110 protein-coding genes (2 of these 110 running past the window's edge) are annotated in these 113767 nt (G+C 60.4%); 69 read left to right on the top strand and 41 right to left on the bottom strand.

Going from position 1 to position 113767, the window contains the following annotated elements; translation table 11 throughout:
• On the bottom strand, positions 1 to 1460 hold the 5' portion of the coding sequence (gene parC / locus EX00_RS27005) for a DNA topoisomerase IV subunit A (protein WP_047464829.1). It extends 799 nt beyond the left edge of the window; the window shows 1460 of its 2259 coding nt (coding positions 1-1460); the start codon lies at positions 1458 to 1460; its stop codon lies off the left edge, out of view.
• 228 nt (positions 1461 to 1688) lie between these two features.
• Between parC and EX00_RS27000 the strand changes: the two genes are divergently transcribed.
• Positions 1689 to 2876: a hypothetical protein gene (locus tag EX00_RS27000; RefSeq protein ID WP_047464827.1), complete on the top strand. Its 1188-nt coding sequence runs from the start codon at positions 1689 to 1691 to the stop codon at positions 2874 to 2876.
• A gap of 54 nt (positions 2877 to 2930) precedes the next feature.
• On the opposite strand, the gene EX00_RS26995 is transcribed toward EX00_RS27000, so the two are convergent.
• Positions 2931 to 3590, bottom strand: a complete 660-nt coding sequence (locus EX00_RS26995) for a TetR/AcrR family transcriptional regulator (RefSeq protein WP_202903778.1) — start codon at positions 3588 to 3590, stop codon at positions 2931 to 2933.
• A 66-nt stretch (positions 3591 to 3656) separates the two neighbouring features.
• On the opposite strand from EX00_RS26995, the gene EX00_RS26990 reads away from it, so the two are divergent.
• Positions 3657 to 4826, top strand: coding sequence for a serine hydrolase domain-containing protein (locus EX00_RS26990; RefSeq protein WP_047464824.1), 1170 nt, complete (start codon positions 3657 to 3659; stop codon positions 4824 to 4826).
• A 75-nt stretch (positions 4827 to 4901) separates the two neighbouring features.
• On the opposite strand, the gene aspS is transcribed toward EX00_RS26990, so the two are convergent.
• Positions 4902 to 6692: an aspartate--tRNA ligase gene (gene aspS / locus EX00_RS26985; protein ID WP_047464822.1), complete on the bottom strand. Its 1791-nt coding sequence runs from the start codon at positions 6690 to 6692 to the stop codon at positions 4902 to 4904.
• 397 nt (positions 6693 to 7089) lie between these two features.
• On the bottom strand, positions 7090 to 7524 hold the full coding sequence (locus tag EX00_RS26980; RefSeq protein WP_309546374.1) for an endonuclease domain-containing protein: 435 nt from the start codon (positions 7522 to 7524) through the stop codon (positions 7090 to 7092).
• 118 nt (positions 7525 to 7642) lie between these two features.
• Between EX00_RS26980 and EX00_RS26975 the strand changes: the two genes are divergently transcribed.
• The 4 genes from EX00_RS26975 to EX00_RS26960 all read left to right on the top strand — a co-directional run bounded on the left by EX00_RS26975 (position 7643) and on the right by EX00_RS26960 (position 13015).
• Positions 7643 to 9034 carry a multicopper oxidase family protein gene (locus EX00_RS26975; RefSeq protein ID WP_047464820.1) on the top strand — a complete coding sequence of 464 codons (1392 nt, stop codon included), beginning with the start codon at positions 7643 to 7645 and terminating at the stop codon, positions 9032 to 9034.
• A 131-nt stretch (positions 9035 to 9165) separates the two neighbouring features.
• Positions 9166 to 10311: a ribonuclease D gene (gene rnd, locus EX00_RS26970; protein ID WP_047464819.1), complete on the top strand. Its 1146-nt coding sequence runs from the start codon at positions 9166 to 9168 to the stop codon at positions 10309 to 10311.
• Positions 10312 to 10462: 151 nt separating this feature from the next.
• A complete protein-coding gene (locus tag EX00_RS26965; protein WP_047464816.1) occupies positions 10463 to 11515 on the top strand; it encodes an adenylate/guanylate cyclase domain-containing protein in 1053 nt (350 codons plus the stop codon).
• 141 nt (positions 11516 to 11656) lie between these two features.
• Complete coding sequence (locus tag EX00_RS26960; protein ID WP_047464814.1) at positions 11657 to 13015, top strand: esterase-like activity of phytase family protein; 1359 nt, start codon at positions 11657 to 11659, stop codon at positions 13013 to 13015.
• A gap of 35 nt (positions 13016 to 13050) precedes the next feature.
• On the opposite strand, the gene ppx is transcribed toward EX00_RS26960, so the two are convergent.
• The 4 genes from ppx to EX00_RS26940 all read right to left on the bottom strand — a co-directional run bounded on the left by ppx (position 13051) and on the right by EX00_RS26940 (position 18706).
• Positions 13051 to 14571 (bottom strand): exopolyphosphatase, encoded by a 1521-nt coding sequence (ppx, locus tag EX00_RS26955; protein WP_047464812.1) that lies wholly within the window; start codon positions 14569 to 14571, stop codon positions 13051 to 13053.
• An 11-nt stretch (positions 14572 to 14582) separates the two neighbouring features.
• On the bottom strand, positions 14583 to 16784 hold the full coding sequence (locus EX00_RS26950; protein WP_047464809.1) for an RNA degradosome polyphosphate kinase: 2202 nt from the start codon (positions 16782 to 16784) through the stop codon (positions 14583 to 14585).
• Positions 16785 to 16859: 75 nt separating this feature from the next.
• On the bottom strand, positions 16860 to 17573 hold the full coding sequence (hdaA, locus tag EX00_RS26945; RefSeq protein ID WP_047464806.1) for a DnaA regulatory inactivator HdaA: 714 nt from the start codon (positions 17571 to 17573) through the stop codon (positions 16860 to 16862).
• A gap of 2 nt (positions 17574 to 17575) precedes the next feature.
• Complete coding sequence (locus EX00_RS26940; protein ID WP_047464803.1) at positions 17576 to 18706, bottom strand: AI-2E family transporter; 1131 nt, start codon at positions 18704 to 18706, stop codon at positions 17576 to 17578.
• Positions 18707 to 18929: 223 nt separating this feature from the next.
• Between EX00_RS26940 and purM the strand changes: the two genes are divergently transcribed.
• Positions 18930 to 20003 (top strand): phosphoribosylformylglycinamidine cyclo-ligase, encoded by a 1074-nt coding sequence (purM, locus tag EX00_RS26935; RefSeq protein WP_047464802.1) that lies wholly within the window; start codon positions 18930 to 18932, stop codon positions 20001 to 20003.
• Positions 20000 to 20677 carry a phosphoribosylglycinamide formyltransferase gene (gene purN, locus EX00_RS26930; RefSeq protein WP_047464799.1) on the top strand — a complete coding sequence of 226 codons (678 nt, stop codon included), beginning with the start codon at positions 20000 to 20002 and terminating at the stop codon, positions 20675 to 20677. Before purM ends, purN begins: the two co-directional genes overlap by 4 nt.
• Positions 20678 to 20689: 12 nt before the next feature.
• Here the strand turns inward: purN and EX00_RS26925 are convergent, their stop codons facing one another.
• The 3 genes from EX00_RS26925 to EX00_RS26915 all read right to left on the bottom strand — a co-directional run bounded on the left by EX00_RS26925 (position 20690) and on the right by EX00_RS26915 (position 24722).
• Positions 20690 to 21859: an alpha-D-ribose 1-methylphosphonate 5-triphosphate diphosphatase gene (locus EX00_RS26925; protein WP_047464796.1), complete on the bottom strand. Its 1170-nt coding sequence runs from the start codon at positions 21857 to 21859 to the stop codon at positions 20690 to 20692.
• A 149-nt stretch (positions 21860 to 22008) separates the two neighbouring features.
• The gene (locus EX00_RS26920) at positions 22009 to 22602 is read right to left on the bottom strand and encodes an NUDIX domain-containing protein (RefSeq protein WP_047464795.1); all 594 of its coding nucleotides are present in this window, start codon (positions 22600 to 22602) and stop codon (positions 22009 to 22011) included.
• Entirely contained in the window at positions 22599 to 24722 is a 2124-nt protein-coding gene (locus EX00_RS26915) for a molybdopterin-containing oxidoreductase family protein (RefSeq protein ID WP_234709126.1), read from the bottom strand. The genes EX00_RS26920 and EX00_RS26915 overlap by 4 nt, the downstream gene beginning before the upstream one ends.
• Before the next feature lie 81 nt (positions 24723 to 24803).
• Here EX00_RS26915 and EX00_RS26910 point away from each other — a divergent pair, with 81 nt between their 5' ends.
• A complete protein-coding gene (locus EX00_RS26910; protein ID WP_047464793.1) occupies positions 24804 to 25655 on the top strand; it encodes a 23S rRNA (adenine(2030)-N(6))-methyltransferase RlmJ in 852 nt (283 codons plus the stop codon).
• A 29-nt stretch (positions 25656 to 25684) separates the two neighbouring features.
• Entirely contained in the window at positions 25685 to 26281 is a 597-nt protein-coding gene (locus EX00_RS26905; RefSeq protein ID WP_047464792.1) for a glutathione S-transferase, read from the top strand.
• A 108-nt stretch (positions 26282 to 26389) separates the two neighbouring features.
• Here EX00_RS26905 and EX00_RS26900 read toward each other — a convergent pair whose 3' ends face one another.
• Complete coding sequence (locus tag EX00_RS26900; protein ID WP_047464790.1) at positions 26390 to 27022, bottom strand: outer membrane protein; 633 nt, start codon at positions 27020 to 27022, stop codon at positions 26390 to 26392.
• A gap of 363 nt (positions 27023 to 27385) precedes the next feature.
• On the opposite strand from EX00_RS26900, the gene EX00_RS26895 reads away from it, so the two are divergent.
• From EX00_RS26895 to EX00_RS26875, 5 genes are all read left to right on the top strand, one after another.
• Entirely contained in the window at positions 27386 to 28153 is a 768-nt protein-coding gene (locus EX00_RS26895) for an SDR family oxidoreductase (protein WP_047464787.1), read from the top strand.
• The gene (uvrC, locus tag EX00_RS26890) at positions 28150 to 30192 is read left to right on the top strand and encodes an excinuclease ABC subunit UvrC (protein WP_047464786.1); all 2043 of its coding nucleotides are present in this window, start codon (positions 28150 to 28152) and stop codon (positions 30190 to 30192) included. The genes EX00_RS26895 and uvrC overlap by 4 nt, the downstream gene beginning before the upstream one ends.
• 212 nt (positions 30193 to 30404) lie before the next feature.
• Entirely contained in the window at positions 30405 to 30992 is a 588-nt protein-coding gene (pgsA, locus tag EX00_RS26885; RefSeq protein WP_047464783.1) for a CDP-diacylglycerol--glycerol-3-phosphate 3-phosphatidyltransferase, read from the top strand.
• Positions 30992 to 31246: a molybdopterin converting factor subunit 1 gene (gene moaD, locus EX00_RS26880; protein ID WP_047465180.1), complete on the top strand. Its 255-nt coding sequence runs from the start codon at positions 30992 to 30994 to the stop codon at positions 31244 to 31246. Before pgsA ends, moaD begins: the two co-directional genes overlap by 1 nt.
• A 5-nt stretch (positions 31247 to 31251) precedes the next feature.
• Positions 31252 to 31722 (top strand): molybdenum cofactor biosynthesis protein MoaE, encoded by a 471-nt coding sequence (locus EX00_RS26875; protein WP_047464780.1) that lies wholly within the window; start codon positions 31252 to 31254, stop codon positions 31720 to 31722.
• Between the two features lie 64 nt (positions 31723 to 31786).
• Here EX00_RS26875 and EX00_RS26870 read toward each other — a convergent pair whose 3' ends face one another.
• Positions 31787 to 32683: a branched-chain amino acid ABC transporter permease gene (locus EX00_RS26870; protein WP_047464778.1), complete on the bottom strand. Its 897-nt coding sequence runs from the start codon at positions 32681 to 32683 to the stop codon at positions 31787 to 31789.
• A 64-nt stretch (positions 32684 to 32747) separates the two neighbouring features.
• Between EX00_RS26870 and EX00_RS26865 the strand changes: the two genes are divergently transcribed.
• On the top strand, positions 32748 to 33299 hold the full coding sequence (locus EX00_RS26865) for a CGNR zinc finger domain-containing protein (RefSeq protein ID WP_047464776.1): 552 nt from the start codon (positions 32748 to 32750) through the stop codon (positions 33297 to 33299).
• On the top strand, positions 33296 to 33805 hold the full coding sequence (locus EX00_RS26860; RefSeq protein WP_047464774.1) for a hypothetical protein: 510 nt from the start codon (positions 33296 to 33298) through the stop codon (positions 33803 to 33805). The genes EX00_RS26865 and EX00_RS26860 overlap by 4 nt, the downstream gene beginning before the upstream one ends.
• A 74-nt stretch (positions 33806 to 33879) precedes the next feature.
• Here EX00_RS26860 and ndk read toward each other — a convergent pair whose 3' ends face one another.
• Positions 33880 to 34302, bottom strand: a complete 423-nt coding sequence (gene ndk / locus EX00_RS26855; RefSeq protein WP_047464772.1) for a nucleoside-diphosphate kinase — start codon at positions 34300 to 34302, stop codon at positions 33880 to 33882.
• Positions 34303 to 34531: 229 nt separating this feature from the next.
• Between ndk and EX00_RS26850 the strand changes: the two genes are divergently transcribed.
• From EX00_RS26850 to EX00_RS26825, 6 genes are all read left to right on the top strand, one after another.
• Positions 34532 to 35041 carry a DinB family protein gene (locus EX00_RS26850; protein WP_047464770.1) on the top strand — a complete coding sequence of 170 codons (510 nt, stop codon included), beginning with the start codon at positions 34532 to 34534 and terminating at the stop codon, positions 35039 to 35041.
• Between the two features lie 163 nt (positions 35042 to 35204).
• Positions 35205 to 35711 carry a hypothetical protein gene (locus EX00_RS26845; RefSeq protein WP_047464769.1) on the top strand — a complete coding sequence of 169 codons (507 nt, stop codon included), beginning with the start codon at positions 35205 to 35207 and terminating at the stop codon, positions 35709 to 35711.
• A gap of 49 nt (positions 35712 to 35760) precedes the next feature.
• Complete coding sequence (locus EX00_RS26840) at positions 35761 to 37650, top strand: ABC-F family ATP-binding cassette domain-containing protein (protein ID WP_047464768.1); 1890 nt, start codon at positions 35761 to 35763, stop codon at positions 37648 to 37650.
• A 103-nt stretch (positions 37651 to 37753) separates the two neighbouring features.
• Positions 37754 to 38635, top strand: a complete 882-nt coding sequence (locus tag EX00_RS26835; RefSeq protein ID WP_047464767.1) for a polysaccharide deacetylase family protein — start codon at positions 37754 to 37756, stop codon at positions 38633 to 38635.
• Between the two features lie 121 nt (positions 38636 to 38756).
• Positions 38757 to 40817, top strand: a complete 2061-nt coding sequence (locus EX00_RS26830; RefSeq protein ID WP_047464766.1) for a prolyl oligopeptidase family serine peptidase — start codon at positions 38757 to 38759, stop codon at positions 40815 to 40817.
• A 144-nt stretch (positions 40818 to 40961) separates the two neighbouring features.
• Positions 40962 to 42068 (top strand): TRAP transporter substrate-binding protein, encoded by a 1107-nt coding sequence (locus EX00_RS26825; protein WP_047464765.1) that lies wholly within the window; start codon positions 40962 to 40964, stop codon positions 42066 to 42068.
• A gap of 84 nt (positions 42069 to 42152) precedes the next feature.
• Here the strand turns inward: EX00_RS26825 and EX00_RS26820 are convergent, their stop codons facing one another.
• Complete coding sequence (locus EX00_RS26820) at positions 42153 to 43919, bottom strand: TRAP transporter large permease (RefSeq protein WP_047464763.1); 1767 nt, start codon at positions 43917 to 43919, stop codon at positions 42153 to 42155.
• Positions 43919 to 44494: a TRAP transporter small permease subunit gene (locus EX00_RS26815; RefSeq protein WP_047464762.1), complete on the bottom strand. Its 576-nt coding sequence runs from the start codon at positions 44492 to 44494 to the stop codon at positions 43919 to 43921. The genes EX00_RS26820 and EX00_RS26815 overlap by 1 nt, the downstream gene beginning before the upstream one ends.
• A 231-nt stretch (positions 44495 to 44725) precedes the next feature.
• On the opposite strand from EX00_RS26815, the gene EX00_RS26810 reads away from it, so the two are divergent.
• A complete protein-coding gene (locus EX00_RS26810) occupies positions 44726 to 45649 on the top strand; it encodes a Gfo/Idh/MocA family protein (protein ID WP_047464760.1) in 924 nt (307 codons plus the stop codon).
• A 74-nt stretch (positions 45650 to 45723) separates the two neighbouring features.
• On the top strand, positions 45724 to 46272 hold the full coding sequence (locus EX00_RS26805; protein WP_047464757.1) for a GrpB family protein: 549 nt from the start codon (positions 45724 to 45726) through the stop codon (positions 46270 to 46272).
• Positions 46273 to 46308: 36 nt separating this feature from the next.
• Here the strand turns inward: EX00_RS26805 and EX00_RS26800 are convergent, their stop codons facing one another.
• Both EX00_RS26800 and EX00_RS26795 read right to left on the bottom strand, forming a co-directional pair.
• Positions 46309 to 46758 carry a DNA polymerase III subunit chi gene (locus EX00_RS26800; RefSeq protein WP_047464755.1) on the bottom strand — a complete coding sequence of 150 codons (450 nt, stop codon included), beginning with the start codon at positions 46756 to 46758 and terminating at the stop codon, positions 46309 to 46311.
• Positions 46759 to 46790: 32 nt separating this feature from the next.
• Entirely contained in the window at positions 46791 to 48287 is a 1497-nt protein-coding gene (locus tag EX00_RS26795; protein ID WP_047464753.1) for a leucyl aminopeptidase, read from the bottom strand.
• A gap of 328 nt (positions 48288 to 48615) precedes the next feature.
• Between EX00_RS26795 and EX00_RS26790 the strand changes: the two genes are divergently transcribed.
• The 7 genes from EX00_RS26790 to rsmA all read left to right on the top strand — a co-directional run bounded on the left by EX00_RS26790 (position 48616) and on the right by rsmA (position 57049).
• Positions 48616 to 49281, top strand: a complete 666-nt coding sequence (locus tag EX00_RS26790) for a phosphatase PAP2 family protein (protein WP_234709125.1) — start codon at positions 48616 to 48618, stop codon at positions 49279 to 49281.
• Positions 49282 to 49384: 103 nt separating this feature from the next.
• Positions 49385 to 50560, top strand: a complete 1176-nt coding sequence (locus EX00_RS26785; protein ID WP_047464750.1) for an LptF/LptG family permease — start codon at positions 49385 to 49387, stop codon at positions 50558 to 50560.
• Positions 50557 to 51642, top strand: coding sequence for an LPS export ABC transporter permease LptG (lptG, locus tag EX00_RS26780; RefSeq protein WP_047464748.1), 1086 nt, complete (start codon positions 50557 to 50559; stop codon positions 51640 to 51642). The genes EX00_RS26785 and lptG overlap by 4 nt, the downstream gene beginning before the upstream one ends.
• 74 nt (positions 51643 to 51716) lie before the next feature.
• Complete coding sequence (locus EX00_RS26775) at positions 51717 to 54029, top strand: LPS-assembly protein LptD (protein WP_234709118.1); 2313 nt, start codon at positions 51717 to 51719, stop codon at positions 54027 to 54029.
• A gap of 208 nt (positions 54030 to 54237) precedes the next feature.
• Positions 54238 to 55188, top strand: a complete 951-nt coding sequence (locus EX00_RS26770; protein WP_047464744.1) for a SurA N-terminal domain-containing protein — start codon at positions 54238 to 54240, stop codon at positions 55186 to 55188.
• Positions 55189 to 55196: 8 nt separating this feature from the next.
• Complete coding sequence (gene pdxA, locus EX00_RS26765; protein WP_047464742.1) at positions 55197 to 56222, top strand: 4-hydroxythreonine-4-phosphate dehydrogenase PdxA; 1026 nt, start codon at positions 55197 to 55199, stop codon at positions 56220 to 56222.
• Positions 56222 to 57049 carry a 16S rRNA (adenine(1518)-N(6)/adenine(1519)-N(6))-dimethyltransferase RsmA gene (gene rsmA / locus EX00_RS26760; RefSeq protein WP_047464738.1) on the top strand — a complete coding sequence of 276 codons (828 nt, stop codon included), beginning with the start codon at positions 56222 to 56224 and terminating at the stop codon, positions 57047 to 57049. Before pdxA ends, rsmA begins: the two co-directional genes overlap by 1 nt.
• A gap of 24 nt (positions 57050 to 57073) precedes the next feature.
• On the opposite strand, the gene gmk is transcribed toward rsmA, so the two are convergent.
• The 7 genes from gmk to fabD form a co-directional block, all read right to left on the bottom strand.
• Positions 57074 to 57736 carry a guanylate kinase gene (gmk, locus tag EX00_RS26755; protein ID WP_047464736.1) on the bottom strand — a complete coding sequence of 221 codons (663 nt, stop codon included), beginning with the start codon at positions 57734 to 57736 and terminating at the stop codon, positions 57074 to 57076.
• A gap of 3 nt (positions 57737 to 57739) precedes the next feature.
• Positions 57740 to 58627 (bottom strand): YicC/YloC family endoribonuclease, encoded by an 888-nt coding sequence (locus EX00_RS26750; protein WP_047464734.1) that lies wholly within the window; start codon positions 58625 to 58627, stop codon positions 57740 to 57742.
• A 111-nt stretch (positions 58628 to 58738) separates the two neighbouring features.
• Positions 58739 to 59968 carry an endolytic transglycosylase MltG gene (gene mltG, locus EX00_RS26745; protein WP_047465178.1) on the bottom strand — a complete coding sequence of 410 codons (1230 nt, stop codon included), beginning with the start codon at positions 59966 to 59968 and terminating at the stop codon, positions 58739 to 58741.
• A 219-nt stretch (positions 59969 to 60187) separates the two neighbouring features.
• The gene (gene fabF / locus EX00_RS26740; protein WP_047464732.1) at positions 60188 to 61450 is read right to left on the bottom strand and encodes a beta-ketoacyl-ACP synthase II; all 1263 of its coding nucleotides are present in this window, start codon (positions 61448 to 61450) and stop codon (positions 60188 to 60190) included.
• Positions 61451 to 61561: 111 nt separating this feature from the next.
• On the bottom strand, positions 61562 to 61798 hold the full coding sequence (locus EX00_RS26735; protein ID WP_047464729.1) for an acyl carrier protein: 237 nt from the start codon (positions 61796 to 61798) through the stop codon (positions 61562 to 61564).
• A 290-nt stretch (positions 61799 to 62088) separates the two neighbouring features.
• Positions 62089 to 62826 carry a 3-oxoacyl-[acyl-carrier-protein] reductase gene (gene fabG, locus EX00_RS26730; protein ID WP_007702484.1) on the bottom strand — a complete coding sequence of 246 codons (738 nt, stop codon included), beginning with the start codon at positions 62824 to 62826 and terminating at the stop codon, positions 62089 to 62091.
• Positions 62827 to 62851: 25 nt separating this feature from the next.
• A complete protein-coding gene (gene fabD / locus EX00_RS26725) occupies positions 62852 to 63793 on the bottom strand; it encodes an ACP S-malonyltransferase (RefSeq protein ID WP_047464727.1) in 942 nt (313 codons plus the stop codon).
• Positions 63794 to 63988: 195 nt separating this feature from the next.
• Between fabD and EX00_RS26720 the strand changes: the two genes are divergently transcribed.
• The 7 genes from EX00_RS26720 (at position 63989) to rplI (ending at position 69657) form a co-directional block, all read left to right on the top strand.
• Positions 63989 to 65032 (top strand): aldo/keto reductase, encoded by a 1044-nt coding sequence (locus EX00_RS26720; RefSeq protein WP_047464725.1) that lies wholly within the window; start codon positions 63989 to 63991, stop codon positions 65030 to 65032.
• 192 nt (positions 65033 to 65224) lie between these two features.
• Complete coding sequence (locus tag EX00_RS26715) at positions 65225 to 66058, top strand: FkbM family methyltransferase (protein WP_047464724.1); 834 nt, start codon at positions 65225 to 65227, stop codon at positions 66056 to 66058.
• Positions 66059 to 66410: 352 nt separating this feature from the next.
• Positions 66411 to 66827, top strand: coding sequence for a hypothetical protein (locus EX00_RS26710; protein WP_047464723.1), 417 nt, complete (start codon positions 66411 to 66413; stop codon positions 66825 to 66827).
• Positions 66828 to 67200: 373 nt separating this feature from the next.
• The gene (gene rpsF / locus EX00_RS31310) at positions 67201 to 67647 is read left to right on the top strand and encodes a 30S ribosomal protein S6 (RefSeq protein ID WP_080761335.1); all 447 of its coding nucleotides are present in this window, start codon (positions 67201 to 67203) and stop codon (positions 67645 to 67647) included.
• Between the two features lie 14 nt (positions 67648 to 67661).
• On the top strand, positions 67662 to 67910 hold the full coding sequence (rpsR, locus tag EX00_RS26700; RefSeq protein ID WP_047464718.1) for a 30S ribosomal protein S18: 249 nt from the start codon (positions 67662 to 67664) through the stop codon (positions 67908 to 67910).
• A gap of 164 nt (positions 67911 to 68074) precedes the next feature.
• Positions 68075 to 69055, top strand: a complete 981-nt coding sequence (locus tag EX00_RS26695; RefSeq protein ID WP_047464717.1) for a DUF2232 domain-containing protein — start codon at positions 68075 to 68077, stop codon at positions 69053 to 69055.
• A gap of 20 nt (positions 69056 to 69075) precedes the next feature.
• Positions 69076 to 69657, top strand: a complete 582-nt coding sequence (rplI, locus tag EX00_RS26690; protein ID WP_047464716.1) for a 50S ribosomal protein L9 — start codon at positions 69076 to 69078, stop codon at positions 69655 to 69657.
• Between the two features lie 89 nt (positions 69658 to 69746).
• On the opposite strand, the gene EX00_RS26685 is transcribed toward rplI, so the two are convergent.
• From EX00_RS26685 to EX00_RS26670, 4 genes are all read right to left on the bottom strand, one after another.
• Positions 69747 to 70589, bottom strand: coding sequence for a glycerophosphodiester phosphodiesterase family protein (locus EX00_RS26685; protein ID WP_047464715.1), 843 nt, complete (start codon positions 70587 to 70589; stop codon positions 69747 to 69749).
• A gap of 130 nt (positions 70590 to 70719) precedes the next feature.
• Positions 70720 to 71784, bottom strand: coding sequence for an HlyD family secretion protein (locus tag EX00_RS26680; protein WP_047464714.1), 1065 nt, complete (start codon positions 71782 to 71784; stop codon positions 70720 to 70722).
• A gap of 17 nt (positions 71785 to 71801) precedes the next feature.
• Complete coding sequence (locus EX00_RS26675; protein WP_047464713.1) at positions 71802 to 73442, bottom strand: MFS transporter; 1641 nt, start codon at positions 73440 to 73442, stop codon at positions 71802 to 71804.
• 8 nt (positions 73443 to 73450) lie between these two features.
• The gene (locus tag EX00_RS26670; protein ID WP_047464712.1) at positions 73451 to 73894 is read right to left on the bottom strand and encodes a MarR family winged helix-turn-helix transcriptional regulator; all 444 of its coding nucleotides are present in this window, start codon (positions 73892 to 73894) and stop codon (positions 73451 to 73453) included.
• A gap of 343 nt (positions 73895 to 74237) precedes the next feature.
• Here EX00_RS26670 and EX00_RS26665 point away from each other — a divergent pair, with 343 nt between their 5' ends.
• A complete protein-coding gene (locus EX00_RS26665) occupies positions 74238 to 75734 on the top strand; it encodes a replicative DNA helicase (protein ID WP_047464711.1) in 1497 nt (498 codons plus the stop codon).
• A 113-nt stretch (positions 75735 to 75847) separates the two neighbouring features.
• On the top strand, positions 75848 to 77011 hold the full coding sequence (gene alr / locus EX00_RS26660) for an alanine racemase (protein ID WP_047464710.1): 1164 nt from the start codon (positions 75848 to 75850) through the stop codon (positions 77009 to 77011).
• Positions 77012 to 77017: 6 nt separating this feature from the next.
• Here alr and EX00_RS26655 read toward each other — a convergent pair whose 3' ends face one another.
• Positions 77018 to 77653, bottom strand: a complete 636-nt coding sequence (locus tag EX00_RS26655; protein WP_047464709.1) for a LysE family translocator — start codon at positions 77651 to 77653, stop codon at positions 77018 to 77020.
• Between the two features lie 154 nt (positions 77654 to 77807).
• Between EX00_RS26655 and radA the strand changes: the two genes are divergently transcribed.
• The 12 genes from radA (at position 77808) to rarD (ending at position 89688) form a co-directional block, all read left to right on the top strand.
• Positions 77808 to 79211 (top strand): DNA repair protein RadA, encoded by a 1404-nt coding sequence (radA, locus tag EX00_RS26650; protein WP_047464707.1) that lies wholly within the window; start codon positions 77808 to 77810, stop codon positions 79209 to 79211.
• Positions 79212 to 79304: 93 nt separating this feature from the next.
• Complete coding sequence (locus EX00_RS26645) at positions 79305 to 79916, top strand: CvpA family protein (RefSeq protein ID WP_047464701.1); 612 nt, start codon at positions 79305 to 79307, stop codon at positions 79914 to 79916.
• Positions 79917 to 80081: 165 nt separating this feature from the next.
• On the top strand, positions 80082 to 81566 hold the full coding sequence (gene purF / locus EX00_RS26640) for an amidophosphoribosyltransferase (RefSeq protein ID WP_047464699.1): 1485 nt from the start codon (positions 80082 to 80084) through the stop codon (positions 81564 to 81566).
• A 70-nt stretch (positions 81567 to 81636) separates the two neighbouring features.
• Positions 81637 to 82377, top strand: coding sequence for an SDR family NAD(P)-dependent oxidoreductase (locus EX00_RS26635; RefSeq protein WP_047464696.1), 741 nt, complete (start codon positions 81637 to 81639; stop codon positions 82375 to 82377).
• 212 nt (positions 82378 to 82589) lie between these two features.
• The gene (cysS, locus tag EX00_RS26630) at positions 82590 to 83981 is read left to right on the top strand and encodes a cysteine--tRNA ligase (RefSeq protein ID WP_047464695.1); all 1392 of its coding nucleotides are present in this window, start codon (positions 82590 to 82592) and stop codon (positions 83979 to 83981) included.
• Between the two features lie 212 nt (positions 83982 to 84193).
• Positions 84194 to 84562, top strand: a complete 369-nt coding sequence (locus EX00_RS26625; protein WP_047464692.1) for an endonuclease domain-containing protein — start codon at positions 84194 to 84196, stop codon at positions 84560 to 84562.
• Complete coding sequence (locus EX00_RS26620) at positions 84559 to 85041, top strand: GFA family protein (protein ID WP_047464690.1); 483 nt, start codon at positions 84559 to 84561, stop codon at positions 85039 to 85041. Before EX00_RS26625 ends, EX00_RS26620 begins: the two co-directional genes overlap by 4 nt.
• A complete protein-coding gene (locus EX00_RS26615) occupies positions 85038 to 85529 on the top strand; it encodes a GFA family protein (protein ID WP_047464688.1) in 492 nt (163 codons plus the stop codon). The genes EX00_RS26620 and EX00_RS26615 overlap by 4 nt, the downstream gene beginning before the upstream one ends.
• Positions 85522 to 85998, top strand: coding sequence for a GFA family protein (locus EX00_RS26610; RefSeq protein ID WP_047464686.1), 477 nt, complete (start codon positions 85522 to 85524; stop codon positions 85996 to 85998). The genes EX00_RS26615 and EX00_RS26610 overlap by 8 nt, the downstream gene beginning before the upstream one ends.
• A complete protein-coding gene (gene pip / locus EX00_RS26605; RefSeq protein ID WP_047464684.1) occupies positions 85995 to 86954 on the top strand; it encodes a prolyl aminopeptidase in 960 nt (319 codons plus the stop codon). Before EX00_RS26610 ends, pip begins: the two co-directional genes overlap by 4 nt.
• Positions 86955 to 87049: 95 nt before the next feature.
• Complete coding sequence (gene cimA / locus EX00_RS26600) at positions 87050 to 88666, top strand: citramalate synthase (protein WP_047464681.1); 1617 nt, start codon at positions 87050 to 87052, stop codon at positions 88664 to 88666.
• Positions 88667 to 88776: 110 nt separating this feature from the next.
• Positions 88777 to 89688 (top strand): EamA family transporter RarD, encoded by a 912-nt coding sequence (rarD, locus tag EX00_RS26595; RefSeq protein ID WP_047464677.1) that lies wholly within the window; start codon positions 88777 to 88779, stop codon positions 89686 to 89688.
• Positions 89689 to 89716: 28 nt separating this feature from the next.
• Here the strand turns inward: rarD and EX00_RS26590 are convergent, their stop codons facing one another.
• Complete coding sequence (locus EX00_RS26590) at positions 89717 to 90340, bottom strand: LOG family protein (protein WP_080761339.1); 624 nt, start codon at positions 90338 to 90340, stop codon at positions 89717 to 89719.
• Between the two features lie 155 nt (positions 90341 to 90495).
• Between EX00_RS26590 and EX00_RS26585 the strand changes: the two genes are divergently transcribed.
• The 6 genes from EX00_RS26585 to EX00_RS31815 all read left to right on the top strand — a co-directional run bounded on the left by EX00_RS26585 (position 90496) and on the right by EX00_RS31815 (position 97745).
• A complete protein-coding gene (locus EX00_RS26585; RefSeq protein ID WP_047464674.1) occupies positions 90496 to 92544 on the top strand; it encodes a LysM peptidoglycan-binding domain-containing protein in 2049 nt (682 codons plus the stop codon).
• A 305-nt stretch (positions 92545 to 92849) separates the two neighbouring features.
• Positions 92850 to 94736: an ABCB family ABC transporter ATP-binding protein/permease gene (locus tag EX00_RS26580; protein WP_047464671.1), complete on the top strand. Its 1887-nt coding sequence runs from the start codon at positions 92850 to 92852 to the stop codon at positions 94734 to 94736.
• Positions 94737 to 94810: 74 nt separating this feature from the next.
• Entirely contained in the window at positions 94811 to 95509 is a 699-nt protein-coding gene (locus EX00_RS26575) for an acid phosphatase (RefSeq protein WP_047464668.1), read from the top strand.
• Positions 95510 to 95755: 246 nt separating this feature from the next.
• On the top strand, positions 95756 to 96454 hold the full coding sequence (locus EX00_RS26570) for a phosphatidylserine decarboxylase (protein WP_047464666.1): 699 nt from the start codon (positions 95756 to 95758) through the stop codon (positions 96452 to 96454).
• Between the two features lie 20 nt (positions 96455 to 96474).
• Positions 96475 to 97335 carry a CDP-diacylglycerol--serine O-phosphatidyltransferase gene (pssA, locus tag EX00_RS26565; RefSeq protein WP_047464663.1) on the top strand — a complete coding sequence of 287 codons (861 nt, stop codon included), beginning with the start codon at positions 96475 to 96477 and terminating at the stop codon, positions 97333 to 97335.
• A 269-nt stretch (positions 97336 to 97604) separates the two neighbouring features.
• Positions 97605 to 97745, top strand: coding sequence for a hypothetical protein (locus EX00_RS31815; protein WP_183692278.1), 141 nt, complete (start codon positions 97605 to 97607; stop codon positions 97743 to 97745).
• Positions 97746 to 97825: 80 nt separating this feature from the next.
• On the opposite strand, the gene EX00_RS26560 is transcribed toward EX00_RS31815, so the two are convergent.
• Positions 97826 to 98590, bottom strand: a complete 765-nt coding sequence (locus EX00_RS26560; RefSeq protein WP_047464660.1) for an SOS response-associated peptidase — start codon at positions 98588 to 98590, stop codon at positions 97826 to 97828.
• Positions 98591 to 98633: 43 nt separating this feature from the next.
• Positions 98634 to 98954 (bottom strand): YnfA family protein, encoded by a 321-nt coding sequence (locus EX00_RS26555; protein WP_047465176.1) that lies wholly within the window; start codon positions 98952 to 98954, stop codon positions 98634 to 98636.
• Positions 98955 to 99102: 148 nt separating this feature from the next.
• Between EX00_RS26555 and EX00_RS26550 the strand changes: the two genes are divergently transcribed.
• The 7 genes from EX00_RS26550 to EX00_RS26520 all read left to right on the top strand — a co-directional run bounded on the left by EX00_RS26550 (position 99103) and on the right by EX00_RS26520 (position 103267).
• Positions 99103 to 99522, top strand: coding sequence for an NUDIX hydrolase (locus EX00_RS26550; RefSeq protein ID WP_047464657.1), 420 nt, complete (start codon positions 99103 to 99105; stop codon positions 99520 to 99522).
• A gap of 78 nt (positions 99523 to 99600) precedes the next feature.
• Entirely contained in the window at positions 99601 to 100062 is a 462-nt protein-coding gene (locus EX00_RS26545) for a TIGR02301 family protein (RefSeq protein WP_404944045.1), read from the top strand.
• Positions 100063 to 100165: 103 nt separating this feature from the next.
• Positions 100166 to 100423: a hypothetical protein gene (locus EX00_RS26540; protein WP_047464654.1), complete on the top strand. Its 258-nt coding sequence runs from the start codon at positions 100166 to 100168 to the stop codon at positions 100421 to 100423.
• 16 nt (positions 100424 to 100439) lie between these two features.
• On the top strand, positions 100440 to 101210 hold the full coding sequence (locus tag EX00_RS26535; RefSeq protein WP_047464652.1) for a hypothetical protein: 771 nt from the start codon (positions 100440 to 100442) through the stop codon (positions 101208 to 101210).
• Between the two features lie 73 nt (positions 101211 to 101283).
• Positions 101284 to 102123, top strand: coding sequence for a CAF17-like 4Fe-4S cluster assembly/insertion protein YgfZ (ygfZ, locus tag EX00_RS26530; RefSeq protein ID WP_047464651.1), 840 nt, complete (start codon positions 101284 to 101286; stop codon positions 102121 to 102123).
• Positions 102120 to 102737 (top strand): YfbR-like 5'-deoxynucleotidase, encoded by a 618-nt coding sequence (locus tag EX00_RS26525; RefSeq protein WP_047464649.1) that lies wholly within the window; start codon positions 102120 to 102122, stop codon positions 102735 to 102737. Before ygfZ ends, EX00_RS26525 begins: the two co-directional genes overlap by 4 nt.
• Positions 102734 to 103267 (top strand): tyrosine phosphatase family protein, encoded by a 534-nt coding sequence (locus EX00_RS26520; protein WP_047464647.1) that lies wholly within the window; start codon positions 102734 to 102736, stop codon positions 103265 to 103267. The genes EX00_RS26525 and EX00_RS26520 overlap by 4 nt, the downstream gene beginning before the upstream one ends.
• A gap of 66 nt (positions 103268 to 103333) precedes the next feature.
• Here EX00_RS26520 and EX00_RS26515 read toward each other — a convergent pair whose 3' ends face one another.
• The 3 genes from EX00_RS26515 to EX00_RS26505 all read right to left on the bottom strand — a co-directional run bounded on the left by EX00_RS26515 (position 103334) and on the right by EX00_RS26505 (position 105218).
• On the bottom strand, positions 103334 to 103963 hold the full coding sequence (locus EX00_RS26515) for an EF-hand domain-containing protein (protein ID WP_234709116.1): 630 nt from the start codon (positions 103961 to 103963) through the stop codon (positions 103334 to 103336).
• A gap of 264 nt (positions 103964 to 104227) precedes the next feature.
• Positions 104228 to 104734 (bottom strand): superoxide dismutase family protein, encoded by a 507-nt coding sequence (locus EX00_RS26510; RefSeq protein WP_047464643.1) that lies wholly within the window; start codon positions 104732 to 104734, stop codon positions 104228 to 104230.
• A gap of 145 nt (positions 104735 to 104879) precedes the next feature.
• On the bottom strand, positions 104880 to 105218 hold the full coding sequence (locus EX00_RS26505; protein ID WP_047464642.1) for a hypothetical protein: 339 nt from the start codon (positions 105216 to 105218) through the stop codon (positions 104880 to 104882).
• Between the two features lie 302 nt (positions 105219 to 105520).
• Between EX00_RS26505 and EX00_RS26500 the strand changes: the two genes are divergently transcribed.
• From EX00_RS26500 to EX00_RS26490, 3 genes are read left to right on the top strand one after another with little or no spacing between them, the layout of a single operon-like run.
• Entirely contained in the window at positions 105521 to 108295 is a 2775-nt protein-coding gene (locus EX00_RS26500; protein ID WP_047464641.1) for a DUF2339 domain-containing protein, read from the top strand.
• 60 nt (positions 108296 to 108355) lie between these two features.
• Entirely contained in the window at positions 108356 to 109009 is a 654-nt protein-coding gene (locus EX00_RS26495) for an HD domain-containing protein (protein WP_404944048.1), read from the top strand.
• Between the two features lie 9 nt (positions 109010 to 109018).
• Positions 109019 to 109867 carry an MOSC domain-containing protein gene (locus EX00_RS26490; protein ID WP_047464640.1) on the top strand — a complete coding sequence of 283 codons (849 nt, stop codon included), beginning with the start codon at positions 109019 to 109021 and terminating at the stop codon, positions 109865 to 109867.
• 31 nt (positions 109868 to 109898) lie between these two features.
• Here the strand turns inward: EX00_RS26490 and recO are convergent, their stop codons facing one another.
• The 5 genes from recO to lepB form a co-directional block, all read right to left on the bottom strand.
• Positions 109899 to 110678 (bottom strand): DNA repair protein RecO, encoded by a 780-nt coding sequence (gene recO, locus EX00_RS26485; RefSeq protein ID WP_047464638.1) that lies wholly within the window; start codon positions 110676 to 110678, stop codon positions 109899 to 109901.
• A 58-nt stretch (positions 110679 to 110736) separates the two neighbouring features.
• Entirely contained in the window at positions 110737 to 111111 is a 375-nt protein-coding gene (locus EX00_RS26480) for a response regulator (RefSeq protein ID WP_047464635.1), read from the bottom strand.
• A 668-nt stretch (positions 111112 to 111779) separates the two neighbouring features.
• A complete protein-coding gene (gene era, locus EX00_RS26475) occupies positions 111780 to 112727 on the bottom strand; it encodes a GTPase Era (RefSeq protein WP_047465170.1) in 948 nt (315 codons plus the stop codon).
• Positions 112728 to 112735: 8 nt separating this feature from the next.
• Positions 112736 to 113455, bottom strand: coding sequence for a ribonuclease III (gene rnc, locus EX00_RS26470; protein ID WP_047464633.1), 720 nt, complete (start codon positions 113453 to 113455; stop codon positions 112736 to 112738).
• Positions 113452 to 113767: the end of a signal peptidase I gene (lepB, locus tag EX00_RS26465; protein WP_047464631.1), read on the bottom strand. It continues 431 nt past the right edge of the window; 316 of the gene's 747 nt are visible here — the last part of the coding sequence; its start codon lies off the right edge, out of view — the gene reads right to left on this strand; it ends in the stop codon at positions 113452 to 113454. Before lepB ends, rnc begins: the two co-directional genes overlap by 4 nt.

The following is a 113767-nucleotide window of genomic DNA, read 5'->3' as shown; positions in this document are numbered from 1 at the left end:
GCAAACTTCTTCTTCACCTCGCCGATTTCCCAGGCGACCGTCTGCCACTGCTTTTCGTCGGAGGCAAGCAATGCCTCGATATCGGTCTTTTCCTTGCTGAGGCCGTCGAACTCCTTGCGGATTTCAAACTCCTCGAGCTTGCGCAAGGAGCGCAGCCGCATGTTGAGGATAGCTTCGACCTGATTGTCGGTCAGCCCGAACCGCTCCATCATCACAGGCTTCGGCTCATCCTCCTCGCGGATGATGGCGATCACCTCGTCGATGTTGAGGTAGGCGATCAGGAAGCCGCCGAGGATTTCCAGGCGTTTCTCGATGGCCGCAAGCCGGAAGCGCGAGCGGCGCTGCAAGACTTCGCGGCGATGGTCGAGCCACTCCTTCAGCACCTCGTTCAGTGCCATGACCTTCGGGATACGGCCCATGGAGAGGACGTTCATGTTGAGCGGGAAGCGGCTTTCCAGCTCCGACAGCTTGAACATCGATTCCATCAGGATCGTCGCATCGACGGTGCGGCTCTTCGGGATCAGGACGACGCGGATGTCCTCGGCGGATTCATCGCGAATATCCTCGAGCAGCGGCAACCTGCGCGCCAGAAGCAGTTCGGCGATCTTCTCGATCAACCGCGACTTCTGCACCTGGAACGGGATTTCCGTGACGACGATCTGGTAACCACCACGACCGAGATCCTCGATTTCCCATTTGGCGCGGACGCGAAATCCGCCACGGCCGGTCTTGTAAGCCTCGATGATGCTCTGGCGATCGTCGATGATGATGCCGCCGGTCGGAAAGTCCGGGCCGGGAATGTAAAGTTCCACCAGTTTCTCGACGGTGGCATCGCGATCCTTGATCAGATGCAATGCTGCGTCGCAAAGCTCGTGGGCGTTGTGCGACGGGATCGAGGTCGCCATGCCCACGGCAATACCGGAGGAGCCGTTGGCGAGCAGGTTCGGAAAGGCGCCGGGCAGGACGGTCGGTTCGGAATTCGACTCGTCATAGGTATCGCGGAAGTCCACGGCATCCTGGTCGATGCCTTCGAGCAGCAGCTCGGAAACCGCCGTCATCTTGGATTCGGTGTAGCGCATCGCGGCCGGGCTATCGCCGTCGATATTGCCGAAATTGCCCTGGCCGTTGACCAGCGTGTAGCGCTGCGAGAAATCCTGCGCCAGGCGGGCCAGCGCATCATAGATCGACTGGTCGCCGTGCGGGTGGTAGTTACCCATCACCTCGCCGACGATCTTGGCGCATTTGCGGAAGGCCGAGTTGGGCCGCAGGCCCATCTCGCTCATCGCGTAGACAATGCGGCGATGAACCGGCTTCAGGCCGTCACGAACATCCGGAAGAGCGCGGTGCATGATCGTCGACAAGGCATAGGCCAGATAGCGCTCTTCGAGCGCGGCCTTCAGGTCGACCGGAACGATGCTGTCGTCGTCGCCGCCACCAGGCGGTAGAAGATTTTTTCCCATGGCCCTTGACTAGCGGAGAAGCCGATTCCCGGCAAGAAATCAGTGGAAAGCACTTGTGGATGACGCCTCAGTTCAAGCACAATCTGGCGTAAGGTTGCACACAACTCCCATGCCCGCACTCGTAGCCGCCATTGTCATTGGAATTTCAGGCAAAGGTGAATATATATCGCCGCGGTACACGCAGAATCTGTACGCCCGCCGACAACAGCTCAATGAGGAAACGCCACCATGACTTTCTATCGGACAACACGGCTGATGCTGTCCAGCGCCGTCATCCTGTCTTTCGCCAGCTCCGCCTTCGCGCTTGACGGCAACGACCTCCTCAAAAAGATCAACAATATCTACTCCGCGCAAGGCGCGTCTCTCGCTGCCGACAGCGTGGACGTCAGCGGCACGACGGTGACGTTCAAGGGCGCAAGCTTCAAGGCGACCGGCACTCCCGACGGCATCAAACTCGGCGACATCACGATGACGGGTGTCGCTGAAGCTGGCGGCGGCTACACCATCGACGAGGTCGGTTTCCCCGACGTCGCCGCGACAAAGGATGGTCTCACCATCAATGCCACCGACTTGAAGATGGACGGCGTCGAACTTCCAGCCGATGCGGATAAAGGTGATCTTGGCTCGCTGCTCTTCTACAAGAGCGCCCATGCGGGTGCGGTTTCCGTCACCAAGGACGGCACGAAGGTATTCGCAATTTCCAACGCCGACGCGACGATGACCAAGCGTGCGGATAATTCCGGCGTTGACTTCGATGCCAAGGTGAACGGCGTCGCCGTGGATCTCAGCGCGGTGAACGATCCGCAAAGCAAGCTGGCCATCGAACAGCTGAACCTGAAGCAGCTGGATGGTACCATCGCCATGAAGGGCGGCTGGGAGCTTGCTCCGGGCAAAATCGACATCACCGAATACTCCTTTGATTTCAAGGATGTCGGCAAGCTCAACATCGCGCTCAGCCTTTCCGGCTATACGCCGGCCTTCGCCAAGTCGCTGCAGGAAGCGCTGAAGACCGTCCGCTCCAACCCGAACCAGCAGGACGCGCAGCAATCCGCCGGCCTCGCCATGCTCGGCCTTTTGCAGCAGCTCACCTTCAACAGCGCCCAGATCCGCTTCGACGACGCCTCGATCACGTCGCGCGCGCTGGAATTTGCCGGCAAGCAGCAGGGCGTTACCGGCAAGCAGCTGGCTGACACGCTGAAGGCGATGACGCCGATCATGATGGCGCAGCTCAACATTCCGGAACTGCAAAATGCTGTTTCCGCCGCCGTCACCGCCTATCTCGACAATCCGAAGAGCCTGACCATCAATGCATCCCCGGACAAGCCGGTGCCGCTGCCGATGATCATCGGCGCCGCCATGGGCGCTCCGCAGTCGATCCCAAACGTTATCGGCCTCAAGGTCTCGTCCAACGATTGATCGGCCTTTCAGCAGGAAAATCATCAAACCCGGCGATTTCGGTCGCCGGGTTTTCTATTGGCCGTTACGCGGCAACCGATACTTTTGAAGCTCGCTGATAGCGTGAGCCATCAGGGCAAGCAGCTCATCCCCGGTCGCACCATCCCGTGCCTGAACGGACATGCCCTGCACGATCGCCCCGAGAAAACGGGCAAGCGAGCGCGCGTCGGCATCCGGCCGCATATCGCCCTCTTCAATGCCGCGCTCAATCCGCGTGGCAAACAGATCCAGCGTCTGCAAGCGCATCGACGCGACATGATGGGCTATCGGCTCGTTTTCCTCCGCGCAATTCAGCACTGCCGTCGAAATCATGCAGCCTTTCGGGTGTTCCGGAGCGGTGAAGATCGCGGCGGAATTCCTGAAGAAGCGCTCGAAGGCGCTCACCGTATCCACCGCCGCCTGAAACGGATTGCCCGGCTCGGGCCGGGGCATGCGCCGATATTGCTCGAGCGTCTCGCGATAGAGCTCCGCCTTCGAACTGAAGGCCGCATAGAGGCTTTGCGGCGTGATGCCCATTGCGGCGGTCAGATCCGCGATGGAGGAGCCATCATAGCCATGTTTCCAGAACGTATCGCGCGCGGCGGCAAGAACCGTCTCACGATCGAAGGCCGGCGGGCGTCCGCGTTTCTTCGGAGAGGAATTTTTCGTTTCTTCGCTATTTTTCACAATGGTCACTCTAGAAATATCTCGCGACTTGGTTTATTCAGGAATGGTCATTGTGATTATAGAAGGTTTCTTACCATGAGTCTTCCCCTTGAAAACGCCTCGCGGCCGTCCTTCGGCTCCCTTGCCGACGGTGTCGACGCCGCAATCGATGCTGCCTTGACGGATAAGAGACTGGTCGGAGCGGTGGTTCTGATCTCACGGAATGGCGAGCAGATCTATCGCCGCGCCGCCGGTATGGCGGATCGGGAGAACAATGCGGCGATGCGGGAAGACACTATCTTCCGCCTTGCCTCGATCACGAAGCCGATCGTCGCCATCGCCGCCATGCGGCTTATCGAACAAGGCCGGATAGGCCTGGACGATCCGATAACGAAATGGCTGCCGGATTTCCGGCCTCGCCTGCCGAACGGGACCGAAGCGGTCATTCGCATCCGCCACCTGCTGACGCATACCTCCGGAATGGGCTACGCATTCGCCGAGGAAGAAGGTGGCCCTTATCACCGCGCCGGCGTGTCCGATGGGCTCGGTGAACCGGGTCTCGCGCTTGCCGAAAACCTGAGGCGTCTCGCAAGCGCACCGCTGCGCTTCGCCCCTGGAGACGGCTGGCAATATTCACTGGCGATGGATGTGCTCGGCGGCATCATTGAAAAGGAAACTGGCGGCAGCCTCGACAAGGCGGTTGCAGAGCTGGTGACTGGGCCGCTTGGTCTTGTCGACACCGCCTTTTCCGTGCGCGACCCGAGCCGCCTCGCCGCTCCCTATATGAATGGCTCCCCGGAACCGCAGCGGATGGGAGACGAAGCCGTGGCGCCCATACTCGACGGCTTCATTCGGTTCGCGCCGGACCGAATATTCGACCCAACCTCCTACCACTCCGGCGGCGCCGGCATGGCCGGAACGGCCGATGACGTGCTCGCCATCCTGGAGACCGTACGTAAGGGCGGCGCTCCGCTATTGTCGGCCAACACCGTAAAGACGATGACGACAGACCAAGCGAACGGGCATCTCCAGCCGTTACAACCCGGCTTTGGCTTTGGCTACGGCTGGTCCGTCGTCATCAACCCCGTCGCGGCGGATGTTCCGTTCTCCGTCGGTACGATAAAATGGGGCGGCGTCTACGGTCACAGCTGGTTCGTCGACCCCGCGAAAGGGTTGACCGTCGTGGCGCTGACCAACACGGCGCTTGAGGGCATGTGGGGGCAGTTCACTATCGACCTTCGCGATGCGATCTACGCCTCCCTTTGAAGCTCCCCCAAGACCAATAAAAAACCCGGCGATTTCGGTCGCCGGGTTTTGCATGTTCAAAGCTCGCGAGGAGCCTCAGTCCTTCTTCACCGGTGGAACCGGGCGGATCGCCAGTTCGCGCAGCTGCGTTGGCGTCGCCACAGATGGGGCACCCATCAATAGATCCTGCGCTTGCTGGTTCATCGGGAACAGCGAGATTTCGCGCAGGTTCTTGGCGCCGACCAGCAGCATGATGATGCGGTCGATACCGAAGGCAGCGCCACCATGCGGAGGCGCGCCGTACTGGAAGGCACGGTAGAGGCCGCCGAAGCGCTCCTCGACGTCAGCCTGGCTCAGACCGACCTTCTCGAAGGCAGCGACCATGGTTTCCGGCGACTGGTTACGGATCGAGCCTGAGGCGATTTCGAAGCCGTTGCAGACGGCGTCGTACTGGTAGGCCTTGATCGTCAGCGGATCCTGGTTCTGCAGCGCCTCAAGACCACCCTGCGGCATCGAGAACGGGTTGTGAGCGAAGTCGACCTTCTTTTCTTCCTCGCTCCATTCGAAGAACGGGAAGTCGACGATCCAGCAAAGCTCGAAACGGTCGCGATCGATCAGGTTCAGCTCGTCGCCGGCGCGGGTACGCGCTTCGCCGGCAAACTTGTAGAACTTGGCGGGATCGCCCGCGACGAAGAAGCAGGCGTCGCCATCATCGAGGCCGAGCTGGGTGCGGATCGCATCGGTACGCTCCTCGCCGATGTTCTTGGCGAGCGGGCCGGCGCCCTCGAGCTTTTCACCTTCCTTGCGCCAGAAGATGTAGCCGAGGCCGGGCTGGCCCTGGCTCTGCGCCCAGGCGTTCATGCGATCGCAGAATGCGCGCGAGCCGCCGGTCTTGGCCGGGATCGCCCAGACTTCGACCTTCGGGTTCGACGCGATCATGTTCGCGAAGACCTTGAAGCCGGAGCCGGCAAAATGCTCGGTCACGGCTTCCATGACGATCGGGTTGCGCAGGTCCGGCTTGTCCGAACCATACTTGCGGATCGCGACGTCATAGGGGATGCGCGGCCATTCCTTGGTGACGGGCTTGCCCTCGGCAAACTCCTCGAAGATGCTGGTCATCAGCGGTGCCATCGTGTTCCAGACGTCTTCCTGGGTCACGAAGCTCATTTCGAGGTCGAGCTGGTAAAATTCGCCCGGCAGACGGTCGGCGCGCGGATCTTCATCACGGAAGCACGGCGCGATCTGGAAATAACGGTCGAAACCGGCAACCATCAGCAGCTGCTTGTACTGCTGCGGCGCTTGCGGCAGCGCGTAGAATGTGCCGGGATGGATACGGCTCGGCACGAGGAAGTCGCGAGCACCTTCCGGTGACGAAGCCGTCAGGATCGGCGTGGTGTATTCGGTGAAACCGACTTCGCCCATGTGGCGGCGCATCGAGGAAATGACCTGCGTGCGCTTAACGATGTTCTTGTGCAGCGTGTCGCGGCGCAGATCGAGGAAGCGATACTTCAGGCGAACATCTTCCGGATAGTCCGGCTCGCCGAAGATCGGCAGCGGCAGCTCCTTGGCGGCGGAGAGCACTTCGATCTCCTGCGCGTAAAGCTCGATCTCGCCGGTCGGCATGGTCTTGTTGACGGTGTCTTCCGTGCGAGCCTTCACCAGGCCGTCGATGCGGATGACCCATTCGCCGCGCACGGTCTCGGCCAGCTTGAAAGCGGGCGAGTCCGGGTCGGCAACGACCTGGGTGATGCCGTAATGATCGCGCAGGTCGATGAACAGCACGCCGCCATGATCTCGGACGCGATGAACCCAGCCGGAGATGCGGACAGTCGAACCGACGTCGGACTTGCGCAGGGCGGCGCATGTGTGGCTGCGATAGCGATGCATAATGTATATCCTGGACTTGGCGGTCGGCGGCGAATACGGACAAAAGCCCCTCGCCTGCCGACGAGAAAATCGGGCGGAAAAGCGCATGGTGCGCCTGATTTGTCAAGGCTCGAAGCATTGGTCTATCTCGCCCCCGGCGGGCGAGAAAGCAATTTCTTACATTTAGCCGCGAGGCTAAGTGTTAGAAATTGCAAGAGAGGGGGTAGGCAGGGACGCAGCAAGCTTCCAGTTTACCGAGGCAAGAACGTGACCCCCGCTCTTGCAATTTCAATGGCTTAGAAATTGCGCTCAAGCCTTGAACGTGTTGAGCATACAGTAGCGCAATTCCTAAACCAGTGAAATTGCTTTCTCGCCCGCCAAGGGCGAGATAGGCTCCGAGCCTGCCTTGCTCTCCAGTTCATTCTCCAGTGTTTTTCAGCTCCGCGAGGATTGTCAAACAGATCCCGTCAAGATTTTCGATTACCTCATGGTTCCAGACTCGCAGCACGCGAAAACCCTGATTTGAGAAATACGCGTCTCGCTTCCGATCTATTGTGCTTTCCGCGTGTTGTGCGCCGTCAACCTCGATGATCAGCCGCGCTTCAAAACACACGAAATCCAAAATGTAACCATCGACAGGAACCTGTCGTTTGAACTTGAACCCTTCAAGCTGACTGCGCCGGAGAGCTTGCCAAAGCGTGTTCTCAGCCTTGGTGGCATCACTGCGCATTGCTCTGGCGAATTGTCGATGTCGATCAGGAACGTCGCGATGCAAGAGTTCTCTCGCTTCAGTTATCTCTGGACCAGAAAGCACGAAACCGGATGGATTTCCATCACCGCAAACATCATGCATCAACGGCCCGCGCCACCCCCAGTAGCTGATGCGGCGGTTTGGCTACCTCAGTGCTATTGCTGAACACCACGCTCAACTTTAAACAGATGAGCATAGTCCCGCGTACCTGGAGCCTCGCATGCCCATTCTCACCCGCCGCAATCTTCTGAAAGCCTCTGCCGTGGCCGGTGCCTATGGCGTGGGGCTTGGCATCGCTGGCAAGTTCAGCGACAAGGCGCTGGCGGCGGAGCCGCAGGTGTTGAAGACCGTGAAGACCCAGGTCAGCCTGGCAGATGGCGGCGTGACCAGGGATGTGTTGACCTATGGCGACGCCGGCCAGCCGCCGGTCGTGCGCATGAGGAAGGGAGAGCCCTTTGCCGCGCGGCTGATCAACGGCATCGACGACCCCACGACCATCCACTGGCATGGCATCCGGCTGCCCAACAAGATGGATGGTGTGCCGTTCCTGACGCAGCCCTATGTCTATACCGGCGATCACTTCGACTATGCCTTCACGCCGCCGGATGCCGGCACTTTCTGGTATCATCCGCATTGCAACACGCTGATCCAGATGGGCCACGGCATGACCGGCGTCATCGTCGTGGAAAATCCGAAGGACCCGACGTTCGATTCGGAAGTGGTGCTCAATCTGCGTGACTGGCGGCTCGGCGGCGATGGACAGTTCATCGCCCAGTTCCGCCCGCGCGATGCCGCCAAATCCGGCACCTATGGGACGGTGCGAACCGCCAACTGGCAGCAGCAGCCACAATATGATGCGCCTTCCGGCGGGCTGGTGCGCCTGCGTCTTGCCATTACCGACGTCACGCGCATCTATTCTTTCCGGATGGATGGAGCCCAGGCGACGGTGATCGCCATCGACGGCAATCCGGTGCCCGAGCGTTTTCCGCTAGATCTGTTGCAACTCGGCCCCGGCCAGCGCCTGGAACTGGCCGTGCGGATGCCGGACCAGGAAGGCGCGATCGTCAAGCTGGAGGATATCAGGGGCACCGATCCGAAGGTATTGGCGACGCTACGCTCGGTCGGCAGCTCACTGAAGCGCGACGTTCGCGATCTGGCGCCTCTGGAGGATAATCCCGTCGCGAAGGCCGATATCGGCGCTGCGCAGCACATCCCGCTCATCCTCAGCGCCACGGCGGAGGATACAGCCACCGACAGCATCTGCGGCTCGCTCGGCTATAGTTTCTGGGCGATCAACAAGGTGCCGTGGCCGGGCGATACGCCCGATCCGACAGCACCACTTGCCGAGCTGAAGCTCGGCAAAAGCTATATCCTCGACATGGAAAACGTAACTCCGCATGCCCATCCGATCCATCTGCATGGGATGAGCTTCACCGTGCTCTCCTCCTCGACGCGGCAAGTACCGCCCTTCGTGTCCGATACCTATCTGATTCAGCCGGATGAAAAGGTGCAGCTCGGCTTCGTCGCCGACAATCCGGGCGACTGGCTACTGCATTGCCATATCATCGAGCATCAGAAGACAGGCATGACAAGTTATATGCGCGTGGCCTAGAGCAGTGGCCTTTTCGACGATTTTTCCGAAAAGCGGAATGCTGTGAGATACTTCCTCTCTCCACGTATTGACATATCCGGCCGAAAGGAGAAGGAAGATTAACGAACTATTTTACCGATGAATGTGTTGATATGATCGAAACTACCGCCCAGTTAGAGGCGGCCTGCAAAGAGCTGGCCAAGTCAGAATTCATTACCATCGACACTGAATTCTTGCGCGAGACGACCTTCTGGCCGGAGCTTTGCCTGATTCAGATGGCAAGCCCGACGACCGAGGTGCTGGTCGATCCGCTGGCCAAGGGCCTTGACCTGAAACCCTTCTTCGAACTGATGGCCAATTCCGCCGTCATGAAGGTGTTTCACGCTGCCCGCCAGGACATCGAAATCATCTTCAATCGCGGCAATCTCATTCCGCATCCGATCTTCGACACGCAAGTGGCCGCCATGGTCTGCGGCTTTGGCGATTCGGTTTCCTACGACCAGCTGGTCAGCCGCATCAAGAATATCCAGATCGACAAATCCTCGCGCTTCACCGATTGGAGCCGCCGGCCGCTATCGGAAAAGCAGCTCGACTATGCGCTCGCCGACGTCACCCATCTGCGCGACGTCTATCTTTCGCTGAAGGAGCAGCTCGAGCGCGAAGGCCGCGCCTCCTGGCTGCTTGAGGAAATGGCGATCCTCGAAGCGCGCGAGACCTACGATCTGCATCCCGATGACGCCTGGCAACGGCTGAAGATGCGGCTGCGCAAGCCGCAGGAACTGGCCGTGCTGAAATATGTTGCCGCCTGGCGCGAACGCGAGGCGCGTGCCCGCAACGTGCCGCGTGCGCGCGTGCTGAAGGACGACGCCATCTACGAGATCGCCCAGCAGCAGCCGAAGGATACGGAAGCGCTCGCCCGGCTGCGCACCATCCCCAAGGGCTGGGAACGCTCGGCCTCGGGTGCCGCCGTTCTGGAAGCGATCAATCAGGCCCTGGAGTTGCCCAAAGCCGACATGCCGCATGCGCCGCGTCACCAACAGGCTCCGGAAGGCACGGCCGCCGCCGCCGAACTGCTGAAGGTTCTGCTGAAGCTCACCGCCGAAAAACATGGCGTCGCCCCGAAGGTCATCGCCAACAGTGAAGACCTGGACAAGATCGCCGCCGAAGGCGAGAAGGCCGAGGTGGCCGCTCTCACCGGCTGGCGGCGTGATCTCTTCGGCGAGACGGCGCTGCAGCTCATCCAGGGTCAGGTCGCCTTGCGTTTCGTCGGAAAGCGGGTCGAGACCGTCGCGCTTTAATCGCGGCGCGCTCTTTTCCGGCTGCAACCACGAATACGCCGTAAATCTCTTGGAATGAACGCTTGGCGTCATCATATGTTTGGTGACGCATAGTCTTTGCCGAAACGCTCCGCTTTTGGCAATATGCGTCATCTCTGGGTGGGCCGACCGAATGGGAACGTTGCCTTCAATACGTAACTGGATCCTGACGATACTCTTCGTCGCCGGAAGCGGCGTTGCCTATGGCAAGATGTTTTTCCCGGATTCACCAATGTATATCGGCGCAGCCTTTGCGCTGTTCACCGGGATGCCGCTGCTGGCCTTCGAGCGCCGCATGATCCTGCCGCGCCTGAACTATTGGATGCATCGCCTGCCCACGCCGGCCTTCATCGCCTCCGCATTCATTGTCGATTTCGCGCTGATCGCTATCGGCTTTGCGGTAGGCGGCGCCCTATTGAAATCCTTGGGTTTGATAACCGGCACCTGGGCGGATGTCACGCTGTTAAAGGTCGATGTCTACCTCTACGCCGTCGCGGTGACCGCCATCATCATCTTCATCGCACGCGTCCGAGAGTTGCTCGGTCGCGACGTCTTCCTCAGCCTGTTGACCGGCCGTTATCGCAATCCGGTGCAGGAAGAGCGCGTGTTTCTGTTCATCGACCTTGTCGGCTCGACGGCGTTTGCCGAAGAGCATGGCGACCTCAAGGCCCAAGAGTTCCTCGGCTCGCTGTTCAGCGCCTTCGCAGAGCCGGTACGGCGGCACAAGGGTGCCATCGACGACTATATCGGCGATGCGGCCATTATCACCTGGCCGCTCGAACGCGGCATAAAGGATGCCCGCTGCGTACGCTGCGTTTTCGATATCCTCGCAGACATCGAGGCAAACGCCGAGAAATGGCTAAAATCCTACGGTAGGGTGCCACGTCTCAGGGCAGCCTTGCACGGCGGGGCCATCGTTACCGCCGAAATCGGCGTCGATCATCACAAGATCGCCTATTTCGGCGACACGGTAAACACCACCGCAAGGCTGGAATCCTTCTGCAAGACGCTGGAACGTCAGGTGCTGATCTCGACCGACCTTGCAAGACAGCTGGAGCTTCCCGATGGGATCATCAAGGAAGATCTCGGCGACCATGCCGTTCGCGGCCGCGATCAGACGCTGGGCGTCATTGCCCTGCATATGCAGAGGCGCGCGCTGCCGCAGGCCCTAAGCGGTGCGCAATAGGTGCGTCTTCATCAGGCGCCGCATCCCGCAGCCTATGAGTTGTGCACAGTCACCAAAGCTTCACCCAAGCGTTAATTAGCCGACACAGCTCGCCTGTTAAGCGAGGATTGTCTTGCCAATCCAAGCCAACAAGGTGACACGATGACCCGAATTCTTTTCGCTTCCACGGCACTTTTTGTTCTGATTGCCGCCTCGGCCCAAGCCGATGAACAGCAGTTTCCCGCCAAGCTGACCTCACAGGCCATTCTGCCGGCCAATACCATGGTCGCGGCACCCGCCGACGCACCCGACGTCCTGAAGACCTCCGGCAAGTTTACCACGCCGGACCGCAAGCGCACCGAGGCTCTCGGCACGGTACCGGGTAAGGACGGCGCCCGCGTGACAGACCTGAAGCTGCCTTTCGACGGCCAGCCGATCCAGGGCTTCTCCGGCATCAAGGCCATGCCCGACGGCAGCTTCTGGACGCTGTCCGACAACGGCTTCGGCTCCAAGCAGAATTCCAGCGACGCCATGCTGTTCCTCCATCAGCTCAAGTTCGACTGGGACAATGGCAAGGTCGATGTCGTCAAGAACCTGTTCCTCTCCGACCCGAACAAGAAGGCCCCTTTCCCGATCGTTCTCGAAGGTTCGAATACGCGCTACCTGACCGGCGCCGATTTCGATATCGAATCAATCCAGCCTGTCGCCGACGGCTTCTGGATCGGCGAGGAATTCGGCCCTTATCTGCTGAAGTTCGACACGAATGGCCAACTGATCGACGTCTTCCCAACCACGCTCGACGGCAAGCCAGTGATGTCTCCCGACAACGCCCTGCTACAACTTCCTGGCAATCCGTCGCTGAAGATGCCGGTTTTCAACCTGAAGCGCTCCGGCGGCTTTGAGGGCCTCGCCTTGTCCAAGGACGGCGGCAAGCTCTATGGCCTCCTGGAAGGCGCGCTCTACAAGGATGACGGCCAGATGGAGAGCGTTGATGGCCACACCGCCATCCGCGTCGTCGAATTCGACACCGCCTCGAAAAGCTGGACCGGCCGCAGCTGGCTCTATCCTTTCGCCGACAAGGGCGTGTCGATCGGCGATTTCAACATGCTGGACGACAAGACTGCCCTGGTGATCGAGCGCGACAACGGCGCCGGCACCAAGGACAAGGCCTGCACCGATCCGAAGCAGCCGAAACCCGATTGCTTCGAGGCTCCCGCCGAGCTGAAACGCGTCTACAAGATCGAGTTCAGCGACGCCAATGTCGGCAAGGCCGTCCGCAAGATCGGCTATATCGACCTGTTGCATATCGAAGATCCGGACCACAAGCGCCGCCAGGGCGGTGGTGACGGCTTCTACGACATGCCGTTCGTCACCATCGAGAATGTCGACCGCGTCGATGCCACCCACATCATCATCGGCAACGACAACAACCTGCCATTCTCGGCCGGCCGCGCCGTCGACAAGGCCGACGATAACGAGTTCAGCATTCTCGAAGTCGGCGATTTCCTGAACGCGAAGTAAAAACCTGCCTTCTCCCCTCGGGGAGAAGGCAACACTCACTCGAACCGGAACGCCAACCGCCGGTTCGTCAGCTTGGCAAGCTGTTGCAGACGGCCATCCAGCCGTTCGCCGGCGAAGTCGTGATATTCGGCCGGGACGACGAATTCGAGATCCAGATCCGGGTTTGACGAGCGGCGAATCGACAGGTTGCGGACAATGCCGGGCATCGAGGCCGAAAACAGATAGACGACGCGCAACAGGCCGCCGAGCAGCTTGGCACGCTCGATGAGCTGTGGCGTGGCGATCGTCGACAGCGGCTCGGTGGCGCCGTCGTCGTGCAGGCCTTCGAAACGATAGTAATTGGCGAGCGCGATAAAGGCGCGGCCGGCATGGGTGATGCCGACGAAGGACGTATGGGCGATGATGTTCAGCGCCTGCAGGCCACGGTAGTCGGGATGGGCACGCCAGCTGATATCGGCAAGCAGGCACGCGGCCTGGCGATAGCGGCTCTCTTCCTCCGTCTCGGTGATGCCGAAGAAGGGCATCATGCGGCCGGTCCACTCCGCAAGCTCGCGGGCATGCTCCGGCGAGCGGGCACGCAGGATGGCAAGTTCGCCTGCGGCCGTCAGCAGCGGATCGCTGTTTCGCTCAGCCTCGGTCAGCAGTGAATAGAGATAGCCTTCGCGCACGCCCTGCGCCGAAAATGTCACGACGGACGGCTTCATCGCGGCCAGCACTTCCCGCATTGCCACCGCGCCGAAGGGCAGCAGTAAACGACGATGCTTGGAAATCGACAGGAATGCTGGATCCCGCGTTTCCTTGGCTTCGCCGATCTGATCGAGGAAGCGCATCATCTCGTCGAGAGGCACTTCATAGCCCTGCATCATGTGCAGCGGATATTTGCGGATTTCCATATGCAGCTTGGCGATGTTTCGCCAGGTGCCGCCGACAGCGTAGAAGGCCCGCCCCTCGCCCTGGCCAAGCAGCTTCGCCGTCTTCACATGCTTGCGGGCAAAGCTGCGGGCTTTTTCGATCGAGCCATTGGCGTATTCCGACAATCTGAGACCGCCAAGCGGCAGAGTGATGCCCTTGCCGATCTCCCGGTCCTTGATATCGATCAATTCGAGCGAACCGCCACCGAGATCGCCGGCGATACCGTCCGGATGGAAAAAACCGCTGACGATGCCGAGCGCCGAAAACCGCGCCTCTTCTTCGCCCGAAAGCACGCGTACTTTCCGCTGCAGGATCGTTTCGGCCTTGTGGATGAAATCAGGGCCGTTGCTCGCCTCACGGGCGGCGGCCGTCGCCAGGACATAGATGGTCGATGCGCGCGCCTGGTCGGAGAGTGCCTTGAACCGGTGTAGGGCCGCGAGAGCGCGCGCGACGCTCTCCTCGTCCATTTTTCCGGTCAGGGCTATGCCCTTACCGAGGCCGCAAAGCACCTTCTCGTTGAAAAGAATGGTCGGCGACCGCGAATGGCCTTCATAGACGACAAGACGAACGGAGTTCGACCCGATATCGACAACGGAGACCGGGGCTATACCGGGAAGGCGCCCCTGGGCTTCTGATTCAACCATGCAGGTCCAGTTTATTTCTTGCGGCCCGACAACAGCCCGGCGATCAGTTTCGGCGCACTGGATTTCAGCGATTCACCACGGCCGGACAGGCTGGGATTGGTCATGAAATACTGCTGCGCGTTGAACGGCTCTTTCCCCGCGCGCACCTCCGTACGCCTCGAAGTACCGTCCGGCAATATCTCGTAGCTTTGCTGATTGTCAATGATGTTGCCCAGCATGATCTGTGAAAGAACCTGCTCATGCACGGTCTTGTTGGTCAGCGGCACGAGGGTTTCGACGCGGCGATCGAGGTTTCTCGGCATCATGTCGGCCGAGCCGATATAGACGAGCGCCTTGTCCGACGGTAGGCCATGGCCATTGCCGAAACAGAAGATGCGGCTGTGCTCGAGGAAGCGGCCGATGATCGACTTGACGCGGATATTCTCGGACAGCCCCGGCACCTGCGGACGCAGGCAGCAGATGCCGCGTATGACGAGATCGATCTCGACGCCGGCGTTGCTGGCGCGATAAAGCGCGTCGATGATGTCGGGGTCGACCAGCGAATTCATCTTCATCCAGATCGCCGCCGGCTTGCCGCTCTTGGCGTGCTCGATTTCCTCCTCGATGTGCTGGAGGATGCGCGGGCGCAGCGTATAGGGCGAAACGGCGATCTTCGTGCTCTGCTCCGGCTCGCCATAGCCGGTGATGAAGTTGAAGATGTTCGCCATGTCGTGGGCGATCTTCGGGTCGCAGGTGAAGTAGGACAGATCGGTGTAAATCTTGGCGGTGACCGGGTGGTAGTTGCCCGTGCCGAGGTGGCAATAGGTGCGCAGCTTGCCGTCTTCACGGCGCACGACCATCGACATCTTCGCATGCGTCTTGAGCTCGATAAAGCCAAAGACGACCTGCACACCGGCACGCTCCAGATCTCGTGCCCAACGAATGTTGGCTTCTTCGTCGAAGCGGGCCTTGAGCTCGACCAGCGCAGTCACCGACTTGCCGAGATCGGCGGCGTCGATCAACGCACGCACGATCGGGCTGTCGTTGGAGGTGCGGTACAGCGTCTGCTTTATCGCCAGGACGTCAGGATCGCGCGCAGCCTGAATCAGGAACTGGACCACCACGTCGAAAGATTCGTAAGGATGGTGGACCACCATGTCCTTTTCGCGGATGGCGGCGAAGCAATCGCCGGCATGTTCGCGGACGCGCTCAGGAAATCGCGCATTGTAGGGCTCGAAACGCAGATCGTCGCGCGGCGCCTTGCAGATCTCGGACAGGGTGTTGAGTGCCAGCAGGCCCGGCAGAACGGCGATGCGGTTTTCTGGCACGTTCAGCGATTCCACCACGAACTGGCGCAGTTCGAGCGGCATCTCCGAATCGGTCTCGATACGGATCACCGACCCACGGCGGCGGCGCTTCAGCGCCGTCTCGAAGAAGCGAACCAGATCTTCGGCTTCTTCCTCGACTTCGATATCGCTGTCTCGGATGAGACGGAAAGTACCCGAACCCTGCACTTCATAGCCGGGATAAAGCCGCTGGATGAAGATGTTTACGACATCTTCGAGCGTGATGTAGCGGATGACGTTGCTGGCGTCCGGCAGGCGGACGAAGCGGTCGAGCGCCGGCGGCAAGCGTAGCAGCGCGGTCATCGGCTCGCGGCCGTTCATGCTGTTCAGTTGCAGCGCGATCGAGAAGCCGAGGTTCGGAATGAACGGGAACGGATGCGCCGGATCGATCGAGAGCGGCGTCAGGACCGGGAAGATCGCCTGTTCGAATTCATTGGCGAGCCACACCCGGTCGGTCTCGGACAGAGCCGGTGGGCGGACGATCAGAATGTCTTCCTTGGCGAGGTACTGCTGCAGCACGGCAAGCGATGCCTGCTGCTCCATCTGCAGATTGTCGATCTCGCGCAGGATATCGTCGAGCTGCTCGGCGGGCGTCTTGCCGTCAGGCGTACGCACGAGGATCTTCTGGCGGACCTGGCCCTCAAGGCCGGCGACGCGCACCATGAAGAATTCATCGAGGTTGCCGGCGGAAATGGAGAGGAAGCGGATGCGCTCTAGAAGCGGATGCGCCGTGTTCAGTGTTTCCTCGAGGACGCGGCGGTTGAACTGCAGCCAGGAGAATTCACGGTTGATGAAGCGTTCGGGGCTGCTTAGCAGCTCGTTGATCGGCGGCGCGGCCTCCGGGGCCTGCTGGTTGGCGTCCTGCTGTTCCGTTACTGCCGAGTCCATGTTCCACCTACCCTCATCTGAGACCTTGCCACGTATAGCAGTTTGACGACGGAACTGTGACAGTTCACCTCTCGCTCAATCTGCCGGGCCGGAATTGCCCAATTCATTCAAGACTTCAGCGGCCAGTATGCGTGTAATTCTTGTGCCGCGGCCAAGCGCCAGCCGGTCCAACCGGTCGACGATCAACTGCGCGGCATTCAGGGACCGCTCCATCCGATTGACGATATAAAGGACAAGTTTGTCATCGATATAAAGCTGCCGGTCGGCAAAGAGCTTTACGATCACCTGCGACAATAATTCTTCATCCGGCTCGCCGATCTCGACGACGGTCGCCGCTTTCAGCCGCGAGCGCAGGTCGGGCAGCGTGACCGGCCAGGACATCGGCCAGAGCCTGCTGGTCATCAGCAGGCCCGTACCGTTTTCCCTGACGCTGTTGATGACGTGGAAAAGTTCGGTGTCGTCGAAGCCCAGGCGATCGACGTCCTCGAAGATGACAGGCCCGTTTGCCGCGATGACGGCCGCATCCGAGCCGATTATCGGATGGATCGGGACAGCGCCGCTTTTCTCGCACCAGATGGAGGCAAGATGCGATTTTCCCGAACCAACGGGACCTGCGAGAATGACCACCGGCGACGGCCAGTGCGGCCAGGAATCAACGATCCTCACCGCCGCGTTCAAGGGATCGGCGACCAGCAGGTCGTCGCGGCCGCTCGCGGCGTCATGGGTAAAGGCCAGAGGTAGCTGTTCGGCGGGCTTGCGCCTCAAATCAGCGTTCTTCACATCGGTCATGTCTAGTTTTTCTCAGGACTGCCGGCCTTGGCCCTACGCGCCTTATCGGCTTCCGAGTGTCCGTAATAAAGGTCGCTCTGAAGGTACCGCGAAAGGGCGAAGCGAACAAGCACACCGCACGCCGCCGCGGCCGGAACGGCAACTAGCAGACCGACGAAACCGAAGAGCGCGCCGAAGGCAAAAAGAGCGAACATCAACCAGACCGGATGCAGGCCGACGCTTTCGCCAACCAGCTTCGGCTGAAGCACATTGCCTTCCAGGAACTGGCCGGTGAAGAAGACGGCGAGCGTGAGGCCGACCCAGATGTAATCCGGCCAGAACTGCACCAGCGCGACGCTGACCGCGATGAACAGGCCGACCAGGGAGCCGACATAGGGGATAAAGCTGATCATGCCGGCGAAGAACCCGATCAACAGGCCGAAATTCAGACCGACCAATGACAGCCCGACACCGTAATAGATACCGAGGATGATGCAGAGCGAGCCCTGGCCACGGATGAAGCCGGCGATCGATTGATTGATCTCGGTGGCAATCTGACGGACGGTGGCGACATGATCGCGCGGCACCCAGGCATCGACCTTGGCGATCATGCGATCCCAGTCGAGCAGCATATAGAAAGCGACGACCGGGGTGACGACCATCAGCGAGATGATGTTGACCAACGCCTTGCCGGAACTCCAGATCTGCGCGAACAGACCGCCGACGAAGCTCAGCCCGTCCGACATGATATTGGAGAAATTGTCCTTGATAACGCCGAGCTGGTTGCGGATCCAGTCGGGCAGCACCATCGTCTGCGTCTTGGCGATGAGCTGCTGCAGCTGCTGCACATAGCCCGGTATGTGCTGGACGAAATCATTGAACTGATTGATGATGATTGGAATGACGATCGTCAGCGCCAGCGCGAAGAACAGCACGAAGGCGACGAGGATCAATATCGTTGCCATCAGGCGGCTGAGGCCGACCCTTTGCAGCCGGTCGGCGACCGGATCGAGAAAATACGCAACCGCCATGCCAGCGATGAAGGGCAAAAGGATCGAGCTGAAGAGGTAGAGAAAGACAATGAAGACGCCAAGCACGACCAGCCAGAAGGTGACCTGACGCTTGAGGCTTGTCCCGCTGACTTGTTGCTTCATCGTCGTCCCCACTGCTCGCCGCCCTGCTGTCGCTCGCTTAGGACATAGGATGACGCCGCAATTATGGTCAAGCCTGCGACCGGAAATCGGCCTTCAAGCACTGTGAAGCGGGGAAAATCGAGGGTTTGCCTATGTTAGCGCCTTGCATAAAGGCCCACGTCATGCAATGGCGACCCGATCAAGGCCCTGTCACGATTGAAGGGCGGCCATCGGAGGCGTAAGCATGAGCCAGTCTGGAAAAAACGGCCTGACCTATAGCGACGCGGGCGTCGATATCGATGCCGGCAACCTGCTGGTCGAAAAGATCAAGCCCGCCGTGCGTTCGACGCGCCGGCCTGGCGCCGACGGCGAAATCGGCGGCTTCGGCGGTCTCTTCGACCTGAAGGCCGCGGGCTTCACCGATCCGGTGCTGGTCGCCGCCAATGACGGCGTCGGCACCAAGCTGAAAATCGCCATCGACGCAGATTATCACGACACCGTCGGCATCGACCTCGTTGCCATGTGCGTCAACGACCTCGTCGTCCAGGGCGCCGAACCACTGTTCTTCCTCGACTACTTCGCCACTGGCAAGCTCGATCCCGACCAGGGTGCGGCGATCGTCGGCGGCATTGCGGCAGGCTGCCGCGAGGCAGGCTGCGCACTGATCGGCGGCGAGACGGCGGAAATGCCGGGCATGTATTCCGATGGCGATTACGATCTGGCCGGTTTCGCCGTGGGCGCGGCTGAACGCGGCCAGCTTCTGCCCTCCGGCGATATTGCCGAAGGTGACGTCATTCTCGGCCTCGCCTCCTCCGGCGTTCATTCCAACGGCTTCTCGCTGGTGCGCAAGATCGTCGATCTCTCCGGCCTCGCCTGGGATGCACCTGCTCCCTTCGCAGAAGGCAAGGCGCTGGGTGAAGCTCTGCTGACGCCGACCCGTATCTATGTGAAGCCGCTTTTGAAGGCGATCCGCGAGACCCATGCCATCAAGGCGCTCGCCCACATTACCGGCGGTGGCTTTCCCGAAAACATTCCTCGTGTGCTGCCGAAGCATCTTGCCGCCGAGATCGATCTGGCCGCCGTCAAGGTGCCGCCGGTATTCTCGTGGCTCGCCAAGACCGGCGGCGTCGAGGCAAAGGAGATGCTGCGCACCTTCAATTGCGGCATCGGCATGATCGCCGTCGTCGCCGCCGAGAATGTCGCGACCGTCAAGGCGTCGCTTGAGGCCGAAGGCGAATCCATCGTCACGCTCGGCCGCATGATCGCCCGCGACGAAGGTGCAGCCGGCACCGTCTACAAGGGTACGCTGGATCTATGAGTTCGGCCCGCAAACGCGTCGTCGTCTTCATTTCAGGCAGCGGCTCCAACATGATGGCGCTGGTCAAGGCGGCCGCGGCTTCAGATTACCCGGCCGAAATCGTCGCCGTCATTTCCGACAAGGCGGATGCCGGCGGGCTGGCGAAGGCCGCTGCCGAGGGCATCGCTACATTCGCTTTCGTGCGCAAGGATTTCGCCAGCAAGGACGCGCATGAGGAGGCAATTCTCGCGCAGCTCGAGGCGCTGTCGCCCGACATCATCTGCCTTGCAGGCTATATGCGCCTGCTCACCGGCCGCTTCATCCAGAGCTACGAAGGCCGGATCATCAATATCCATCCTTCGCTGCTACCGCTTTTCCCCGGCCTGCACACGCATCAGCGCGCCATCGACGCAGGCCAGCGGATCGCTGGCTGCACCGTGCATTTCGTGACCGAAGGCATGGATGAAGGCCCGGTGATCGGTCAGGCGGCCGTGCCGGTTCTCACTGACGACACCGCCGACGCTCTGGCCGCCCGTGTGCTCACGATCGAGCATCAGCTCTATCCGCAGTCGCTGCGGCTGCTGGCGGAAGGCAAGGTGCGGATGGAAAACGGCAAGGCGATTGCCTCGGCAAAGATACCGGCTGCCGCCGGCCAGCAGATCTTGTCACTGCTCGGCGATGTCAGCCGGATCTAGTCGGGTTTCCCCTTACGCGGCCATGGCCATCAGCGGGTGCAGCGTACCGTCGCTATAGACGACGCGGCCGTTGCGGAAGGTCGCGCGGATGCGGTGAACCGCACCATGCTCGACAGCCACCAGATCGGCTTTCTGGCCGATGGCGATCGCGCCGCGATCCATCAGCCCGGCAGAGCGCGCGGCATTTGCTGTTGCCATGGCAACCGCCGCAGGCAGGCCGCCACTGGCAACCTCGGCAATCCTAAAGATCGCCGGCACGAAGGCGGCAGGATGATAGTCGGCGGCGATGATGCCGAGCAGACCCGCTTTCGCTGCATCGAGAGCGCTCAGATTGCCCGACATGGACTGGCCGCGCAGCGCGTTCGGGGCACCCATCAGCGTCCAGAGGCCACGGCGATGCGCTTCTTCGGCGGCCGGCAGCGTCACCGGAAATTCGCTGATCGTGACGCCGAGATCATGCATCTCGGCCACCTTCTCCGCGCTGTCGTCATCATGCGATGCCAGCGACAGCTTGTGCTTCAAGGACAGGCTGACAATGTCGTGCAGCTTGCGCTCGATATCCGGATCCTGCCGCATGGCAATACGGCGGGCCACCATCTGCTCCGCCGCCTCGCGCGACATGGAACGACGCTCGGACATGCTGAGGATATAGGCCTCGATATTGTTGTATTGCCCCTGCCCCGGCGTGTGGTCGGTCAGCGACACCATGTCAACGACGCCATCCTCCAGCAATCGCTCCAGCGTCGGCGCGGCGCCGACATTGGTGATCTCGTAGCGGGCGTGGACGCGATGGTCGATGAGCAGGTTGTCGCGCAGGCTGCTGATGCCCTTGATGACAGCCGAAGTGGTCTCCAGCGAGCGCACATGGCCGTAGACGCTTTCCGTGGCGAAGGAGACTGCGGCATAAGCGGTGGTGACGCCGGCCGCGGCAAGCTTCTTGTCGAGTTCGTGGATGCCGAAATCGATCGGCATCGTCGCATTCGGCCGCGGCGCGATTTCGCGCTCGATCATATCGCCGTGCAGATCGACAAAGCCCGGCATCAGCAGCCGTCCACCGCCATCGAAGGTCGGGTTCGCAACCCGCTCGGTGCGGATCTCGGCGATCATGCCGTCCTCGATGCGAATGGAGCCCTGATCGACGACCTCATTGGGAAGAACGAGCGTGAAATTGCTGAGCCACATCGGCTTTCTCCTGAAATAGCGTCAATCGTTTCAAATATATGACAATGGTCCGGACCTATCCGGCGAACGCTTCCCGGTAGTCGCGATTCGTGACACCCTGATGAAAGCGGCGACGCTAACCGTGGGAATGCCTGCGCGTCTCTGGCAGCCTACTTCAAACTTGCCTTGTTCAGTGCCGCCCATTGCAGCGATATGACTGTCTTGCCATCGTAGATTTCGCCGGCTTCGATCATCGCCAGCGCGTCAGACAATTTTACCTCGAGTACCTCGATATCCTCGTGCTCGCCGGCGAGCCCACCGCCATCGCCGATACGATCCGAAGCATCGATCACGGCGGCGAAGTGGTGGATCACTTCGGGGACAGAACCTGGCGAAGGAAAGATCTTGAAGAGGAAACGGACATCGCGGATGCGATAGCCGGTTTCCTCCATTGCCTCACGGCGAATTGCCTCTTCCGGATCATCGCCATCGAGCAGACCGGCCGGAACTTCGATGATCCAGGCGGGAAAGCCGGCGAGATGGGCCGGCAGGCGAAACTGGCGAACAAGCACGACTGTCTCGCGCTTGGGATCGTAGAGCAGGATACAGGCGGCCGGCTTGCGATGATAGATCTCCCGCTGCAGTCGATGTGTCTCGCCCTTGGAATCCGTGTAGTCGATGTCGTAGCTGCTGACCCGCGTCCATCCGTCCGAAAGCGTCTTCTCGCTGACGATCTCGACCTTCGCCTTGTCGAATTTGCTCATGTCCTATCCTTACACAGCCAAACCTTGTTGTCGTGAACGGCAGCGCCGCCATAGGGCGCGACGGGATCGGCGCCGGTGAGGACATTGATCCCCTCACCGTCCACATGCGCCTTGTTCGGCCACAGCCCCTCGGCGATCAGCACGCCGGGCTTCACCTCCGTCGTGATGCGCGCATGAATGCGGATATCGCCCCGGACATTGCCGATCTGGACGAGATCACCATGGGCAATATCAAGTGCCGCGGCGTCCGCCGGATTGATCATCACCTCGGGGCGACCTTCCTTCTGACGCGAGGTCTTGGTTTCGGCAAAGCTCGAATTCAGGAAATTACGCGCCGGCGAGGTGGCGAGACGGAAGGGATGATCCGGATCGGCGACTTCGATGACATCGACCTGATCCGGAAACTCCGGCAACTCCAGATGAGGACCGAGCAGGCCGACAGCTTCGGGCGGGCGGTTCGGAGCGGGCTGGTTGACCCAGTCCGGGCGGAAACGGAACTTGCCGTCCGGATGGGCAAAGCCGTTGAGGAAATGCGCCTCCTCGAAAGCCGGCTGGCGATCGAACCATTTATGCTCGAGGAAATAATCGTAATCGGGCAAGCCGCTATCCGACAGAATACGGTCGACCATTTCGCGCGCGGAAAAGCCGAAACCGGGACGATCGGCGACGCCAAGGCGCTTCGCCAGCTCCTCGATGACAAAGAGATTGCTGCGAACCGTCGACGGCGGCTCGACCAGCTTGGGGCCAAGCAGGATGTGGTTCTGGCCGCCGGCGCGGTAGATATCGTCATGCTCGACGAACATGGTGGCGGGAATGACGATATCGGCCATTTCGGCGGTATCGGTCATGAATTGCTCATGTACGGCAACGAAGAGATCGTTGCGGGCAAAGCCGCGCTTCACCAGCCGCTGTTCCGGCGCGATGTTCACCGGATTGGTGTTCTGGATCAGCATCGCCGTCACCGGCCCGCGATGACGCAGCGCCACGGCATCACCGGTGAGGACCCGGCCAATCTGCGACTGGTCGATCATGCGGACATCTTGGTCCAGCATCGAACGACCGGTCAGCTCGCTCCCGTCGATGCGGAAAATATCGCTGTTGGAATGGAAGGCGCCGCCACCCTCATATTGCCAGGAGCCAAGGACCGTGGCGATCGAGGCGGCCGCATGCATGGCCACCGCCCCATTGCGCTGGCGAGTGAAGCCGTAGCCGAGACGGAAATAAGACTTCTTCGTGGTGCCGACGAGTTTGGCGAAGGCCTCAATCTCATCCACGGATAGACCGGTGATCGCTGCCGCCCATTCCGGCGTCTTCGTCTTCAGATGGGCTTCCAGACCGGCGGGATCGTCCGCATATCTTTCCATATAGGCACGGTCGGCATAACCGTCGCGGAAGGCGACATGCATGACGGCGCAGGCAAGCGCCGCATCCGTGCCGGGCTTGACGATCAGCGCCAGGTCGGCCTGTTTCATCGTCGGATTATCGTAGATATCGATGACGACGATCTTGGCGCCGCGCTCCTTGCGCGACTTCACCGCATGGGTCATCACGTTGACCTGGGTCGCAACCGCATTGGTGCCCCAGATAACGACGCAATCGGTACGGCCCATTTCGTGCGGGTCCGGGCCACGCAGCGTGCCCGTCGCCATGGTGAAGCCGGTCCAGGCGGGGTTGGTGCAGATTGAGGAGAAGAAGCCGGAATAGCGCTTGGCATGGCGCAAGCGATTGATGGAATCGCGCTGCACCAGGCCCATGGTGCCGGCATAATAATAAGGCCAGATAGCTTCGCTGCCATCCTTAGCCTCAGCCTTGACAAAGGCATTGGCGATCTCGTCCAGCGCGTCGTCCCAGGAGAGTTCCTGCCAGCGCCCCTCGCCCTTGGCGCCAGCGCGGCGCAACGGCTTCATCAGCCGATCGGGATGATAGAGCCGCTCGGCATAGCGGGCGACCTTGGCGCAGATAACGCCTGCCGTATAGGAATGGTCCCTCGCGCCGCGCACTCGACCGACCCTGCCATCCTCGGTCAGATCGATCTCCAGCGCGCAGGTGGAGGGACAGTCGTGCGGACAGGCGGTGTGGCCTATCTTGGATTTGGTTTGAATGGGGGTCGCAATGTTCATCGTATTTGTATATTTCAAGCCATGTCCGGCCAAAAGGCATAATCTCGCCCATCGCAACAATTCATACGGACTTCACCGAAAATGAACTATCGGCATATCTACCACGCAGGCAATTTCGCCGATGTGCTCAAGCACGCGGTGCTCGCCCGGCTCGTCCGCTACATGCAGAACAAGGACAAGGCGTTCCGTGTCCTCGACACACATGCCGGCATCGGGCTCTACGACCTCTCTTCGGAGGAAGCGCAGAAGACCGGTGAATGGCAGGACGGTATCGGCAGGCTGCTCGACGCCGAACTCGTTCCGCAGCTCGCCGATCTACTGGAACCCTACCTGACCGCCGTTCGCGAGCTCAACCCCGACGGTGGCCTGCAGTTCTATCCCGGTTCGCCGAAGCTCGCTCGCATGCTGTTCCGCCCGCAGGACCGGCTGTCGGCCATGGAGCTGCACCCCGAGGACTTCCAGCGGCTGCACCGGCTGTTCGAAGGCGATCACCATGCGCGCATCACCGAGCTCGACGGCTGGCTGGCGCTCGGCGCGCATCTGCCGCCGAAGGAGAAGCGCGGCATCGTGCTGGTCGACCCCCCCTTCGAGGAAGATGGCGAATATGAACGCCTGGCGGACGGCCTAGGGAAAGCCTGGCGCCGTTTTCCCGGCGGCACCTATTGCCTCTGGTATCCGATCAAGAAGGATGCGCCGATCAAGGCCTTCCACGAGACGCTTCAGGCATTGGAGATCCCCAAGATGCTCTGCGCCGAGCTGACGGTCAAAAGCGACCGCGGCTTCACCGGGCTCACCGGCTCCGGCCTCATCATCGTCAACCCGCCCTTCACGCTGAAGGACGAGCTGCACGCGCTGCTGCCAGCGCTGAAAGATATGCTGGCGCAGGACCGCTTCGCCTCGCAACGCGCCTTCTGGCTGCGCGGCGAGCACTGAATTTATTCCGCACATGACAAGGTGAATCCATGAAGCTGCTCTGCTCGCCCACCTCCCCTTTTTCCAGCAAGGTGCGGATGGCCGCCCGGCATCTCGGCATCGAAATCAATGAAATCCGCGTCGATACCAATGCCGGGCCGGCGGCGTTGGTCGACAACAATCCGCTCGGCAAGATCCCGACGCTATTGACGGATGACGGCGAAGCGATCTTCGACAGCCGCACCATCATGCAATATTTCCATCGACGGAAAGGCAAGAAGCTTTACCCTGCCAAGGATAGCAAGCGCACTGAAGCCGAGGTGCTGGAAGCGCTTTGCGATGGCGCCAACGAATGCCTGCTGTCGATCGTCTATGAACGCCGCCTGCGCGATCCCGACAAGCAGCATCAGCCCTGGATCGACCGCCAGTGGACGAAGGTCGGCCGCGCCCTCACCCATCTCAATGCCGAGCCGCCGAAGATCGGCAAGAAACTGCATGGCGGGCATTTTGCCCTGGCATCCCTGCTCGGCTATCTGCAACTGCGGTTCGAAGGACAGTGGGAAGACGATCACGCCGACCTGATCGCCTGGGTACGCAAGTTCGAAAAGCATTTCCCCGACTATCAGGCGATGAAGCCACAGGGCTGATTGTCGTCAAGCTCCCCGCATGACAAATGCGCGGAGCCGCCAGCACGTTGAAACGAAAAAAGCCGGGGCAAAACCCCGGCTTCTTCGTCAGACATTACTGTCAGATTATTAGAACTTTACGCCGACACCAACCTTGACGCTCTGCTCGTCGTAACCGCGCGAGAAGTTGCCAGAGTCGAGGCCGAACTTTTCCTTGCCGTAGTCGGTGTAACGATATTCGATACGAGCCGTTACGTTGCTAGTGATGAAGGTTTCAGCACCTGCACCAACCGTGTAGCCAACAGCGGTCTTGCTGTCAGACGAGGTATCGTCGGAGAGCTTGTTCTGGCCGATTGCCAGACCGGCCGTGCCGTACAGCATGAATGGGTTGAAGTCGTAACCGAGACGACCGCGAACCGAGCCGTTGACGCCGTTCTTGGCAGTCAGGCCGTTGCGGGTCGAGTCGATGCCAGCGTAACCAAGGTCGGCTTCAACACCGTATACGATCTGGCCCTGCTGCCAGTTGTAACCGGTGAAGGCCTCGCCGCCGAAGCCGTAGCCATTGCCGTTGCGGCTGAAGTGACCCTTGTTCCAGTCGCCGGCACCACCGATGTAGAAACCAGACCAGTTGTTGACGGCTGGAGCCTCTTCCTGTGCAACAGGCGGCTGCGGAATCTGCTCTACGGCATCAGCTGCATAAGCTGCATTGACGCCGCCGAGAGCGAAAGCGGAGACCATGAGGGTCTTAATAAGAGTACGCATACTTTTCTCCTTTCAGGCTCGTGTTCCTGGTCTACTTTTGTCGACTTCGGAGTGCCACGAGCAATTACAAAATGTCCCTCCCGGATCGACACTGAAATTGGAATGCAAATGAGGAATTCGAAGAGCTAAATTATGATATCATTGTGGCACAGGCGTGGCTGAATTTCGATGTTGCTTCAGCGCAACAGAGGAATTGTTAACCATAACGAATGGTTAAAGCGGGTATACTTATTTTTATCCAAATATATCTAAAGTTCTACATAGATCATCTTCGCCGCTTGTCTTGCAGAAGCACCATTTTATATGGTGTATCGACGCCCTATATGAGCTTCAGTTGGATAACGGCGAGGAAAAGGCAGCATCTTGAACCAGGAAAAACTACGCACTGCGCTGATAACGGGTGCATCCAAAAGAATAGGCCGCGCAATGGCCGAGGATTTGTCGGCGAACGGCTTTGCGGTGGCGCTGCACGCCAACCGATCGTTCGCCGAGGCAGCCGAGATCGTGGCAACATTGCGGCAAAAGGGCAAAAAGGCGATTGCGATCAAGGCCGACCTGCAAAATTCGGCGGAGACATCGACGCTGATCAAAAGGGTCGTTTCGGAGCTCGGACCGCTGGATTTGCTCGTCAACAATGCCTCGGTTTTCCAGGGTGATTCCGCCGACCGATTCGACGCCGAAGCCTTTGACGCCCATTTCGCCGTGCATGTCCGCGCGCCCTCGATCCTCGCAGCCGATTTCGCACGCCAGCTTCCGGACGGCATTCCTGGGCTGATCGTCAATATAGTCGACCAGCGCGTCTGGGCGCTCAACCCGCGCTTCTACTCCTATACACTGTCGAAGGCGGCGCTTTGGACGGCGACCCAGACGATGGCACAGAGCTTCGCGCCGCGCATCCGCGTCAATGCCATTGGCCCCGGCCCGACGGTGCGCAGCGTCCGGCAGACGGAAGAGGACTTCCAGGCGCAGATCGACGGGCTCATATTGAAGGCAGCGCCCGGGCTCGAGGAATTCGGCCGCACCGTCCGCTTTCTTTTTGACACGCCTTCAATCACGGGCCAAATGATAGCGCTCGATGGCGGCCAGCACCTTGCCTGGGAAACGCCTGATGTGGCGGAGAGCATGGAATGAACGGACGAAAGCTGCCCGACGGCGGCATTCTCTATGACGAATCAGAAGACATTGAAGACGACATCGAGGTGGAAGGCGATGCCGGCGCCTCCCCTGTCGCGCCCGTCGACTGGAATGAGGGCGGCAAGAACGAAACCGGCCTCACCGGCGCGGAGCTGATCGCCGAATTCGTCAAGCGGCTGCCGAACAATCCCGGCGTCTACCGCATGTTCAACGAAGACGGCGACGTTCTCTATGTCGGCAAGGCACACAACCTAAAGAAGCGTGTCGCCAATTATGCGATGGGGCGGGTGCATTCCAACCGTATCGCCCGCATGGTGCGCGAAACCGCGAACATGGAGTTCGTCACCACCCGCACCGAAATAGAAGCGCTGCTGCTGGAAGCGAATCTGATCAAGCGCTTGCGGCCGCGCTTCAATGTGTTGCTGCGGGACGATAAATCCTTTCCTTATATACTCATCACCGGCAACCATCGGGCACCGGCGATTTTCAAGCATCGCGGCGCGCGGGCGCGCAAGGGCGAGTATTTCGGCCCCTTCGCCTCGGCCGGCGCCGTTGGCCGCACGATCAATTCCCTGCAGCGCGCCTTCCTGATCCGCACCTGCGCCGACAGCGTCTTCGAAACGCGTACCCGTCCCTGTCTGCTCTACCAGATCAAGCGCTGTTCCGGGCCTTGCACTCACGAAATCAGCGACGAGGGCTATGCCGAGCTGGTGCAAGAGGCGAAGGATTTCCTGTCCGGCAAGAGCCAGAACGTCAAGGCGCATATGGCGGAGGCGATGAATGCCGCCGCCGAAGACCTCGATTTCGAGCGCGCCGCCGTTTTTCGCGACCGGCTGGCGGCGCTGTCGCATGTACAGAGCCATCAGGGCATCAATCCGGCCGGCGTTGAAGAGGCCGATGTCTTCGCCATCCATCACGAGGGCGGCATCTCCTGTATTCAGGTGTTCTTCTTCCGCACCGGTCAGAACTGGGGCAACCGCGCCTATTTCCCGAAGGCCGACCCATCGCTTTCAGGCGCCGAGGTGCTGAATTCCTTCCTGGCGCAGTTCTACGACGACAAGCCGGTGCCGAAACAGATCCTGCTGTCGGAGACGGTCGAGGAGATCGAACTGCTAGCGGCGGCGCTTAGCGAGAAGGCGGGGCACAAGGTCTCTATCCTGGTGCCGCAGCGCGGCGAGAAGCGGGATCTGGTCGATCACGTCGTCGCCAATGCCCGCGAAGCGCATGGCCGCAAGCTTGCCGAGACGGCTTCGCAGTCGCGGTTGCTCGTGGGCTTCAAGGAGACCTTCCAGCTTCCCTACGTGCCGCAACGCATCGAGATCTACGACAACTCGCACATCATGGGCACGAATGCGGTCGGCGGCATGGTGGTGGCCGGGCCGGAAGGCTTCGTCAAAGGCCAGTACCGCAAGTTCAACATCAAATCGACCGATATCACGCCCGGCGACGACTTCGGCATGATGCGCGAAGTCATGACAAGGCGCTTCTCCCGGCTGCTGAAGGAAGAGGGTAAGCCGGACCGCGGCCTCGACGCGGAAGCCCCCTCCACCGAAGCCGCGGATCAGCCCTTCCCCGCCTGGCCGGACGTCATCCTCATCGACGGCGGCCAGGGGCAGATGACGGCGGTACGAGCCATTCTCGAAGAGCTTGGCATCACCGACAGCGTGATCGCCATCGGCGTCGCCAAGGGCGTGGACCGCGACGCCGGGCGCGAGCGCTTCTTCGCCCCGTCCCGCGACAGCTTCACCCTGCCGCCGCGCGATCCCGTGCTCTACTTCATCCAGCGCATGCGCGACGAGGCGCATCGCTTCGCCATCGGCTCGCACCGGGCGCGGCGCAAGAAGGAGATGGTCAAGAACCCGCTGGACGAAATCGGCGGCATCGGCCCTTCGCGCAAGCGGGCGCTGCTCCAGCACTTCGGCACAGCCAAGGCCGTGTCGCGCGCCGCCCTCTCCGACCTGATGGCGGTCGAAGGCATATCCGAAACCGTGGCCCGACAGGTCTATAATCATTTTCACGAGGACGCCGCGAAATAGGAACGGCGCGTCGCAAATTCCACGCAATAGCGACGAAAAAACAGAAACAATATTGACGGTAAGGTCCTCAAACCATCATCTAGGACATGATCTCAAAAAGTGCGGAGCGGTTTTTGGACAAGATCATGCTAAATCAAATGACTGGAACGAGATGGCGTCCTGAGGACAAGTCCATCTTGGTTCAGTGAAACAACCGAAACGAAACGATTTCCATGGCTTCGCGCGCATATAGCATCCCCAACCTGCTCACCTATGGCCGCATCCTCTGCGTACCGTTGATCGTCCTGTGCTTCTTCGTCGAAGGCAGATTGGAGGGATCCGATTTTGCGCGATGGGTAGCGCTCTGGATCTTCGTCATCGCCTCGCTCACCGATTTCCTGGACGGCTATCTTGCACGCATCTGGAATCAGACCTCGAATATCGGCCGCATGCTCGACCCGATCGCCGACAAGCTGCTGGTCGCCTCAATCCTGCTTCTGGTCGCCGCCGACGGTACCATCGCCGGCTGGTCGCTCTGGGCGGCAATCATCATTCTGTGCCGCGAGATCCTGGTCTCGGGCCTGCGCGAATATCTGGCGGCGCTGAAGGTCAGCGTGCCGGTAACGCGCATCGCCAAATGGAAGACGACCGCACAGCTCGTCGCCATCGCTTTTCTGCTGGCTGGGCCGGCGGGCGACAAGGTGCTACCCTATACGACGGAGCTCGGCATCGTCCTGCTCTGGATCGCGGCGCTGCTGACGATCTACACTGGCTACGATTATTTCCGGGCCGGCGTGAAGCATATCGTGGATGAAGAATGATGACGAAGCTCGTCTATTTCGCCTGGGTGCGGGAGCGGATCGGCAAGGGAGAGGAAGAGATTTCCCTCCCCGCCGATGTGATCACTGTTGGCGATCTCCTGAATCATTTGAAGACCTTGGGCGAGGAATACGAGACGGCACTTCAGTTTCCCGATGCAATCCGTGTCGCCATCAATATGGAACATGCCGATCACGACGAACCGATCGCCGGTGCCCGCGAAATCGGTATATTCCCACCAATGACGGGTGGGTGAGTGTCATGGCAACCGAGCCGCTCGTCAAAGTCCAGCGTAAGGATTTCGATCTCCAGACCGAGATCGATCGCCTGACAAACGGCCGGCGTGATATTGGCGCGGTCGTCACCTTTTCCGGGCTCTGCCGGGACGAAGGCGGGATGCTGAGCGCGCTTGAGCTCGAACATTATCCCGGCATGGCGGAAGCGGAGATCACCCGCATCGCGACGCTCGCCATCGAGCGCTTCGACCTGCGTGGCCTGACCGCCATTCATCGCTACGGCAAGATTTCCCCCGGCGAGAACATCGTCCTCGTCATCGCCGCCGCCCCGCATCGCCAAGCCGCCTTCGACGGCGCCAATTTCGTCATGGATTTCCTGAAGACTTCCGCGCCTTTCTGGAAGAAGGAACACGCCAAAAACGGCACGGAAGGCGACTGGGTTTCAGCCAAGGATGCTGACGATACCGCGCGAAACAAATGGGCCGGCGGCAAATAGGCGCTTAGTGCGTTTTTGCGCAATTCCGGACGAAAAACCGCTGTGCACTTTTCCTGGAATTACTCTACGGGACCACGCGCTCGCGCCGGCTTAGCACCAGCAGCAGGACGAGCAGCGAGAAGATCACGAAATCACGCCACAGGAACGGGCCATAGGCACCCCATAGGGTCTCGAACAGGCCGAGCAGCGCCGCGCCGCCCGCCGACTTCAGCGGATCGGAATAGCCACCGACGGCGGCGATCAACAGCACCTTCAGTCCAAACATCAGACCGGCGCCGAAATCCATCGTGCCGTAATAGGAGGTCGCCAGCAGGCCGCAGACAGTGGCGACCAGGGCGGAGGCGACATAGGCCAGAAGAAAGACGCGATTGGCGCTTGTGCCGCAAAGCTCGGCGGCCAGCGCATCATCCGTCACCGCCCGCCAGATGCGGCCCCATCCGGTATATTTGAGCACATAGGCTCCACCGAGGATCATCAGGATCATCAGCGCCGTGTTGATGAGCTGGATCTTGGTGAGCGTGACACGGAAATCGCCGCTGTCCCAGAACACGATCATCTCGTTGAGGAAGGGCGGCAGCCAGATGCCGCGCGTGTTGGAAGCGAGCCGCGCCGTCTCCATCAGGATGATCATCATGCCGAGAGCCGCAACGATGACCGTGTTCGGCGACTTGCGCGATAGCGGCAGCATGATGGCGCGGCCGACGAGAAGGCTGGTTCCCAAGGTATAGGCGGCGGCGATGGCCGCGCCGAAAGCCAACGCTGCCGGCAGGATCAGGATGAGCCTCGTATAGCCGACGTCGGTAAACAGGACGAGCATCTGACCGGCAAAGGCAAAGAGCGCGCCATAGGTGATATCAGCCCGCTTCATCACACCGAAGGCAATGGCATAGCCGAAGGCCAGCGCGGCATAGAGCGCCGCAAGCGGAACGGCATTTGCCAATTGCTGCAGGAGATAGGCCATCGATCCTCCGACCAGTTGATAAATAGTAACTGGTAAAAGCAATTTTACCAGTTATAATTTCGCCATGAGCTTTTCCTGGACCCCGCATCGTTTTTCCGGTGGCGCGCTGGCGCTGGATGTCGCCAACAGCGTCATTCTGCGCCATGACGACGAACGACGCACCGACCGCTTCGAGGCGCCGGGGCAGATGGAGAGTTTTCCAAAGGCAGCCGCGAATTTCTGTGCTGAGCGGGCGCTGTTCGGCGACATCCTGCCGGTGAGGCAGGAAAACAAATCCGACTTCATCGCGCTCCGCGAAGCGATAGACCGTTATTTTCGCGCGCGCGTCCTTGATCGCGGTGCCGATGCGCTGCTGGCCGACTTGCTGGAAGCGCTGTCGAAAGTACTGAGACATGCCGCCTCTCCCGATGGGCTCGATGCCGCGACGGCGCATTCCACCCTGCGGCTGATCGCGATGTCCGACCCCGAGCGCATGAAGATCTGCCGCAATTGCGGCTGGCTGTTCATCGACCGCAGCAAGAACAAGAGCCGGGCCTGGTGCGACATGGCGGTCTGCGGCAACCGCGCCAAGGCGAGCCGGCATTATCGCCGCAAAAAGGAGAAGAGCACGCCATGAGGACCGGGACGATCGTTTTGATGACGGCAATCGCCGGGCTGACCCTTGCCGGCTGCCAGCGAGAGCCGGAAAGCGGGCCGACCGAACTCAGCGGCCGGCTCTTCGTCTTCAACTATCGCGTCGCCAGCGCCACCTACATGATCACGCTGAAGAAGATCGCGCCGATCCCGGAGGGCACGACGGCTGTCGCGGAATTCGAAAACCCGGCGGGCGGCGATCCCCTGGTGGTGCGGCAAAAGATCTTTACGTTCTGGGACAAGATCACACTCGAAAGCCCGGATCTGCGCTGCGTACGCAAGGATCGGCCCTATTCCGTCTCAATCAGGCTGGTCGATGCCAGCGACAAGACGATCCAGACCATCAAGACCGAGGTGAAATCGGATCTCGACCAGACCGTGCTGCCGACGAAGCCGTTGGTGGTCGGCCCGGTCTACACCGAAAATCCGGATGTCTTCAAAGCTGACGGCAGCGCCGATTATGGGCACGATACCGCTTGCCCGGCATGAAAAAGCCGAGACACAAGGTCCCGGCTTTTTCTCAATCAATTCAGTCTGTTCAGCGCTTCGGCTGAAAGGCTGATTCAGCCAACGATTTCGGTTTCGGAGAACCAGTAGGCGATCTCGACGGCAGCGGTTTCCGGAGCGTCGGAGCCGTGAACGGAATTTTCGCCGATCGACAGGGCATGGATCTTGCGGATCGTGCCTTCAGCAGCGTTTGCCGGGTTGGTTGCACCCATGATTTCGCGGTTCTTCAGGATGGCGCCTTCGCCTTCCAGGACCTGAACGATGGTCGGGCCGGAGGTCATGCCTTCAACGAGCTCGCCGAAGAAAGGACGTTCCTTGTGAACGGCGTAGAAGCCTTCGGCTTCGCGCTTGCTCATCCAGACGCGCTTGGAAGCGATGACGCGCAGGCCATTGTCTTCAAAAATCTTGGTGATGGCACCGGTCAGGTTACGCTTGGTTGCGTCCGGCTTGATCATCGAAAAAGTGCGTTCAATCGCCATGGGGTCAATTCCTTGTATTCAGAGAAAAGTGGGCGGTCTTTACCCGCCCCACAGCCTGAAAACAAGGGGCACGCGCCAATTTCACGCCGTTGTCACAGTCCGGACAGGCGATTCGCGGCCTGGCCAGCAGAGGAACGACAATCCCATCAGCAAATTTCGTTGATGCCATCGGTCCCATTTGCTCAATTCTATTCTAGGCTTGCAGCAAAGCTCTTGGAGGAGAACCAATATGCTCAGACACTTCGGAATGTTCGCCCACTACAATCGCTGGGCCAATACCCTGCTATACGATGCCGCCGCTCAGCTCAGTGATGCGGAATTTCACGAGAGCCGCGGCGCTTTCTTCGGCTCCTTGCGCAACACGCTCAACCATCTGCTGGTAGCGGATCGGATGTGGATGCACCGTTTTACCGGCGCCGGCGAGGTCGCAGCGATACTGAACGCCATCCCGCATGACGCTCTCGCCGATCTCCGTGCCGCACGCGAGGCCGAGGACCAGCGTATCATCGATTGGGTCGAGACACTCGACGATGCCCAGCTTGCAGCAGACATCACCTATTCGCCGGTCACCCGGCCAGGCGCCATTACCCATCCGTTGAGGGCTGCTGTCGCACAGTTGTTCAACCACCAGACCCATCATCGTGGCCAATGTCACATGACGCTGACAGCCTTGGGCAAACCGTCGCTGGAACTCGACCTGATCTACTTCCTGCGTGGCGAAGGAAGACACTGGATGTAAAGTCAAAGGCGAGCCATTGGTCCGCGATTGCAGTCGTGCATTGTCGTGCCGTCTAATTTTGATGCAAGATCACACCGATAAGACGTTTCGTTCATGTTGCCTTAACCTGCGAGCCTGCAAATTGGGGAGATATATCAGCCGGGTGGCAAATCAGAGAGCAGGCATGAAAAGTTCGAAGGCAAGTGTTTCGACATATTCCATCGACAGTGACAATGGCGAGGCGGTGACCGAGCTTGAGACGATCGGCCACCACATGGCGAAGCTCAAGGTCAAGAGCCTGCCGCGAAACTACCAGCTCTTCCATGAGGCGCTTTACGGTCATGATCGCGGGATCGCCAGCGAGATTGAGGCACTTGGCCCTACCCCGTCGCAAACCAAACTCGATGATATCGGCTTGAAGCATCACCTCGTCAGCCATTGCGGCCTGGTCGCCCGGAAATCCGAGAGCGATGCGGCCGAGATGCTGCGCGACGTGGCCAATCAGCTGGCCGAAGGGCTGAGGAAAAAGCAGCATTTCACCCGCGAGATCGCAACGGCGTCGCAGGTCGACGACGCCATGGACTGTCTCAACGCCTCGCTCAGCAATCTGCTGCTTTACGAGACCGAGTTGACCGAGCGCCTGCGAGATTGCGCCAACCTGCCGGTGCAAGCACGCAACACGCACGCCTAAGGGCTTACGCGCTCTTGCCTTCGGCGCGGAGTTCGGCCAAAACCGCGCCATGATTTCCATTTCCGACCTTTCCGCCCGCATTGCCGGCCGCCTCCTCATCGACCAAGCCAACGTGACGCTTCCGGCGGGCACGAAAGCCGGGCTTGTCGGCAAGAACGGCGCTGGCAAATCCACGCTGTTCAGGATCATTACCGGCGATTTCGCCGCTGAAAGCGGTTCGGTCGCGATCCCGCGCAACGCCCGCATCGGCCAGGTGGCGCAGGAAGCGCCGGGCACCGAAGAACCGCTGATCGAGATCGTGCTGAAAGCCGACAAGGAGCGCACTGCCCTGCTCGCGGAGGCCGAGACGGCAACCGACCCGCACCGCATCGCCGACATCCAGACGCGGCTTGCCGATATCGGCGCCCATTCCGCCGAAGCGCGCGCCGCCAGCATTCTGGCCGGTCTCGGCTTCGACCATGAAGCGCAGCACCGCCCGGCTTCCTCCTTTTCCGGCGGCTGGCGCATGCGCGTGGCGCTTGCGGCCGTGCTGTTCTCCGAGCCAGACCTGCTGCTGCTCGACGAACCGACCAACTATCTCGATCTCGAAGGCACGCTCTGGCTGGAAGATTACATCCGCCGCTATCCGCACACGGTCATCATCATCTCGCATGACCGCGATCTCTTGAACACGGCCGTCAACGCCATCGTCCATCTCGACCAGAAGAAGCTCACCTTCTATCGCGGCTCCTACGACCAGTTCGAGCGGCAGAAGGCAGAGGCCGACGAGCTGCAGACGAAGGCGAAGGTGAAGAACGATGCGGCGCGCAAGCACCTGCAGAGCTTCATCGACCGCTTCAAGGCCAAGGCAACGAAGGCACGGCAGGCGCAGTCTCGCGTCAAGGCGCTGGAACGCATGGGCACGGTCGCCGCCGTCATCGAAGATCATGTGATGGGCTTCAGCTTTCCCGAGCCGGAAAAGCAGGCGGCCTCGCCGATCATCGCCGTCACCGGAGGTGCTGTCGGCTACGAGCCCGGCAATCCGATCCTGAAGCGCCTCAACCTGCGCATCGACGCCGATGACCGCATTGCGCTCCTCGGCTCGAACGGCAACGGCAAATCCACCTTCGCGAAATTCGTCTCCGGCCGTCTCGATGCCGATAGCGGCGACGTGAAGCTGGCGCCGAACCTGAAGATTGGCTTTTTCGCACAGCATCAGCTCGACGACCTCGTGCCGAACCAGACCGCCGTCGAGCATGTGCGCCGCCGCATGCCGGATGCGACGGAGCCGAAGGTGCGCGCCCGCGTTGCACAGATGGGGCTTGCGACGGAGAAGATGGATACGCCGGTCAAGGATCTCTCGGGCGGCGAGAAGGCGCGGCTGCTGATGGGCCTTGCCGCCTTCGATGCGCCGAACCTGCTGATCCTCGACGAACCGACAAACCATCTCGACATCGACAGCCGCAACGCGCTGATCCAGGCACTGAACGATTACCCCGGCGCCGTCATCCTGATCTCGCACGACCGCCACCTGATCGAGGCGACTGTCGATCAGCTTTGGCTGGTGCGCGACGGCACGGTTTCCACCTTCGACGGCGACCTTGAAGAATATCGCAGCCTCGTCATCGCTAGCCCCAAGGCCAGGGACGATAAGGCCAAGGCGAATGGCACAGACGATTCCGTCTCCAAGGCGGATCAGCGCAAGCTCAATGCCGACCGCCGTGCCTCGCTCGCGCCACTTCGGAAAAAGATCAACGAAATTGAATCCTTGACGGCCAAGCTGGAGAAACTGATTCAGGCGCTTGATGTGGAACTTGCAGATCCTGCGCTCTACGAGAAGGCGCCCGCCAAGGCCGCCGACAAGGCCAAGCAGCGTTCCGACGCGGTGGAGAAGCTTGCCGCCGCCGAGGAGCAATGGCTCGAGCTTTCCTCGGAATATGAAAGCGCGATGGCCGGCTAGAACGGTTGTTTCTAGAGCTGTTCGGGCACTGATCCTAACCGATCATTAACCATAATCGAGGAAAATACGCTCAATATTCAAACACATATATTGAGCGCTCCCGATGACCTACCGTCTTCTATTGGCCGGCCTTGCCGTGTCCCTATCCCTTGGCGGTTGCGCCACGAAGCCAGGGAACGAGGCGTCGTTGAAGACGAGCTTTGCCGCCGAGGAGCAGCAGCACAAGGCGTTGAAGGCCAACGACCCCATTGAGATGGAACCGACCAAATGGGCGAGCGCCGACGTTGAGACGAGCGACAAAGGTCGCTCTCACACGCTTGCGGGGCGGACGCTGGAAGTTTCCTCGCTGCACGACCTGAAGCTCGACGACAAGGAAGTCATCCTGAGCTTCGACGACGGCCCTGCTCCCGGCAAGACGGAGCGCATTCTCGCAACACTCGACAAGTTCGGCGTCAAGGCGACGTTCATGATGGTCGGCGAGATGGCGCAGGCGCATCCGGAGACGGCGCTCAAGGTCGTTGCCGCTGGCGAAACCATCGGAAGCCACACGTTTCGTCATCCGGATCTCGACACTATGAGCTTCGACATGGCGATGGCCGAGATCATGCGTGGCAAGAATGCCGTCGCCAAGGTCGTCGGCACGGACGTCCCCTTCTTCCGCTTCCCCTACCTTGCCGATTCCAGGCGCCTGCGCACGGCCGTCACCATGCGTGATCTCGTCATCATGGATGTGGATGTCGACAGCAAGGACTATTTCACCCTGTCGCCCGCCGCCGTCGCATCGCGTACCATGAACGAGCTGCGCAAGCGCGGCCGTGGCATCGTCCTGATGCACGACATCCACCAGCGCACAGCCACCATGCTGCCGGCCCTTCTGACCCGCATGGAAAAAGAGGGCTACAAGGTCGTGACGCTGAAGTATAAAGCCGCCCCCAAGCCGACTTCGGATCTGGTCGCTCAGGCCGATATCAAGATGGTGCGCTGAGGCGGACGGACACCGGAAATCTGTATGACGGCATGCACTTGGGGAAGCACGGTTGCTTCTCCGGGTGCATTTTGATTTGTTTATATGCGATTCACATCATCAATAGCGTATCAGGTATCTTATGCATCTCCATCTCGAGCACGACGACGATCCCCTCACCCTGCAATTCGTCGCCGAGAGGAATGCACAGTCGGAACGTTCCCTCCTGACGCCCGAATTTGAGGCCGACAGCGCGGCGATCAAGGCGATGATCGAGCGCGAGGACCGGCTGATCCAGCCGGTTCGCCGTGGCAAGTGGCTGTTTGATTTCCACCGCAGCGCGGATCATCCCCTTGGCGTGTGGCGGCGACTTCCGGCCGACCTGGACCCGGTGCCCGGCGCTCCATGGGAGCCGATCTTCGATCTCGACGCCTTCTGCGCGTTGGAGGACAAGCTCTGGATCTGGCGCGGCGCGATCACCTGCCCCTGGGAACCGACGCGGGTGCTGATCTGTCTTTCCGATGGCGGCTCCGATCTCGGGCGGCTGCTGGAGTTCGATTGCGAGACCAAGAGCGTCGTCGAGGGCGGCTTCGATACGCCGCCGGCACGTTGCCATGCGACCTGGCTCAGCCGCGACGAGATCGCCTATTTCGGCTCGATCGACCGCCTATCCGCAACGCGCTCCGGTTGGCCTCGCGTCGGCCGCCGCCTGAAGCGCGGCCAAGCGCCGGCAAACGCGCCGCTGCTCTACGCCACCGCCGATACGGACGTCTACGGGTCCTGCGTGGTCATCGATCCGGTGCTCTCCGGCATTACCAAGAAGGGCGCGGCCAAGCCGATCCGCCTGTTCATTACAGGTCATGAGATCGGCAGCTGCAGCGTCTTCGTCAAGGATCCGGACTTTTCCCTGCGACGGATCGATCTGCCGAAGGAAATCGATGTCCAGTTCAACTATTCCTATTGCCTCTGGCTCGCCAAGACCGATGAGCGCATACCCGCCGGCGCTCTGGCGCTGCAGCCCTTGCCGCGACAGGCCGGCGATATCAGCGCCGAGGCGACGCGCATCCTGTTTTCGCCTGATGAGCGGCAATCCGTATCGCAGTTTCTTTTGATGCGCGAATGGTGCGTCTTTGTCGTCTCCGACAATCTGCAGCCCCGTCTTTTCGTCCTAGACCTGACCAAGCCGGATGCGGAGATCCAGGAGATCTCGCTGCCAGCGGATGTCGAAACGGTTGCGCTGCAGCCGCTCTATGCCGAGCTGCATCTCGGCGACGACACCCTGCAAGTCTACGGCGAAGGCTTCCTGCAGCCGCCATCCTGCTATCGCCTGGAGCTTTCCAATCGCAAGAAGCCGCTTGAACTGGCTCGCGCCGCCGGCTCGCCCACCTATTTCGACAGCGACGGCATGACCTCCGAATTGCTCGAGGGCACATCCGAAGACGGCACGAAGGTGCCATACCGGCTGGTCTTGCCGAAGACGTGGACAGAGGGCGAACTGCCGGTGCTGATGTATGGTTACGGCGGCTTCGACGTCTCGCTCAGTCCGAATTATTCGGGCGTCATCGGCCGCTGGCTGGAACAGGGTGGCGCCTATGTGCAGGCCTATATTCGCGGCGGCGGTGAGCTTGGCCCGAACTGGCATCGCTCCGCCAAGGGCCATGGCCGCCACAGGGCGTTTGCCGACTTTGCAGCAGTCGCCCGCGATCTGGTCGCGCGCGGCTATACCAAGCCATCGCGCATCGCGGCCAATGGCGGCAGCAATGGCGGCCTTTTGACCGGCGCGATGCTGACGCGCTATCCGAGGGACTTCGGCGCGATCTGGTGCCAGGTGCCGGTGCTGGACATGACCCGCTTCCACACCTTCCCCGCCGGGCAAGCCTGGATCGACGAATACGGCAATCCCGACGACCCGGCGGACCGGGATTACCTGCTCTCCTATTCGCCGCTGCACAATCTGAAGCCGGCTACGGACCTCACCTATCCGCCGATCTATATCGAAAGCTCCAGCAATGACGACCGGGTTCATCCCTCGCATGCCCGGCGGTTCGCGGCACGGATGGAGGAGCTTGGCCACCATCCGCTGTTCCACGAATTCGGTTCGGGCGGCCATGGCGGCGATGGCGCTTCGAGCGATCTCGCGGCGCGTATCGCCCTGGGATACAGTTTCCTCCGCGAGACGATCATGAAACCGGACGAAGCCTGATTTCGATCCTTTCGGGGTCCCGCGGAAATCAACGGTTGCAGATCTTCAGGTGCGCTTGAAACGCATCGAGCGACATGATTAGTTGCATCGTGATCACGAAGAGCGGGCCAACCCGCCCGCTCGTATCCTGGGGGGAGAATATAGATGGATCGTCGTTCATTTCTGAGGAAAGCCGGCGTGGCCGGTGCGGGCTCGGTTGCCGCCGCGGCCCTTGCGGCTCCGGCCATTGCTCAGAGCATTCCGAAAATCAACTGGCGCCTGACGTCATCATTCCCAAAGTCGCTCGACACGATCTATGGCGGCGCGGAAGTGCTGTCGAAATACGTCTCTGAAGCGACCGACGGCAATTTCACGATCCAGGTCTTCGCGGCCGGCGAAATCGTGCCCGGCCTACAGGCCGCCGACGCGGCCTCTGCAGGCACGGTCGAAGCCTGCCATACCGTCTCCTATTATTATTGGGGCAAGGATCCGGTTTGGGCGTTGGGAGCGGCCGTTCCCTTCGCGCTTAATGCCCGTGGCATGAACGCCTGGCAGTATCACGGCGGCGGCATCGACCTGTTCAACGAATTCCTGGCAACGCAAGGGCTGATCGGTTTTCCCGGCGGCAATACCGGCGTGCAGATGGGCGGCTGGTTCCGCAAGGAAATCAATACGGTCGCCGATCTCAAGGGCCTGAAGATGCGTATCGGCGGCTTTGCCGGCAAGGTGGTGGAGCGCCTTGGCGTCGTGCCGCAGCAGATCGCCGGCGGCGACATCTATCCGGCGCTGGAAAAGGGTACGATCGACGCAGCCGAATGGGTTGGTCCCTACGACGACGAAAAGCTCGGCTTCTACAAGGTCGCGCCCTACTATTACTATCCCGGCTGGTGGGAAGGCGGCCCGACGGTCCACGTCATGTTCAACAAGACGGCCTATGATGGCCTGCCGAAGGCCTATCAATCCCTGCTGCGCACCGCCGCCCAGGCGACCGATGCCAACATGCTGCAAAAATACGACTACCTGAACCCGGCGGCCATCAAGCGCGTCGTCGCCGAAGGCGCCAAGCTGCGCCCGTTCAGCACGGAAATCCTCAATGCCTGCTTCGAGAAGTCGAACGAGGTCTATGCCGAAATGGAAGCCTCGAACCCGACTTTCAAGAAGATCTGGGAATCGATCAAGGCCTTTCGCGGCCAGCATTACCTCTACGCCCAGGTCGCGGAATACAGCTACGACGTCTACATGATGACGCAGCAGCGCGCCGGGAAGATCTGATCTTCGCCCACCGTCAAACGAAAACCCCGGAGTGTTGCTCCGGGGTTTTTCTTTTTGAAGGCATAAAGAGCGGCGGCGCTCCCCTCATTTAAACGATGGCGGCTGGCTGAGGTCATTGGCGGGCGGATTGGCCTGCCCGCCATTCTGACCGGCAGGCTTATCATCCAGCGAGCTGCTGCCTGGGAGCTGCAAGCCTGGCAGGCCGAGGCCGCCGCCGTTGTCCTGACCGGGGGTGCCGAAACCCGGCACGTCGATCTTGATCGTGTTGGGATCGATGCCCGTGCCTGAGCCTTTGTAATGCATGACCATCTGCGGGAACATGATTGTCAACGCCACCATCACGATCTGGATACCGACGAAGGGCACCGCTCCCCAATAGATCTGCCCCGTTGTCACCGGCGCCGTGTTCTTGCCCGTCACCTTGTCGAGATAGGGCACCTTTGCCGCGACCGAGCGCAGATAGAACAGCGCGAAGCCGAAGGGTGGATGCATGAAGCTCGTCTGCATGTTGACGCCGAGCAGGACGCCGAACCAGATCAGGTCGATGCCGAGCTTGTCGGCGGCGGGCGCCAGCAGCGGCACGATGATGAAGGCCAGCTCGAAGAAATCGAGGAAGAAGGCCAGCACAAAGACGAGCAGGTTGACGGCGATCAGGAAGCCGACTTCGCCACCCGGCAGCGACACCAGCAGATGCTCTACCCAGACATGGCCGTTGACGCCGTAGAAGGTCAGCGAGAACACCCGCGAACCGATCAGGATGAACAGCACGAAGGACGAAAGCCGTGTCGTCGACGCCAGCGCCGAGCGGATGACGTCCATGTTCAACCGGCCCTTGCCCGCCGCCATGATCAGCGCGCCCACCGCCCCCATCGCACCGCCTTCGGTCGGTGTTGCGATGCCGAGGAAGATGGTGCCGAGCACGAGAAAGATCAGCGCCAGGGGCGGGATCAGTACGATGATCACCTGCTGCGCCAAGCGCGACATCAGGTTGAACTTCATCGTCTTGTCGATGACGGCGATGGCATAGATGAACGCGACACCAACGGTTGCACCGAGAATGTCGGCGTTTTCGCCGTAGATCGGTGTCAGGTAGACATGGGCGGCATAGGCAACGCCGGCGCAGACCAGCAACGCGACGAAGAGCGAGGTGACGCCGGAGCCGAGCGAGCGCGCCTCCTTCGGCAGCGCCGGCATGGAATTGGGCCGGACAATCGACATGATCAGCACGTAGCCCATGTAGAGGCCGGTCAGCACCAGGCCCGGGATCAGCGCACCGGCATACATGTCGCCGACCGAGCGGCCGAGCTGATCGGCCAGCACGATCAGCACCAGCGACGGCGGAATGATCTGCGCCAGCGTGCCGGACGCGGCAATGACGCCGGACGCCACCCGCCGGTCATAGCCATAACGCAGCATGATCGGCAGCGAGATCAGACCCATGGCGATGACCGAGGCGGCAACGACGCCGGTGGTGGCGGCCAAAAGCGCGCCGACGAAGATGACCGCATAGGCAAGGCCGCCGCGGATCGGCCCGAAGAGCTGGCCGACCGTGTCGAGCAGGTCCTCGGCCATGCCGGAGCGCTCCAGCACGATGCCCATGAAGGTGAAGAACGGGATCGCCAGCAGCGTGTCGTTCGACATCACGCCCCAGAACCGATCCGGCAGCGCGTTGAGCAACGGCCAGGACAGGTTGATCGAGCCGCCGGAATAAGGCGCCAGCTCGACGCCGATCCAGAAGAACAGCAGGCCGTTGGCGGCAAGCGCGAAGGCGACGGGATAGCCGATCAGCAGGAAGATGACCAGCGAGGCGAACATGATCGGAGCCATGTTCACGGCAATGAATTCGATCATCAACGCACCTCCCCTGCATGCGTCTCGATATCGAGGGGCGCATGGGTCGGCACATAGGGTGTCGGGTCCTCCATATCGCCGCGCATGATGGCGATCTTCTTGATGATCTCGGAGACACCCTGCAGCGCCAGCAGAAAGAAGCCCGCCAGCAGCAATGCCTTGCCCGGCCAGATGACCAGGCCGCCGGCGCTGGAGGAAACCTCGCCGGACATGACGGACATCCGGACATAGGGCACGAGGTCATAGATCATCAAAAGCACGAAGGGCATGAGAAACAGGCAATGGCCGAGAAGGTCGATCCAGTGCTGCACGCGTCGCGACAGGGAACCGTAGACGATATCGATGCGGATATGCTCGTTCTGCCTAAGTGTATAGGCGGCGGCAAGCATGAAGGCGGCGCCGAACAGATACCACTGCGCTTCCAGCCAGGCATTCGACGAGATGTTGAACATCTTGCGGACGACGGCGTTTCCGGCGCTGACCAAAACGGCGACCAGGATGAGCCAGGAGACCGATTTGCCGATGACCTCCGTGACATGATCTATGAGCCGGCTGAAGCCGAGCAATGCTTTCATGATTTTTCCCCCCGCGGCAGTTTCTTCCCAGGATCCTTTCGCCGCGCACAGGCAGAGTGCCGATTTCACGCTGTCAATCAAGAGCCTAAGCTGGTTTTCCAAGTGTGATGATGGCAGGGTGAGCGTGGCCCTGTGTCGAAGCAGCGTCGCATTTGCGCTTTCCCGCCCTTGCCCACCTCCGACGTTCTGATAAAAGACCATACCAATAATCATACTAATCGAGAGACACCCATGTCCCCCATCAACCTCGCTATCGTCGGCGTCGGCAAGATTGTCCGCGACCAGCATCTTCCGTCCATCGCCAACAATGCGGATTTCAAACTGGTTGCCACGGCAAGTCGCCATGGCACGGTCGAAGGCATCCAATCCTTCACCACCATCGAGGCCATGCTGGACGCGGTTCCCGAGATCGATGCTGTTTCGCTCTGCATGCCGCCGCAATATCGCTACGAGGCCGCCTACAAGGCACTCCAGGCCGGCAAGCATGTTTTCCTGGAAAAGCCGCCGGGCGCGACGCTGAGCGAGGTCGCCGATCTTGAGGCGCTCGCAAAGGCAAAGGGCGTTTCGCTGTTTGCAAGCTGGCATTCGCGCTACGCACCCGCCGTCGAAGCGGCCAAGACCTTCCTCGACGCGACGACGATCAAGAGCGCGCATGTGATCTGGAAGGAAGATGTACGCCACTGGCATCCGAACCAGGAATGGATCTGGCAGGCCGGCGGTCTCGGTGTCTTCGATCCGGGCATCAACGCACTGTCGATCGTCACCCACATCCTGCCGCCACTCTTCCTGACCGGCGCCGTGCTGGAATTTCCCGAAAACCGCGATTCGCCGATTGCCGCCGATTTGCAGTTCAAGAGCGGCCGGGGACTTCCGGTTCATGCCGAATTCGACTGGCGCCAGACCGGTAAGCAGAGCTGGGACATCGTCGCCGAAACCGAAGCGGGCCAGATGGTGCTCTCCGAAGGCGGCTCGAAGCTTTCCGTCAACGGCGAACTGACATTCACCGCGCCGGAGGCCGAATATCCCTCGCTCTACCGCCGCTTCGCCGAGATCGTCAAAGCCGGCACATCCGATGTCGACCTCGCACCGCTACGCCACGTCGCCGATGCCTTCATGCTTGGCAAGCGCAAGTTCGTCGAGGCTTTCCACGACTGAGCTTCATTGACCGGTGAGATGCGCCGCGCGCCATGTTATAGAGTGGCGCATCTTCATTTGTCAGGGAGATCGGAATGTCCTCGGAAGGCGACGATAGCTTCGGATTAGGCGTCGGGAACAAGTGTGTCACGCTTGCCGAGTCGAATGCCCGATGGCTGGAAGCCTACCGGCTGGAGGAAGCTGGCATTCGTCGGGCACTCGGCGATCTCGCTCTCGATATCCAGCATATCGGAAGCACGTCGATCCCTTCGATCAAGGCCAAGCCGATCATCGATATCGCCGTCGGCGTCAGACGCTTTGAAGACGGTTTGGCGTGCATCCCGCTGATGGAAGAGATCGGCTACGATTATGCCGGCACCGATATCGTTCCCGACGATCATATTTTCGGCCGCGGCGTCAAGGGCGAGACGCGCACGCATCTCGTTCATATCGTTGAATATAATAGCCCCAACTGGAATCAGTGGCTTCTGTTTCGCGACAGGCTCCGCGCCAATCCCGATGTGGCACTGGCCTATGAAATGCTGAAGATCGACCTGGCCGGCAAATATGCCGACAATCGCGCCGCCTATACGGCATCGAAGAAAGATTTTATCGAAAAGGTTCTCGCCGTGTACGGCGATTAAGCCCCTACCTAATCCCCGAGGGGAGAAGGAGAGGCATCACGCTTTCTTCTCCCAGCGCCCTTCCTGGGTCTGCTGCCAATAGGTGAGACTATGCCCCTCGCCCTTCAGCTTCTTCCACTGCGCGCGGGCGCCTTCCAATTGTTCCTGATCGTAGCCGTCGAAAATAAAGACGGCGCGTTGGTAGGTCTCGATATCGGCGGCTTCGGCGCCGTCGATGAAGAAGCGGACGCTGGCGTTGTTCAGATTGTCCGGCGAGACGGTCAAGAGGACAGGCTGCTGGTCCGCCATCTCGCTTTCGTCCGTGCCATGCGGCAGGAAGCTGTCTTCGCGATAGATCCAAAGATGGGTGTCGAGCGCATCGCGCCTGGCCGGCTCGCGTGTCTGGATGGCGACCTGCCAGCCGCGCTCGACACTCTTGTCGATCAGCGGCGGCAGGGCATCTTCGAGCTTCGATTCCGTCAGGTGGTAGAAGAGAACGTCGGTCATGCCGCCTCTCCTATCTCAAACATGCTCGAAGGTCACGATTCGTAGTTCTCGCGAACCAGTTCGTCGAGCAGGCGCACGCCGAAGCCCGAACCCCAGGACTGGTTGATCTCGTCCAGGGTCGAGCCCATCGCCGTGCCGGCAATGTCGAGATGCGCCCAGGGCGTTTCCTGCACGAAGCGCTTAATGAACTGGGCGGCGGTGATCGAGCCGGCATAGCGGCCGCCGGTATTCTTCATGTCGGCAAACTTGCTGTCGATCATCTTGTCGTAGTCCTTGCCAAGCGGCATGCGCCACAGGCGTTCGTTGGTGACAAGGCCGGCGGCGGTGAGCTGGTTTGCCAGCTGGTCGTCATTGCTGAACAGGCCGGCCTGCAAATTGCCGAGTGCCACCAGGATAGCACCAGTCAAGGTCGCCAGATTGATCATGAACTGCGGCTTGAAGCGGTCATTGGTGTACCAAAGCGCGTCGCAGAGCACGAGCCGGCCTTCGGCGTCCGTATTGATGATCTCGATCGTCTGGCCGGACATGGATGTGACGATATCGCCCGGACGCTGGGCATTGCCATCGGGCATGTTTTCGACCAGGCCGATGACGCCGATGGCGTTGACCTTGGCGCCACGGGCAGCAAGCGTATGCATCAGGCCGGTGACGGCGGCGGCCCCGCCCATGTCGCCCTTCATGTCTTCCATGCCGGCGGCGGGCTTGATGGAAATGCCGCCGGTGTCGAACACGACACCCTTGCCGATGAAGGCGACCGGCTTTTCCTTCGCCTTGCCGCCCTTCCATTGCATGATCACCAGGCGCGGCGGACGCACGGAACCCTGCGCCACGCCAAGCAGCGCGCCCATGCCGAGCCGGCGCATCTCACGCTCCGTCAATATCTCCACTTCGACGCCAAGTTTCTCCAGCGCCTTGGCCTTGGCGGCGAACTCGACCGGGCCGAGAATGTTCGGCGGCTCGTTGACGAGATCGCGAGCGAGGATAACGCCGCCGGCAATCGCTTCCGAGGCACCGAAAAGCTTCTTTGCGGCTGCGGCATCCGGGGTGACGATGGTGACCTTCACGGATTTCTGCGCACCGTTCTTGTCCTCGTCGTCGCTCTTCTTCGTCTTGTATGTGTCGAAGCTGTAAGCCCGTAGCAGCATGCCGAGCGCAAAATCGGCAGCAGCCTTGCCTCCGGCCTCAGCGCCGGGCATATCGATGAAGATCGCGGCCTTGTCGACATTGCGGATCCGCGCCGCGGCGCCGCCGCCGAGCTTCAGCCAGTCATGCGCGTTGAGTTCCTTCGCCTTGCCGGTGCCGATGACAACGATCCGGTCGACCGGCGACCCCTCGGGCGCGACGATATCGAGGCTCGACAGACCCTTGGCGGTGAAACGGGCGATGCGTGCGGCCTTGGCGAAAACATTCGCCGGATCGGCGCTTGCGGCCCCCGCCGGCAATTCGCTGTCCGTGTCTTTCAGGAGAATGGCAAGACCGCCATTGAGTCGAACCGTTTTGGCAAAGGAAATCTCGAATTTCACAGACATTTCTGCTCCGATGGATATGCATATTACAAAATGGAATTATAGCCCTAGATCATTCAAGCTTTTCCCATCGAATACAAGCTTTGGCGAGATATTCAGCAAAAGAAGCGCCTTTTTCCGCCTTCAAATCCTTGTCATCTATTGTCGCTAGCCTATCGGCGTGCGCCTTTTGTGCCGCCGCCTGCCCGGCGTTATCATTGACCGGAACACCACCTTGATCATTGATTTCAATAGCTTCGATCGCCAGGACCGTTTTCCCGAGATCCTGCAGCCTCGCACTGCGGGCGATGCATTCGTCGCTCTCTTCTGCTTGTGGTGGATATTGCTCGGACTGTTTTCGATTTTTCCACAGATCGATCTCGCCATAGCCAATATATTCTTCCTGCCGGAACAATGCATCGTCCCCGCCAGGTTCGGTCAGGTCTGCGGCATTTTCCCGTATGGTGACGATCCGCATATGCGCCTGCTCAGGGAGATATTCTTCCAGCTCCCCTATATCGTCGCCGCCGTCCTCTGTTGGATGCTGATCCAGTGCGGGCAGCAGCACGGCGCAACCTTCAAGACGTTGCGGGACCGCAATCTGAAGGTCGCACTCGGTTCGCTGCTTCTCGGCCCCGTGCTGATCGTCAATCTCTGGCTCAAGGCGTTTTCGGGCCGTCCACGGCCACGGCAGACCGACCTCTTCGGCGGCACGTTCGATTTCGTTCATGCCGGCTCCTTTGCCGGAAAATGCGTCAGCAATTGCTCCTTCATTTCCGGCGAAGCTGCCGCCGCCGGCTGGCTGTTCTGCCTGATCTTCATCATCCCACAGCCGGCCCGCACCGCCCTTGCGCCGCCGATCGCGGTCGTTTCTATCCTCATACCAGCCCTCAGAGTGGCCTTCGGAAGCCACTATCTGTCGGATGCCGTGCTTGGCTGGCTCTCTTCTCTTGTCATATTCACCGCGCTTATGGCCCTCTCCCAAACAACACACAGCAGAAGAATCTCAGAAAATTAACGAATTTTTTGCGAGTGGGTTGTCGCCAAAAAAACGCAAACAGCGTAGAGGAGGATGAATCTCTGCCGGCTCGCCCGATGGAGCGTTGCGTTTAAGGGCCGGCATGAAGTTATTCGAAACATATATCGTACGGCGTGTCGGCATGATGTTCCTGGTAGCCCTGCTGCCGGTGCTCGCGATTATATGGACGACTCAGGTACTGCAGCGCATCAATCTCGTGACCGATAGCGGTCAGTCGATTGGTTCGTTCGCAACGCTTGCGACCCTTATTCTGCCTACCATCATTCCCGTCGTTTTGCCGTTCGCATTGGTCATCGGCATCACGCAGACCCTAACCGCGATGAACAGCGATTCGGAGCTGACCGTCATGGAAGCGGCCGGCGCGAGGCGGAGCATCATCATCCGCCCGATCATGATTCTCGCCATAGCGATCAGCGTCTTCTCCTTCCTCGTTGATAATATGGTGGAACCGAAGGCCCGCGTCGCCGCCCGGCAAATGGTCGCGGAAGCCTATGCCGACCTGCTCTCGACCGTGATCGAGGAGAAGAATTTCCGGCGCATCGAAGACGGGCTCTACGTGCAGATCACCCAGCGCATGTCGGGGCGAATCCTGAAGGGGCTGTTCGTGGTGGATTCGCGCGATCCCGCTTTCGATCTCATCTATTATGCCAAGGAAGGCGCCGTCGACGCGAGCGGTTCATCGCTGCTGATGAAGGACGGCGAAGTCCACCGCAAGACATCCGATGGCAACGTCTCCGTCATCAAATTCGATTCCTATTCCTTCGATCTTTCCGACATGACGCAGAGCCGTGGTCAGGCGACCCTTCGCGCCGGCGATCGTAGCCTCGGATTCCTGCTCGATCCAGATCCTAACGATGCGGATTATAAAGCCAAACCGGCGGGGTACCGCTCCGAATTGCACCGTCGCCTCACCGATTGGGCACTCCCGGCCATTTTTGCTCTTATATCCCTGGTTATCGCCGGCGATGCGCGATCCCATCGCGAGGCGCGGCTGCATCCCATGGTATCGGCGCTCACTATCGCCTTCGCATTGCGCTGGGCGGATTTTTACGCGGCCAACCAGATCGAGACGGCGCCCTATTTCGTCGGCATCCTCTATGCGATCAACATTGGCGCGACGCTGATTGCGATCTTCCTGCTGTTCAGAAGCCGAAGGATGACCATGCCGGTGTCGATCCGCAATCGTTTCGGCAGCTGGCGGCAGAAGATCCAGGAGCGCCTCCCGACACCCGGCAGCTCGAATGGGAGCGGCGCATGATCTTCAGCACGCTCGGCCGCTACTTCTTCACGCGCTACATCATCACGACGCTCTGGTTTTTCCTCGGCGTCACCTCGCTCGTGTATCTGATCGACTTCAGCGAGACCGCTGGCCGGCTCGCTGGCCTTCCGGGGTATACGGTCCGCATCGGCCTGCTGATGACAGCGGTCAGGTTGCCGTTCATCATGCAGCAGACGGTGCCGTTCATCGCCCTGTTCGTCGGCATGACCGTGCTGATCGCGCTCAATCGCCGCCGCGAACTGGTGATCGCACGCGCGGCCGGCATTTCCGTCTGGCAGTTCATGACGCCTTTCGTGGTCGGCGCCTTCTGCGTCGGCTTGCTGACCATGTTTGCCCTCAATCCGGTTGCGGCATGGGGTCAGCGGCAGGCGGAGACAATGGAAGCCGATCTGCGTGGCGACCCGTCCTATCGCAATACACTTTCCATTCCGTGGCTGCGTCAGTCGGATGGCAAAAGCGACATCATCATCGGTGCCAAAGCCGTTCTCAACAACGGCACGACGCTGATGAACGTTGTCTTTATCCACTTCGATTCACAGGGAAATATCATTCTGAGGCAGGATGCCCAGTCGGCTAACTTGGAAAATGGTTACTGGCTTCTTAACGGTGTCGTCGAGCGCGCGCCTGGCGAAATTCCCGTTCACAAAACCACGACACAGGTTCGTACGAATCTGAAACAGGATTTCGTCTCCGAGCGCTTGGCGCAGCCGGAAACCATTGCTTTTTATGATCTTTCTAATCGAATAAAGATTGCTAAGTCCTTTGGCATCTCAACCAAGGCGCTTGAAACGCAATTTCATTCGCTGCTATCACAGCCATTCCTTTTGGTGGCAATGACGCTGATCGCAGCAACCGTGTCCCTAAAATTCAGTAGATTCAACCAATCGCGCTCCGTGATTCTGGGTGGAATCCTCTCAGGCTTCGTGCTTTATGTTGTCACCGTGCTTGTAAAGGCATTTGGGAGCAGCGGAGTGGTTCCTCCCTTCGTGGCGACATGGATACCCGTGGTCGTCGCTTTGGCATTCGGAGCAACGATCCTGCTTCATCAGGAGGACGGCTAGTGGCGGGCGACCGCAAGAGTATCAGAAAGTTTGTAGCTGCCCTTGTTACGGGCACGGCTGCATGCGCGTATATCATGAGCCCGGCCGTATCTTACGCCCAGGCCACCAACAATAATGGCGGCGCCGGTGCTGCGACCGCTCCTGTAAAGGTCAATGTACCCGACGGCTCCAAGCTGATCCTTTCGTCCAACGAATTGGTCTATAACAAGGACAACCAGATCGTCACCGCCACCGGTGCCGTGCAGATCAACTATGGCGGCTACAAAATGGTCGCCCAGAAGGTTGAATATAATCAAAAGTCCGGCCGGATGACGGCAATCGGCAATGTCGAGCTGATCAGCCCAGACGGCAATCGCATGTACGGTGACAAAATGGATGTCACCGATAGCTTCTCCGACGGTTTCGTCAACGCCCTGCGCATCGAAATGCCGGACAATACCCGCATGGCCGCCGAAAAGGGCGAGCGTGTCGGCGGAACGCAGTTGATTCTGACGAAGGGCGTTTATACCGCCTGTCAGTCCTGCTCCGAAAAAGGCCGTGCGCCGCTGTGGCAGGTCAAGGCACAGCGCGTGGTGCAGAACGGCGTGACGCATACCGTCCGCCTCGAGCATGCTCGCTTCGAACTGTTCGGCCAACCGATCGCCTATATTCCGTGGATCGAAGTTCCGGACAACACGGTTAAGCGCAAGTCCGGCTTCCTGTTTCCGTCGGCGAGCATGTCCGAACACCTCGGCTTCGGTCTGAAGGTTCCGTACTATTACGTTATCTCGCCGAGCATGGACGCGACGGTCAGCGCCACCGGCTACACGAACCAGGGCCTCCTGCTCGAGGGCGAATTCCGGCAACGTCTTGAAAACGGCACGCATGTTCTCCGCGTCGCCGGCATCAACCAGATGAACCCCGAATCATTCACCGCCAATACCAGCGATTCCGAGCACAAGGCTCGCGGCATGATCTCCTCCAAGGCGGATTTCACGATCAATCCTCGCTGGACATTCGGCTGGGATGTCATGGCGCAGAGCGACAATAACTTCTCACGCACCTATGGGCTGGATGGCCTCAACCAGAGCACCCATACCAACCAGGCCTATCTGACCGGTCTCGGCAAGCGCAATTATTTCGATATGCGCGCCTTCTATTACGACGTCCAGGACACTGATGATAACAGCACCGCCGAAAAGCAGCAGGCTGTCGTCTATCCGAGCATCGACTATCACTATGTCGACCCGAAGTCTGTCTATGGCGGTGAGCTGTCGGCGACGATGAACTTCACGCACCTGTCGCGTGACAAGACGTCCGTGCTCGATAATGTCGCAAGTCTTGGGGATAATCCGCTTGATCCTAGGCTGAATGACCGTTACCTCGGTCTTTCGGGAGACTATACGCGCCTGAGCACCGAGGTGCAGTGGCAGCGTACCTTCACCACGGATCAGGGCCTGGTTTTGACACCGCTGGCGGCACTTCGCGGCGACGTCTATGGCCTCGACATGGATGCGCCTGGAGCTGGCACTTATTCCGGCAATTACGACACGAGCGACTATGCCACGCGTGGTATGGCGACGTTGGGCCTTGAAGCGAAGTATCCCTTCCTCGTCACCACCAGGAACAGCACGCATGTGTTCGAGCCGATCGCGCAGCTCTATGTGCGTCCGGACGAGCAGCTTGCCGGAGAGCTGCCGAATGAGGACGCTCAGAGCTTTGTCTTCGATGCGACCAATCTGTTCGATCGTGACAAGTTCTCGGGCTTCGACCGTGTTGAAGGCGGCACACGCGCCAATGTCGGTTGGCGCTATACCGGCAGCTTCGACAGTGGTTACAAGTTGCAGCATATCTTCGGCCAATCCTTCCAGCTTGCCGGCCGCAATTCCTTCGCCGAGAGCGATCTTGCCGGTGTCGGCGCGGATTCGGGACTTGAAACCACCCGCTCCGACTATGTGACCATGTTTGGCCTCACCACGCCGCAGGGAATTTCACTTTCGCAGTCCTATCGTTTCGACGAGAAGGATTTCGCGTTCCGCCGCGGCGATACCACGGTCGGCTTCGCCAACGATGTCTTCCAGACCTCCGCGACCTACACCCATATTGCAGCACAACCGCAATATGGCTTCACCTCGGATCAGGATGAAATCCAGACGCGCGCCCAGGTCAAGTTCAAGGAATATTGGTCGGTGTTCGGTACGGTGAATTATGACATCAACGATAGCGAGATCACCCGCCAGGGCGTCGGACTCTCCTATGAGGACGAATGCACGATCTTCAGCATTTCCTTCCTGAACAAGAAGGATTCGACGGATGCATCGGCAAGCAACTGGTCGGTCGGTGCCAGGATAACGTTCCGCACGCTCGGTGACGTCAATCTCGGCAATACCCAGGACGCCACGTTCTGATCCATCAAACTCAAAAAGAGGGCCGGCACCCCAGCCGGCCCTTTTTGTTTGAAACCGCCCGGCACTCTCCTCCCCGTCATTGTTTCGCCGCAAGGATTTTGCAATTCGTCGTGCTTGTTGTAGACATGTGGCGCAAAATTGCCGTATTGCGCGAACGGCGTCCCGATGTGACGCAGTGCGGATAAGGACCTTTGGGAAGGGGTAATTGATGTTCTCTGGAAAGACACCGATACGCGCTGTGCTATTCGGAGCCGCGGCGCTGATCATGGCTACGTTCGCCATGCCGAGCAGCGACGTTGCTTTCGCCGCAAGCGAGGTGAAGGTCGTTGTCAACAACTCGGTGATCACCTCGGGCGATATCGCCAAGCGTGTCAACTTCCTCAAATTGCAACACCAAAAGGGCGACCTCAACAAGCTGGCGCAGGAACAGCTTGTCGACGAGACGCTGAAGCGCGCTGAAATCTCCCGCGTGCGCATGTCGGTATCAACGTCAGACGTCGACAGCGCCTTTGGCCGCTTCGCCGCGAGCAACAAGATGTCGCCGCAGCAGCTTGGCCAGATCCTCGACAAGATGGGTGTTGGCGTCGATCACTTCAAATCCTATGTCGCCGTCTCCATGAGCTGGCCGCGCGTCGTCAACGCCCGCTTCGGCTCCGGTAACGCCAACCGCTTGTCGAACGACGACCTCGTGACGCGCATGACGGAAAACAAGACGAAGCCGGTCACCACGGAATATTTCCTGAAACAGATCGTCTTCGTTGTCCCGGCCGCGAAACGAAATGCCATCCTCAACCAGCGCAAGTCCGAGGCTGAAGCCTCGCGAGCCAAGTTCCCAGGCTGCGATCAGGCGAAGGTCTTTGCCGCGACCATGCGTGACGTTTCCGTCCAGGATCTCGGTCGCGTGCTTGCCCCCGATCTTCCTGAAATCTGGAAGCCAATGCTCGAAAAGGCCCAAGGCAACACGACAAGCCCTGTCGTCACCGATCGCGGCGTTGAATATGTCGCCATCTGCTCGCAGCGTCAGGTGAACGACGACGTTGCCGCCGCCGCCGTCTTCCGCGCCGAAGACATCGGCAAGGCCGGTGCACAGGGCGTTAGCGCCAACGACAAGAAGTATATGGACGAACTGCGCTCCAAGGCGCAGATTCTCTATCGCTGATTGCCGCGATGCCGCAGCACCCTTCCCGCCCCCTCGCGCTGACGCAAGGGGACCCAGCAGGCATCGGACCTGACATTACGCTCGCCGCCTGGCTCCGCCGCGGCGAGCTTTCCCTGCCGCCTTTCCTCTTTCTCGGCGACCCGAAAGTCCTTGCGGCGCGCGCCCTGCAATTGAACCTGGATGTCCCCTTGCGGGAAACCGACGCATCGACGGCTATTGGCGTCTTTGCCGAAGCACTGCCGGTACTGCCGATCGCCGCCGGCATGACCGTGGTCGCCGGCGAACCGCATGTCGCGACGGCCAAGGGGACGATTGCGGCCATCGAAACGGCGGTGTCGCTCAGCATGAATGGCGACACATCCGCCGTCGTTACCAATCCGATCGCGAAATCGGTCCTCTACGATGCCGGCTTCGGCTTTCCCGGCCATACCGAATTCCTAGCCGACCTTGCGGCGCGTGCGACCGGCAAGCCGGTAATACCGGTGATGATGCTGGCCGGGCCGAAATTGCGGGCCATACCGGTCACCATTCATATCCCGCTGAAGGACGTGCCGGCAGCGTTGACGGCCGATCTGATCATCGAAACCTGCCGGATCACTGATCACGACCTCAGAACCCGCTTTGGCATTGCCAAGCCGCGGCTGGCGATCGCCGGTCTCAATCCACATGCCGGCGAGAGCGGCGCGATCGGCAAAGAGGATGAGGAGATCATCCGCCCAGCGATCAAGGTACTCCGTAACGAGGGCATCGATGCCTTCGGACCCCTTCCCGCCGACACGATGTTCCATGACGATGCGCGCCGTCGCTATGACGTTGCCATCTGCATGTATCATGATCAGGCTCTGATCCCCGCCAAGGCGCTTGGCTTCGACGATTCCGTCAATGTCACGCTCGGTCTTCCCTTTGTCCGCACCTCGCCGGACCACGGCACGGCCTTCGGCATTGCCGGCAAGGGCGTCGCCAAGGAGGATAGCCTCGTGGCCGCCCTCAAGCTGGGAAACGAGATTAGCAACGCAACGGGAAGCAATCGCTGATGGCTGCACTCGACGGCCTGCCCCCGCTTCGCGATGTGATCCAGCGCCATGGCCTTGATGCGCGCAAGGCGCTCGGCCAGAATTTTCTGCTCGACCTCAATCTGACCCAGAAGGTTGCCCGCACCGCCGGATCGCTGGAAGGCGTTACTGTCTTCGAAGTCGGACCCGGACCGGGTGGGCTGACGCGCGCCATCCTGGCGCTCGGAGCCGCCAAGGTCATCGCCGTGGAGCGTGACGCGCGCTGCCTGCCGGCGCTGGCCGAAATCGCCGATCACTATCCCGGCCGGCTGGAGGTCATCGAGGGCGATGCCTTGAAGACGGATTTCGCGGCGCTGGTGCCGGAAGGCCCAGTGAAGATCATCGCCAACCTGCCCTATAATGTCGGCACGCAGCTGCTGGTGAACTGGCTACTGCCGGGCAATTGGCCGCCCTTCTGGCAATCGCTGACGCTGATGTTCCAGAAAGAGGTCGGCCAGCGGATCGTCGCCGACGAGGATGACGATCACTACGGCCGTCTCGGCGTTCTCTGCGGCTGGCGCACGCAGGCGCACATGGCCTTCGACGTGTCGCCGCAGGCCTTCACGCCGCCGCCGAAGGTGACCTCAACGGTGGTGCATCTGACGCCTAGGGAAAACCCGATCCCCTGCGCCGTCGACAAGCTGGAAAAGGTAACACTGGCCGCCTTCGGCCAGCGTCGCAAGATGCTGCGGCAGAGCCTGAAATCGCTCGGTGGCGAAACGCTGCTGCAGAAGGCCAATATCGACCCGCAGCGACGCGCCGAAACGCTCTCCGTCGAGGAGTTCTGCAGGTTGGCGAATTGTCTCTGATCTAATCAGAGTCTCCGATCGGGATCAGAGCTTCGGCGTTTCTTCCAGAAGACCGCGCACGAAATCGAACATGCCGTGACGACGGTCGCGGCGCAGGCGCTCGGCTTTGACGATCGACTGAACGGCGTCGAAGGCGGCATTCAGGTCGTCGTTGATGATGACATAGTCATATTCCCGCCAATGAGCGATCTCGGATCGCGAATTGGCAAGCCGCGTGGCGATCACCTCCTCGGAATCCTCGGCGCGACGGTGCAGGCGCGATTGCAGTTCCGTCATGGTCGGCGGCAGCACGAAGATGGAGACGACATCGGCGGGCATCTTCTCCTGAAGCTGCTGTGCGCCCTGCCAGTCGATGTCGAAGAGCATGTCGCGGCCCTCGGCCATCGCCGTTTCCACCGGCTCGCGCGGCGTGCCGTAGAAATTACCGTGCACCTCGGCCCATTCGAGGAGCGAATCGGAATCGCGAAGCCGTTCGAATTCCCGCTGCGAGACGAAGTGATAGTGCACGCCGGCGATCTCGCTCGGCCGGCGTTGCCGCGTTGTGACGCTGACGGAAAGACCGACGTGCTTATCGGTGTCCAACAGCGTGCGCGCGATGGTCGATTTTCCCGCGCCCGACGGCGAGGAAATGGCCAGCATCAGCCCCCGGCGGGCAATGGGAATGGAAGTGGATATCGCCGGCTTCATGGCCTACTCCAAATTCTGGACTTGTTCGCGGAACTGGTCGATGACCACTTTCAATTCGATACCGGCGGCGGTCACAGCCGCGGCATTCGATTTCGAACAGATAGTATTCGATTCCCGGTTAAATTCCTGTGCAAGGAAATCAAGCTTGCGTCCGACCGGTCCGCCCTTGGCTATGAGGTCGCGGGCAGCAGCCACATGCGCCTTCAGCCGGTCGATCTCCTCGCGCAGGTCTGCCCTGGTAGCGATGAGCGCGGCCTCGGCATGCAGTCTGTCGCGATCGAGGCTGGCGGCACCCTCGAGGAGCATGGAGACCTGCGTTGCCAGCTTCGCGGCAATCTCCTGCTGCGAACGCGAAGGATCGCGCTCCACCGTGGCCGTCAGTGCCTCTATCGTGGCGACTTGGCCGAGCAGGATCTGACCGAGTGCCCGGCCCTCCTGGCCGCGCATATCGCTGAGATCGCCAAGTGCCGCATCGAGGCCCGCCATGATGTCGGCATCTCGCGCCGTAAGCACGTCTTCGCTCTCCTCGGCTTCCTTGAACTCCACGATGCCGCGAATGCCGAGCAGCGTGTCCAGCCGCAGCGGCGCGGGATCGATGATGCCCGTCAGCTGGTCGCGAAGTGCCAGCACGGTTGCCAGCGCACCCTGATTGACGACGGCTTCGACCCGGCTTTCATCGACGGACACGGAGAGGCCAACCTGGAGATTGCCGCGTGAAAACCTGTCGGTGATCAGCTTGCGCACATCAATTTCCAGGCGCTCCAGCCCCGGCGGCAGACGCAAGCGGACGTCGAGGCCTTTGCCATTGACGGATCGCAGCTCCCATGCCCAGCGAGAGCGCCCGCTCGTTCCTTCACGCCGGGCAAAACCGGTCATGGACTGCAGCACCATGCAAGCCTCCGAAGATTATGATCCGCCATCCGCCGAAAATCAGCGTATCGCGGACGATTGTAACGTGAGTCCGCCCATGCGTCCCATTGAAAGCACGGCGCGGGCCAAGGATCAGTTCGTCTTCTTTTTCTGCTGTGTGCCGGTAGCAGCGCCGGAACCGGCGGTAGCGGCGGCGCCATCGTCCGGCTGACCATCGACCGCGATCGCGCTCGGGTCTTCACCCTTCTCCGCAACGAGCTTGCGCCAGCGCTTGACATTGGCATTGTGCTCTTCCAGCGTTGCGGCAAAGACATGCCCACCGGTGCCGTCAGCAACGAAATAGAGGTCCTGCGTCTTCCAGGGATTGGCAACAGCTTCCAATGCATCTCGGCCTGGATTGGCAATCGGCGTCGGCGGCAAGCCCTTGATGATATAGGTGTTGTAGGATGTCTCTTTCTTCAGGTCCGACTGGAAGATCGGCCGGTCAGCCGGCTTTCCATCGCCACCGAAGAGACCGTAGATGATCGTCGGATCGGATTGCAGACGCATGCCCTTGCCAATGCGGTTCAGGAAGACCGAGGCGACATGAGCGCGCTCATCCGCCAGACCGGTCTCCTTTTCGACGATCGAGGCCAGCGTCACGAATTCCTGCTTGTTGGCAAGCGTCAGGCTCGGATCGCGCTTCTCCCAGATCTGATCGACGAGCTTCTCCTGCGCCCCCGCCATCTGCTGGACAATCTCCGTCCGCTTGGTGCCGCGCGTGAATTTATAGGTGTCGGGTCGCAGGCTGCCTTCCGCCGGCAGCGCCGACGGCAGATCGCCTTCGAGCACGGTATCGGCCTGCAACTTGTTGAATATCTGGCGCACCGTCAGCCCTTCCGGCAGGGTCACCGAATAAAGGATCGACTTGCCGGATTTCAGCAGTTCCATGATGTCCTTCATGGAAGCGCCGGCCTTGATCTCGTATTCGCCGGACCGCAACGTCTCGCCATCATGCAGATAGGTGGTCGTCAGATAGCGAAAAATGCGAGCGTCGGAGATGATGTTGTTCGCTTCGAGTCGATTGGAGATTTCGGCGAGACCAGCGCCGTTGCGCACGATGAAATTGCTGTTGGTCGTCAGAGGCCCTGGGCTTTGATAGGCAGAGATGGCGTAATAGGCGCCGATGATCGCGAGAGCGATGACAAAGACAACCAGCGTCATCAAAAAGTTCAGGAAGATCACCATCTGGCTGCGGGCCTTGCGCGAGCGCTTTGGCGGATCCGGAACACGCTCCGGACGCAGCGCTTCACTGGCCGATTTCGGGATGATCGGCCCCTTCTGCCCGTTCGGAGTTCCGTTGCTCTGGTTAGTATCGCTCACCGGCAATCCCTTCATTTTGTCGTTGCCTGCTCTTTGGCCAAGCAATGCGGCAAAAAGCAGGTTCAGGAGATAAAGCGGAGCCTGATGGAGCTCCGCTTTCGACCGATCAGACATTACCGCAACAGCATCTGGTGAGATGCGTGAAGGACGCGGCAACATTCAAGGGTGCTCATAGCCTTGCCGAAAAGCCCTCCCGCCTTTCGGATTTAGGCGCAGTTATTATGCCTCGTAGCGCCGCAGGACAAGCGACGCATTCGTACCGCCGAATCCGAAGGAATTCGACAATGCGACATTGATCTCCCGCTTGCGGGCCTTGTGCGGAACGAGATCGATCGCCGTCTCACGCTCCGGATTGTCGAGATTCAGCGTCGGTGGGGCGACATTGTCGCGAATGGCGAGGACAGAGAAGATTGCCTCGATTGCGCCGGCAGCCCCGAGAAGATGGCCGGTCGCGGACTTGGTCGATGACATCGAGATCCTGGACGCGGCGTCGCCGACCAGCCGCTCGACGGAGCCGAGCTCGATCGTGTCGGCCATGGTCGAGGTGCCATGCGCATTGATATAGTCGACATCCGCCGGTGTCAGACCGGCGCGCTTCAGGGCCGATGTCATGCAGCGGAACGCGCCCTCGCCGTCCGCGGACGGAGCGGTGATGTGATAGGCGTCGCCGGAAAGACCGTAGCCGACCACTTCGGCGTAGATCTTGGCGCCGCGCGCCTTGGCGTGTTCCAGCTCTTCCAGAACGACGATGCCGGCGCCCTCGCCCATGACGAAACCGTCGCGGTCGCGGTCGTAGGGGCGCGACGCCTTCTGCGGATCATCATTGTAGTCCGTCGACAACGCCTTGCAGGCGGCAAAGCCGGCAAGCGAGATACGACAGACCGGCGCTTCGGCGCCGCCGGCAACCATGACGTCGGCATCGCCGAGCATGATCAGGCGCGCTGCGTCGCCAATGGCGTGCGCGCCGGTCGAACAGGCGGTTACGACGGCGTGGTTCGGACCGCGCAGCTTGTGGCGGATCGAAACCTGGCCGGAAACGAGATTGATGAGACGTCCAGGAATGAAGAAGGGCGAAATGCGCCGCGGGCCCTTGTCGCGCAGCGTATAGCCGGCCTCGACAATGCCTTCCAGGCCACCGATGCCCGAGCCGATCATGACGCCCGTCGCGATCTGGTCTTCATCCGAGGTCGGATGCCAGCCGGCGTCGGCCAATGCCATGTCGGCGGCCGCCATGCCGTAAATGATGAAAGGGTCGACCTTGCGCTGTTCCTTGGGTTCCATCCAGTCGTCGGCATTGAATGTGCCGTCGCTGCCATCACCGACCGGAACGCGGCAAGCAATCTTTGCGGGGAGGTCTTCGACCTCGAATTCCGTCACGAGACGTGCGCCGTTGTGCCCGGCGATCAAGCGCGACCACGACACCTCCGTGCCACAGCCCAAAGGAGATACCATGCCGGTACCCGTGATAACGACACGTCTCATCGCCTGCAGACCCCCGTCCTCTTATGCCATGCGTATAAATATGGAACGCCCGACCTTGCCGGACGAAATAGGGCGGACTCCAAGAGCCCGCCCATCAAAAAGCGCAAATGATTAGGCCTGGGCCTTTTCAATGAACTTTACCGCGTCGCCGACCGTCAGGATCGAGTCGGCAGCGTCGTCGGGGATTTCAACGCCGAATTCTTCTTCAAAGGCCATGACCAGTTCGACGGTGTCGAGCGAGTCTGCGCCGAGGTCGTCGATGAAGCTAGCGCCTTCAACAACCTTGTCGGCGTCAACGCCAAGATGATCAATAACAATTTTCTTTACGCGTTCTGCGGTATCGCTCATGTCGGTTTCCTCGACTTTATGTCCTGATCAGAATGTCGTCTGACATTCCTACCCTGTTCAAAGCCTGCAACGCCCCTATTGGCGCCGCTGGCAAATCTGTTCAACCCCGCCCTGAGATCCGGCCCGGCCGCCTTATACGCGGCACAGTCCTTCTACATTTTCGGGGCGACTGTTCACAGTCATGGCCCGCTTAACACGGTTTAAGTCTGTCGCAAAGCCAGAAAATCGCCACTTCTGCGTTGCTCAACATGCTATTGGAGGGAAAGTTCCCGCCAATAGACTTTTCCATTTCAGATCATCGCCATGCCGCCGTTAACGTGGATCGTCTGGCCGGTGACATAGCTCGCCTCGGAGGAAGCAAGATAAGCGACGGCGGATGCGACTTCGGCGCCGTTGCCCATGCGCTTCATGGGAATAGCCCCCATGATCGCTTCCTTCTGCTTGTCGTTGAGCTTGCCGGTCATGGCGCTTTCGATAAAGCCTGGGGCGACGCAATTGACTGTCACGTTGCGGGTCGCAATCTCCTGCGCCAGCGATTTGGTAAAGCCGACCATGCCAGCCTTGGCCGCACAGTAGTTGGCCTGGCCAGGATTGCCGACGACGCCGACGACGGAGGTGATGTTGATGATGCGGCCATAGCGGCGACGCATCATCGGATGGGTCAATTCCCGCGTCAGGAGGAAGACGGAAGTGAGGTCGACCTCCAGCACGCTGTCCCAATCCTCGTCGCTCATGCGCACGAAAAGGCCGTCCTTCGTGATGCCGGCATTGTTGACCAGAATGTCGACGCCGCCGAGTTCCTCTTCCGCCTTGACGCCGAGCGCCTTGACCTCTTCGCGATTGGACAGGTTGGCCGGAAAGATCTTGACGCGGTCGCCAAGATCGGCGGCGAGCGCCTCAAGCTTCTCGACACGGGTGCCGTGCAGGCCGACGATAGCGCCCTGCTTGTGCAGCAACCTTGCGATCTCTTCGCCGATACCACCGGAAGCACCGGTTACCAGGGCCTTGCGGCCGGTCAAATCAAGCATGTGGTGTCCCTCGTTCCGTAATATTCTAAAGCAGGCTTGTAAGCGCGGTATCGATATCGGCGGCCGAATTCACCGCGATCCCGTTCACCGATTTGTCGATGCGCCTTGCAAGCCCCGTCAGCACCTTGCCGGCACCGATCTCATACAATGTTGTCACATTATTGGCCGCGAACCATTCCACCGTCTCGCGCCAGCGCACCTGGCCCGTAACCTGCTCCACGAGAAGATTGGCGATTTCGCCGGCATCCGTGACCGGAGCGGCGCGAACATTGGCGATGAGCGGCACGACCGGATTGGATTTCGCAACATCGGCAAGTGCCGCGCGCATCGCTTCGGCGGCGGGCGCCATCAGCGAGGAATGGAAGGGAGCAGAGACCGGTAGCAGGATAGCGCGCTTGGCACCCTTGGCAGTTGCCAGCTCCGCGGCTTTCTCGACCGGGGCCTTCTCGCCGGAAATGACGATCTGGCCGCCGCCATTGTCGTTGGCGATCTGGCAGGCGCCGATGACGGAGGCTTCCGCGCAGACAGCGACGACATCTGCATGTTCCAGACCGATGATCGCCGCCATGGCGCCGACGCCGACCGGAACCGCCGCCTGCATGGCGTTGCCGCGGATGCGCAACAGCCGCGCCGTATCGGCGAGCGAGAACGTGCCGGCGGCACAGAGAGCGGAATATTCACCGAGCGAATGGCCAGCCACGTAGGCGACCTTGCTTTTCAGATCGAAACCGCGCGATTGAAGAACACGGATGACGGCGATCGACACCGCCATCAGCGCTGGCTGAGCATTGGCCGTCAGCGTCAGCTTGTCCTCGGGGCCGTTGAAGATGACGTCGGACAGCTTTTCACCGAGCGCTTCGTCGACTTCCTCGAAGACGGCGCGCGCTTCGGCGAAATTGTCCGAGAGGTCCTTGCCCATGCCGACAGTTTGGCTGCCCTGGCCGGGAAATGTGAAAGCTACAGTCATTATATTAGGCTTCCTATGGGGTCGTTTCGCTTCCCAAATGACATTGTTTGCGGTGGAGTCAATAGCGCAAGCCCCGTAGCCAACGGCTTTTGCGGTTGCGAACTGGGGCAATTTTCTTCTTGCGCTTGCTCAATTCGAGCCTAAATTCGCTCGACCCTCCCCAGAGAGATTTCCTGTTATCCGCAAGGTTTTCCCATGAAGTATAAGAATTTAGGCCGCACCGATATTTCCGTTTCGCAGATTTGCCTGGGTACGATGACCTGGGGCACGCAGAACAGCGAAGCCGAGGCGCACGGGCAGATGGATTATGCCCTGCAAAAGGGCGTCAATTTCTTCGACACCGCTGAGATGTATCCGACCACGCCCGTCAGCGCGGAGACTCAAGGCCGCACCGAAGAGTATATCGGCAGCTGGTTCGAAAAGACCGGCAAGCGCAAGGACGTCGTGCTTGCCACCAAGGTCGCCGGTTCTGGCCGCGACTATCTGCGCAACGGCCAGGGCGCGGATGCCGCCAATATCCGCGCGGCGATCGACGCTAGCCTGAAGCGGCTGAAGACCGACTATATCGATCTCTACCAGGTGCATTGGCCGAACCGCGGCCATTTCCACTTCCGCCAGAACTGGCGCTACAACCCCTTCACCCAGGACCGCGAAAAGGTGGTCGCCAACATCACCGATATCCTGGAGACGATGGGCGAGCTGGTGAAGGCCGGCAAGATCCGCGCCCTCGGTCTCTCCAACGAGACGACCTGGGGCATCCAGAAATATCTGACGATCGCCGAGCAGAAGAACCTGCCGCGCGTCGTCTCGACGCAGAACGAGTACAACCTGCTCTACCGGCACTTCGATCTTGATCTCGCCGAGCTGTCGCACCATGAAGATGTCGGCCTTCTGGCCTATTCGCCGCTCGCCGGCGGCATCCTCAGCGGCAAATATGTCGGCGGCGCGCGCCCGGCCGGCTCGCGCGGTTCGATCAACCACGATATTGGCGGCCGCCTGCAGCCGCTGCAGGAACCTGCCGTCAAGGCCTATCTCGAGATCGCCGCCAAGCACAATCTCGACCCGTCCAAGCTGGCACTCGCCTATTGCCTCACCAAGCCTTTCATGACCTCCGTCATCATCGGCGCAACCTCGATTGCCCAGCTCGAGACCGATATCGCCGCCGCCTATGTGACGCTGTCGGAAGATGTGTTGGCGGAGATCGAAAAGGTGCATCGGGTGTATCCGCTGCCGATGTAATCCCCAGCGAAAGACGCCTCGTCCGTTTTCGGGCGAGGCGCAACGATGGTTTTGTACGGTAGTCACCGGCCTGATTTTGTGTTGCGCACGCTATGAGAGCTACTCACATCACGATCGTCGCGCATAAGTATTGATCGATACGTAAAGTTACTTTAGTCTAATCTGACTTATACTCTCATCTGGATAGTCAGAATGTTCGATGTAAGAAAACTTACCTTTTCCAGCATGGCAGCTATTTTCGATAGATTTCACAGCAATAAGTCTATGCAGAAAACGATATTCAATGCCATTCGTCTGAACCGGCCCCAGATATCAGATATCATCTTAAATGAAGACATTAGATTTATTAGTTATTGCTTATCTAGGCGGAATTGGTCCAAAGCCCAGATCATGCAGGATTTGTGGGTGTGTTTCGAGCTATCGGAGAAGAGAGGCGGCTTTTTCGTAGAGTTCGGCGCAACAAACGGACTGAAGAATAGCAATACTTGGCTGCTCGAAAAAAAGCTGGGATGGAACGGTATTCTGGCGGAGCCCAATCCTATCTGGCACACGGATCTGGCGACCAACAGAACGGCCTCTATCGAGCACAAATGCGTCTCTTCGAAATCCAACGAGATTGTCACGTTTATCGCGACCGATGAATCCGATCCCGAACTGAGCGCGATTGCCGATTTTTCCAAGGGCGATCACTTCTCCGATGTTCGCAGCCAGGGAAAGCATATTCAGGTGGAAACGATCTCCCTGGATGATCTGCTGGAAAAATATCAGGCGCCGCCCATAGTGGACTATCTGTCGATCGACACAGAGGGCAGCGAGCTGGATATATTGTCCGCCTACAGCTTCGACCGCAAATTTGATCTCATATCGGTAGAGAACAATCCGACGACGGAAAAAGCGATACAAAGGCTGCTGGAGAGCAAGGGATACAAGAGAGTATTCGAGCAGTTCTCCCAATGGGACGGCTGGTATGTCTCCGACAGGCTTCGGGATGGTAAGACGATCGAGATAGCGGCTCCGTCATCTTGAAAACGTTGATGAACCTCAACGCATAAAACCACTTCTCGGCCTCTGACGGTTGAGCTTTTGTGCCATAGGCAGCTCGCTCGGTGACATTGATCACCCGATATAGGATAATTTCTGGCGCAAAATATGAATTTCTATAGCTTCTTCATCGGCAGCGGCCGACATATTCCAGATTTTCTATCTGAAAAATTCGTATAATATATTCTGAAAAGATATATTTTCTTGCGAATTACACCACACCAAAGAAAACATATCGATATCTATTATTATCAACCAGAGACATCACAAGTTTAAATCTTCTTTATATTCAAGCTGATATTGGACCAGAACACATCCTAAAAGAGAGGTTCTGGGAATGCGTCGCGTCCAACATGCAATCTGGGCAATCACCTTCAGCACGGCCACGGCTATCTCGTCCATGGCGTGGGCTGACGGCTTCGAAAACATCGTCGTCTCCTCAACCAAGGACGCCGAGACATCCGAAGACACCTTTGCCCCGGATACCGACAAGATATTCGTATCGGCGGACCTGACGGATGAGGTCAAGTCAGGCTCGAAGATCACCGTATCCTGGATTGCGGTCGATACCGCCGGCGCAGCTCCGCCGAATTACAAGATCGACGAAGTAAGCTTCGACGTTGGAGCAATTGAAAATCATGCCGATTCATCGATCACCAAACCGAACAATGGTTGGCCCATCGGCACTTACAACATCATATTCTCGGTCAATGGCGAGCCGATGCAAACCGTTGACTTCTCCATAGAAGAGTAAATCCCTCGTCCTGGCCAGCGCCTTTGCACCTGGCCAGGACGGCGAAATTGCAGTACCGCGGAAAAGGTCGAGCAGTTTTCAATTGGCAACGCTCGAGCACACAGCGCAATTTACCCTCGCCCCTTGCCTTTCCCGCAAAAATCCGTATAAGCCGCCCTGTTCGCAACCCGGTCTTCTGGCTGGTGGCTGAACGGAGGGCCGATTTTCTCTAGGGAAAATCGTCGGAACGGAAGCGTTCCAGCCTCCCGTGTCTCCGCTCTCGACCGTCTCGGAAACGCTTTTCTTGCTTGGGGTTATCCCTACTCAGGAGCAGTCGTTGAGGCTTAGCCGCTAGAGCCCGGGTTCAGATCAACGCAAGAAAGGCGAAGCTATCATGGCTCTTTATGAACATGTATTCCTTGCCCGACAGGATATTTCCGCACAGCAGGTCGATGCCCTCGTAGAACAGTACAAGGGTGTTATCGAAGCTAACGGCGGTAAGGTCGGGCGTATCGAAAACTGGGGCCTCAAGTCCCTTACCTATCGCATCAACAAGAACCGCAAGGCTCATTACGCCCTGATGGACATTGATGCACCGGCCGCTGCCGTCCAGGAAATGGAACGTCAGATGCGCATCAGCGAAGACGTCCTGCGTTACATGACGATCGCTGTTGAAAAGCACGAAGAAGGTCCGTCTGCCATGATGCAGAAGCGCGACCGTGACGACCGTCCGCGCCGCGATGGCGACCGTCCGGAGCGCGGCTTCGGCGATCGTGGTCCGCGCCCGGATCGTGGTGACCGCGAAGACCGTCCGCGCCGTCCGCGCGAAGACCGCGTATAAGGGGATTTTGAACAATGTCTGAAGTTTCCTCCGCACCGGTCCGCCGTCCGTTCCATCGCCGCCGCAAGACCTGCCCGTTCTCGGGCGCCAATGCGCCGCGCATAGACTACAAGGACGTCCGTCTCCTGCAGCGCTACATTTCCGAGCGTGGCAAGATCGTTCCGTCCCGCATCACGGCTGTTTCCCAGAAGAAGCAGCGCGAACTCGCCCAGGCGATCAAGCGCGCCCGTTTCCTCGGCCTGCTGCCTTACGTCCTCTCTTAATCAGAGACGACATTGCATGATTTGAGGGAAGGCATTCGTGCCTTCCCTTCTCCCTTCCGCGGTGGGCGTGGATCGGAACCTTGAAACCCCATGTTGGGGACGGCTTTTTAGAACCGCGGTTCGGAAGCATCCTCTAACTGCTCGATACGAAGCAGGACAGCGACGTGAAAAATTTGAACGCAAAAGTGCTTGGTATCGGCGCCCTCGCCGGTCTGACCGCCGCCCTACTCGTGTATGGCGCGACGGTACAGCCGTTGCTGTTCATCCTGTTCGGCGCGCTCTCCGCCCTCCCCATTCTCATTGTCGGCCTCGGCTGGGGCAACATTGCCGTCATCGTCGCCGTTATTACGGCTGGCATTGCCGGCGCTGTTGGCCAATCGCCATCCTTCGGGCTCTTCGCCGTGCTTTTGGCACTGGTGCCGGCCTGGCTCAGTCATCTAGCCAATCTCGCACGCCCGGCTTCTGAACTCGGCGGGCCCGAGCATCTGACGGCCTGGTATCCGCTCTCGGACATCATGCTACATCTCTGCGGCCTCGCGGCGGTTGTCATCGTCATCGCTGGCGCGGTCATGGGCTATAGCGCCGATCTCGTCGGCCAGGTGGTCGATGTCTATACTGCCGCCATGAACCAGCAGCAGCCGGAGCTTCAGCTCAATCCTGACGTGATCGCGAAGACGAAGTCGCTGATGCTCTACGCCATTCCCCTCGTCTGGGGCATGATCTGGGTCATGATGCTGCTTGCCGCCTATTATATGGCCATCCGCATCGTCGCGACCTCCGGCCGCAACCTGCGCCCGCGCGAGGACATTCCCTCCGCGTTGCGCATGAACCGCAACGCGATCTTCGTCTTTCTCGCGGCGGTCGTCGCCATGTTCTTCGGCGGCATCCCGGCCTTGATCGGCGCCGCCGTGCTCGGTGCCTTCGGCGCCGGTTTCATCGCTTCCGGCTTCGCGTCGCTGCATTACCACACGCGTGGCAAGGACTGGCGCATACCCGTGCTGATCCTCGCCTACCTGACATCGGTGATGCTGACAGTGCCGCTCTTCATCATCCTCGTTCTCGGGCTCTACGATACGCGCAAGGCGATCGCGCTGACCCCGAACAAGAATGCCGAAATACCCAAACAACCAGACACGAAAATCTGACATCTGAAAGGAACACTACAATGGACGTCATTCTCCTGGAGCGTATCTCCAAGCTCGGCCAGATGGGCGAAGTGGTCAAGGTTCGCGACGGCTTTGCCCGTAACTACCTGCTGCCGCTCGGCAAGGCCCTGCGCGCCAATGCCGCCAACAAGACCCGTTTCGAAGCTGAGCGCGCAACGCTCGAAGCCCGTAACCTCGAGCGCAAGAGCGAAGCACAGAAGGTTGCCGACGTTCTCGGCGGCAAGTCCTTCATCGTCGTTCGCTCGGCTGGCGAAACCGGCCAGCTCTACGGTTCGGTCGCTGCCCGTGACGTGGTTGAAATCCTCGCCGCTGAAGGCTTCAGCATCGGCCGTAGCCAGGTTCACATGAACACGCCGATCAAGGCCATTGGCCTGCACGACGTTGCCATCGGGCTTCACGCCGAAGTCGAAATCACCGTCGAGCTCAACGTTGCCCGCTCCGCTGAAGAAGCCGAACGTCAGACCAAGGGCGAAACCCTCACCTCTGCTGACGCCATCTACGGCGTCGACGAAGACGCTCTGCGTCCGGAAGACTTCTTCGATCCGGAAGCCGACGGCAACGCCGAAGACGACGACGCATAATTTCCAGCCCATTGCTGGATATGCGAAAGCCCGGATCTCGCGATCCGGGCTTTTTTTTAATTATGCGATCATCGAGATCACGGCTAAACTCATATTCTTGTGCCGATATACGCCCTCAGCGCCTCCGCCTCATCGGTCTGAATGGCGGAAACGCCGGCATCGATCAAACGTCCCCAGATCGCGTCCGGATGCTTGAGCGCCGCAGTATCGGTGAACCCGGCGCAAGAGACCGAGTCAAGGGTGTTCGCCCAGAGCGCAATACCTGCCTCATTGAACCGGTTCTTGAGCTCGGCAACTTGCTGCAATCGGGCGAACGTAACCTCGCATACAAACGGCTTCAGCTTGAATACGAGCTCGAGCTGGTTTTCAGCATCCGGCTCCTCCAGGCGGGTCTTGGCTATGAAAGGGACCCGGTGCGGCACCACTTCTTTGTAAACCCATTTCAGGTCTTCGGCCGTCTTAACGGTCGACCAGAAATCGACCTGCTGATCCACGCCCGCCGCGCGGGCATAAGCGATCACATCAGGGATGATTTCCTTTTGCTTGATATCGAGATGGATAAAAATGCGGTCCCGCGTGAGGTCGAAGACTTGCCTCAAGCTCGGCAGCTTTTCATCCGTTAGCGGGCTGGTCTCCCCGCCATCGCGATTGCGCAGGTTCAAGCTGGACAATTGTTGCAACGTCAGCGCCTCGGGCTCCCGATCAAGGCCGGCCATCCGTTCGAGCGTATCGTCGTGTAGCAGGAAAAATTCGCCGTCGCTGCTGCGCCGCACATCGATTTCCACAACGTCATAGCCGTCTGTTATGGCGCGCTCGATTGCCAGAAGGCTATTTTCCGGGGCCGCACGCCAATCACCACGATGGACGGTGATCGCACAGGATCGATCGGTGTCAGCGATGTAATCGACGTAGGAATGCCTATTCGAAGCCACGAACCTGTTCTCCTTCAATTCCCGGAGGCATAGGGAGCTGCCCAACCGTCAGGCCCCGCCTGGTAAGCCTCTTCAATCACACCATTGCTGATTTGAAATGACAGGAGATTCGAAGGAGTGTCGAAAGGGTCTAGTCGTCGTTGACGCCCACTTCCGGCTGAGACGTCTTGTCGATCGAGACGACAACCGACATGCCCGGCGCCAAATCGTCCGCGAGCGGCTGATCCTTATCGATCTTGATCCTGACACCGATGCGCTGCGCGACCTTGGTGAAATTGCCGGTCGCGTTGTCAGGCTTGATGACGGCGAATTCCGAGCCCGCCGCCGGCGAGAAGCGCTGGATATGGCCCTTGATCTTGCGGTGGCCGAGTGCGTCGACGGAAATCGTTGCCGGCTGATCGATCTTCATGCCGTCGAGTTGGGTTTCCTTGAAATTGGCAATCACCCAGATATCCCTGGGTACAAGACCCATGAGCTGCGTTCCAGCGGTCACATATTGGCCAAGGCGCACGCCGACTTCCCCTACCCGGCCGTCCTGCGGCGCGACAATGGTCGCGTTCTGAAGATCGATATTGGCGAGCTGCACGGCTGCTTCCGCGCCGCTGACGCCAGCCTCCAGCGAGGCGCGGTTAACGATGATCGTCGTCAGGTTCTGCTGCGATACGTCAAGGGCGGCCTTCGCCTGGTTCACGGCGGCCTGCGCCTGTTGCAGCGTCGCCTGCGCCTGCTCGGAATCGCTGGTGGTGGACACGCCCTTGGCAACCAGCGTCGTTACACGCTCCCAGGAGAGCTGCGCGCGCTTCAGCGCGGCATTGGCGCTGTCGATTTGCGCCTGACTGGAGGCGATGCCGGCCTTGGCGGCCTGCTCCTGCTGCTGCGAATTGGCAAGCGCCGCCTTCTGGCCGTCCAGCGTCGCGCGCGCCTGTGCCACCTTCTGCTGATAGATGCGGTCGTCGATCTTGGTCAGCACTTCGCCCTGCTTGACGAGCTTGTAGTCCTTGATCGGCACCTCGGTGATATAGCCGCTGACCTGCGGACTGATGGTGGTGACATAACCTTTGACATAAGCATCGTCGGTCGTCTCGACGGAGCTTTTGAAGGGCGGCAGGTGCCAGGCATAAAGCACCAGCATGATGCCGCCGACACCGGCGAGAACAGCAATGACTTCGATGGGGGAGCGAACGAGCCTCGACATGGAGCTATTTCATATCCTCAGGAGTTGGATGCCACGGTCTGCGGCCGATCGTCGGCAAGCCGTGCCTTGATGAAGCGATAGAATACATGCAGCGAAAGTCCGGCGAGCGATACGACGGCGATTACGCCGGCAACCAGGAAAGCATCGGCATAGGCGAGCGTGTTGGCCTCGCGGCTGACCTGTGCGCCAAGCAGCGCCAATCCCTCGCCTTTCAACAGCGCGCTGTCGCCGATCACCTTGCCGTAGGACGATGAAAGCTGACTGACACGCTGGGCGACATGCGGGTCGGTCAACAACACGCGCTCGGTCAGCACGGCAGAATGGAATTTTTCGCGGATAACGATCAACGTTCCATAGAAGGCCGAGGCGATCAGGCCGCCGATGCTCTGCGTGAAGGTGAAGACCACGAAGAAGGTCACCAGATAAGGCGGACCTTTCGAAAAGGCGGCCTTGAAGCCCTCGGACATGGAAGGCGGCAGGAAAAGAGCCGCGCCCGCCGCCACCAGCGCCTGGCTGAGATACATCTGCTCGGGCCGTGTCAGTGTCGTGACCTGCGCATCCATGAAGGCGCCCGCCGCCATCATGACAAGCCCTGCAAACTGGATCTGCCAGCTCAACCCATAGCGCATCAGCACCGTGCAGACGAGGCCGCCGACAATCGAAAAAACCAGGATGATCCAGTAGAGCATCGAGAGCTGATCATAGAGCAGGCCGACGGCGTTCTGGTAGAACGTCATGATGATCGCACTTTGCTCGCCGAAGATGATGCGAAACAGCAGAAGAATGGCGGTCAGATGCAGGATTGCTGGACTGAGCAGCCAGCGGACGTCGATCAGCGGCGTCGCCCGGCGCAGTTCGATGACGGCCGCGAGCGTCAGGCTGGCGATGCTGAGCGCCAGCAGCACACCGAGCCAGGGTACTTCCAGCCACCAGTAGAGCCGCCCGACCGAGAGAACGACGGCCAGGCAGCCGAAACCGATGGCGATCAATAGATAGCTGATGATATCCCCGAAGACGATGACCTTCACGCGCGGCGGCGGCGTCAGCGGCAGCAGATAGATAATCGGCATCACCAACAGCGCCAATGCCATCTCCAGCGTATAAAGCCCACGCCATTCGCCGTAGTCGAGAAGCGACGGTGAGACGAGGCGCGTGATGGGCGCGGCCAGCAGCGTATTCATCATCGCCAGGCTGACGCCGATCGTCATCTTCCTGGCCGGCTCGAAGGCCTCGAGCATATAGAGGAAGCCGAGCGTCGAGAGCGGTGCCGCGGCAATGCCGCTCAGGAAGCGGACGACGATGGCCGATTGCAGGTCGGAGACGAAGAGATTGAGAAGCGAGGCGACGACGAAGCCGATAATGCTGACCTCGGCGAAATTACGCACGCCATACTGCATGCGGATCTTCACCAGCGCGATGGCGAGACTGACGTTCGGAGCCATATAGGCGGCCGACAGCCATGCCGATTCGGTGGTGGTGGCGGCGATCGTGCCCTGGATCTGCGTGAGGTTGGCCAGAGCGAGATTGAGACCGAGGCCCTGCGTCAGGAAGAACATCACAGACGCTGCGATGTAGAGCGGGACCTTCCAGCTGGGCATGGGCGATGGAGCGACTATGTTGGCGTTCGCATTCGCGACCTGGCCCGGCTCACCGCTCATACGTTACCTCATGACTTGCCCACATGCTGCAAATTCGCGGTCATGGCGCGGATGACCTTGAGTGCCATGCCGATATCCTCCTCCGGAATTCCCTGCAGGATATCCGCGCGCACGCCGGAGGCAAGAGCCTCGACTTCGGCGGCGACGACTTTTCCGGATTCCGTCATGAAAATCTGCTTGGCGCGCCGATCCGACGGCACCGCGCGGCGCTCGATGAAAGTCTGCGCTTCCATGGCGTCGAGAATGCGCACCAGCGTCGGGGTCTCAAGCTCCAACTCGTCGGCAAGTTCCCGCTGGTTGATGCCGTCGCGCCGGGAAAGCTTATGGAAAACACGCGCTCTCGCCAGCGTCATGCCATGCTCGCGCACCAGACTGTCGAACGCCGCTCTCAGCTTCCGATTGAAGGCGGAAAGCTCGTCGAAGATTTCTCGGCGCTGTGGATGACCCGGCATATAGCTACTTTACATGATTAAAAACCTACCCTATTTCAAGGAAATAGCTGGATTTTTTCATTTTTACAAGGGCGACCGCCAGTTTACCGATGTATGCTGGCGTGGGCTGAGTTAAAATCATCGTCAGACATTCTGCATAAGTGATTCGCGTGTCGGCAACTCCATTGCAAGCCAGCGACAAAGACTTTTTTACTGCGGAGAGTTTGTCCCTGTGGATGAGTGGAACAACGTGAATAGCGCGAACGAATTCGTCTCGCGCGTCACACTGTGGCTCTTCTGCAATTGACCGTGACACCGGAACGTCGCAAACCATTCGGCACACCAAGAGACGAAGAGACGGAAAATGAACGAAGCTGCGCGCAACATTGCCGCCATTGCTCCCGCCGAAGCGCATTACCGCGAAGCGCCGAACAATATCGAGGCGGAGCAGGCCCTGCTCGGCGCCATCCTCGTCAACAATGACGCCTATTACCGCGTCTCCGACTTCCTGAAGCCCATCCATCTCTATGAGCCGCTACATCGGAAGATCTACGAAGTGGCGGGCGATATCATCCGCATGGGCAAGACCGCCAATCCGGTGACGATCAAGACCTTCCTGCCGGCCGACGACAAGGTCGGCGATATGACCGTGGCGCAATATCTCGCCCGTCTCGCCACCGAAGCCGTCTCGATCATCAATGCCGAGGACTACGGCCGCGCCATCTACGACCTTGCGCTGCGCCGGGCGTTGATCACCATCGGCGAAGATGTGGTCAACATCGCCTATGACGCGCCTCTCGACATGCCGCCGCAGAGCCAGATCGAGGATACCGAACGCCGGCTGTTCGAACTTGCCGAGAATGGCCGCTACGATGGCGGCTTCCAGGCCTTCAACGATGCCGTGGCGCTGGCGATCGACATGGCGGCCGTCGCCAAGGAACGCGATGGAGGCCTATCGGGCATTTCCACCGGCATTCACTCGCTCGACAGCAAGATGGGCGGCCTGCAGCGCTCTGACTTGATCGTCCTCGCCGGCCGTCCCGGCATGGGCAAGACCTCGCTGGCCACCAACATCGCCTATAACATCGCCGCCGCCTTCGAAGGCGAAGTGCAGCCGGACGGCTCCACCAAGGCGAAGAACGGCGGCGTCGTCGGCTTCTATTCGCTGGAAATGTCGTCCGAACAGCTCGCCACCCGTATCATCTCCGAGCAGACGGAAGTCTCTTCGTCAAAGATCCGCCGCGGCGACATCAACGATGCGGATTTCGAAAAACTGGTTGCCTGCTCGATGATGATGCAGAAGGTGCCGCTTTTCATCGACCAGACCGGTGGCATCTCCATCGCCCAGCTGTCTGCGCGCGCGCGGCGCCTGAAGCGACAGCGCGGTCTTGACGTTCTCGTGGTCGACTACGTTCAGCTGATGACCGGCTCGGGGAAATCGAACGAAAATCGCGTCCAGGAAATCACCCAGATCACCACCGGCCTGAAAGCGCTCGGCAAGGAACTGAACGTTCCGATCGTGGCACTTTCCCAGCTTTCGCGCGCGGTCGAAAGCCGCGACGACAAGCGGCCACAGCTGTCCGACCTTCGCGAATCCGGCTCGATCGAGCAGGACGCCGACGTGGTGCTGTTCGTGTTCCGCGAGGAATATTACGTCAAGAACTCCGAACCGCGCGATCCGGCCGATCCGAAATACGCCGAATGGGAAGCCCTGTTCGAAAAGGTAAAGGGCACGGCCGACGTCATTATCGCCAAGCAGCGCCACGGTCCCACAGGCACGGTGAAGCTCGCCTTCCAGGCGGAATTCACACGCTTCGCCGACCTCGCCGACCCATCTTTCTCCCCCTATGAAGAGCATTGAGGAAGGGCGCCCACGGCACATATGTGCGGAGCAGCACTTTTTCTTTGCATTGATGATCCCTATTCTGGCCGGAGCAATATTCCCCTCCGGCCATTTTTCGTTCAGGCGGTTTCATGACAGATAGTTTCGACGACAACGACGCTTTTGCCGCTGCCGGCCTGCGACTGACAGTCGATCTCGACGCCCTTGTCGAGAACTGGCGCGATATGGAGCGCCGCTCCGGACGCGCCCGGACCTCTGCCGTCGTCAAGGCGGATGCCTATGGGCTGGGGATCGAGGATGTCGGCGAGGCGCTCTATCTGGCCGGCGCCCGCGATTTCTTCGTAGCGACCGCCGACGAGGGCGCGACCTTGCGGCTCTACGCTCCAGATGCACGCATCTTCGTACTCTCAGGCATCTGGCCTGGCATGGAGCGGCTCTTCTTCGAAAACGACCTCGTTCCGGTCATTGCCTCGGAAGAGCAGCTCACCTTCTGGATGTCGGTGCTGTCGGAATACGGTGACTATCCTTGCGCACTGCAGGTCGACACCGGCTTCAATCGGCTCGGCCTACCGATGGAGGACGCACTGGCGCTGGCCGATGACGTCTCCCGTCCGGCAAGCTTTGCGCCGGTGCTGGTGATGAGCCATCTCGCCTGTGGCGACGATCCGACCAATCCGATGAACCGGCAGCAGCTGGAATCCTTCCGCAAGGTGAGCGCTGCCTTCGAAGGCATCGAGGCCAGCCTCGCCAATTCCGCCGGCATCTTTCTCGGCCCGGACTATCATTTCGACCTCACCCGTCCGGGCATCGCCACCTATGGCGGCGAAGCGGTTCCCGGCATCGCCAATCCGATGCGGCCCGTCGCGACCGCCGAAGCCCGGATCATCCAGACCCGCTTCGTGAAATCAGGTGAAACCGTGAGCTATGGGCGGGCGTTGCAGTTGACACGCGATAGCCGGCTCGCGATCGTTTCCGCTGGTTATGCCGACGGCTATATGCGCAGCCAGTCGAGCGGCGGCGTGCCGCTGCGCCAGACCGGTCTGCCTGGCGGCCATGGCTTCATCGCCGGCCACAAGGTTCCCGTTGCCGGCCGCGTCACCATGGACCTCACCATCTTCGACATCACCGATCTGCCGGACAATCTTGTTCGCGCCGGCGACTATGTCGAGCTCTTCGGCAGTCATATTCTGGTCGATGACGCGGCCCGCTCAGCCGGCACGATCGGCTACGAAATGCTGACGAGCCTGGGGCTCCGGTACGAGCGGCGGTATATCTCGGAAGAGGTTGAGGAATAGCCGACCTCAGCGCGTGCTGGTCGCCAGGCGGACGCCCAATGCCACCAACAGCGCGCCAAGCCCGCGATCCAGCCACAGGCCGACGCTTCGATTGCGCCGCAGCGCCTCGGTAAGACGGCCGCCGAGGAGGATAAGCGGTGGCTCAATGAAGGCGGCAACCACGATGATGAGACTGCCGTGCAGCAGGAGTTGTGCCCAGACCGGGCCGGCGCCTTCGACGACGAACTGCGGCAGGAAGGCGAGAAAGAAGATCGCCACTTTCGGGTTGAGCAATGATACGAGAATACCTTGCCGATAGATTCGGCTCCACGGCAGTGTCTTGCCGGTCTCCTTGATCCAGGCGCCCTCGCCTTTCGAGCGCAGCGCCTGTATGCCGAGCCAGATCAGATAGGCGGCACCGACCCATTTTATCGTTGAAAAGGCGATCGCGGAGGCGGCCAGAATTGCCGACAGGCCCGCGGCCGCCATCAGCACATGCACGCATGCGCCGCTCCATATGCCAAACAGCGCAGCAAAACCGGAGCGTATGCCGCTTCTGACCGTATGGCCAAGAATAAAGGCGATGTCCGGTCCGGGTGACAAATTCAGCAGTGTCGCGGCGGACAGAAATGCGATCCAGTGTGCAAGCGAATAGTCGAACATCGGTCATCATCCATCAAAAAGCTGGCATAAGCCTGACACGATGGCCGTTGATGTGGAAATCATTAGTTTTGATAGGCCGCGAAAGACATTATCTGACAGCCGGTCGCGATTCGCTTCGAAGAGCGAAGTATTCGAACATTGAGAACAGCATCCGATGGCAAAAGCCCGTACACAATTCATCTGCCAGAACTGCGGCACGATCCACAATCGCTGGGCGGGAAAATGCGACGGCTGCGGCGAGTGGAACACCATCGTCGAGGAAGATCCGATGGGCGGCATCGGCGGCGGCCCCGCCAAGGTGCCGAAGAAGGGTCGGCCGGTGACGCTGACGGCGCTGTCCGGCGAAATCGAGGAAGCGCCGCGCATCTACACCGGCATCTCCGAGCTTGACCGCGCGACCGGCGGCGGCTTCGTGCGCGGTTCGGCAGTGCTGGTCGGCGGCGATCCCGGCATCGGCAAATCGACGCTGCTGATGCAGGCGGCGGCGGCGCTAGCCCGACGCGGACACAAGATCGTTTACGTCTCCGGCGAAGAAGCGGTGGCGCAGGTTCGCCTTCGCGCCCAGCGGCTGCATGCCGCCGACACCGATGTGATGCTGGCCGCGGAAACCAATGTCGAGGATATCCTGGCGACGCTCGCTGAAGGCAAGCGGCCGGATCTCGTCATCATCGATTCCATCCAGACGCTGTGGAGCGAGCTTGCCGAATCCGCACCCGGTACGGTGACGCAGGTGCGCACCGGCGTGCAGGCGATGATCCGCTTTGCCAAGCAGACGGGTGCCGCGATGGTGCTGGTCGGCCACGTCACCAAGGACGGCCAGATCGCCGGTCCACGCGTCGTCGAGCACATGGTCGACGCCGTTCTCTATTTCGAAGGCGATCGCGGCCATCACTACCGCATCCTGCGCACGGTGAAGAATCGCTTCGGCCCGACCGACGAGATCGGCGTCTTCGAAATGTCCGACATGGGCCTGCGCGAGGTGGCCAATCCGTCCGAACTTTTCCTCGGCGAGCGCAATTCCAAATCGCCGGGCGCCGCCGTCTTTGCCGGCATGGAAGGCACACGGCCGATACTGGTCGAAGTGCAGGCGCTGGTCGCCCCGACATCGCTCGGAACACCGAGGCGCGCCGTCGTCGGCTGGGATTCGGCACGACTGTCGATGATTCTCGCGGTTCTGGAAGCGCATTGCGGCGTGCGGCTCGGCCAGCACGATGTCTATCTCAATATTGCCGGCGGTTATCGCATTTCTGAGCCGGCTGCCGACCTTGCGGTCGCTTCTGCACTGGTTTCCTCCCTGGCCGGTATTGCCCTTCCCGCCGATTGCGTCTATTTCGGCGAAGTCAGCCTGTCGGGCGCCGTCCGGCCGGTTGCGCACACTGGTCAGCGCCTGAAGGAAGCCGAGAAGCTGGGATTTTCTGCAGCGCTTCTCCCGACTGCCTCCCCCGACCTGCCGAAAGGCAATGGTGGACGCTGGAGCGAGATCGACAGCCTGCCGGATCTGGTGGTGCGCATTGCCGGATCGAAGGGCGCGCTCAAGCGTGCGGAAGACGAGGACTGAGCCTTACTTCAGCCGTTCTTGACGGTAAGAGAGGCGCATAGTGAGGCCGATGGCAGCCATGCTTGGCATGGCAAGTCTTGGAGTGGATTATACATGCCCATTACGATTTTCGACGGTATTGTTATCGGCGTCATCCTGTTCTCTGCCGTTCTGGCCATGGTGCGCGGATTTTCCCGCGAAATTCTCTCGATCGTCAGTTGGGGCGGCTCGGCCGTCGCCGCCTACTATCTCTATTCGCTGCTCGTGCCCTATGCGCTGCGCTACACGGCGGATACGCGTATCGCGACGATCGCTTCCGCCGCCGTCATCTTCCTGATCGCACTGATCATCATTTCCTTCATCACCATCAGGATTGCCGACTTCATCATCGACAGCCGCATCGGCGCGCTGGATCGCACGCTTGGCTTTCTGTTCGGCGCCGCCCGCGGCCTGCTGCTGATGGTCGTCGTCGTCGCCTTCTGGAACTGGCTGGTCGCACCGCCCGCCCGTCCTGATTGGGTCAACAACGCAAAATCGAAGCCTTTCCTCGATTCGATGGTCGAAAAACTGAAATCCGCGCTTCCGGAGAATGTTCAGGCGATGCTTCCGGCTGAGATCATCAACAAGATCTCGCCGAATCAACAGCAGTCGCAGCCGCAGGATGGTGGCGCAACGAACGATACCGCGCCGTCCGACGATACGCCGGCGCCGCAAACGAATAATTGACAAAGCGTTTACAGGCTTGACCCGCCGGGCGATAATCGCCATGTGAACGCCATGAAAACCGATGATCCGGCCCGATAATCTTTCTGGCCGGATTTTCAGCTATTTTTGCAGTCAGTCGCGACGCCGCCCCGACCCACCCATGTTGAGAGCAAAGGTCCTGCAGCCATGACCCATTCCCTTTCCATCGAGGATGACATCGACGGCGATACGCTGCATGAAGAGTGCGGCGTATTCGGCATTCTCGGCCATCCGGACGCGGCGACGCTGACGGCGCTCGGCCTGCATGCTTTGCAACATCGCGGCCAGGAAGCAGCCGGCATCGTCTCCTTCGACGGCCAGCGCTTTCACTCCGAACGGCGCATGGGTCTCGTTGGCGATCACTACACCGATCCCGCGACGCTGGCCCGCCTGCCCGGCGACCGGTCGATGGGCCATGTGCGTTACTCGACGACGGGCGAAACCATCCTGCGCAACGTGCAGCCGCTGTTTGCCGAACTGGAAGTCGGCGGCATCGCCATTGCTCACAACGGTAATTTCACCAACGGCCTGACCATGCGCCGGCAGTTGATCGCCGACGGCGCCATCTGTCAGTCGACATCGGACACCGAAGTTGTCCTCCATCTCATCGCCCGCTCCAAGCAGGCCTCCTCCTCCGACCGCTTCATCGACGCGATCCGCCAGATGGAAGGCGGCTATTCGATGCTCGCGATGACGCGCACCAAATTGATTGCGGCGCGCGACCCGATCGGCATCCGGCCGCTGGTCATGGGTGAGCTCGACGGCAAGCCGATCTTCTGCTCGGAAACCTGCGCGCTCGACATCATCGGCGCGAAATATGTCCGCGACATCGAAAACGGCGAAGTCGTCATCTGCGAGATCCAGCCGGACGGTTCGATCACCATCGATGCCCGCAAGCCCGAGGTCACCAAGCCAGAGCGGCTCTGCCTGTTCGAATATGTCTATTTCGCCCGTCCCGATTCCGTGGTCGGCGGCCGCAACGTCTATGTTGCCCGCCGGAACATGGGCATCAATCTGGCCAAGGAAGCCCCTGTCGAGGCCGACGTCGTCGTCCCGGTACCGGATGGCGGCACGCCGGCGGCCATCGGCTATGCACAGGAAAGCGGCATCCCCTTCGAGCTCGGCATCATCCGCAACCATTATGTCGGCCGCACCTTCATTGAGCCGACACAGCAGATCCGCGCTTTCGGCGTCAAGCTCAAGCATTCCGCCAACCGCGCCATCATCGAAGGCAAGCGCGTCATTCTGGTGGACGATTCCATCGTGCGTGGCACCACCTCGGTAAAGATCGTGCAGATGATCCGCGAAGCCGGTGCTCGCGAGGTGCATATCCGCGTTGCCAGCCCGATGATCTTTCATCCGGATTTCTACGGCATCGATACGCCGGACGCCGAAAAGCTGCTCGCCAATCAGTATAACAGCCTGAAGGCGATGGGCGATTTCATCGGCGTCGACTCACTGGCGTTTCTGTCGATCGATGGCCTCTACCGTGCCGTCGGCGGCGCGCCGCGCGACAATGCGCAGCCGCAGTTCACCGACCACTATTTCACCGGCGACTATCCGACCCGCCTGCTCGACCGGGAAAGCACCAGCAATGTGCGCAAGCTCTCCATGCTTGCAAGCAACGGCTGACCCCGGTAACGGCTGATAAGGGGCGCTTTTTCGCCCCTTTCCTTTCCCAGAGCATTCGGATCCAGGCAGCATGAGCGTCAATCTCAAGGACAAGATCGCCCTCGTTACCGGCGCGTCGCGCGGTATCGGCTATTTCACCGCACTGGAACTCGCCAAGGCCGGCGCGCATGTGATTGCCTGCGCCCGCACGGTGGGCGGCCTAGAGGAGCTCGACGACACCATCAAGGCTGTCGGCGGGTCCGCGACGCTCGTACCCTTCGATCTCGCCGACATGAATGCGATCGATGCGCTCGGCGCGTCAATCTTTGAGCGCTGGGGCAAGCTCGATATTCTCGTCGCCAATGCCGGCGTGCTCGGCGTCATCTCGCCGATCGGCCATATCGAGGCCAAGGTGTTCGAAAAGGTGATGACAGTCAACGTCACCGCCACCTGGCGGCTGATCCGCTCGGTCGAACCGCTGCTGATGCGCTCCGACGCCGGCCGCGCCATCATCCTGTCATCGGCTGCCGCCCATCGCTGCCGGCCGTTCTGGGGCGCCTACTCCGCCTCCAAGGCCGCCGTCGAAGCGCTCGCCCGCACCTGGGCCGGCGAAACCCAGAGCACGCCGCTGCGTATCACCAGCGTCGACCCCGGCGCCACCCGCACAGCCATGCGCGCCCAGGCCATGCCGGGCGAAGATCCGGACACGCTGCCGCATCCCCGCGACGTAGCCCAGGCCATCCTGCCGCTCGCCGGCCCGGATGTCACCGAAACCGGCAAGCTCTTCGTCGTGCGCGAGAACAAGCTCGTCGATTACCGGATGCCAGAATAATCGCTCGCTACGGCCCTATCCTGGCCCTTGACCAATCACCATAGTCGAGCGATAAAGCCTGCCATGAAAACGGTTATCTGCATTATCTGCCGGAAAATTATTCGCTAGCGTTTCGCTGGCCTGGCCGTTTTCGTCTCCCAAAATCCAAGATGACAAACGCCCCGGCCTGCCGGTGACGATATTTTTCGGATTTATGCCTTTGGGAGAATGAAATGGGTACCGAGCCACAACTGAAGCTGTACAATACGCTGACGCGCGAAAAGGTCGACTTCCAGCCGATCGATCGCGAGAATGTCCGCTTGTATGTCTGCGGCCCGACCGTCTATGATTTCGCCCATATCGGCAATGCGCGGCCCGCTATCGTCTTCGACGTGCTCTTCCGGCTGCTCAGGCACGTCTATGGCGAAAGCCACGTCACCTATGCCCGCAACATCACCGACGTCGACGACAAGATCAACGCGCGAGCGCTGCGCGATCATCCCGGCCTGCCGCTGAACGAGGCGATCCGCCTGGTCACAGAGAAGACCGAGACGCAATACTATCAGGATACGACCGCGCTCGGTTGCCTGGAGCCGACGGTGCAGCCGCGGGCGACGGACAATATCGCTGAGATGATCGAGATCATCGAAAAGCTGATCGCCAGAGGCCATGCCTATCAGGCTGCCGGCGAAGTGTTATTCGATACCAAGTCCATGGCCGATTACGGCCAGCTCTCGAAGCGCAATCTCGACGAGCAGCAGGCCGGCATCCGCATCGCCGTCGACGCTCACAAGAAGAGCCCCGGCGACTTCGTGCTCTGGAAGCTATCCGCCGAGAACGAGCCCGGCTGGGAAAGCCCCTGGGGCCGTGGCCGTCCCGGCTGGCACATCGAGTGCTCGGCCATGAGCGGCCGCTATCTCGGCGACGTCTTCGACATCCATGGCGGCGGTCTCGACCTGATCTTCCCGCACCATGAGAACGAGATCGCCCAGTCGCGTTGCGCTCACGGCACGGATGTGATGGCGAATGTCTGGATGCACAACGGTTTCCTGCAGGTCGAAGGCCGCAAGATGTCGAAGTCGGAAGGCAATTTCGTCACCATTTACGAGCTGCTGCAAACGGAGAAACTCGGCGGCCGCACCTGGCCGGGCGCGGTGCTGCGTCTTGCCATGCTGATGACGCACTACCGTGAGCCGATCGACTTTTCCGTGAAGCGGCTTGAAGAGGCCGAGCGGCTTCTTGCCAAGTGGCCGGCGGCGGATATCGGCGATGCCAAGCCGGACGCCGCAGTACTGGCCGCCCTTGCTGACGATCTCAACACCGTCGTCGCCATCCAGGCGCTGCATGCCCTGGCGCAAACCGCCAATGCCGATCCAAGTGTTTTGCCGGTGTTCGCGGCAAGCGCGGCGCTTCTCGGCCTGTTGCCCGAGAAGGTGGAGATGGATGAGGCCGTGGCCTCGGAGATCGATGCACGGGTTCGCACACGATTGGAGCTGTTGAAGGCCAGGAACTTTGCCGAGGCGGACAAGATCCGTGACACGCTTCTGGCTGAAGGCATTCAGCTGAAGGATGGCAAGGATCCGGCAACGGGCGAGCGTATCACGACCTGGGAGGTCAAGCGGTGAGTGTGAATACCCCCCTCTGTCACTTCGTGACATCTCCCCCACAAGGGGGGAGATTGGGGGTGTTTGCCGACCGCTCCAGTATAAAGCCAGCTCCTCTTGCAGCAGAAGGATGCGCCCGTATCCTTCCGAAGGAAGACCGGATGCGGGGCGTTCGCCGCAAACGATCTCCCCCCTTGTGGGGGAGATGTCACGAAGTGACAGAGGGGGATCTCTTGCCGCATACACCGGTCCCGCCGAAGATCCGCAGACATGCTCGCGCTATGCGCAAAGTTATGACCGACGCCGAGCTACGCCTGTGGAATGAACTGCGCGCGCACCGCCTCATGGGCCTCGGTTTCCGCCGCCAACTGCCCATCGCCGGCTATATCGTTGATTTCACCTGCCCGGCTGTAAAACTCATTGTCGAAGTCGACGGTTCTCAACATGCAAATGATCACGATCAAATCTATGACCGGGTTCGCACACGCCGTCTTGAAGCGGATGGCTGGACCGTTCTCAGATTTTGGAATGGCGATATCCTGAAGGATATCAACAATGTCTGCATGCACATCCTTATCGTCACGGGAAAGGACAAAGCATGACTGTCTCGATCTACACCGGCGGATGCCAGTGCGGTGCGGTTCGCTTCCGGGTGCGGGGCGAACTCAAGGACGCGTCGATCTGTCATTGCCGGATGTGTCAGAAGGCCTTCGGCGGCTATTATGCGCCGTTGGTCTCGACGCGTGGGGCCGAGCTTGTCTGGACGCGGGGAGAGCGGAAGAGATTCCGGTCGTCGAATTTCGTCGAGCGCGGCTTCTGCGGCGATTGCGGCACGCCGCTGACCTATGAGGCGCCGGACGGCGTGGCGGTCGCGGCGGGCGCATTCGATGATCCCTCGCTGCTGCCGCCAGTGGTACAATACGGCACGGAAGGCAAGATCGGCTTCGTCGACAGGCTGCATCTGCTGCCGGGCCACCGGACGGACGAGGATGCGGAACAGGCTCCCTTCGTGCTGGAACTTGTGTCGTACCAGCATCCGGATCACGATACGGCGATATGGCTAACGGAGACAGGTCAATGACGATGGCGGTGGGATATAGTGGTGGATGCCAGTGCGGCGCGGTTCGCTACCACGTCGCTACCGAACTCGGCTATCCGCATCTCTGCCATTGCCGCATGTGCCAGAAGGCTTCCGGCAACTATGCCCTGCCGCTGAGCAGCGCCAAGCTTACGGATTTCGAGCTGACGCGCGGCGAGCCCTCGTGGTTTCACTCGTCCGATCTCGTGCGCCGCGGTTTTTGCGGCACCTGCGGCACACCGTTGTTTTATGATATTCCCGGCGCGGACGCCATCAATGTGACACTCGGCTCGCTGGACGAGCCGATGGCGGTTAAGCCCGTCGCGCAATCGAATCTCGCGGCGAAGATGCCGTGGTTCCACGCGCTGGATGTGCTGCCGGTGGAACCGGATGGCGACGAGGCCGACCGCACCGAGGCGATCCGCGCGTCCAACCATCAGCATCCCGATCACGATACCCAAACCTGGCCACAGGAGAAGAGCCATGACTGAAGTCACCAGAAGCGGAGGATGCCAGTGCGGCGCGGTGCGGTTTCGCATTCACGGTCAACTCGGCCGCCCCTCGATCTGCCATTGCCGCATGTGCCAGAAGCAGTTCGGCAGCTTCTTCTCCGCCCTGGTGACAGCGCCGGATGACGGCCTGGAATGGACGCGTGGCGGGCCAACCTATTTCCAGTCCTCGGTCAACATCGAGCGCGGCTTCTGCAAGAATTGCGGCACGCCGCTGACCTATCGCCATCCCGGCGGCGTGGAGATCGCCATCGGCGCCTTCGACGAACGCGACGATCTGGCGCCGCAGATCCAGGTGAACCATGCCTCGCGCCTGCCCTGGGTCGAAACCATATTTCAGCAGCCGGTCCTTCAGGACCCGGATTTCTATGCCCAGCAGGAGCGGATCATCTCCTTCCAGCACCCAGACCACGACACCGACGTCTGGCCTTCGGAAGGGCTGAAAATATGACGGAAGTGTTGCGCACGCTTTACCCGGAAATCGAGCCCTACGCCTCCGGCCATCTCGATGTCGGCGATGGACACGTCATCTATTGGGAACGTGTCGGCACGCCTGGCGCGAAACCCGCCGTCTTCCTGCATGGTGGCCCGGGCGGCGGCATCTCGCCGAGCCATCGCCGTCTGTTCGATCCGGCGCTCTACGACGTGACGCTGTTCGACCAGCGTGGCTGCGGCAAGTCCACGCCGCATGCGGGGCTGGAAGCCAACACGACCTGGCATCTGGTTGCCGATATCGAGCGGCTGCGCGAGATGGCCGGTGTCGACAAGTGGCTGGTGTTCGGCGGCTCCTGGGGATCGACGCTGGCGCTCGCCTATGCCGAAACCCATCCGCAACATGTCTCGGAGCTGGTCGTACGCGGCATCTATACGCTGACCAAGGCGGAGCTCGACTGGTACTATCAGTTCGGGGTCTCGGAAATGTTCCCTGAGAAGTGGGAGCGCTTCGTAGCGCCGATCCCGCCGGAAGAGCGCCACGAGATGATGCTCGCCTATCACCGCCGGCTGACGCATGAGGACAAAGCGGCACGCCTTGAGGCCGCCAAAGCATGGTCGCTCTGGGAGGGCGAGACCATCACGCTTCTGCCGGACCCTTCGACCAGCACGCCGTTCGAAGACGCGGAATTCGCGCATGCCTTCGCGCGCATCGAGAACCATTTCTTCGTCAATGCCGGCTGGCTGGATGAGGGCCAACTGCTGCGCGATGCCCATAAACTCAAGGATATTCCCGGCGTCATCGTCCATGGCCGCTACGACATGCCCTGCCCGGCAAAATATGCCTGGGCGCTGCACAAGGCCTGGCCGAAAGCGGATTTTCATCTGATCGAAGGCGCGGGGCATGCCTATTCCGAGCCCGGTATCCTCGACCAGTTGATCCGCGCCACGGATAAATTTGCAGGAAACATCTGAGCCTGAACGATACCTCTCCCCGTCCCTTCGACAAGCTGAGGATGGGGAGAGGAAGGGACTGAGCAAGAGGAAGCCGGCTCGCCGGAGGAAACAGTATGACACGCGAAAAAATCTATCTCTTCGACACGACCTTGCGCGACGGGCAGCAGACGCCCGGCATCGACTTTTCGGTCGAGGACAAGATTTCAATCGCCACCATGCTGGACGAATTCGGCCTCGATTATGTCGAGGGCGGCTATCCCGGTGCGAACCCAACCGATACCGCCTTCTTCGACGAGAAGCGGACGCAGACGGCATCCTTCGTCGCCTTCGGCATGACCAAGCGCGCCGGCGTTTCCACCTCCAACGATCCGGGTCTTGCGACCCTCCTGCAGGCCAAGGCCGACGCCATCTGTTTCGTCGCCAAGAGCTGGGACTATCATGTCAAGGTCGCGCTCGGCTGCACCAACGAGGAAAACCTCGAAAGCATTGCCGAAAGCGTCAAGGCGGCGGTCGGCGCGGGCAAGGAAGCGCTGGTCGACTGCGAGCATTTCTTCGACGGTTACAAGGCCAATCCTACCTATGCACTCGCCTGCGCCAAGACGGCCTATGAGGCCGGAGCGCGCTGGGTCGTGCTCTGCGACACCAATGGCGGCACGCAGCCGCCGGAGGTGCGCGCCATCGTCGAGGCTATGATCGCTGAGGGCGTTCCGGGGCACTGTCTTGGCATTCATGCTCATAACGATACCGGCCAGGCGGTTGCCAATTCGCTTGCCGCCGTCGAGGCTGGCGTGCGGCAGATCCAGGGCACGCTCAACGGCATCGGCGAGCGCTGCGGCAATGCCAACCTGATCACGCTGATCCCGACGCTGGCATTGAAGAGAACCTATAGCGAGCGTTTCGAAACGACGATCGATGGCGAAAAGCTGCTGGGACTGACCCGCCTCTCGCATGCCTTCGACGAGCTGCTGAACCGCTCGCCGGACCATCAGGCACCCTATGTCGGCGCCTCCGCCTTTGCGACCAAGGCCGGCATCCATGCCTCCGCGCTGCTGAAGGACCCCCGCACCTACGAGCATGTGCCGCCGGAAACCGTCGGCAATTTCCGCAAGGTGATGGTCTCCGACCAGGGCGGCAAGTCGAATTTCATCAATGCGCTGAAGCGGCGCGGCATCGAGGTCGGCAAGGACGACCCGAGGCTCGACCGGCTGATCCAGATCGTCAAGGAACGGGAAGCCACGGGCTACGCTTACGAAGGGGCCGATGCCAGCTTCGAGCTCCTCGCCCGCCGCACGCTCGGCACCATACCGGACTTCTTCGCCGTCGACGGCTTCCGCGTCATGGTGGAGCGCCGCTTCGATTCCCACGGACGGGTCAAGACGGTCTCGGAAGCGGTGGTCAGAATGATCATCGACGGCCAGACCATCATGTCGGTTGCCGAAGGCGACGGCCCGGTCAACGCGCTCGACCTAGCGCTACGCAAGGATTTCGGCAAATACCAGCACGAGATCGACGATCTGGAACTAGCCGACTTCAAGGTGCGTATCCTCAATGGCGGTACGGGAGCCGTAACCCGTGTCCTGATCGAATCCACCGATAGCGACGGCGTGCGCTGGTGGACGGTCGGCGTTTCGGAAAACATCATCGACGCCTCGTTCCAGGCGCTGATGGATTCCGTCATCTACAAGCTGATGAAGAACCGGCATATGGCGGGCAGAATAGCGGCGGAGTGATCCGCCGCTCATCAAAAACCTTGACCATGCAGTCAAGGAAATGAATTGGCCCCGCACGACACTTTGGAGTAATCCCGTCCTAAAGAAAATAACATGGGCTGGAAACACCAATGGCCACCGATACGATCGCACCTGATGTGAAGAACGGGGACAGCCTGCGCGGCTTCGGCTTTGCGTTGACGGCCTACCTCTTTTGGGGCGTCTTGCCGCTCTACATGAAGGCCTTGGGGCATATTCCGGCCATGGAAGTCGTCGCCCACCGTATCTTATGGTCCGTACCCGTTGCCGGCGTCGTGCTTCTGGCGCTCGGTCGTATGGGTGATATCAAGGCGGCGCTCAGCAGCCCACGCACGGTCGCCATGGTGTCGCTGACGGCGACGCTGGTGACCATCAACTGGGGAACCTATGTCTGGGCGATCAGCGCCGGACATTCGCTCGACGCGGCGCTCGGCTATTTCATCAACCCGCTGTTCAGTATCGCGCTCGGCGCTCTGCTGTTGAAGGAGAAGCTGGCGCCGCTACAGATCGTCGCGATCTGCCTTGCAGCGGCGGCAGTGGTCATTCTGACCATCGAGGCCGGCACCGTGCCCTGGGTGGCGCTGACGCTGACTTTATCCTGGGGCTTCTATGCCTTTTTCCGCAAGACGCTGCCGGTCGGGGCAAATCAGGGCTTCTTTCTGGAGGTGCTGCTGCTCTGCATTCCGGCGACGCTTTACATCCTCTATCTGGAAGCGCGCGGCGAAGGTCATCTCTACCGCACGGGCATCTCGGATACGGCGCTTCTGCTCGGTTGCGGCCTGGTAACCGCCCTGCCGCTGATGATCTTCGCCAATGGAGCGAAACTCCTGAAACTCTCCACCATCGGCATCATGCAGTATATCGCGCCGACGATGATCTTCCTCATCGCCGTCTTCGTGTTCAAAGAGCCTTTCGGCACGACACAGATGACCGCCTTCTCGCTCATCTGGGCAGGGCTGGTACTTTATAGCTGGTCGATGCTGCGTCAAAGCCGGGCACGCTAACCGGTAAAAACGGTTAGCAAATCCTTAATCAGAGCTTCGAGATAACAGCCTCTTCGCCGTCGCGCGGTCCCAGCGTTTCGGCGGCGTGCTTGCGGATCGCCGGAATGATGTCGGAGATCCTGTTGATCACCAGCGGCTGGACGCGGTGGGAGGTATGGACAAAGCCCTCTTCCGCCATGTGGCGGATCAGCTCCATCATCGGATCCCAGAAACCGTTGATATTGGCAAAGACCATCGGCTTTTCGTGACGGCCGAGCTGACCCCAGGTCATGATCTCGACGATCTCCTCCAGCGTGCCGATGCCGCCCGGCAGTGCCACGAAGGCGTCGGCGCGCTCGAACATGCCGTGTTTGCGCGTATGCATGTCCGGGGTTATGATGAGCTCATCCAATTGACCGAGCGAATGGCGCGTCGCCTCCATATCGACCAGGAACTCCGGAATGATGCCGGTGACCTTGCCGCCATGCGACAGTACACCGCTCGCCACAGCGCCCATGATGCCCTTCGTTCCGCCGCCATAGACGAGGCGCAGCCCGCTCTCGGCGATGTGCTTGCCAAGCTCGCGGCCCGCGGCCATGTGAGAAGGATCGCGCCCCGGCCTTGAGCCGCAATAGACGCAAATGGATCGAATTGGCGCAGAATCGTCGGTCATGAATGCAAACAACTATGCTGCAGGTGCTCAGTCAAGAATTTTCAAAGGAAAACTTGTGCCCGAACATGCGGAAATGGCTGAGAAAGCTTGTAAAAGCATGCGAAATCGTTAGCAATTTCAGGAGTTGCGACGACGCCGCCGCTTGGAGATGAATGATGATGAAGAACCGTGCCGGCTTGCTGGCTCTGTTGGTGCTGGTAGTTGCAACCCTCTTGATGGTCTTTTTCGTGATGCCGCGCATCAACGGCGACAAGAAGCCGATTGGCGACGCCGTCAATCAAGCCAGCGACGCGGTGAAGAACACGATTACGGAGAGCGCGCAAAAAGCTGACGACGCGGCACAAAAGGCCGGCGAAGCAACGCAGAACGCCGTGACGACCACGACCAATGCCGCCGAAGCCGTCAAGAAGCTCACCGATCTCAGCGGCACGGCGACAGCCTCTCTCACCGATCTCAAGGCGCTCTTCAAGGACGGCAAGGGCCCAAGCCAGGATGTTTTCGCAGCCGCCAAGACGAAGGCGATCACGGCATTGCAGGCGATTGTCGCCTTTGCCGTCCCCCAAGGGACGGACACCGCGACTACCGCCTTGGTCGACAAGGCGCATGACGGCGCCGGCAAGGCGCTCACCCTCGTCCAGTCGCTTCCGGAAAACATCGCCGATGCCAATACCGCGATCGACAAGGCGCTGGCGGTGCTGACGGGCCAGACCCCGCCGCAGACGCAGGCCGCAGCCGGTCCCGCGACACCCTCCTTCGACGTGCTGCGTGTCGAGCCCGACGGCTCCACCGTCATTGCCGGCTCGGCCGAACCCAATTCCAAGCTGGAAATCGTCGACGGCGACAAGGTGGTGACGACGACCCAGGTCGGGCCGAGCGGCGATTTCGTTGCCGTGCTCGACAACCCGCTGCCGCCCGGCGACCATGAGCTGGCGCTACGCGTAACCGGCAAGGACGGTAAGGCCGTGACATCGGAAGAAGTCGCCACCGTTTCGGTTCCAAAGGACGACAAGAGCCAGCTTCTTGCCATGGTTTCCAAGCCCGGCGCGGCAAGCCGCATCATCACCGCGCCGTCGGCCAAGCAGGGGCGCGTCACTTCGGGTGAACAGACGCCAGCCGCCAACACGCCAGCAACCGCAACTGGTGGCGCGACGACGGCTGCCGGCGCAAAACCGCAAGATAATACCGCCGTTGCCTCCGCCAATCCGGCTGCCAGCAACAATGCCGCTACTCCGTCCAGTTCCGAGCCAGATGTGATGGTCAATGCGGTCGAAATCGAGAACGATCATATTTTCGTTGCCGGCACGACGAAGCCGAACGCTAAGGTTCGCGCCTATGCCGACGACAAGCTGATCGGCGAGATCACAGCAGGAGCCGACGGCCACTTCGTCGTCGACGGCACAATGCCGCTGACAGTCGGCGACCACAAGATCCGTGTCGACGTCCTCGGCGACAATGGCGACGTGGTGGTGCGCACCAGCGTCAATTTCTCTCGTCCCGCAGGCAATCAGGTAACGGTCGCCGCGCAGACACCGGCTGCTACCGGCAACAGCAGCAAACCTGCCGCCACCACCATGGTACCGCTTGACGAAAGCGAGCTTGGCAAGCTGACGGAGGATGCCGGCAAGGCATTCACGCTGCTGAAGGGCCTGTTTACCGATGGCAAGCAGCCGAATGCCGAACAGCTCGCCGCCGCCCGTTCGGGGACGGAAATCGCCCTCAAGTCCCTTTCGGAATTCCGTCCGGCAATCGGTGCGGATGCCGCGCTGAAGCAGGCGGCCACCGACGCCTCGAACGCGGCGATCAAGGCACTTTCTTCCCTGCAGGCCCTGTCGAAGGACCCGAAGTCCGTCGGCGATGCATTGCCCAATCTCGAGCAGATGATTGCCGTCGTCACCAAGCCCAAAATAGCAGCGCCGGCGAGCGCCGAAACCGCCGCCAATGGCGGTGGCCCCAAGACCATCGAGCAGGCGCCGCTGTCGCAGGACACCAATGCGGTCATCATCCGCCGCGGCGATACGCTCTGGCAGATCTCCCGCCGTATCTATGGCGCCGGCGTGCGCTACACGACGATCTATATCGCCAACGAAGACAAGATCAACAATCCGGACCGCATCCTGCCGGGTCAGGTCTTCGGCCTGCCGAAGGACGCATTGCCGAATGCGGAAGAGCTGCACCGCAAGCGGCTTTCGGGCGAGCATCTGTAAGAGGCAAGCTTCCACAACAGAACCGACGCGATGCGGCCAGAGCATCCCGCTTTCGGGTGAATCACCCGTAAGCGGATCAGATGCTCTGGATTCAAAAAGCTGGCGCGACCTTTGTGCGTTCAAAATGAACGCACGGCGCTCCAGGCGCCATCAACGCCTGGCCGCTGCTTTTACCGGACATCGAAATGGTATAAGCGTGCGGCCGACCCCTTTTTGCCCAGTCATGACCTGACGGGGCCCTTCCAGCCAGGCTGCGCGATTGCGCGCCATTGCCCGGTTGCCTCGCATATTCGCCGGAGACGGACATGGCAGACCGCAAGAAGACCATATCGGCTGATTCCAGCAATCCATTGAATACGCTCATCAACCTCTGGCCCTATATGTGGCCGACGGGGCGCATGGACCTGAAGATGCGGGTCGTTTGGGCGACCGTCTACCTGCTGATCTCGAAATTCTTCCTGCTGCTGGTTCCCTATTTCTTCAAATGGTCCGTCGATGCTCTCAACGGCAAGCTAGACATGCAGGGTATCCTGCCGGCCTTGATGGTGGGGGCCATCGCGCTGATCATCGCCACCAACGTCACGCGCCTCATCCAGCTTGGCCTCAACCAGCTCCGCGACTCGCTGTTTGCCAGCGTCGGCCAATATGCCGTGCGTCAGCTCGCCTACCGGACCTTCGTGCACATTCACGAACTGTCGCTTCGCTTTCATCTCGAGCGCAAGACCGGCGGCCTGTCGCGCGTCATCGAGCGCGGCACCAAGGGCATCGAGACGATCGTCCGCTTCACCATTCTCAACACCCTCCCGACTTTCGTCGAGTTCCTGCTGACCGCCATCATCTTCTGGCGTGGCTATGGCTTTTCCTATCTCGCCATCACGGCGGTCACGGTCTGGCTCTATATCTGGTTCACCGTCAAGGCGAGCGACTGGCGCATCTCCATTCGCCGGACGATGAACGAGAGCGATACGGACGCCAACACCAAGGCGATCGATTCACTCCTGAACTTCGAGACGGTCAAATATTTCGGCAACGAGGAGATGGAGGCCAAGCGTTTCGACCAGTCGATGGCACGTTACGAGAAGGCCGCGACCGGTGTCTGGACGTCGCTGGGCTGGCTGAACTTCGGCCAGGGCGTCATCTTCGGCCTGGGCACCACGGTCATGATGGTGGTCTCCGGCTGGGCCGTTCTCAACGGCCATCAGACGGTCGGCGACTTCGTCTTCATCAACGCCATGCTGCTGCAACTCTCCGTGCCGCTCAACTTCATCGGCTTCGTCTACCGCGAAATCCGCCAGGGTCTGACCGACATCGAGGAGATGTTCGACCTTTTGGAAGTCAAGCCCGAGGTGACGGACGCACCCGACGCCAAGGAACTGGTCATCGGCCACGGCGCCATTTCCTTCAAGGATGTGCATTTCGCCTATGACGCCGCCCGGCCGATCCTCAAAGGCATCTCCTTCGAGGTGCCGGCCGGCAAGACGGTCGCCGTCGTCGGCCCCTCGGGCGCCGGCAAATCGACCCTGTCGCGTCTGCTCTACCGCTTCTACGACGTCCAGAGCGGCACAATCACCATCGACGATCAGGATCTGCGCACGGTGACGCAGAAGAGCCTGCGCAAGGTGATCGGCATGGTGCCGCAGGACACCGTGCTCTTCAACGACACCATCGCCTACAACATCCGCTATGGCCGGCCCGGCGCGAGCGAAGCGGAGGTGACGGCAGCAGCCGAGATCGCCCAGATCGGAAACTTCATCAGCCAGTTGCCCGAAGGTTTCGAGACCAAGGTCGGCGAGCGCGGCCTGAAGCTTTCCGGTGGAGAGAAGCAGCGCGTCGCCATTGCCCGCACCGTTCTCAAGGCGCCACCGGTGCTCATCCTCGATGAAGCGACCTCCGCGCTCGACACCACGACCGAGCAGGAAATCCAGACGGCCCTCGATGTCGTTTCGAAGAACCGTACGACGCTGGTCATCGCCCACCGGCTCTCCACCGTCATCGGCGCCGACGAGATCATCGTGCTGAAAAGCGGCGAGATCGCCGAGCGCGGCACCCATGCCGCCCTTCTGGAACAGAACGGCCTCTATGCCTCGATGTGGAACCGCCAGCGCGAGGCAACGCAGGCGGAAGAGCATCTGAAGCAGGTGCGCGAGAACGACGACCTCGGCGTCGTCAACCGGCTGGCGCCGGCGCGCTGAAGCAAGCGGCTGTCATGAGACTGAGATGCCCGCTTGATAGCCAGAGCGGTCACTCATTCGAAGAGGCCCCCCGAATGCGCAATCTTGCCAGAACGTTTACGCTCCTTCTCGCCGTTGGTCTTGCCGCGCCGGTTTTCGCCGACGACGCCAAGCCATTTGCAGATGCCAAGGAGATCAATCTCCTGAACCTTTTGCCCCCACCACCGGCCAATGACTCGGCCCAGACCAAAGCTGAGCTGGGAGAAATCCTGACGCTGCAGGTGACCCGCACTCCGGACATGGCGGCCCGCGCGGTTGCCGATGCCGAGGAAAACGTCTGGCGCTTTTCCGATGCCATCGACAATCCGAAATTCACCAAGGAAAACCTTCCGAAGTTCTCGGCCTTTTTCGACCGCATCGTCGAGACCGAAGGCGCCGTCGTCGATCCGGCCAAGGATGTCTGGAAGCGCCCACGTCCCCATCTCTACAGCGATCTCGTCAAGCCGATCGTGCCTCTGTCGAAGTCCGGCTCCTATCCGTCCGGCCACACGACGCTTGGAACGCTGATGGGCATCGTGCTTTCGAACATGGTGCCGGAAAAGAAGGCTGCGATCATGACCCGCGCCTGGGAATACGGCCATAACCGTATCGTCGGCGGCATCCACTACGCCACCGACATCGAAGCCGGCCGCATCGCCGGCACGGTGATCGCACAGACCATCACGACGCATGAGGACTACAAGGCCGAATATGAGGCCGCCAGGGAAGAGCTGCGGGCCGCCCTCGGCCTTTGATCTTCGCTGACCACAGCAACTGGTATCGACAAGCCGCCGGACCATCTTCCGGCGGCTTTTCATTTGCCGTTGCGACGGCCCTTTCAGCGTCGCGACAGCTTGCGCGTGACCATAGGTTTCGGAATGCGGCGACGGTGGCAGGCTTATCCCACCGGTTTCGCCTGGGGGTGACTGCGCGAAACCATTGCCCATGACGGCTTTTGCCTGTAGTCACCGTCAACTGGTAGTCACAGGAGCCCGCCATCGATGAGCTTGTTGAATAGCGTCCGCAACGTAATCGTCCCCGTGCACAAGGAAGGCTATCCCTTCGTCGCAGGCTTCTTTGTTGCATCGCTGGTTCTCGGCTGGGTCTTCAAGCCACTCTTCTGGATCGGCCTGATCCTGACGCTCTGGTGCGCCTATTTCTTCCGCGATCCCGAGCGCATGACGGCGCAGGATGATGATCTGGCCATATCGCCCGCCGACGGCAAGGTTTCCGGCGTGCAGATGGTCACGCCGCCGGCCGAGCTCAATCTCGGCACCGAGCCGATGCTGCGCGTGTCGATCTTCATGAATGTCTTCGATTGCCATGTGAACCGCTCGCCGATGCGCGGCCGCATCACCAATATCGCCTACCGCCAGGGCAGCTTCCTCAATGCGGAGCTGGATAAGGCCAGCGAGCAGAACGAGCGCAACGGCCTCACGATCGAAACGAAGCATGGCGAAATCGGCGTCGTGCAGATCGCCGGCCTTGTTGCCCGCCGCATCCTTTGCTTCGTCAATGTCAACGAGCCGCTCGATGCCGGCGAGCGCATCGGCCTGATCCGCTTCGGTTCGCGTCTCGATGTCTTTCTTCCCGCGGGCGCCGAACCGCGCGTCGCGGTCGGTCAGAGGGCGATTGCAGGCGAAACCGTGATCGCCGAATTCGGTTCGCCGAAAGGCCCGACCGTTAGCCGCCGTAGCTGAGCCCCAAGGAACCGAGCAGGATGAAGACGCCTTTTCCGCCCTTCGAGCCGAATGGTCCCAATGACGAGGCGCGCGGGCCGCGCCTCCGGGAAATTCCATTGCGGCTGATGGTGCCGAACATGATCACCGTTCTGGCGATCTGCGCGGGCCTCACCGGCATCCGTCTCGCTTTCGAAAACCGCTATGAACTCGCCGTGGTTGCCGTGCTGGTCGCCGCCTTCCTCGATGGCGTCGACGGACGCGTGGCGCGGCTGATGAAGGCCACGTCCAAATTCGGCGCGCAGATGGATTCGCTTGCCGACATCGTCAATTTCGGTGTCGCGCCGGCGCTTGTCGTCTATGTCTTCCTCTTGGATCAGGCACGCTCGCTCGGCTGGATCGCAGCCCTGATCTACACCATCGCCGCCGGCTTGCGCCTTGCCCGCTTCAACGTCATGGCGGAGCGCGAGCACAAGGCGTCCTGGCAGTCGGAATATTTCGTCGGCGTGCCGGCGCCGGCCGGCGCCATGCTGGTACTGCTGCCGGTCTACCTCGGCTTTCTGGGCGTGGAGCCCACCAGGACTTTTGCGTATTGGGGTGCCGCATACACCGTACTGATCGGCTTTCTGCTAGTCAGCCGCCTGCCCGTCTGGTCCGGCAAAACGGGAGGTAATGGCATTCGCCGCGATCTCGTGCTGCCGGCCATGCTGGCAATCGTTGTCTATGTGGCGCTGCTGATGAGCTACACTTGGCATGTCATGGTCGTGACCGTCATTGCCTACCTGCTGTCGCTGCCGCTCGGCGCCCGTTCCTGGGCGCGCAAATACGGCACCTTCACCATCAACGGCCCAGCCGATCCCGACGTCGACGATTCCAACGACGATATCGGTCGGCATATCTAACCAAAAAGCCGGCATGGCTCGACGCGCTACTCGTCTCATGGGACGACTGGCTGCGACGATTCACGCAAAGCGAGAATATGGTTAATGAAGAATTAACACCCTAGGTAGACAAGGAAAATACGAAAATTTCGCCCTCATCTCGCGAAATATGGTCGGTGTTTACAAAAGCTGATCGCCAGACGCCTTTGATTTGTCATGATTTACGACACATTAGCAAAGCAGTTTGGTGATTCAGGAAACACCAGCGGGAACAAGGTGAGGAGTAACCCATGACCACGAAGAAAGACGAAGCGGCACAACCGCAGGCAAAGATCGATCCCAGCTTGCTTTATCGTCCGCTCGGCCTGAAGGCCGTTCTGGCAGCACATCTGATGCTGAAGACTAAGCCGATGAAAAAGAAGATCGCCTAAGACCAGACTTTATTCGCCAGCCAGGGGGAGCCGACTGTTAACAGCGGCTTGTGGCAGCGCCGATCTCGACACGAAGCCGTTCAGAAGAGGTTCAACTGGCCATCGCCGGGGTCCGACTTCTTCGACGGCTTGGTCGGAGCTTCTATCGTTATTGGCTCCTGCAAATCAGGCCCCATATTGGCGACTTTATTGACGCGATCCGAAACCGGGATCGCCTCGAAGAAGTCTTCCTGAACCGGTGCCATCAGGTCGAGAACCTCGCGCGGTTCCTGTGTCTTGCAATCGAGCCAGCGGGCAAAATCCTCCGGCTTGATGACGACGGGCATGCGATCGTGAATGGGACGCATCGCTCTGTTCGCCGCCGTCGTCAGGATCGCACCTGTATCGACTTCCGATCCATCGGCCGACGCCCATGTCTCCATCAGGCCGGCAAAGGCGATGACGCCGCCATCGCGCGGGCGTATCCAATAGGGCTGCGACTTCTCGCCGCTCTCCTTGGCGGGGCGACGCCATTCGTAAAAACCCGAGGCCGGGATCAGAATGCGACGATGCCGCATGGCGGCGCGGAATGAGGCCTTGCCGATCGCGGTTTCGGCGCGCGCATTGATCAGCAGCGGAAATTCCTTGGGATCCTTCACCCAGGCGGGCGTAAAGCCCCAGCGCACCAGCAGCGCGCGGCGATCCGGCAGGTTGCTGCCTCGTTCCTGTCGGTCGCCCGAGATGACGACGAGGATCGGCTGTGTCGGCGCGATGTTGTAGCGCGCGGGAAAGCCTTCGCTCAGCAGGACGCCCAGCGCCTCGCCGACGTATTCCGGCGTCGATGTCAATGCAAAGCGTCCGCACATAGGGCTTGTTTTGCACCCTGAAAGCGCCGGGTCAAGGAGAAGGTCAGCCGCGTGGGCCGAAGAGAATGATGGCGCCGCCCGCAAGGCAGACGGCGGCGCCGGAAATATCCCAGCGATCGGGCAACCGCCCCTCGGCCAGCCAAAGCCAGAGAATGGAGGCGACGATATAGACGCCGCCATAGGCCGCGTAGGTGCGCCCCGCCGCGTCGCTCGGCACCAGTGCCAGCAGCCATGCGAACAGCGCCAGCGACACCAGGCCGGGCGCCAGCCACCAGATCGGCTTTGCCAGCCGCAACCATGCCCAGAAAGCAAAACAGCCAGCAATTTCAGCCAGCGCGGCAAAGGCGTAGAGGGCGTAGGTCATGATGATGTCCAGCAGCTTGGGCGGTGGTCTCGAATCGTCGTTCTTATTCGGGAGTAAAAGGGCTTTCATCTCGCGCAACAAGGGTCGTATCCTGCGAGACTGACAGCTTCCATCACCGCCTGATATCTTTCTCGGAATCCGAAGACCCATGACGTCGATCCCCCGCCCCGCCTCCTCCGCCATCCTTGAACGCGACGGCCGCTTCCTGTTGGTGCTGCGCCGCAATCCGCCGTCGGCCGATATGTATGCTTTTCCGGGCGGGCGGGCCGAGGACGGCGAAACGCCGGCGGAAACGGCGTTGCGGGAATTCGAGGAAGAGACGGGGATATCGGCCCGCAATCCCCGCCTGTTCGAGACTTACGACCTTCGGAGCCATGCAGCAGACGGGACGCTCACCAGTCATTTCCTCCTGTCGGTTTTTCAGGTCGAAGCGGACGAGGAGGCGGTTCCCGAAGCTGCCGACGACGCCGCCGCGATCGGCTGGTACTCGCTGGAGGAGATCCGTGCCTTGCCCGTTCCGGCAAGCGTGCTCGAATGCGCCGAGCGGATCGCCGCAACCCGCGACTGACGAGATCAGCCGGGCTCCGGCGTTAACGATGCTTAACAATAACGGGGTGGAAAGCGGCGCTCCCGCCTTGTTCCCGTCATGCTTGCCGTATCAATTGAACACATGATTCATCGTCGCCTCATTCGTCCGCTTGTGATCTGCGCCGCGCTTGCGGCCGCATTTCCGGCCCTTGCGCAGTCGGCGACGACCGTTCCGCAGGGACAGGCGCCCGGCAATAGTGGCGAGGCCGAGCAGCCGACGCCCTATGACGACCAGCTTTTGCGGCTCGCCGAAATTCTCGGTTCGGTCAACTATCTGCGCAACCTCTGCAGCACCGCCACGGAAGACGGCTGGCGGTCCGGCATGCAGCAATTGCTCGACGCAGAGACCAAGAATGAGCCGAAACGCAAGGAAAGACTGACCGCCGCGTTCAACCGTGGGTACAGATCCTTTGCGTCGGTTTATACCAATTGCACGCCGCTGGCCGTTGTCGCCGAGGAGCAATACCGTAACGAAGGTGCAACACTTGCGACAGAAATAACCGCCCGCTTTGGAAATTGACGATTTATTAACCCCTTTTCGTACCGAGCCGTGTCGTTTTAGGAAAAGGCTGATAAAGTCGTTAATCAAGCGGTAAGGACATGAACGTCTTAAGGAAGAAATGATGGAAGCTAGCCTGAACGAAATCGACGACATGATTGTCCACGAAAAAATGCAGGCAGCGCTGGAATACCAGAACGAGGCTTGGGCCGACGGAATGGCTGATGGCATCGAGCCGGAGATCATTGCCGACGCCGCCATTGCCCATGCCATCCGCGAAACTATTCGCATTAATGGGGAACAGGGCGCGGAAGCCTTGCTCGAATCGCTTAGGGAACGCATGCTTGCTGGTGAGTTCTCTCCGAACCGCACCCTGCAATAACAGCCAGAGATCCCTTATGCATATCGTACCGGGCAGTGAGTTTCGACGTTCCATTGCCTCGCTTACCGCCGCGACCATGTTTTTCGGCAGTCTTGCTTCCCCTCTCCCGGCTCTCGCCTTTTCGCTGATAAACCCACCCGCTACTCAACTGGGTGCTGCGAGCAAGCCCGTACAGCAGAACAATGACAAGCCGATCGAGCAGGCGCTGGAAGCGCCCTCCAAGGCTCTTCCCATGCCGGACCCACTGGTCAAGAGCCAGGCCGGGCAGACGAGCAACAGCACCGCTACTGCAGACGCCCCGAATAACGGCAAGCCGGCGGAGATCATCTACGATATCAGCAAGGTGCCGGAACCGGTGCGCAAGCTGCGCGAGACCATCGTCGAGGCCGCTGCCTCCGGTGATCTCGAGCGTTTGCGTCCGCTGATGAATGTCGGTGGCGGCCTGAACCAGACGCAGGTGACAGCAGACGATCCGGGCGAAGACCCGATCAAGACACTGCATGACCTCTCCGGCGATTCCGACGGCATCGAGATCCTCTCCATCCTCCTCGATATCCTGTCGAGCGCCTGCGCCCATGTCGGCCAGGGAACGCCCAACGAGATGTATGTCTGGCCCTATTTCGCCGAGAAGGACATCAAGACCCTGACCGCGCCGGAAAAAGTCGACCTGATGCGGATCGTCACCGCCGGTGACTTCTCGGACATGCTGGAATTCGGCGGTTACAATTTCTATCGCGTCGGCATCACGCCCGACGGCAAGTGGAAATTCTTCACCTCCGGCGAATGATCCGTCCGCGGAACTTGCGGTTCCCGAGCAGAGGCCTTACCTCTGGGCGATAGGCGAAACTAGCGGGTTGACCATGCCAGCCGTATTCCTGAAAGACCGCTCCTTTCTTCGCGTCACCGGCGCGGAGGCGGAGCCTTTCCTGCACAATCTCATCACCACCGATCTTGTCTCGCTTGGCGCGGACGAGACGCGCCCCGGCGCGCTGCTGACGCCGCAGGGCAAGATCCTGTTCGACTTCATGATCTCCAGGGACGGGTCCGGCTTCCTGCTGGAGACTGATACGACGCAAAGGGATGGGCTGCTGAAACGGCTCACCATGTACCGGCTGCGCGCGCCGGTCGACTTCGCCGTTGGGGAAATCGAAGGCGTGACCGTCGCCTGGGGCGACAATGCAGCCGAGGGCCCCAAGGATAGCCGTTTCGCCAAGGCAGGCATTGCGTTGACGCGGACATCAGGCCATCACGGCGACGATGCGGAAGCGCTTTACCAGGCGCTGCGCATCGCCAATGGCATCGCCGTTTCCGGCCAGGATTTCGCCCTCCAGGACGCTTTTCCGCATGACGTGCTGCTGGACCTCAATGGCGGTCTCGGCTTCCGCAAGGGATGCTATGTCGGCCAGGAAGTGGTGTCTCGCATGCAGCATCGCGGCACCGCGCGCAGGCGGGTGGTTATCGTCACCGGCAATGCCGATCTGCCCGCGACCGGCACCGAACTGACCGCCGGCGGCAAGCCGATCGGTACGCTCGGCTCGACCGAGGGCGCCAACGGACTTGCCATCGTCCGCATCGATCGTGCCGGCGAAGCCATTGCAGCCGGCACGCCGATCCTGGCGGATGGTCACGAGGTCGCCGTTGCGCTTCCTGTCTGGTCCGGCCTCTCCTTCCCGGCGCAGACCGATGAGGCTTCGGCATGACATCGGGTGCTACCCCGCGTGCCTGGCAGCGCATGCTGTCCGGGCGCAGGCTCGACCTGCTGGACCCTTCGCCGCTCGATGTCGAGATCGGCGACATCGCCCATGGTCTTGCCCGCGTCGCGCGCTGGAACGGCCAGACCTCGGGGGATCACGCCTTTTCGGTGGCGCAGCACAGTCTCTTGGTCGAGGCGATCTTCCGCCAGCTTAACCCGACGACACCGGACGAACTGCTGGCAGCACTGCTGCACGATGCGCCGGAATACGTCATCGGTGACATGATCTCGCCATTCAAATCCGTGGTCGGCGGCGATTACAAGCTGGTGGAAAAACGGCTGGAGGCGGCGATCTATCGGCGCTTTGCCCTGCCGCCGCATTGCGCGCCGCGCCTGAAGGACAAGATCAAGAAGGCCGACACGGTCTCCGCCTATTTCGAGGCGACGCTGCTGGCGGGCTTTACGCCAGAGGAAGCCCGCAAGTTCTTTGGCCAGCCGCGCGGCGTTACCCAGGACATGCTGCCGATCCAGCCCATGCCGGCTGTGGAAGCCCAGCGACTTTTCCTGAAACGCTTCGAGGCGATCGAGGCCGAGCGCGCTACCGTGAGAGCCGAGGCATGACCGTGATTGTCGTATCGCCACTGGCCCGCATCGCGGAAATGGCTGTCCGCCACGGCGCATCCGAAATGATCAGCCTGATGGCCAAGGAACAGGCCTTTCACCGGCCGGCCGTGATCAAGGCGAACCGGCATCTGTTGCTCGGCATGAACGATATCAGCTTTGCCGGCACCGGCGATCTTGTCGCGCCGCAAGAGGTGCATGTCCGTGACATCATCGATTTCGCCAGAAGCTGGGATCGCACCGCGCCGCTGCTGATCCATTGCTGGATGGGCGTCTCGCGGTCGCCAGCCGCGGCGCTGATCGCAGCGCTTGCCGTTCATCCCGAAGAGGACGATATGGTTCTCGTCCGTCGCCTGCGCTCCGCATCGCGCTATGCCACGCCGAACACGCGGCTGGTTATGATCGCTGATGAGGTGCTTGGCCGCAAGGGGCGGCTGGTCGATGCCGTCAAGGCGATCGGCCGGGGCGCTAATGCCGACGGCAATGCGCCCTTCGTACTGCCGCTTCTGGCCGAGATCGACATCACATAAAAACTAAAAACGGAGACTGCATTTGCGCAATCTCCGTCCATTCCAAATCTAAACCAAGGAAGCCGATCAGGCAGCAACGCTGCCTGTCTGCTCCGTGTCATACTGACCATAGGTATTCTGATAGACATTCATCGAGGCTTGCATCTCGCTGATGAAAACTTCCAGGGCATTCCGATCGGCAGTATCGCCGCTGCTATCGCTGGAGGACTGCTCCAGTGACACGACATCGGCGGCTGACGGATCGGTCGGCTTCAGGACATCGAGACCTTCGGCGAACTGATCCTTGTCCAGCGAGCCCGAGCTCTGGGTATCCAGGCTCTTGAACAGGTTTGCGGCATCGCTCTCGCTCATATCCTTCGGGCGTCCGGCCACAAACTCGTCGGACGAAACCTTGCCGTCCTTGTTGGTATCGAGGCTGGCGAAAAGCTGGTCTATCGGTGATTGGTCAGACGAGTCGTCGCTCGACGTGTCCGTGCCGGTCTGGCTGCTGGCGCTTGCCTGCTGCATTTGCAGCAGCATGGACGCCAGATTGCCGGAGAATGCGTCCGTCGGGCTCTGATCGCTGCTGTCATCGCTGTCTTCGTCGCCGAGAACGCTCGCCGACAGAAGCCCTGATTGCGCCGCTTCCTGCAGCTCCTGGGCGTCCACAACGCCGTCATGGTTTTTATCAAGGGGATTGTACGAGGCAGCGCTCATGCTGCTTCCAACTGAAGAAATACCACTCATCCAAATCTCCTGAAGTAAACGCCGTCAGGCGCTTTCGGTGGGACGCAGCACGCTCGTTGAAATGCCTGATGGGATAGGCCGATTTGGAGATGTGGTCAAAGATAGGTGTTAATTGATCATTAACCCCAATTGACAGGCGCTCGAATCATATCGGCGGTGGGCCTCCGAATGAGGAAGACAACCGGTGCTTGGCAAAGATCAGGACAAATGCCGCGAATCACTAAGGCGGCAAAACTACTGGATGACCGCGCAGGCCAGCCGCTTGCCAGCGCCGCCGACGGGCTGGCTGCGGTAATCATCGGAGTCCGCGTGGATCATCAGCGTCCGGCCACGGATGCCGTTCTTGCCGTCCAGCGACACCATGCCGTTGAAGACCTGCGCCCGCAACTTGCCGTCCTGATCGACATATTGATTGGGCATGTCGCCAGCATGCGGACCATTGGCCGCGAGCAGGCCATGCTCCGCCTTGGAGGGATTGAAATGGCCGCCGGCGGATTCGAAGCCGTGCGTATGGTCGCAACTGCTATTCTCGTGGATATGGAAAGCAACCCAGCGGTTGACCGGCAGGTTGGAGACGTCAAGCTCGATCAGCACGCCAGTCTTCGCCTCGGTCAGGACCGCCCGCCCTGACTGCTTGCCGTCGGCGCCGACAAAATTGGCAATCGCCGTCTGCTTGTTCTGTGCCAGCGCGGGCAAGGCCGCAGCCAGCGCCAGCGTCGCGGCAATAATGATCGTTCTCATGGAAACATCCTCCCTTTTGGCATTATCAATGCAACGCATCACGAGGACGGGTGTTCCGGGGAGGAGGAAAATGAATAGTTTCAATCACAAGCAAGCGGCTCGCCGCTATCCGGCGAACCGCTATAATCACGCTGGCAAAAGCGGATCAGGCTGCCATGTTGTCCACGTCGTACTGACCGTAGGTGCTGTTATAGGCATCCATCGGCGTCAGAAGGTCGAGATCGAAAGCACTGTTCATCTCCAGCGATTTGCTTGTCGCCGTGGCGTCACCGCTCGGCATTTGCATCAGCTTCGCCATCAGATTGCTCAGTGCGCTACTTGTCCCGTCGCCGCCGTCGGCATTCGAATCGGCTTCGAGGATGCCCGGACGCTCATCGGCTTCGCGTTCCTCACGGCTCAGGACGCCATCATCATTCGCATCGAGCCGCGAAAGCGTGGCACGATAAGGATAGGAACTGTTGGATATGGAAGATACATGGGACATACAAACCTCCTAGGGTAGGAGTCGCCTCATGCGACGTCGTTTGTACGCAATACATTTCGGTTGAACTATCTTGCTGATAAGCTGGTTCGCGGCACCGGTAAAGGACAAATTGTTAATGAGTATTAACAATAGTTTCCAAGTTATAAATTATCGTTACCTAATAATAATAGAACCACTGGCGAAGCCGAATATACCATCTTTGCCGCGTAATCCCCTGGAATCATAGGTGAATTGGCCGACCATCCCTTACTCCCCGGCTCATTTCGTATAATGTACGACCAAGAGCCCATGGAGGGGACATCATGGATTTGCTGCTGATCGCAGTCGTGGTCGTGGGTATTTTTATACTGCGGAGCTATAATCTACGGCTTGGAAAGCTCGAAAGCCGCGTCCAGGAGCTGCAAAACGCGCTCGCCGGCCGGGTGCTGGCCGTGGGAAGCGGCGAATCAGCCATTGCGGCCGAAACCATCGATGTGGCCGATTCATACACCGAAGCTGCCGCGCAGCCATTGGCGGAGACGGTGGTCGCGGAGCCTGCGGTGGAAACCGCCCCCATGACCGATGGCGGCGAAACAGCACCAATCCACGAAACCGCCGCTCCCACTTTTGCACGGGATGACGCCGCCTCCAGCAACGAGAGTCTGGAAAGCACGATCGGCGCGCGCTGGGCCGTCTGGGTCGGTGGTATTGCGCTGGCATTCGGCGGCATCTTCATGGTCAAGTACTCGATCGAGAGCGGCCTGCTCAGCCCCGGCGTGCGGCTGACGCTCGCCGCGCTCTTCGGCCTCGTCCTTGTCGCGGCCGGCGAAGTGATCCGCCGCCGCTCCGCGCCGGTTCTCGCCAACACGTTCCAGAATGCGATGATCCCCGGCGTGCTGACAGCCGCGGGCGTCGTCGCGCTATTTGGCTCGACCTATGCCGCGCATGGTATTTACGGCTTTATCGGACCAGCGACCGCCTTCTTCCTTCTGGCCCTGATCTCTCTTGCCACGCTCGGCCTGTCGCTGCTGCACGGCCAGGCACTTGCCGGCCTGGGCCTGCTGGCCTCGATGGTCACTCCGGCCCTGATCGCCTCGACGGCACCAAAGCCGTGGGTGTTGTTCGGCTATCTCGTCCTGACCTGGCTTGCAACGGCAACAGCATCGCGGCTGCGCAACTGGCAGATCGCGCCCGCCTTGGCCAACGTCTTCCTCAGCTTCTGGGCGTTGCTCTACATTCTCAATAGTCCCGAGGTCGAACTCATCCCGGTGACCCTGGCCATGCTGGCGATGATCGCCGGTACGATCTTCATCTGGCCGGGACGTTATGAAGCCGCAGCAGCGCCTGGCGAAGACCCTCCAGTGCTAGCCGAGCCAACCGATTCAGAAGAGTCGCCAGCCTCGCAACCCGTGAGCCATCCGGCCCTGTTCCTGGCCCGCGAGCCACTCGGCATGACGCTGACCGCATCTGTTGGCGCCATCGCCGTCGCCATGTCGCTGCTTGGCTACAGCGTGTTGAACGGATACCCGCTCCCCAACGCCACCCTTCTGTTTGCGGCGATCGTAGCAGCCATTGCAGCCTTCGGAGCCAGCCGCTTGCATGCGGCCTGGGCGGCGATCCTGTCGGCCGTCGGCGCCGGCCTTGGCATGTCCATGGTCCTGACATCACCGATGAATGCCGCCGATTGGGGCCTCCCGGACATCTCGCCGGCACTTTATGACATGGTGGTCTACGAAGGTCTCGGTCTCGGCGCGGTATTCGTCCTGATCGGAGCCTTCTTCCTCAAGCGGTTCGGCGAGAGCGAGAAGCCCTTTGCGGCGCTCTGGAGCGTCATTATGGCGGCCACGCCGCTGGCGATCGCCGTGATCAGCTACATCACCTTCGGCAACTGGACCCGCGACTGGCTGCACGGCCTCTATGGCATTGGGCTCGCCGTCATACTGATGGTGCTCGCCGAATGGCAGTATCGCCGCTCCACCAAGGACAGCCTGGCGCTACCGACGAATATTCTCGCGGCCGGCTCCTTTGCCGCTGCCGTCTTTGCCCTGCATGCGCTTGCCCATGACGCCGTGCCGACGATCCTGCTGCCGGTGCTGGGCGTGGCCTATCTGCTGGCCGGGCGGGTCCGCTCATGGTTGGTGCTGCCATGGACGATGGTCGCGGCGCTGATCATCGCCATGGGGCGCATTGCCTGGCAGCCGACCATCGTCGATCCGGGTGAGCTCGGAACGACGCCAGTCTTCAACATGCTGCTTGCCGGCTACGGCATTCCCGCCGCACTCGCCGTCTGGGCCGCCTTCGAGGTCAGGCGTTCGCCGAGCCTCAGGCTACGCAATGCGCTTCAGGCACTGGCGAGCTTGCTGGTGCTGCTGACCATCGCCATCCTCGTGCGCCATGCGATGAATGGCGGCGTACTGAATTCAAACGTTCCAACGCTTGGCGAACAATCGATCTATACATTGCTGGCGATCGGCGCCTCGGCAACGCTGATGGCGCTCGATCTCAGCGCATCGAGCCCCGTCTTCCGCTATGGCGGCATGGCCGTCGGCGTTCTCTCCGTCATCTCGATCCTGACGCTGCATCTGCTCGGGCTCAATCCGTTCATCACCGGCGAAAGCACGGGCAAGATCCCCTTCTTCAACCTGCTGTTGCTCGGCTATCTGCTGCCAGCGCTCGCCTATGGTGGATTGGCGCTCTATGCGCGGAACAGGCGGCCCCTGCCCTATGTGACGATGCTGGCGGTTGCCGGCGCTGTCATGACCTTTGCCTGGGCGACGCTGTCGGTGCGGCGTTTCTGGCAGGGCGAATATATCCCGTTCTGGAATGGCTTCATTCAAGGCGAGCTTTATTCCTACTCCGTCGTCTGGCTGGCGATCGGCATCGCCCTCCTCTGGCTCGGCGCGCGCTTCGATGCCCGCAGCCTGCGCATCGCCTCGGCCGCGCTGGTCTTCGTCGCCGTCGTCAAGGTTTTCCTGATCGACATGGCAAATCTGGAGGGCTTCCTGCGGGCGCTGTCCTTCATCGGCCTCGGCGCGGTGTTGATCGGCATCGGCCTGTTCTATCAGAAGCTCCTGACGGGCAAGAAGGCGCCGGAGTGATTGCGGCGAATCTCCGCACTCGATAGGAACAGGAGAGATCATTTCGAGGCGGGACTGATGATGGACAACAACGGGATGGCGCGGGCGTTTGCCCCGTTCGAAACGCTGGCTGCGGATCTTATCCCGCATGCAGCCGATGGCGACGACGGCTCGCATGACATCGCCCATATCCTGCGCGTCTTCAGGAACGCCATGGCCATCCAGGCCGAAGAAGGCGGCAATGCCCGTATCCTCGCTGCAGCGGTGCTGCTGCATGATTGCGTCTCGGTGGAAAAGAACTCGCCGCATCGCGCCCAGGCATCGAGGCTCGCCGCCGAGAAGGCATCCGGCATTCTCAAAGAGCTTGGATGGGCCGACGAGGACATCGCCGCCGCCGCGCATGCAATCACCACGCACAGCTTCTCCGCCAATCTGCCGCCGGAAACGCGGGAAGCGAAGATATTGCAGGACGCCGACCGGCTGGATGCGATCGGCATGGTGGGTGCAGCGCGCTGCTTCTATATCGCCGGGCGCATGGGCTCCGGCCTCTACGATCCGTTCGACCCGCTCGCCACCGAACGTCCGCTTGACGACAAGCGCTTCGCCATCGATCATTTCGAGACGAAGCTGTTCAAACTGGCGGATGGGTTCCAGACCGCAACCGGCGGCAGGTTTGCGGGCGCACGGCATGACCGGCTGAAGACCGTGCTAGCAATGTTCATCGACGAAATCTGAGGGCTATTCATGCAGGTCAGCGATCTCTTCATCTATCCGCTCAAGAGCGCGCGCGGCATCGCCCTTTCGTCCGCCGCCATCGACGCCTTCGGCCTCGCCGGTGACCGCCGGGCGATGCTCGTCGACCCCTCCGGCCATTTCATTACCCAGCGCGAATTGCAGGACATTGCCCGCATCGACATCCAGCCGGCGCCCTCTTATTTGCGGCTGAAGATGGAAGGCCAAGCCGATATCATCGTGCCGCCTCCGCACCCGGATAACCGCATGGATATCATCGTCTGGAAATCCGCCGTCAATGCCTCGGTCGCCGACGACGCAACGAACAAGGCGCTGTCGAGCTGGCTCGGCCGTGACGTCAGAATGGTCTTCTTCGACAGGCTCGCCAACCGCGTTGCCAATCCCGAATGGGCGGGCGACGGGACGCCGGTCACATTCAGCGACGGCTACCAGATCCTGATCACCACCACCGGCTCGCTGAAGGCGCTGAATGCCAATCTTGCCGCCCATGGCGAGGGCTCGGTCGGCATGGAGCGGTTCCGCCCGAATATCGTCATCGATTGCGACGAGGAATGGCCGGAGGACCGCTGGGCGGCGATCGAGATCGGCGGCATTCGCCTCGATCTCGTCAAGCCCTGTGCCCGCTGCATCATGACGACGCAGGACCAGCAGACGGGCTCGCGCGACGTTCCGAACCCGATGCCGGCAATGGGCCGCGTCCGCATGTCCGCCGATCGGCGCGTTCCAGGCCCGCTCTTCGGCTGGAATGTCGTCCCGCGCGGCGAAGGCACGGTGAAGATCGGCGATGTGGTGACGGTCATCGAGGAGCGGCCGGAAGGCTGGGCATTCAAGCGGCGATAATTGCTCCGCTACTTAAAACGGGGGCAACGCCTCAGCGTTTGGCGGCGATGACGAGCGGATCGTCGGCCCGGTTCAGCGAAACAGCGTTCACCGCTTTCAGCGCCGCCTGAATGAAACCGTCTCGCGCTGCGGCGATCTCGATGCCGCGCGGCTCGTAGACATGACGATGCAGGAAGAAGCCAGTCAGGCGGAAAGCGGCGGCGAGGCTTTCGCCATCCGCAGCCTCGGCGGCTCCAGCGGCAAGGAAAGGCGGCAGTGCCAGCATCTTGTCGGCCCAGGGTGCGCCGGCTGCACGGCAGACCGCGCGTCCAGTCTTTGGCGACACGAAAGCAAGATCCTCGCGCACGCCGGTCGCGGCGCATTCGCCCAGATCCAGGCCATAGCCGAGTTCGTTGAGCACCGCCAATTCGAAGCGGACGAAAAGCTCGCCGGCGTCCATCGGGTTCTGCATGTTTTCGAGAATGACATCGAGCGCGTCGTAGAGATAGGGATGCGGATCGCGCTCCGGCAGCAGACGCAGCAACGCGCCCATGGCCTGCACGCCATAAACCGCGGTCGCCGTCTCCATCAGCCGCGCCGCCCGCAGCCGAACCGGCTCCATGCGGAACTCGCCGAGATGTTCATGCAGCCGCGCGCGCCAGGTCACCTCGACCAGATTGCCGGGCTGCAGCACCGGCTGCATGGAACGCGATCGGCCGGAGCGCACCAGCCCCATGTGCCGGCCGCGATCACGCGTCATCACCTCGGCGATGACGCTGGTCTCGCCGAGGCGCTTGACGCCCAGAATGATCGCATGATCCTGCCACTGCATCGGCCGGTTTGTCCCGTTGTCTCTCTTGATTCGAGTTTAGGACAAACGGCGGGCGCTGTCACATCTTGAGGGATCTGCTTGCGGACGACAGCTTGTCGACGAACACCCGCATGGCAGCCTCGTCGAAGGGCTTGTTGAGCAGCGGCACATGCCGCAGGTCCGCCGGGAAGTCGAGCGTATCGGAATAGCCGCTGACGAAACCGAAGGCGATGCCGCGCTCGACCAGCAACCGAGCAAAGCCGAAACTCATCGACTCCCCCAGGTTCACATCCAGCATCGCAAAATCATAGTGATCGGTATGAATGGCGTTGACTGCCTGCTCCACGTTGGAGGCGATTTCCACCTCCTCGACCCCGACAAGGCGAAGGATTTCCTCCGCCTCCATGGCAATGATCAGATTGTCTTCCAAAATAAGAGCGCGCTGAACCGTCATATCAGCGACACCCCTTCATGCACGCGTCTGACGACGCTACGCCCCGTAGTACTTTCCACATCTATCCCTCCGGCGCCAATCATCGGCCCGTGTTGAATGGACGGCATGCCCCCATCCGTGTTGGCTCGGTCTCAAGTCACATGACCTTGCCCTAATCCGCTTCGCACTTTTCGCCCCGCGGTACTATGGGCCCGTGATCATGCTCCAATCGCTTTTGCCGCTGCGGTTAGTAAGAGGTGAAACTGGTCGAAAAGTGACGGCGATAGTAGTCTATGTTGATACACTATTAGCTGCCATTAAAAAGACATGTGCCAGATCGTGTCAACGTCCCCGCCTGCCGAACATTCACTTGTGCGGATAGAGCGGCCCCGATTCGCGCGAGCGTGGTGAACCTGTTGCCTGCCAACAAGTCACAGCTGCGCCCGCCAGGTGGAGAAACCCGGGTTTCGATATATGTTTCAATAACTTGTTTAGCTAAACGACGAAGAGGCGGATGAGGTCGCCAGGATCAAATGCGCGACGGTCTGCAAGCACCTTTCGTCAAAAGGCCTGCTGAGAAAGATCCAACCGAAGAGATACGCGAGGGGTAAGGACCCCCAAAATTGCCTTACCGGCCCTGGCATTGTCCGACGATTGTCGCGAGGTGAGACAATCGTCGGGACATTATTCTATCCGCGTGGAAACTCGAGCCCCATTTCGCGGAAGCGTTCCGGATCGTCGCCCCAGTTCTCGCGCACCTTCACGAAGAGGAAGAGATGCACCGGCTGGTCCAGGATCGCGGACAGTTCCTTGCGCGAGGCGGTGGAGATGGCCTTGATCGCCTCGCCCGATTTGCCGAGGGTGATCTTCTTCTGGCTTTCGCGCTCGACATAGATGACCTGTTCGATGCGAACCGAGCCATCCTTGCGCTCTTCCCATTTTTCCGTCTCGACATGAGAGGAATAGGGAAGCTCCTGGTGCAGGCGCAAAAACAGCTTTTCGCGGGTGATTTCGGCGGCAAGCTGGCGCATCGGCAGGTCGGAGATCTGGTCTTCCGGATAATACCATGGCCCCTCCGGCAGGGTCTTTGCCAGATAGTTCATGACATCGTCGCAACCGGAGCCGTTCACCGCCGAGACCATGAAGGTTTCCTGGAAGGCGATCTTCTCGTTAGCGGCAGCGGCAAGCGCCAGCAGGTCTTCATGGCGAACGCGGTCGATCTTGTTGAGCACGAGGATCTTCGGCTGAAAGACTTCCTTCAGCCCTTCGAGAATGGCTTCGGCATCGCCACGTATGCCGCGCTCGCTGTCGATCAGCAGCATGATGAGATCGGCATCCTTGGCCCCGCCCCAGGCCGACGTCACCATAGCGCGGTCGAGACGGCGGCGCGGCTTGAAGATGCCGGGCGTGTCCATGAAGACGATCTGCGCGTTATCGTGGATGGCGATGCCGCGCACGATGGCACGCGTCGTCTGCACCTTATGGCTGACGATCGACACCTTGGCGCCAACGAGCCGGTTGACGAGCGTCGACTTGCCGGCATTGGTGGCGCCGATAAGGGCCACGAAACCCGAATGCGTCGGGCCGCGATTTTCAGCAGCGCCTTCGCCGGCGGTCGTGTCTTCCTGATTGGTCATTTTTTCCGTCATTTCTGAGCCGACTGCGGCTGCCATATGCCTTCACGCTCCAGGATCCGCGTCGCGGCCACCTGCTCGGCGGCGCGCTTGGAGCGTTCTATACCGGTTTCGGGCGCGGCTCCCGCCACTTCCACCGTCACCGTGAAGCGGGGATCATGATCCGGTCCGCTGCGGTCATCAACCCTATAAACGGGTGTGACGCCGAATTTCGCATGCGCCCATTCCTGCAATTCCGTCTTGGCATCGCGTCGGGCGCCATCGGGCCGGATAGCGCGCCCTTCCCAATAGCGCAAAATGAACTTGCGCGCCACTTCGAGGCCGCCGTCGAGATAGATCGCCGCGATCAGGCTCTCGACAACATCGGCGCGCACGTTCAGCATGCGCTTGCCAGTCAGCTTCTTCACATCCGCGCCGGTGCGGATGAAGAGATGCAGCTGCATCTCGTCGGCGACCGCCGCACAGGTCTCGGCGCTGACCAATTGGTTGAGGCGGACCGAAAGCTCACCCTCGGTCGCCGCGCCGAATGTCCGGAACAGGAGCTCGGCGATGCACAGGCCCAGAACCCGGTCGCCGAGAAATTCCAGCCGCTCGTAATTGCCGGCCTTGTGCGTGCGGGCGCTGGCATGCGTCAGAGCCCAGTCCAGGCGCTCTTTTTCCACGAAGGCATGGCCTATCGCGGCTTCAAGCGTAATACGATCCGCCTGAGAGAGCGTCGGCGTCTTCGTCATTCGACAACCTTGAAGAGGCGGTCCCAACGCATATTCGTCGGCCATTTCCAGATTTCGCGGAACGACGTGTCATGGCCGAGCGAGAAGAAGATGACGCTGGCGCGGCCGATCAGGTTCTCGGCCGGCACGTAGCCGACGTCGAAACGGCTATCGTCGGAATTGTCGCGGTTATCGCCCATCATGAAGTAATGGTCAGCCGGAACGACATATTCCTGGGTGTTGTCGCCGCGCGATGTCGGAGAGAGGTCCAGCGTATCGTAAACCTTGCCGGAGTCCGCCAGACGCTCGCTGTAGACGGGAATGCTGTCGCCG

Origin of the sequence: Martinezella rhizogenes (assembly GCF_000799715.1) — a bacterium.
In the GTDB taxonomy this organism is placed as follows: Bacteria; Pseudomonadota; Alphaproteobacteria; order Rhizobiales; family Rhizobiaceae; genus Rhizobium; species Rhizobium rhizogenes_C.
Note: the sequence above shows the minus strand (reverse complement) of the source record. Positions and strands in the feature narration are given on the sequence as shown.

Bases quoted from the DNA above. Each gene is read 5' to 3' on its own strand.
- EX00_RS27000 (WP_047464827.1), top strand. From the start codon at position 1,689: ATGACTTTCTATCGGACAACACGGCTGATGCTGTCCAGCGCCGTCATC.
- EX00_RS26990 (WP_047464824.1), top strand. From the start codon at position 3,657: ATGAGTCTTCCCCTTGAAAACGCCTCGCGGCCGTCCTTCGGCTCCCTT.
- aspS (WP_047464822.1), bottom strand. From the start codon at position 6,692: ATGCATCGCTATCGCAGCCACACATGCGCCGCCCTGCGCAAGTCCGAC.
- EX00_RS26980 (WP_309546374.1), bottom strand. From the start codon at position 7,524: ATGCATGATGTTTGCGGTGATGGAAATCCATCCGGTTTCGTGCTTTCT.
- EX00_RS26975 (WP_047464820.1), top strand. From the start codon at position 7,643: ATGCCCATTCTCACCCGCCGCAATCTTCTGAAAGCCTCTGCCGTGGCC.
- rnd (WP_047464819.1), top strand. From the start codon at position 9,166: ATGATCGAAACTACCGCCCAGTTAGAGGCGGCCTGCAAAGAGCTGGCC.
- EX00_RS26965 (WP_047464816.1), top strand. From the start codon at position 10,463: ATGGGAACGTTGCCTTCAATACGTAACTGGATCCTGACGATACTCTTC.
- EX00_RS26960 (WP_047464814.1), top strand. From the start codon at position 11,657: ATGACCCGAATTCTTTTCGCTTCCACGGCACTTTTTGTTCTGATTGCC.
- ppx (WP_047464812.1), bottom strand. From the start codon at position 14,571: ATGGTTGAATCAGAAGCCCAGGGGCGCCTTCCCGGTATAGCCCCGGTC.
- EX00_RS26950 (WP_047464809.1), bottom strand. From the start codon at position 16,784: ATGGACTCGGCAGTAACGGAACAGCAGGACGCCAACCAGCAGGCCCCG.
- hdaA (WP_047464806.1), bottom strand. From the start codon at position 17,573: ATGACCGATGTGAAGAACGCTGATTTGAGGCGCAAGCCCGCCGAACAG.
- EX00_RS26940 (WP_047464803.1), bottom strand. From the start codon at position 18,706: ATGAAGCAACAAGTCAGCGGGACAAGCCTCAAGCGTCAGGTCACCTTC.
- purM (WP_047464802.1), top strand. From the start codon at position 18,930: ATGAGCCAGTCTGGAAAAAACGGCCTGACCTATAGCGACGCGGGCGTC.
- purN (WP_047464799.1), top strand. From the start codon at position 20,000: ATGAGTTCGGCCCGCAAACGCGTCGTCGTCTTCATTTCAGGCAGCGGC.
- EX00_RS26925 (WP_047464796.1), bottom strand. From the start codon at position 21,859: ATGTGGCTCAGCAATTTCACGCTCGTTCTTCCCAATGAGGTCGTCGAT.
- EX00_RS26920 (WP_047464795.1), bottom strand. From the start codon at position 22,602: ATGAGCAAATTCGACAAGGCGAAGGTCGAGATCGTCAGCGAGAAGACG.
- EX00_RS26915 (WP_234709126.1), bottom strand. From the start codon at position 24,722: ATGAACATTGCGACCCCCATTCAAACCAAATCCAAGATAGGCCACACC.
- EX00_RS26910 (WP_047464793.1), top strand. From the start codon at position 24,804: ATGAACTATCGGCATATCTACCACGCAGGCAATTTCGCCGATGTGCTC.
- EX00_RS26905 (WP_047464792.1), top strand. From the start codon at position 25,685: ATGAAGCTGCTCTGCTCGCCCACCTCCCCTTTTTCCAGCAAGGTGCGG.
- EX00_RS26900 (WP_047464790.1), bottom strand. From the start codon at position 27,022: ATGCGTACTCTTATTAAGACCCTCATGGTCTCCGCTTTCGCTCTCGGC.
- uvrC (WP_047464786.1), top strand. From the start codon at position 28,150: ATGAACGGACGAAAGCTGCCCGACGGCGGCATTCTCTATGACGAATCA.
- pgsA (WP_047464783.1), top strand. From the start codon at position 30,405: ATGGCTTCGCGCGCATATAGCATCCCCAACCTGCTCACCTATGGCCGC.
- moaD (WP_047465180.1), top strand. From the start codon at position 30,992: ATGACGAAGCTCGTCTATTTCGCCTGGGTGCGGGAGCGGATCGGCAAG.
- EX00_RS26875 (WP_047464780.1), top strand. From the start codon at position 31,252: ATGGCAACCGAGCCGCTCGTCAAAGTCCAGCGTAAGGATTTCGATCTC.
- EX00_RS26870 (WP_047464778.1), bottom strand. From the start codon at position 32,683: ATGGCCTATCTCCTGCAGCAATTGGCAAATGCCGTTCCGCTTGCGGCG.
- EX00_RS26865 (WP_047464776.1), top strand. From the start codon at position 32,748: ATGAGCTTTTCCTGGACCCCGCATCGTTTTTCCGGTGGCGCGCTGGCG.
- EX00_RS26860 (WP_047464774.1), top strand. From the start codon at position 33,296: ATGAGGACCGGGACGATCGTTTTGATGACGGCAATCGCCGGGCTGACC.
- ndk (WP_047464772.1), bottom strand. From the start codon at position 34,302: ATGGCGATTGAACGCACTTTTTCGATGATCAAGCCGGACGCAACCAAG.
- EX00_RS26850 (WP_047464770.1), top strand. From the start codon at position 34,532: ATGCTCAGACACTTCGGAATGTTCGCCCACTACAATCGCTGGGCCAAT.
- EX00_RS26845 (WP_047464769.1), top strand. From the start codon at position 35,205: ATGAAAAGTTCGAAGGCAAGTGTTTCGACATATTCCATCGACAGTGAC.
- EX00_RS26840 (WP_047464768.1), top strand. From the start codon at position 35,761: ATGATTTCCATTTCCGACCTTTCCGCCCGCATTGCCGGCCGCCTCCTC.
- EX00_RS26835 (WP_047464767.1), top strand. From the start codon at position 37,754: ATGACCTACCGTCTTCTATTGGCCGGCCTTGCCGTGTCCCTATCCCTT.
- EX00_RS26830 (WP_047464766.1), top strand. From the start codon at position 38,757: ATGCATCTCCATCTCGAGCACGACGACGATCCCCTCACCCTGCAATTC.
- EX00_RS26825 (WP_047464765.1), top strand. From the start codon at position 40,962: ATGGATCGTCGTTCATTTCTGAGGAAAGCCGGCGTGGCCGGTGCGGGC.
- EX00_RS26820 (WP_047464763.1), bottom strand. From the start codon at position 43,919: ATGATCGAATTCATTGCCGTGAACATGGCTCCGATCATGTTCGCCTCG.
- EX00_RS26815 (WP_047464762.1), bottom strand. From the start codon at position 44,494: ATGAAAGCATTGCTCGGCTTCAGCCGGCTCATAGATCATGTCACGGAG.
- EX00_RS26810 (WP_047464760.1), top strand. From the start codon at position 44,726: ATGTCCCCCATCAACCTCGCTATCGTCGGCGTCGGCAAGATTGTCCGC.
- EX00_RS26805 (WP_047464757.1), top strand. From the start codon at position 45,724: ATGTCCTCGGAAGGCGACGATAGCTTCGGATTAGGCGTCGGGAACAAG.
- EX00_RS26800 (WP_047464755.1), bottom strand. From the start codon at position 46,758: ATGACCGACGTTCTCTTCTACCACCTGACGGAATCGAAGCTCGAAGAT.
- EX00_RS26795 (WP_047464753.1), bottom strand. From the start codon at position 48,287: ATGTCTGTGAAATTCGAGATTTCCTTTGCCAAAACGGTTCGACTCAAT.
- EX00_RS26785 (WP_047464750.1), top strand. From the start codon at position 49,385: ATGAAGTTATTCGAAACATATATCGTACGGCGTGTCGGCATGATGTTC.
- lptG (WP_047464748.1), top strand. From the start codon at position 50,557: ATGATCTTCAGCACGCTCGGCCGCTACTTCTTCACGCGCTACATCATC.
- EX00_RS26775 (WP_234709118.1), top strand. From the start codon at position 51,717: ATGAGCCCGGCCGTATCTTACGCCCAGGCCACCAACAATAATGGCGGC.
- EX00_RS26770 (WP_047464744.1), top strand. From the start codon at position 54,238: ATGTTCTCTGGAAAGACACCGATACGCGCTGTGCTATTCGGAGCCGCG.
- pdxA (WP_047464742.1), top strand. From the start codon at position 55,197: ATGCCGCAGCACCCTTCCCGCCCCCTCGCGCTGACGCAAGGGGACCCA.
- rsmA (WP_047464738.1), top strand. From the start codon at position 56,222: ATGGCTGCACTCGACGGCCTGCCCCCGCTTCGCGATGTGATCCAGCGC.
- gmk (WP_047464736.1), bottom strand. From the start codon at position 57,736: ATGAAGCCGGCGATATCCACTTCCATTCCCATTGCCCGCCGGGGGCTG.
- EX00_RS26750 (WP_047464734.1), bottom strand. From the start codon at position 58,627: ATGGTGCTGCAGTCCATGACCGGTTTTGCCCGGCGTGAAGGAACGAGC.
- fabF (WP_047464732.1), bottom strand. From the start codon at position 61,450: ATGAGACGTGTCGTTATCACGGGTACCGGCATGGTATCTCCTTTGGGC.
- EX00_RS26735 (WP_047464729.1), bottom strand. From the start codon at position 61,798: ATGAGCGATACCGCAGAACGCGTAAAGAAAATTGTTATTGATCATCTT.
- fabG (WP_007702484.1), bottom strand. From the start codon at position 62,826: ATGCTTGATTTGACCGGCCGCAAGGCCCTGGTAACCGGTGCTTCCGGT.
- fabD (WP_047464727.1), bottom strand. From the start codon at position 63,793: ATGACTGTAGCTTTCACATTTCCCGGCCAGGGCAGCCAAACTGTCGGC.
- EX00_RS26720 (WP_047464725.1), top strand. From the start codon at position 63,989: ATGAAGTATAAGAATTTAGGCCGCACCGATATTTCCGTTTCGCAGATT.
- EX00_RS26715 (WP_047464724.1), top strand. From the start codon at position 65,225: ATGTTCGATGTAAGAAAACTTACCTTTTCCAGCATGGCAGCTATTTTC.
- EX00_RS26710 (WP_047464723.1), top strand. From the start codon at position 66,411: ATGCGTCGCGTCCAACATGCAATCTGGGCAATCACCTTCAGCACGGCC.
- rpsF (WP_080761335.1), top strand. From the start codon at position 67,201: ATGGCTCTTTATGAACATGTATTCCTTGCCCGACAGGATATTTCCGCA.
- rpsR (WP_047464718.1), top strand. From the start codon at position 67,662: ATGTCTGAAGTTTCCTCCGCACCGGTCCGCCGTCCGTTCCATCGCCGC.
- rplI (WP_047464716.1), top strand. From the start codon at position 69,076: ATGGACGTCATTCTCCTGGAGCGTATCTCCAAGCTCGGCCAGATGGGC.
- EX00_RS26680 (WP_047464714.1), bottom strand. From the start codon at position 71,784: ATGTCGAGGCTCGTTCGCTCCCCCATCGAAGTCATTGCTGTTCTCGCC.
- EX00_RS26675 (WP_047464713.1), bottom strand. From the start codon at position 73,442: ATGAGCGGTGAGCCGGGCCAGGTCGCGAATGCGAACGCCAACATAGTC.
- EX00_RS26670 (WP_047464712.1), bottom strand. From the start codon at position 73,894: ATGCCGGGTCATCCACAGCGCCGAGAAATCTTCGACGAGCTTTCCGCC.
- EX00_RS26665 (WP_047464711.1), top strand. From the start codon at position 74,238: ATGAACGAAGCTGCGCGCAACATTGCCGCCATTGCTCCCGCCGAAGCG.
- alr (WP_047464710.1), top strand. From the start codon at position 75,848: ATGACAGATAGTTTCGACGACAACGACGCTTTTGCCGCTGCCGGCCTG.
- EX00_RS26655 (WP_047464709.1), bottom strand. From the start codon at position 77,653: ATGTTCGACTATTCGCTTGCACACTGGATCGCATTTCTGTCCGCCGCG.
- radA (WP_047464707.1), top strand. From the start codon at position 77,808: ATGGCAAAAGCCCGTACACAATTCATCTGCCAGAACTGCGGCACGATC.
- EX00_RS26645 (WP_047464701.1), top strand. From the start codon at position 79,305: ATGCCCATTACGATTTTCGACGGTATTGTTATCGGCGTCATCCTGTTC.
- purF (WP_047464699.1), top strand. From the start codon at position 80,082: ATGACCCATTCCCTTTCCATCGAGGATGACATCGACGGCGATACGCTG.
- EX00_RS26635 (WP_047464696.1), top strand. From the start codon at position 81,637: ATGAGCGTCAATCTCAAGGACAAGATCGCCCTCGTTACCGGCGCGTCG.
- cysS (WP_047464695.1), top strand. From the start codon at position 82,590: ATGGGTACCGAGCCACAACTGAAGCTGTACAATACGCTGACGCGCGAA.
- EX00_RS26620 (WP_047464690.1), top strand. From the start codon at position 84,559: ATGACTGTCTCGATCTACACCGGCGGATGCCAGTGCGGTGCGGTTCGC.
- EX00_RS26615 (WP_047464688.1), top strand. From the start codon at position 85,038: ATGACGATGGCGGTGGGATATAGTGGTGGATGCCAGTGCGGCGCGGTT.
- EX00_RS26610 (WP_047464686.1), top strand. From the start codon at position 85,522: ATGACTGAAGTCACCAGAAGCGGAGGATGCCAGTGCGGCGCGGTGCGG.
- pip (WP_047464684.1), top strand. From the start codon at position 85,995: ATGACGGAAGTGTTGCGCACGCTTTACCCGGAAATCGAGCCCTACGCC.
- cimA (WP_047464681.1), top strand. From the start codon at position 87,050: ATGACACGCGAAAAAATCTATCTCTTCGACACGACCTTGCGCGACGGG.
- rarD (WP_047464677.1), top strand. From the start codon at position 88,777: ATGGCCACCGATACGATCGCACCTGATGTGAAGAACGGGGACAGCCTG.
- EX00_RS26590 (WP_080761339.1), bottom strand. From the start codon at position 90,340: ATGACCGACGATTCTGCGCCAATTCGATCCATTTGCGTCTATTGCGGC.
- EX00_RS26585 (WP_047464674.1), top strand. From the start codon at position 90,496: ATGATGAAGAACCGTGCCGGCTTGCTGGCTCTGTTGGTGCTGGTAGTT.
- EX00_RS26580 (WP_047464671.1), top strand. From the start codon at position 92,850: ATGGCAGACCGCAAGAAGACCATATCGGCTGATTCCAGCAATCCATTG.
- EX00_RS26575 (WP_047464668.1), top strand. From the start codon at position 94,811: ATGCGCAATCTTGCCAGAACGTTTACGCTCCTTCTCGCCGTTGGTCTT.
- EX00_RS26570 (WP_047464666.1), top strand. From the start codon at position 95,756: ATGAGCTTGTTGAATAGCGTCCGCAACGTAATCGTCCCCGTGCACAAG.
- pssA (WP_047464663.1), top strand. From the start codon at position 96,475: ATGAAGACGCCTTTTCCGCCCTTCGAGCCGAATGGTCCCAATGACGAG.
- EX00_RS31815 (WP_183692278.1), top strand. From the start codon at position 97,605: ATGACCACGAAGAAAGACGAAGCGGCACAACCGCAGGCAAAGATCGAT.
- EX00_RS26560 (WP_047464660.1), bottom strand. From the start codon at position 98,590: ATGTGCGGACGCTTTGCATTGACATCGACGCCGGAATACGTCGGCGAG.
- EX00_RS26555 (WP_047465176.1), bottom strand. From the start codon at position 98,954: ATGACCTACGCCCTCTACGCCTTTGCCGCGCTGGCTGAAATTGCTGGC.
- EX00_RS26550 (WP_047464657.1), top strand. From the start codon at position 99,103: ATGACGTCGATCCCCCGCCCCGCCTCCTCCGCCATCCTTGAACGCGAC.
- EX00_RS26545 (WP_404944045.1), top strand. From the start codon at position 99,601: ATGCTTGCCGTATCAATTGAACACATGATTCATCGTCGCCTCATTCGT.
- EX00_RS26540 (WP_047464654.1), top strand. From the start codon at position 100,166: ATGGAAGCTAGCCTGAACGAAATCGACGACATGATTGTCCACGAAAAA.
- EX00_RS26535 (WP_047464652.1), top strand. From the start codon at position 100,440: ATGCATATCGTACCGGGCAGTGAGTTTCGACGTTCCATTGCCTCGCTT.
- ygfZ (WP_047464651.1), top strand. From the start codon at position 101,284: ATGCCAGCCGTATTCCTGAAAGACCGCTCCTTTCTTCGCGTCACCGGC.
- EX00_RS26525 (WP_047464649.1), top strand. From the start codon at position 102,120: ATGACATCGGGTGCTACCCCGCGTGCCTGGCAGCGCATGCTGTCCGGG.
- EX00_RS26520 (WP_047464647.1), top strand. From the start codon at position 102,734: ATGACCGTGATTGTCGTATCGCCACTGGCCCGCATCGCGGAAATGGCT.
- EX00_RS26515 (WP_234709116.1), bottom strand. From the start codon at position 103,963: ATGAGCGCTGCCTCGTACAATCCCCTTGATAAAAACCATGACGGCGTT.
- EX00_RS26510 (WP_047464643.1), bottom strand. From the start codon at position 104,734: ATGAGAACGATCATTATTGCCGCGACGCTGGCGCTGGCTGCGGCCTTG.
- EX00_RS26505 (WP_047464642.1), bottom strand. From the start codon at position 105,218: ATGTCCCATGTATCTTCCATATCCAACAGTTCCTATCCTTATCGTGCC.
- EX00_RS26500 (WP_047464641.1), top strand. From the start codon at position 105,521: ATGGATTTGCTGCTGATCGCAGTCGTGGTCGTGGGTATTTTTATACTG.
- EX00_RS26495 (WP_404944048.1), top strand. From the start codon at position 108,356: ATGGACAACAACGGGATGGCGCGGGCGTTTGCCCCGTTCGAAACGCTG.
- EX00_RS26490 (WP_047464640.1), top strand. From the start codon at position 109,019: ATGCAGGTCAGCGATCTCTTCATCTATCCGCTCAAGAGCGCGCGCGGC.
- recO (WP_047464638.1), bottom strand. From the start codon at position 110,678: ATGCAGTGGCAGGATCATGCGATCATTCTGGGCGTCAAGCGCCTCGGC.
- EX00_RS26480 (WP_047464635.1), bottom strand. From the start codon at position 111,111: ATGACGGTTCAGCGCGCTCTTATTTTGGAAGACAATCTGATCATTGCC.
- era (WP_047465170.1), bottom strand. From the start codon at position 112,727: ATGACCAATCAGGAAGACACGACCGCCGGCGAAGGCGCTGCTGAAAAT.
- rnc (WP_047464633.1), bottom strand. From the start codon at position 113,455: ATGACGAAGACGCCGACGCTCTCTCAGGCGGATCGTATTACGCTTGAA.